Below are 115,343 nucleotides of genomic sequence, written 5' to 3'. Positions count from 1 at the left end.
AGCCAATTAACTTCGCTGTGGACTTCCCCGGCTGAATGTAACGTCCCTCGGTCTCCTACGGAACCCACATCAAAGGCTTCTGAGCTGATGAAGATTAGTGCTCATGCGCCAAGGGGGCGTGTTGTTTGTGGCGAGGCCCAAACAGTTAAATGGAAGGAAATGAGCGTTTGTCTAATATTACATTCGAATTCACATTCAGCGTCCCGCGATCACCCATGATGCGGCTGTTGTTAAAGCAGTTATTAAGTTACCTGGGATATTTGATGACCTCTGTTTCATTGGCGGTTTGGGCGGGTGCGAGTCTGTTGGTGGTTTCCCTGTTTTCACAGGACGCCACCATTATTGTCCTGGACATGCTAGTAAGCTGGGGCGGTGATATTTTTGCACCAATGGAGACCGGGGGGCTGCTGGTTTTTAGTTCTGACCAGAGTCAGGTTGGGCCAAATGATGTTGATGGAGTAGAAGCTGTCATGCACCTCGCGGGCGGGGTTTCGTTGGTTCTTTATGTGTTAGGGACATTGTTTACGACCATTTCCGGAAAAACAATGTCGCTCACCAGAGCCGCGAAGCTCACGTTTGTTCGCCGATTCGCCCTGGCTGCATTCGTTGGCATTTTGTTGAGCAGTGTCCTGCGGTTTGAGTCGGGTGCCGCTCCAGAATCTGTGTTTACTGCAGGTTTTCTCGCAATCTTTGTAGCACCTGCTTTGCTGCTGAGTGGCTACGGGTCAGTGTTTTGCAATGGCTTTGTCAATAAAGCCATGGAGCATGTGGATAGTGCCGGTTAATGCACTTTCAATAATCAACCGGTAAAGCCAGATGACACCAGGCTGGGCCTGGGCTCGATGGTGAACGATAGCCATTTTACTAACCGCTGCTGCCGCACTGTTTTCCCGCCACTTGCCGGCCCCAATTTGCTACCAAGCTCCGCGTTAAAGCCTGGGCCTCGGACGGAATCAGGCCTTAAGTGCAGGGAACGGTTTTAGAATGATTGCTGAGTTCGGTTCTTTTCGGCCTCAATGACCGCAAAACTTGTTCACGGTTTCCCGCGTCCCGGGATCAGGCTCGTGCAATCTGCAAAGAGAAGACGATCTGAGTGAGCTGCGAGGGATGGAACTTTCGGGTAACCCCGCATTTAATAAGTTATAGCACTGGATTTACTTATCCGGGCACTCAGTGCCGGGCGTTGGGCGCCCAAGTAATCGTCTCGGGAGGAAACTAAAGTGATGTACTTTAAAAACCTCAATCAGATAGTTGAGCGGCTCGAAACCGATGAATCGACCAAAAATGATCCGATCAAAAGGGCGTTCGTTTTTGATGGTCGGCATTTGACGGCAAACGTGGGAATCGTTCGTGACAGTGGCAATGCACTTCATACTCAAAATTATCACGACGAGATACTCGTTATCATTGAAGGCAACGTTGACTTTAAAGTGGGTGACGAAGTTAAGAAAGTGCATAAAGGCGACGTGGTCTTCATTCCCCAAAACACGCTACATGGCCCGATACTCGAAGCAGGGCAACGTTTTGCAGCGCTTTCCGTGTTTGCTCCGTATTTTGACAGGTCCAAGAAAAATATAGTGTGGGACAGGGATTCGGCGTCGTGAAACCGGCGCCTGACCCAGTGCTGAGGTCGGACACTTTTAAGCGTGGCGTTGCCGCAAGATCGTGGCTTGGTGTATGCGTTTTGTGCAAGTGTCTGGCATTAGCGATGAATGGAATTTGCATTGTTGGAACATCCGGTAGGCTCCGTAGGTCTGTGTACAGGGTGGAGCATGTGTGAGAACACGGTTGTGAAACGCTCGCCGTTTGCCGGGCGCCAAACCTGATCCGCATTGACTCTCGCGACACCGAAACCAGGACCCAGGGAACAGGGGTCGCTCACAGGCCAACCCCGCAATAAAGGGCGAGACGTTCGTTGGGGCGCTACTCGAGTCATGCGGCGGGTATCAGGGTAAGGTCGGGATGAAGAGCAGCAAGGGACTGTGTGGCGGGGCGCCCCCGCTCTCTGTTGTCAGAGCGGGCGTATGGGTGTCGCTGATTTCCTTGATTTCCTTCATGCCCTCGAATGGCACGGCTCAGGAAGAGAGCCTCGTCAACGGTGGTGGTGTTAGTGAGTGCTTCCCGACCTCGCAGATCAAGGATATTTCAAATTTCAGGCAGTACAGCAACGAACTATTTTTGATGGTGGCCCGGAAAATGGGGATCACGATTGATCGCACGGTTCCCATGCCAGCCATATTGACCGACCTTGAATTGACTGAGGAGGAATTCAATCTCTGGCTAAGACAGACCGCCGGCCCCTTTCACGCCATGTTCCCGTACTATTTCCCCGATCAAAATACCATCCTGGTTCTCGAAAGCTCCAGACTGGACAGTTTGGTCCACGAGTTTGTCCACTTTTTTCAGGTAAAGTACCGACACGTGATTCCCGATCTCCTGAATGGCGTCCAGCTTGAATACGAGGCCACAGAAATTCAGCATTGGTTCAGGGCGCACTGTAAGCACTGAGCGTATCAATTGGATAACACAGATCAAGGGCTTGCTGTGAGCGACCAGGATAGTATCGAGCGCCCCAGCACCCTGACCGTCGGCCATGAACAGCGGGTTATTCGGTGCCGAGCCTCAATTCCTCACTTGTTGAATGTTCACCGCGGTGATAATTTGAGAACTACCTTCCGGTCAAGGAAAGAAAGGGTCGATCCATGAGTGGGTCGGTCGTTTTGGGACCACCCTGGTGCAAAGATCATTTCATCCATTCTTGAAGGCGTGCCGATGCGCACCTTTGAGTGCTTCGTCAATTTCCGTTTAACGCTGTTCAGTTCTGATAGTGGAGGTCCCTATGAAAGGTTCTCTGTTATTGGCGGTAACGTTGTCTTTGTGTGCCATTCTTCCGGCCGCCATGTTGGCCGACTCTTCCAGCCGTGATCAGGCGCAAATTGACCGGGGGCGTTATCTGATCATGATGTCCGGTTGCAACGACTGCCATTCGTCCGGTTACATGCCGAGTGAGGGTACGTTGCCGGAAAGCCAGTGGTTAATGGGCGACACCCTAGGCTGGCACGGCCCCTGGGGCACGACCTATCCGATCAACCTGCGGCTGTTTGCCAGCCAGATGGATGAAGACGAGTGGGTTTCTGTGGTCACAACCGCCAAACCAAGACCGCCCATGCCGTGGTGGGCTTTGCATGAAATGGAAGAGCAGGATGTTCGGGCGATCTACGCCTTCATTCGGTCTTTGCCGGTTGAGGGCACTGAAGCCCCAGCGGCCCTGGAGCCCGGTGTAACACCCAAGACCGCTTACTTCCAGTTGGTGGAGCCGCAGGAGGAGTGAGGCTCTGTGCACAATCCCAATCAATACGACCGGGACAGAAAGTTGCTGGTTGCGGCTCAGCTCAACGGGCCTTCAATGGCGTCACGTGAGCAGGCCTGAAACACATTCGTCCCGGTTTTACCGAGCCCGATGCTGCCCTCGCTTGTTTGACAAACAGCCGGTTTGAACTTGCCCTAACTTGTCCTGCTCCGGATGTTTGTACGTGCCCAGAAGACAGGGCTGACAGCCCCCTCAGGCCTAACCTGGACGTCCCCGGTTCGGCGGACACACTCGTAACTCCGAAAAAGAGCAACGCCGCGGGCCGTCAAGACGACAACGCAATGGTGTAGAGTGGAACGCAGTTTAGAATCCCACACTCAATCTGATCTGGAGTCGTTGTGGCCACCAAGCAGCAAATTTGTGAATTCATGGCGGCGGATTTTCCGCAAAGCAACATCCTCATTGATGATGTGGGTGATCGGTCGGCGACCGTGCGCCACAAGATCGGAATCGATGAACTGCGTCCCGGCGGCACAGTATCGGGGCCGGTGATGATGGCGGTCGCCGATTGTGCGCTCTATGTGGCGATATTGGGTGAAATCGGCATTGTGCCACTGGCCGTGACCACCAATCTGAACATCAGTTTCCTGCGGAAGCCGGCGGCGGACAAGGACATCGTTGCGGAGTGCCGGCTGATCAAATGCGGCCGTTCCCTCGCGGTTGGCGATGTACTGCTCTACTCGGAAGGCAACGAGGAGCCGGTTGCCCACGCGGTCGGCACGTACGCAATTCCGCCCCGCAACGATCGCTGAGCTGCACCTGGGCTGTCCCTTTAGCCCAGTTGGCCCTGCAGCCAGTGCTGTAACTGGGGCGCGGTCATGGCGCCACTCTGGCGTGAAATCTCCTTGCCGTTGCGGAACAGAATCAGCGTGGGGATGCTGCGAATACCGAAGTGGGCGGCCGATTGTTGGGCCTGTTCGGTGTTGAGTTTGGCAAAGGCGACCTTGCCGCCCCACTGCCGGGCCGCGCTCTGAAACGCCGGGGCCATGGCTTTACAGGGGCCGCACCAACTGGCCCAGAAGTCCACCAGTACCGGCAGGTCGGACTGGTTGAGAAAACGTGCCATGCCAGCATCGGTCAATTCGGCCAGGTCGCCGTCCACCAGCGCCTGTTTGCAGGCCCCACAGCGTGGCTTGTCGGCTATTCGGCTGGCGGGAACCCGGTTACTTTTCAGGCAGTGAGGGCAGGCGATATGAACGGTGTCAGACATGGGGGTGCCTCATTGGTCAATGAATACCGATACAGTGGTGACGGCGGCCCGAAGAATCAATACGGCACGTTTAAACACAGACATTGAGTTAAGCTATGGCCGGTTCGGGCCACTTGTCGGCCATAGCTGGTACCATTCAACCAGACACTCCACGCCACCGACCGACTGGACGAAAACATGGGTCTTTTGTTTGAGCAGATTGACAGCCAGCCCTCTGCATTGGGTGAGATTACCCTGCGCCGCCGCCGTATTCCGGCCATGGGGGATCGGGATATCTACGAGGTAAAGCTGGGCGAGGAATTTTTGATGTCCAGCATGTTTGTCGAAGCCGAAGTGGCCCTGGCGGATCTGGGCCTGGCTGCGGTCGCCGGTCGGGATCTCGACGTGGTGGTGGGCGGCCTCGGCCTGGGCTACACCGCAGAGGCGGCCTTGAAAAATGACCGGGTGGGCGACTTGTTGGTGGTGGAGGCGCTGGATACAGTGATCGGCTGGCACCAGCAGGAAAAAGTGCCGCTCGGACACACGCTGAATTCCGACCCCCGGTGCCGGTATGTCCATGGCAGCTTCTTTGACTTGGCGGTCGAAGACGCCGGCGGCTTTGATCCGGATCAGCCAGGCCGGCTGTTCGATGCCATTTTGCTGGATATCGACCATTCTCCCCGTGCGCTGCTGAACGCGTCCAACGCCAGCTTCTACACGGTCGGGAGTCTCGGCAAAATGGCCCGACAGTTACGCCCTGGCGGAGTGTTTGCGCTGTGGTCCAATGATCCGCCCGATGAGACTTTCATGATCACGCTGAACGAATTGTTCACCGATACCGCGTCCCACATCGTGACCTTCTACAACCCGTTGCAGAATGGCGAGTCTTCCAACACGGTGTATGTGGGCATTAAGCCGTCCGGCGACTAGCCTGCCTGACCATGGGTGCGCCCTATCAGGGGCAGCACCCTAGCGCCAGCGGGCGAGGCAACCGTTACGCATCAGGTAACGCCCGGTCTCCTCGCCTTTGCGGCGGTACACCCACCACTGGCCATCGTGGCTGTCCGGGCTGCCAAGGATGTAGCGCACCTGCTTTGCGGTCATGCCCTCGCGTACCCGTTGTTTGACCCGTAAACGGCGCAGTTCCGTGGACTGGATGTAGCCCGCCTGGCAGCCCGGCTGTTGAGATCGGGTGGCCCGTTCGGGCGGCTGCCAGAACGTGACGTCGGTTCCGGTGTCGAGCCGGCCGCCGGTGTGGGCCGGGTCAACGGTGATGGTTAGTGCATTCTGCCCGCACGGACTGTCCGAAAATACGGTCTGATGGGCCCGCTCACAGCGATAAATGTCGGCCATGCCGAGATTTGGGACTGCGGCGCCCATTGCAACGACGAGTGCCAGCCAGCGTGGTTGTCTTGAGAATGTCCGAACCAAGTGCCTTCGGAAAGTGGGCATTCGTTCTGAGAGTAATGCTGGGGTTAATACTGAGAGAATTCGTGTTGGGAGTCTTTGTATTGAAAGTGGTCGCATCCTGCGCCTCCGGCCTCAGCCGTTCCTAGGGGGTGGGTCGGGCGCCAGCTTAGCAAAGCCGGGGCCGTTCAACCACTCAGCAAGCCGGCGGTTCGTGGGCTATGATCAGTCAGTGACCAGCCGAGGGGTATCAACATGCAGGGTACGACCCAAAACAATCAGAGCGTTGTAAAAACGCCTTTGGATAGCCCCGCATCCCCACAAGCGCACACACCACCAAGGCACGACCTGACCCTGTCACTACCCGATGGCCGGACCCTGGCCTACGTCACCTGTGGTGATCCCAACGGTTACCCGCTGCTCTTTGGCCATGGCATGCCGGGCTCACGCCTTGAAGCGCTGTTTTTCCACGAGCAGGCGCAGGCCGCCGGGTTCCAGGTTTTTGCCCTCGACCGGCCCGGCATAGGCCAGTCCACTTATCAGCCGAATCGGACCCTGCTGGATTACGCCGACGATGTCCGGGCTTTTACCGACCGGCTGGGAATCCAGCGTTTCGCGCATCTGGGCTGGTCCAGCGGCGGCTCGCGAACCCTGGCGTGCGCGTACGCAATGCCGCGTCAGGTCAGCTGTGCCGTGTTGCTGTCGAGCTATACCCATTTCGAGGAGTACACCGCCGCGGAGTACCCGGCCATCAAACGTTGGTTTCTGAGTACCGGCTTACCCGGCCCCGCCATGCTGAAAGGCAGCCTGTGGCTGTTCCGGCTGGTGGTCATGCTGATGGCTGGCTGCGCCCGCATTCGGCCCAATGCGTATATGAACAAGGTCTGGCGGCTGGCCAGTGAAGACGATCGTGCGATACTGGCGCAGCCCAGGCTGTGGGCGTTGTTCCGGCAGGACCAGCGTGAATGTTTTACCAGTTCCGGTTGGGCCATTGCCCGGGACCTCGAAACGGAACTTGCGCACTGGGGGTTTCAGCTGGCGGAGGTGGGGTTGCCCATCGACCTGTTCCAGGGCAGCGACGACCCGTTCACCCCGCAGTCGTTCTGCGACCACTTGGCCCGTCGCCTGCCCCGGGCCACGGTGCATCCGTTGTCAGGGCGGGGGCATCTGTACCCGCTGGATGCACAATTCCAGCAAACGCTGTTTGCCCATATCCGGCGCCGGCTGGCGGCCGACGCGTCGGCCTGATGCCAGGCCAGTCTCGTGTCCGGCGGCCGGGTCAGTGGCCAACCTGGCGTTCGGTGTATTCGGAAAAATCCGGTTTGGTGGGGCGGTGCTGGTCATCCGTCATGTACGCGGAGGTCAGGATGAATTCGGCGGTCGCCCGGTTGCAGGCCACCGGGATGTTCCACAACGCCGCGATGCGCAGCAACGCTTTGATGTCCGGATCATGGGGCTGGGGCTCAAGCGGGTCCCAGAAGAACACCAGCAGGTCGATTTCACCTTCGGCAATTTTAGCGCCGATTTGCTGATCGCCGCCCAGCGGGCCGCTCAGCAGGCAGTGGATATCGCTGCGGTTCAGGCTTTTGCTCAACAGTTTACCGGTGGTGCCGCTGGCGTAGAGTTTGAGGTTGGCAAAGCGGGTGTTGTTGGCGGCTACCCAGTCCACCAGTTCCTTTTTCTTGTTGTCGTGGGCGACGAGCGCGACGGATTTTACGGCCATGTTGGACACATCTCCTGAAGTGTAGGCAAGGGAAACTCTGAATAAGTCTGGACAATGAACACCGTATTTTATCAGACTTGCCCCGGCGGCTCGCGAACCAAACGGGACACTGGGAACCGTACGCAATGGCGGTATCTGTTGGTTGGGTGCCCGACAATAATAAGTGGAGATCAGACCGATATGCCAGCGTTGCAAACCATTGACTGGACCGCCACCAACGCCGCTGTCTGGCGTCGCCACCGGCAAGGGCTGCGGGCCATTACCCGGCTTGATCCGGTGCAGTGGCATGAACTGCAGGGTATTGAGCGGCAGCAGGCCGCGTTGGCCCGGAATACCGAACGCTTTCTGGACGGTTTGCCGGCCAACAACACGTTGCTGTGGGGGGCCAGGGGCACGGGCAAATCGTCCTTGATCAAGGCGCTTCTCAACCGCTACGCCGCCCGGGGATTGCGCATCATCGAGGTCGACAAGGACGACCTGGTGGACTTGCCGGAGATCGTCGATGACCTCAGCGCGCAACCCTTTCGGTTCATCATCTATTGCGACGACCTGTCGTTTGAAACCGGTGAGTCGTCGTATAAGGCGCTGAAAAGCGTGCTGGAAGGGTCACTGGAGTTGCCACCGGAGAATATTCGGGTCTACGCCACTTCCAATCGCCGGCATCTGATGCCGGAATTCATGGCCGACAACCTTGGCAGTGAGGTGAAAAACGGCGAACTGCACCCGGCAGAGGCAATTGAAGAGCAAGTTTCGCTGGCCGATCGCTTTGGTTTGCAGTTGTCGTTTTACGCGTTCTCGCAGGAGGTTTACCTGCAAGCGATTGACGCGCTGTTCCCTGAGGTGACGGATCGCCAGCCCCTGCATCAGGAGGCAATCCGGTTTGCACTCGGACGCGGGGTGCGCAATGGCCGCACGGCGCAACAGTTTTATCGGCAGTTTTCCGGGACGTTTACGGCGTAGGCAGCCAGATTTGAAACCACACACCCTGGCGGACCGGGTGATTGGCCGCCTGTACCTTGCCGCCGTGGTGCTCGGCGATCAGGCGCACGATTAACAGGCCCTGGCCCAGATGGCCCTGATCGTTGCCCTCGCGCAACGACACGAACGGGCTGAAAATCTCGCTGGCCAGATGGTCGGGCAACGTTGAGCCTTCATTGAACACGCTCAGCACCAGCCCAGCCGGGGCGGAGGCAAGGTCAATTTCGATGGCACCCTGTTCGGGTGTGAAATCCCGGGCATTGTCCACCAGCTTATCGAGTAACTGGACCATGAGTTCGGGTGAACCCGTCAGTAACCGGCCGGCGGGCGGCCCCACGTAGCGAATACGATGGTTCGGCGCCAGGGCCTGGTAGGCCTCGGCGGCTTGGGCGGCGACCGTCGCAAGGTCGAATCGTTCCTTTTCCGCGTGATCAAAACTCTGCTCCAGCCGTGCCGCCTCGCTCATGCCCTGCAGAATCTGGCTGAGCCGGTCGGTGGCCTGATGGGCGCGCTGGATGTAAGTGGCCTGGTGCTCCGGACGGTCGTCCTGTGACAGATTTTCGAGCGATGAGCGCACCACGGCAACCGGTGTTTTGAGTTCGTGGGACAGGCGCCGGGCAAAGCTTTCAAGGTAACGGGTGTAGCCCTGTAGGTTGTCCACCATCTGACTGAACTGTCGCGACAGCTCCCCGAGCTCGTCCCGGGCCGCGGTGGTCGGCATGGCGGCCACAATCCGGCCATCGTTATCCACGCTGGCCCGCACCGCCCGCTGCAGCCGGGTAATACGCCACGACAGCCAGCTGGCGTAGCCCAGCAGCACCAGCATCAGGCCAATGATCAGCAAGGTACTGCGGGCAATCACCGACCCCAGGGTATTGCCCGACAACGCCAGCAATTGCTCCAGCGACTGCTCCAGTACCAGCCGGTGACCGTCCGCCAGGGACGTGACAACCATCAGGCTGACCGGACCCTCGCCGTGCCGGACGATGCCTTCGCCGGTCAGCCGGTCCCGATCCATCCGGGTGACGGTATCCGGCATTATCAGCGGTTCCGGCTGGAAGTACCGAACCAGTGCCCGCAAGCCATTGAGACTGATCTGCTCGACGATTTCCAGCGGGCTCATGGTGTCGAATTCGGGCCGGTTGTTCGGTGCCGGCACCGTACTGTGCGCCAGCAGCCAGCCGTCTGGCGCCACTACCCGAGCCTGTTGGCCGGGCAACAATGCGCGCTCCAGAATACGCTCCAGGCCGGGTAACCGGGTTACCAGCCGGGGCAACGTCGGCGCCCCCAGACTGGGGCCGGCGATGGCGACCACGGCCTTGTGGTCTGGTGCCTGGCCTGGCGTGCTGACTGGGGCCGGGCGTCGCACCTCAAAGCCGAAGCGGCCGTTGTCCGCCGGGCGGGGCAGCTTGAGTTCCAGCTGATAGCCCTGGCCGGTGGCCTGCCAGAACCCGGTGATGCGGTAATCCGGAGCGGGTGTGCGTCCCGGGCGCCAGCCCACAACTGGCCCGGGCGCTGGCGTACGAATCAGGCGTTGGTGGCGGCGGTCTCCGTCCTGCCAAAATAGCACCAGGTGCTCGTAAGGCTGTTCCGGTTGGCCCGGATCGTAGTAGCGGGGGTTGGTAACGGACACCCGCAGGAACAGGTAAAGGGCATCGTCATCAACGGCCTGCTGCCAACTGATGGAACCGGCAGTGGGCGTGGCGGCGGTTTCGGTGTCGTCGTAACCGGGCCAGTCGTCGCTGTAACCGTCGATATTGAGAGTGCGTTGCAGGGGGGCGGCATAGAGCACCGAGTCCGAGTCCGTTGCCGGCACCTGGCCGGCGGCGCTGCGGGCGAGACGGTCGGCCTGGCTATGCAATTGTTGCACCGCCTGTTCCCGCAGCGCGGCGTCCAGTTCCAGCACAAACTGCAAGCCGGCCCAGGGGATCAAGAGCATCAGCAGGCTGGCGACCAGCAACTGACGTTTCAGGCTCAAGGGTTAAGCCTCATGGGCATTCCAGCGGTAGCCAAAACCGTAAGCGGTGTGAATGCCGTCAAAGTCTGTGTCGATGAGCTGAAATTTACGCCGGATGCGCTTGATGTGGGACGTCACCGTGTTGTCGTCCAGCACGGTATTGGCGGCCTCCATCAATTGCGTCCGGTTCTTGACGTGCCCGGGGTGGTGCACCAGCGCGTGCAGCATCCAGAACTCGGTCACCGTGAGGTCAATCGGCTGGCGGTCCCATTCGGCGGTCATCCGGTCCACATTCAGCAGCAGGCGCCCCCGCTCCAGCACTTCGTCCGGTTGCTGGCGCGACTGGGCCCAGGCGTCCGCGCGGCGTAACAGTGCCGTGATGCGGGCAAACAGGTGGTCGAGGCTCATGTCTTTGGTGACGTAATCGTCGGCGCCCAAACGCAGTCCCAACACGGAATCGGCGTCGCTGTCCCGGGCGGTGAGAAAAATCATCGGCAGGGTCGGGGACAGTTGGCGCAAGTCCCGGCACAGATCGAAGCCACCGTCCATTTCATCGCCCAATCCCACATCAATGATGGCCAGATCCGGCAGTCCGCTGCGCAGAGCGCTGTAGGCGCTGTGGCGGTCGCCATAAGCCGAGACCCGGTACCCTCTGCGCTCAAAGGCATCGCGGTAGTTTTCGCGAATGGCCGGTTCGTCTTCAATCAATGCGATGTGGCGTTTCATGGGGGTTCCGTGTGTCAGTGTGTCCCGGAGACTGAGGGCCTTATTTAATCACGCTGGGCCTGTGGCGCAAGGTTTGCCGCCGGCATTGCCATAATTGATCATTTTCTGCCGTCGCTTTGCCAGATTCCGCCACCGGATCGACCTTTCGGTGCAGTGAAATGGGCGTCATCCAGCCATCATCGACGCAAGGAATCTGACCGATGCCGTCCAATATTTCAATGCCATCTGTTTCTTCACTGACACCCGCCGGGAGACGACACCGTAGCCTGCGCCTGTCGGGTCCACGCCGGCGCGCCATCGTGGAGGGCGTCAGTTTATGGCTGGCGGTGGTGCTGTTTTTTGCCGTGCAGCCGGTATTTGCCGAGGCCCGTGAGGCCGTCGATGACGCAGCCGGTGCCGGCCGTTTTCATTTTGTCGATGCGGCGGGTGGTCAGCAACCGGCAACGCTGTTGCGAACCGACTACCGGGTTGAGGTCAGTGGCCTGATTGCCGACACCCGCTTGATTCAGGCCTTCGAGAACACCAGCCAGGCCTGGCGAGAGGGCGTTTACGTTTTTCCGCTGCCGGAGAACGCCAGCGTCTACAGCCTGAAGATGACCGCCGGCGAGCGGGTGATCATCGGTGAAATAAAGACCCGGGAGGCGGCCAGGCACGACTATCAGAAAGCCAGGGCTGAGGGCCGTCAGGCCGCGAAGGTCGACCAGCAGCGACCAAACCTGTTCACCACCCGGCTGGCCAATATTCCGCCCGGGGAAACGGTCACCGTCGAGATGCGCTACCAGCAGGCCGTGCGTTACCAGTCGGGTGAATTTGAATTGCGCCTGCCCACCACACTCACGCCGCGTTACATGCCGGGACAGCCGATCTCGGAAGCCTCGGGTCCCATCGACTGGCAAGGTGGTTGGGCGGCCCCCACCAGCCAGGTGCCAGACGCCAACGCCATCAGCCCACATACGGTGTTGCCCCATGACGTAGCGGCCGACAGTCACCGCGCCAGGATTGAACTGCAACTGAACGCTGGCCTGCCGATAGCCGCAGTGACCAGCCCGACCCATGGATTGAACAGCACCTGGAATGGCGAAACGGTCACGGTGGTGCCCTCCAGTGGTGACATTGTGATGGACCGGGATCTGGTGGTGCGCTGGTCGCCGGTGCTTGGCCAGGCGCCTTCGGCGGCGGTGTTCCATGAACGCTGGCAAGGCGAGGACTACCTGCTGGCACTGCTGGTGCCGGGACTGGATGCCCGTTCGGTGCTGCCCCGTGAATTGATCTTTGTCATCGATACCTCCGGCTCCATGGCAGGCGAGTCCATTCGTCAGGCCCGCGCGTCGCTGCTGCGCGGCCTCGATACGCTGTCATCGCAGGACCGCTTCAATGTCATCCAGTTCAACAGTCGCACGTCGGCTCTTTATGACAAGGCCAGGACCGCCAATGTGGCCAACCTGTCCCAGGCGCGCCGCTACGTGCGGGGGCTGAACGCTGACGGAGGCACCGAAATGGCGTCGGCGTTGGAGGCTGCGCTGCGCTCCCGCCCGTTAAATGGCACCGGCGCTGGGTCCGAAGAGCAGGGCAGCCGGGTCCGCCAGGTGGTGTTCATCACCGATGGCGCGGTCGGCAATGAGGCGGGCCTGTTCCGGCAGATCCAGCGGGATTTGGCCGCCAGCCGCCTGTTTACCGTTGGCATCGGTTCGGCGCCCAATATGCATTTCATGCGCGAAGCGGCCCGTTTTGGCCGCGGCACTTACACCGCGATCAGTGACCTGGCGACGATGTCAAAGCCGCTGGACGACCTGTTCGGCAAGATGCAGGCTCCGGTACTGGTGGATATCGAAACCCAGTGGCCTGGCTCGGGGCAGGCGTACCCCCGGCGCCCCGGCGACTTGTTCCGGGGCGAGCCGATGGTGCAGGTGTTGCACGGCCAGGCCCCCGAGGGTGAGTTGCGGGTGTCGGGGCGGCTGCCGGACGGCAGTGTCTGGCAACAGCAGTTGCCCTTGGCCAAGGCGGCGCCGGCCTCGGGGCTGCATCGCCATTGGGCGAAAGAAAAGATTAACCGGTTGATGGACGCCAATTTGTCGGGGGTGGTCAGTGAAACGCGTCAGGCCGAGGTCACGGAGCTGGCACTGGCCCATCAACTGATTACCCGCTACACTAGTTTTATCGCCGTTGATCAGACCCCGGTGCGGCCGGCGGATGCCGATGTGCGCACCGATCATATACCAACGCTGCTGCCCGCAGGCAGCACACCGGGGATGTTGCGCTACCCCCAGACCGCCACCTGGTCACCGCTATTGATGGCGCTGGGACTGATTGGGCTGCTGCCGTGTCTGGCACTGATACTGTTGCGCCGGAGGGTGTTCCTGTGAGCCGGCTGTTACTGACACTGACCGTGGCGTTTGGGGTGGTGTTCACCGTAGGGCTCTGGATTCCCCTGAAAGCCTTCATGGCACAAGAGCTGCTGGCGCTGGCTTGGGCCGAAAGCCAGGCCCGGCAGGTCACCACCAAACCCTGGCCCTGGGCCGATACCTGGCCGGTAGCGCGCCTCGAACTGCCTGATTTACCGGCGCCGCTGATCGTCCTGGCCGGCACGCATGGCGAGAGCCTGGCCTTCGGGCCGGGCCAGGTGGTGGGGACCGCCACACCGGGTAACTCCGGACCTATGGTGATTGCCGGGCACCGGGATACGCACTTCAAGTCGCTGCAGGCCGTTAAGATCAACAGCCTGATTCGGATCCAGACCCGACAGGGTGAGTGGACCCGCTACCGGGTCACCCGTCTGCGAGTTGTTGACAGCCGGCGGGAATTGATGAACCTGGCGGCCTTGCCCGATGACAGTCTGCTGCTGGTGACGTGCTACCCGTTCAACAGCCTCGACGGTGGAGGCCCCATGAGGTACCTGGTGGAGGCGCACAAAGTGCCGCCGGAAGAGGTCCGGCCGATTCGGATTGAGACCATGGCAGGGCTTGCTGATGCGGGAATATAGCGTACACTTGGGCGCCTATTTTTTTGATCGAGCAGGGCAGTTCCATGGGTATGTTGCGGGCCATCTTGGCGTGGTTACTGGTTCCGGTGCTTTGCATGCTGGGCTTGGTGGTGTGCCTGGCCCGCCCGTTCAACCCTGCCAACAACCGACTGTTGGGGCGGATGATGGCGAAAACGGGGCGGTTTGTGCTGGGCCTGCAGCGACCCCTGATCGGCGCCCAATACCTGCCCGAGCACCGTCCGACGGTGCTGATCGCCAACCACCAACACAACGATGACCTGTTTGTACTGGGCGACTTGCTGCCGCCCCGCACGGTGACGGTGGGTAAATCAGCGCTCGCCTGGGTGCCTTTTTTTGGTCAGGCGTTCTGGCTCGGTGGCAATGTGATGATCAATCGCAGCCGGTCCAAGCAGGCGGTGTGTGTCATGCAGGCGACCAGTGCTGCCATTACCCGTGAAAACAAAAGCTTGTGGGTATTCCCCGAGGGCACCCGCAGCCGCGGCCGTGGTCTACAAGCGTTCAAAAAAGGGGCATTTTACGCCGCAGTCGCCTCCGGCGCCCCCATTACTATCGTTTGCGCCAGCGCCTACCACCCGGAAACCACCGGGCTCCTCGGGCGTCGCCGCCCGGTGACCGTTGAAATTCTGCCGCCGGTGGAGACCGCCGGGCTGACCAACAGCGATATCCCCGATCTGATGCAACGTTGCCACGAAAAAATGCAGCAGACCATCGATCGCCTGTCTGTCCGAACCGTCTGAGCCGACAGTTACCGCGACCAATTTTCTTGAAGCCCTGGTAAAAACAGGGCAGTCTCTATCGGTCATTGATGACACGTTCCGTGCCGTTGCGGACGTACCCAAACCTGCAAGGAGATGTGAGCGATGAACCTTATTCTGTTTCTGATTATTGGCGGTGTGGCTGGTTGGTTGGCGGGACTCATTATGAAAGGCCGTGGTTTTGGCGTTCTGGCCAACATCGGCATTGGCATTGTGGGCTCCATCGTTGGTGGCTTTGTGTTTCGGCTGCTGGGGTTGGCCTCTCAGGGAGCCATTGGCGAGTTGGTCACGGCGACCGTCGGGGCGGTGCTGCTGCTGGCCATCGTCAGTGCGATAAAAAAGGCTTAGTGCATGATCATTCCCATTACAGCGATTTACGCCAGCGCCATTGGCGTGCTGATGTTGTTTCTGGCCTTCCGGGTGTCGACTTTCCGGCTGAAACACAAAAAAGGCATGGGGTTCGATCAGGATCGCGATTTTGAAGCGGCGGTCCGGGCTCATGCCAATCTGGTTGAAAATGCACCGATCACCCTGATCCTGATGGCCATTGGTGAGCTTAACGGCGTCACGTCCCAGGCCGTTTACACGGTTGGGTTAGCGCTGGTTGCCGGGCGACTGCTTCACGCCTGGGGGATGACTCAGGGCCGTGGCGGTTCACACAAGGCACGGATGGTCGGCATCCTGCTTAACTGGTTGGCGATTCTCTCTATGTCTGTGTTGGTGTTCATCAACGCCCTGTAGACGGTTACCGAGCAGGCTGTCTGCCCCATTAAAAAGGCCACTCCGATTGCTCGGCGTGGCCTTTTTTATTGCAGTACCTGGCTTTGTCAGGGCTTCGATTGCTGCACCTTAATTACAACGCCTTCGCCATCTGACCGGTATGATACTCAAGTTCCAACCGGCGGTTGGCGGCATGGTCCTCGGGGTTGGTCAGAGGCTTGGTGCTGCCCCAACCGGTGACCTGAATCTGGGCGTCGCGCACGCCCTCGGAGCGCAACAGTTTGGCGGCGGCACCTGCCCGCAGCCGCGCCAGGAAGGCGTTGTATTCTTCAGCGCCAAAATTGTCGGTATGACCATGAATTTGCACGGTGACTTCCGGGTGTGCCACAAGATACGCGGCATGTGCCCGTAGGATTTGCAGGTCCTCATCGTTCAGGCGATGCTTGTCGAATCCGTAGTGGAATCGTGTCCGGTGTGGTCGGCGAGCGCTGTCTTCCAGGCTGTTGACCGGCATGATGGAGCCCGCTTCCATTGCCGCTGCTTTCGTGATCAGTTCCGGGTCATCCAGTACGAGTACGGTCATGTCGGTGTCCTTCTTTGTTGCGTTCGGGCGATGACTTGGCTGGTCCGAACTATTGTCAGTTATGGTTTCAAGCACAATTGGCGATTGGTCGATAGTTGCCGTGGGTGTGGGTTTGGGCGTATTTGCCACCACGGTTGTGACCGGTTCCGCCTTGGCCACTGGATGGGTGGCGGAAAGGCTGGGGTCGGATTGATCCGGATTGCCCGCACAGCCGGCCAGTGCGCTGACAAGCACGCCCCCGCATAGGCTCAGCCATATCGGCTGGGCTGACGGAAGGCGACGGGTTTGAATGAGATGGGGCATGGCTGAATTCTCCTGATCTGGGTGTTGGTGTGTGTCAGGGTGTATTTCAGCGCGAAAATGAGGCCATGCTGTGGTAAAAAGCAGAGTAGATCCGACCAATTATGATGAATTGTGACCGCCGATGCTGATTGTTCCTGTCGAGAATACGATTAACTGGAAACGCCCGCCCTGGGTCACGCTGGGGTTAATGCTGGCCTGCTTGCTGGTGTTTGTGTTCTATCAGGGCTCCGATCCGCGCCTGATGTCCACTGCCCTGGAACAGTATCTGGATACCGACCTGGTTGCTCTGGAAGCGCCGGTGTATGAGAACTATCTGCAACGACAGATTAACCTCTACGACCAATCCGAGCGGGTGCAGGAGTTGCAGTCATTTCAAGGCGCCATGGCCCAGGAGGACCGGCTCTGGATGGCGGGCCAGATGCTGTTTGATCGCGCTTTTTACAGCTACTTGCTGGAGAACCACGATATGCTGTGGGCGCCCCAGGACCAACAAGTCTGGGAAAGCTGGCGCCCACGGATCCAGAACGAATTGATTGAACGCCTGAGTGCCAACCGGATGGGGCTGATACCGGATGAGTTGCGCCTGTCGGCACTGGTCACCCACCAGTTCCTGCACGGAGGATGGGGGCATTTGCTGGGCAACATGCTGTTCTTGTTCCTGTTGGGTTTCACCGTTGAAAAAGCCATGGGACCGGGTAAATATCTGGTCGCTTATTTGCTGTGCGGGGTATTTTCCGGGCTTACGTACACCGCATTTTCCCTTGGCAGCAAAATGCCATTGGTGGGAGCATCCGGCTCTATTTCGGGCTTGATGGGCATGTACGTTGCGATTTATGGCATCCGCAAAATTCGATTTTTTTACTTTGTCTGGGTCTATTTCAATTACTTTCGAGCGCCAGCCATTGCACTGCTGCCGGTGTGGCTGGGCAAGGAAATTTACGACTACTGGTTCGCCGGGGCCACGGGCATTGCTTACATGGCCCATGCCGGTGGCCTGCTGGCAGGGGCTGGCTTGGTGCTGGCGCTGGGCAAGAGCTGGTTTCAGGTCAAGGACGAGTTCTTTGAGCCGGAGGAGTCGGAGCAGGACCGGCGTTTCACCACCAGTTACGCCCAGGCCATGGGCAGCCTGGGGCGGATGGAGTTTGATCTGGCGCGACGCCAGTTTGAGGCGCTACGACTGCATTATCCTGACCGGCCGGTCCTGCTGGAACATCTGTATCAGCTTGCCAAATTGCGGCCCGACCTACCCAGCTATCGGGAGCACGCACGGTTATTGATGAATCAGTCGATTAGTTCTCGTCAGCCCGAGCGCATGGTTGAGATCTGGCAGGAATACATGAGTAAGGGTGCCGTCTATGCACCGCTGGATGCCGAGGATCATAACCGGGTGCTGTTCGCGTGCTTGCGCAGCGACGACCTGAAATCCGCTGAAAAAGCATTCGAACGATTGCAGGAAAGCAACAACGACAACCTCGCAGGTGAGGCCTGCCGCCTGTTGGTGGAAGAATTTGAAAAACGTCAGATGGTGCCCAAAGCCCGGCATTATCGCGCCATGCTTCAGACCCTCTAGTTTCTCGTCCGCCGCCTTTCATGGGTGGCCCTGCCCTGAGTGAGTGGCTTGGCAGAAGTGGCTTTAGCCGCGAATCGGGGGGCGGTGACGTGGCGGTACGGTAAACCCCGGTCCCAGTGACACGGGCGCCTAAAACTCGTGAGTTTGTGGCAGTGCGCCGAAGGATGGCCCGCTGCCGACGGAAAAGTTGGCTTTGGGGTCTTTCAGCGGTTGCCGCTGTTCAGCCTGGGCCAGGTAGGTGCCGATCTGGTCGTGAAGCGGGTGATTCTTGCAGCGTTTCTGAACAAATTTCAAAAAGGCGATGGCCTTGTCCCACTGACCCAGGCCATTGGCCAGGGTTTGGGCGGCGAGAATATAAGCGGGTGCGAGCTGATCGCTGCCGGGAAAGCGCTTGTGGAAATCCTGCAATAATTTCAGCGCCGGTTTGCTCTTTCCCTGTCGGTAGAGGGTGCCCGCGCAACGCACAGTCAGCGCTGGATCGTCGAGCCGGAAGCCGGGCTCGACGCGTTCCAGGGTCGTCAGCAGCCCCACCAAGCCAGGGGCGTCGTTGTTGTTTGCCAGCCACGCCAGTAGCCGGGGATGATAGCGGTAGAGTTCCGCCGTATCCTGGCGAGCGGTGAGTAGCTGGTGCAGCTGACCGAGGCGATGCGCGTTGGTGGAGTCCTTGTTGAGGGTATCCTGGAGGATTGAAAAGACCCGGTCATAATTTCCATCTTTCAGGTTCATATCGATATCGGCATCCAACCGCTCGCTGCGGTCGCGACGCTCGGCCTGTCCGGGCTCATCACCGCCTTGCAGGTCGCTGGCAAAACCGAGCTCTTCCTGATACTGAAACAACAGATACCCCAGCATGTGAAACAGCACCAGCGTAAAGGCGCTGTTCAGGAACCCTCCCAGCGGTTGGGCGAACACAGGGTCGAAGTGGGTGACAGCAAACTCCTGCGCTGCGCCGGAGGCCAGAGTGAGGAGAATCAGGTAGCCATAGAGCAGAAAGTAGGGCCAGCCAATTCGTGAGATCAGTGCCGCCAGGTTTATCGGATTGACCGCCGCCACCACCGAATGCTCCATGGCCAGTACCATGATGCTGGCGGGCAGCGCGAGCATCACAAACGCCACAGCCAGCATGGCCAATAGCGGCCCGCCAATCAGGCCGGCACTGAATATCAGACCACCGATCAGAACAAACACCACAAACTGCAGGAATACAATGTCGAAGCCGCCTCCACTGAAGGCGGCGGCCAGCGGTGGGGGCTTCATATGACCTTCAGCGGTATGTCGAATCACGTCGTAGGTGTATTTGAGCAGTACAAAGGCCAGCACCAGGCTGACGATCAGGCCAACGAGATTGGCGCTCAACAGCATCGGCACCAAGGTGCAAATGGCGATCACGATCAATGGGTCCGGATGGAATGGGTAGCGGAAAAACTCAGAGAGCCGGTTCCAGAACGGCTCAACCTCGGTTGCGGCGCCCAGGTAGCGCATGCTGTCGCCACAACGAGGGCACAGCGCAAGCTGCTTGCGCATATCGGCGTCCGGCATGCAGTTGGCGCAATAGTAAGTCAGGCACTTGCCACAATGCCATTTAGCGGGGTCGCCTGGGTGGTAATGACAGTCGTTTTTCACACGTTCGCCGAATTCTGAGGGTTGAGACCAAACCGAGATTCATGATCGCAGATGATTGGGTCAGGAGCCAGCTAACCGGCGGGTAAATTAGCCATCACTCAGCCGGCGTGCGTGGTCTGGATGCCATGCGTTATTATGGGCAGTGGGCTGTCTGGTCCGTTGGTCCGTAACCCTTGTAGTATCTGCGCGTAGTACCTGTGTGGAGTGCCTGTGTGCAGTACCTGTGTGCAGTACCTGTGTGCAGTACCCGTATGGAGTACCTGAGTTTGGTCACCGCAACAGGTGCCCGTGTGCTGTGCCCGCTTAGCTGAGGCAATGTTGCGTCAGTATTGAGGAGGTGTATTGGAGTCGCCGATAGAAATGAACAGTGAAGCGCAAATCCCGTCCCAGAACAGCGACTCGGATCGACGTGGTTACCATTGGCGTGCCATCGCCAGACTGGCGTTGAAACACCGTGCCGAGCTGGTCAGGGCCAATATTCTCGCGCTGTTGGCGACCCTCGTGATTGTGCCGGTGCCATTGCTGCTGCCCGTCCTGGTGGATGAGGTCCTGCTGGACCAGGCCGGCCCGGTATTGCCGGTAATGCAAGCCATTCTGCCGGCGTCGCTTCACACGCCGGTGGTGTACATTGCCCTGATGGTGCTGGTGGCCTTTTGTATGCGATCAGCGGCGCTGGCGTTTAATGTCATGCAGTCGCTGGAGTTCTCGAAGATTTCCAAGGACGTGGTGTTCAGGATGCGCTCCCGACTGCTCGGAAGGTTGCAGCGGGTGGCCATGTCGGAATACGAAACCCTGGGGTCGGGTGCGGTCAGCAGCCATTTCATTACCGACCTGGACACCATCGACCAATTTCTGGGCACCACCATCAGCCGCTTCCTGGTCGCCAGCCTCACGGTAATCGGGACGGCACTGGTCTTGCTTTGGGTGCACTGGCAGCTCGCGCTGCTGATCCTGCTGTTCAACCCACTGGTGATTTTTGTCACCACGGTGATTGGCAAACAGGTCAAGGAACTCAAGCGTCGTGAAAACAGCGCCTATGAGGTGTTCCAGGGGGCATTGACTGAGACTCTGGACGCCATTCACCAGCTCCGTGCCGCCAACCGGGAAGGGCATTACCTGCGGTATTTGATCGGCCACGCCCGCACCGTGCGGGACCATGCGGTGCAGTTTGAGTGGCGCAGTGATGCGGCCAGCCGGGCCAGCTTCGCGCTGTTCCAGTTCGGAGTGGATGTCTTTCGTGCCGCCGCCATGGTGGCGGTACTGGTGAGCGATCTGAGCATCGGCATGATGTTCGCGGTCTTCGGGTACCTGTGGTTCATGCTGACGCCGGTGCAGGAAATGCTCAATATGCAGTACGCCTATTACGCCGCCAATGCCGCGCTGGCGCGGATCAATCGCCTGTTGGCGTTGAAGCAGGAGCCCCGGTATCCAGCCCTGCAGAACCCGTTTGAGGGCCGTCACACGGTGAGCCTGACGCTCCGGGATATCCACTTCAGTTACGGCGAGGATGAGAATGTCCTGCGCGGCATTAACCTGCACGTTGAGCCGGGAGAGAAAGTGGCCGTGGTTGGCGCCAGTGGCGGCGGCAAGTCTACCCTGGTGCAGGTGCTGCTGGGCATGTATACGCCCGATTCCGGCGACGTCTTGATCGATGGCGTCCCGGTGCAGCGCATTGGCCTGCCGCGTCTTCGGGAGCATGTAGCCACGGTGCTGCAGCATCCTGCCCTGTTCAATGACACCTTGCGGCAGAATTTGACCTTGGGGCGCACAACCACCGAAGCCCAGTTGTGGGAGGCGCTGAAAATCGCCCAGTTGGATGCGACCGTCGCGGCAATGCCGGCGGGTCTGGAAACCATGGTCGGGCGTCAGGGCGTGCGATTGTCGGGCGGCCAGCGCCAGCGACTGGCCATTGCCCGGATGGTGTTGTCGGACCCCTCCATTGTCATACTGGACGAAGCCACATCGGCGCTGGACGCGGAAACGGAGTTCAAGTTACACCGGGCTCTGGAAGCTTTTCTGGCGCAACGCACGACACTGATCATCGCCCACCGGCTCAGTGCCGTGAAACAGGCGGACCGGGCCGTAGTGTTTGAGGACGGCCGCATCATTGAAGAAGGCCACCATGACGAACTGATTGCCCGCCAGGGCCTCTACGCTCAGCTGTATGGAGATCGGCAACACTGACGCTTGCGCCCCACGTTATTGCCATCCCCGGAGGGTAAAAGGTTGTCTCATCGACGATCCAAAGCCTACATTCATATAAATGATAAGGAACATTCATGGCGCAGCTGTTGAACTCCGGCCAAGAGCTGCGATAGTGAGTAGAGTGCTTTGATTTGGGAATCTCTGAACCCGCTGTCTCCACACTGGCATATGGCAATGCCGTGAGATTCCTGCTGATCGGTAAACAAGGAGGCGAACATGTCGAATGAAGGTATCAGTCAAGACAGCTATAACACGCTGAAAACTCTCGATGTCGACGGCAAGACATTTCACTATTACAGTCTGCCCGCCGCTGCAAAGCAGCTCGGGGACATCGATAAATTGCCCTTTTCCCTGAAAGTGCTGCTGGAAAATCTGCTGCGCAATGAAGACGGTAAAACGGTTGACGAGACCCACCTCAAGGCAATGAAGTCCTGGCTCGACAAGCGTCATTCCGACACGGAGATCCAATACCGGCCGGCCCGGGTCCTGATGCAGGATTTCACCGGTGTACCCGGAGTGGTGGATCTGGCCGCCATGCGCAACGCCATGAAAGTGGCCGGCAAAGACCCGGCGCTGATCAAGCCCCTTTCGGCGGTAGATCTGGTGATTGACCATTCGGTCATGGTGGACCATTTTGGTGATGCGTCGGCGTTCAAAGACAACGTGCAGATTGAGATGGAGCGCAACCAGGAGCGCTATGAATTTTTGCGCTGGGGCCAGCAGGCGTTTGATAATTTCCGGGTGGTGCCACCGGGTACCGGCATCTGCCACCAGGTCAATCTCGAGTACCTTGGCAAAACCGTCTGGACCAAAGCGCAGGGCGGCAAAACGTTCGCCTATCCCGATACCCTGGTGGGGACCGATTCCCATACCACCATGATTAACGGTCTCGGCATTCTGGGCTGGGGCGTTGGCGGCATTGAGGCCGAAGCCGCGATGCTGGGCCAGCCCGTCTCGATGCTGATTCCCGAGGTGGTCGGCTTCAAGATCAGCGGCAAACTCCAGGAGGGCATTACCGCAACGGATCTGGTGCTGACGGTGACCCAGATGCTGCGCAAAAAAGGCGTAGTCGGCAAATTTGTCGAGTTTTATGGCGATGGCCTCAAGGACATGCCAGTGGCGGATCGCGCCACGATCGCCAACATGGCACCGGAATACGGCGCGACTTGTGGCTTTTTTCCGGTCGACGACCAGACCCTGAATTACATGAGACTGACCGGGCGAGAGGACGAGCACATTGCCCTGGTCGAAGCCTATTCCAAAGCCCAGGGCCTGTGGCGTGAGCCGGGTCATGAGCCGCACTATACCGCGACCCTGGCACTCGATATGGGGGAGGTCGAGGCCAGCCTGGCAGGACCAAAACGGCCCCAGGATCGAGTTGCGCTGAAGGACATGAAAGCGACGTTTGAATTGCTGATGAATCAGACCAGCAAGGATCCATCGTCGCAGGAAGAGAGCAACCTGGTGGCGGAAGGCGGTCAGGCGGCGGTTGGTGTTTCGGACAGTTACCATCACGCCACCAGCCAGTCCTTCGATCTCAACGGCGAAACCGTCCGGCTTGACCCGGGTGCGGTCGTCATTGCCGCGATCACCTCCTGTACCAATACCTCCAACCCCAGTGTGATGATGGCAGCCGGCCTGGTCGCCCGTAAGGCCCTGGAAAAAGGGCTGATCACCAAACCCTGGGTCAAGACCTCACTGGCGCCCGGCTCCAAAGTAGTGACCGAGTACCTTAAGGCCGGGGGTTTCCAGGGCGAACTGGATCAGTTGGGCTTCAACCTGGTCGGTTACGGTTGCACCACCTGTATCGGTAACTCCGGCCCACTGGCGGACCCGATCGAAAAGGCCATCCATGACGGCGACCTGGCGGTCGCGTCGGTGCTGTCCGGCAACCGTAACTTTGAAGGTCGGGTTCATCCCCTGGTCAAGACCAACTGGCTGGCGTCGCCCCCGCTGGTGGTGGCCTACGCATTGGCGGGTAATGTTCGGCTCGACCTGAATAAAGAGCCGCTGGGCCAGGGTAAGGACGGTCAACCGGTGTTTTTGAAAGACATCTGGCCGTCGCAGCAGGAAATCGCCGAGGCGGTAGAAAAGGTCAAAACCAACATGTTCCGCACGGAATACGCGGCCGTGTTTGACGGTGACGAAACCTGGCAGGCCATCCAGGTGCCGGAGAGCAAGGTCTATGACTGGTCCGAACAGTCAACTTACATCCAGCACCCGCCCTTCTTCGAAGGCATGACGGCGGAACCCGACGCCGTGGACGATATCAGGGAGGCGCGCATCCTGGCCTTGCTCGGCGATTCGGTCACCACCGACCACATCTCGCCGGCCGGCTCCATCAAGGCCGATAGCCCAGCCGGCAAGTACCTGCAGGCGCATGGTGTGGAGCCGAAAGACTTCAACTCCTACGGGTCGCGCCGGGGTAATCATGAAGTGATGATGCGCGGCACCTTCGCCAACGTGCGCATTAAAAATGAAATGCTGGACGGCATTGAGGGCGGATTTACTCGCCACGTGCCCAGTGGGGAAGAAACGTCAATCTACGACGCGGCCATGCGCTACATCGACGACGGCACGCCCCTGGTAGTGATTGCCGGTAAGGAGTACGGCACCGGATCGAGCCGCGACTGGGCGGCCAAGGGGACACGACTGCTGGGTGTTAAGGCCGTGGTGGCCGAGTCCTATGAGCGGATTCACCGTTCCAACCTGATCGGGATGGGGGTAATGCCGCTGCAATTTCCCGACGGAGTGGACCGCAAATCGCTCAAACTGACGGGTGAGGAAACCATCAGCATCAGTGGCCTGTCGGGCGAGGCGAAAGCCGGGGCAACGCTGAAAATGACGGTGACTTATCCTGACGGCAGCACCGAAAGCTGTGATCTGGTGTCGCGGATTGATACGGCGAACGAAGCCACCTACTTCACGCATGGCGGTATCTTGCACTATGTCCTGCGGGAAATGATCAAGGCGGCTTAACACGTTGGCCACCTGCCGGCTTTGAGCCGGCAGGTGGCGTTCATGGATAGGGGCACCCGGCTGATACTGGTGTCAATCAGGAATGGCCGCGTGCAGTCAGGGTGCGAATGCTGTCCACCAGCTGAGCTTCGGTAATCCCTGTTTTGCTGAAGCTGGCCGCCACCCTCTCTCGGTTTTCCGGGGCCATCTGGCTCGCCGAGAACACGATAACCGGGATTTGACCGGTCGCCAGTTTGGCGTCGTCCAGCAACTCCCAGCCGTCACCATCGGGCAAGCCGATGTCCAGCAGGACCGCATCGTAGTCTGTTGCTTGCAGTTTGGTGCGAGCCTCCTCAAGATTGCCCGCTTTGGAGTACTGCATTTTGTCGCCAACCTGCAGGGCTACCAGCTCGCAAATGTCCTGACTGTCTTCCACATGCAGCAAATGAGGCGGATTGTGGCCATCCTCCAACTTGCCTGACGTCTTCAACAGTGCTTGCAAGCGGTCCATCAACGTTGCCGGTGCGAAGGGTTTGGGCAGCCAGTCAAGGGTTTCGACGCCTCCTCGCAGTTGCAGTTGGCCGTGCTCAACGTGGGCCGAAATGATCAACACCGGAACATGCTGCAGAGGTGTGTGGCGCCGGAGTTCATCAAACAGGTCTGCCCCGTCGATATCCGGCAGCCGCATATCCAGAGTGATCAGGTCGTACAAATTCTTGCTGATCAACTGACGGGCCTGGCGCCCCGTGAGTGCGATATCCGAACAGTATCGGTGCTGAGTGAGAATTTTGCGTATTCCCAGCGCAACGCCGAGATCGTCCTCAACAATCAGGATTCGCGAGTTGTCCTTGTCCGCCGAGGTACTTTCCACCACGGGCAGGGCAATGCGGAAGCAGGCGACCTGGCCGGGTTCGGCTGCATAATTGATACTGCCCCCCATGGCGTCTGCCAATATTTGGCTGGCTGAAACGCTTTGCTCGAAACAGGCTGGCAACGTGGTCACCGTGGACCTTGTTTCGGGCGTGGCCGAAGCGCCAGAACTGTCGGCACAGCTACGTGCGAGGGACTCCAGGCGGATCGTCAGGTAATCGCCGACGTCACAGCTCGACGTCAGCCGCACCACCGTATCGGCCTGGGCATGCTGAATGACGTCCGCCATCAGGGCGGAGAGAATCTGTTTCAGCCCACTGAAATCAGCCAGCATGGCTCGGGAGGAAACGGTTCCCTGTTCCAGCACAACCCGGCGTTCATTGGCCTCGCACTGGTGTGTTTGGATAATGCCGGTGAACAGAGCGCTCGCGACCAGCGGTTCGATGGTGGCAGCCGGTTGAGCTGTGGCCAGTCGGTCTTCATGGAGTATGTATTGAATCTGGCCCGTTAAGCGCTGGCTGTTGTTCAACGCCATATCAACCAGTGCGCGGCTTTGCCCGTTCAGCTCACCCATGGCACCACCCGACAGTAAACCCAGGGCACCTGAAATGGCGGTCAGGGGCGTCTGCAGGTCATGACTGGCGGTGGCCAGGAATTCTTCTTTTTGCCGTTTCAGACGGCTGAATTCGGTTTGATCGGCCATGAAGCACCACATCATCGAACGGCCGTTGAGGTCCCGGACCCGCGACCCGCGTATGGTGACGTCAACATTGGCGCCGGTGGCGCGCTTGATGGAATAACGGCTGGGCCCGAACTGACCGTCGGTGTTGATGATCGGCCAAATCGTATTGCCGGTTTGGCCCGACAGATCGAACAGGTCTGACACGCTGGATTCTTGGGCGGGGTCAAAGTCGGTGCCAAGTAACCGGATGGCTGCGGGGTTGGCTTCCAGGAGCCGTCCAGTGTCCAAGTCGACCAGCAGTGTGGGGGTTGGCGAGGCATCAAACAGCGAGGCCATTTTCGCCGAGAGCGCCGTGTGTGATTGCTGCTGATGGGCTGCAATGTGTTGAAGTTGGCGCTGGTGGCGAAGCAGCCTCTGTGCCTGGCGGCTGGCCAATAAACTGGTCGCTAGCAGCATGGCGCACGCCGCGGTGAGCCCGTTAAACAGCAAATAGACCGCCACAGCCATGATCGTGGCCAGTAACCCTGCCAAACTCCATGCCTCGAACAGTGAGTTCGGGCCCTGTTTGTTTGTCACAAACGTCCGATCCATGAATCTTGCTCCCGAGTCCTTGAGAAAAAGCTAATCTGCGCTAACCGTAGACATACGTCACGAAGGGATTTCGCGATCATAGCCAGCGCTACGGGATGGGAATGAGTGAGGCAGGGCGATGAACTATTGGGCCGGCATCGCTTGTCAGGCAACTGGCTCACTTACAACCAGTGTAGGGTAAATGATGAATGGCAAACCGGGCGGCTGACAAAAATTTACACAGAGCCATCAATTCGCAACGGTGGGCTTGAGCATCATTCGCCTTAGGAAATCCAGCAATTGCTTGGCCGGGTTTGACTATTTGGGCTAAGGTCGTAACGTCCGAGGGTTTGATTCCGAAAACCGTCAGTCCCGGCGGCACCGGCTGTTTTGAAGGGCAAGTATCACCATGCGAATCTTGATTCTTGAAGACGATCTGTTGGTTGGCCAGTTACTGGAAACCATTGTGTCCGGACTCTATCCGCGGCACCGGATCAGCTCAGTGGCGGGGGTTGGAGACGCCATGGCGGTCTGGCGGGTAAACCACTTTGACCTGTTAATTTGTGACTGGAATTTACCGGACGGTTCCGGCCTCGATTTTATCAAGCACGTCCGGGCCCAGGACCAAGCCCTGCCAATTGTGATGGTGACGGGGCGAACCGACCGGCAATCGGTGCTGGCCGCTGCCCATTATCGTGTCAGTGGGTTTATTTCCAAACCGTTCAGTGTGGAAATGGTCCATCAAAAACTGGCCCAGGTGTTGCCGGCAACGCCGTTGGATCTGGACAGTGAACCGGTACTGGACGCGTTTTTGAGAACGGCCAGTGAGCATGGTATCCAACTGCCCACCAGTGTCAGTACCGCAGAGGTGCTTGCGCTGCAGGCTCGGGATACGGAATTGTCGGCGGCCCAGCTTGCCGAGCGCTGGTGCAATGAAACCGGGCTGGTGACGAAGATGCTGGACGTTGCTAACAGCAGTTCGTTCCGGCGATCGGGAGAGCCGGTCAGAACACTGCGGGATGCCATTCAGGTGTTGGGAATACGCACCTGCCTCGATCAGGCGCTGGGGCTCTCGCTCCAACTGGGTGGCGCGTTGCAGGATCAGCGGCTCCGGGACCGTGAATCGACCTACAGCACCCTGGCGGAGAAAACCGCGCAGCAAGCCCGGTTGCTGGCCACCAAACTTCATCTGGACGGCCGCCTATGCTTTACCGCGGGTCTGCTCAGCAGGGCGGGCGAGCTGGCAACCTTGCATGTGCTTCAGCAGTTTGTCTCGGCGGGAGGTGAGTTGTCGGAGGAGGACATTCAGCAGGCGCTCAATGCATGGGCTGCGCCTTTGGGCAACACGCTTAAGGTGCAGTGGAAGCTGCCGCTGGAGTTGCGTAGCTTAACCGGGGCGGTGCACGCCTTGCCGGCGGGCAGCGTAAAGCAAGCCTTTGTCATGATGAGAGCCGCGGCGTTGCTGGCGACTGACTCGTCTCCGTCAGCCGAATGCCAGAAATTGCTGCGTCGGATCGGGCTGGATCCGGCATTATATGCACCGAATGACGATACAACAGCCGCTCCGGATGCGGCGCCCAATGCGTGAGTTCTTATGGTATGCCGGATTTCGGGCACGGCGGCCGAGTCGCCATGGCGCTTCGAAACCACGGCCCGGTTCAGTCAGTTTTCACACTACGCGGAGTGTAAGATAGTGGCAGATTTACGGCGAATTCTGTACGTCGAAGACGAACCTGATATTCGGGCCGTGGCCGAGCTGGCACTATCGGCCGTCGGTGGTTTTGAGGTCCGGCTGTGTGAATCCGGTACAGAAGCGATCGGGGCTGCGCTGGATTTCCGGCCAGACTTCATCTTGCTGGACGTCATGATGCCCGGCATGGACGGCCCGGAAACACTCAAATCATTGCGGTCGGTGCCCGAACTGGCGGTTATTCCGGTGGCCTTCATGACCGCCAAAGTCCAGCCCAGTGAGATCGAGGGTTACAAGGCGCTCGGGGCGTCAGACGTCATTGCGAAACCCTTCGACCCCATGACGCTGGCGGATACTGTGCGCAAAATCTGGACTGAAAGTGGCGCAGGCTGAGACCAGTGGTTGTCATAGTGCCGGTTTCGTGGGACGCTAAATCAATGGATGGCAAACGCTTGAGAGCGAGGCGGGTAATGGCGTCATCCATTGACAGACTGTGAACGCGAGGACACCTATGACATCCACAAATGCCACGGATGAGCTGAAATCCAGGCTAAATCTTGAAACCTCGCAAATAGGTTGGCGAGACCTGCAAACCTATTATGCCCGCGGCCATGTTGTCAGGGTTTCGCCTGAGTTGGATCTGCTGGACGTGGCAGCGGAACTGACGGCCGATAACAAGGCCCGGTTTGAGCAATGGATGCGTGCCGATCAGGTCGGTGATGTGCCACCGGCACTGGCTCAGGCCTGGTATGACCGTAACGCCGAGCTCTGGGCCGTGGTGATTGCGCCCTGGGTGCTGGTTCAAGACAGGCACAGTGGTGGTTTGCACTAATCGACGCTAATCGACTTTGTAAGAAGGCCTGATGAAACTGCATTACTTTCATGGGCGCAGTCCGCTGCGTGTATTGGTGATGACCCGCCGGGAGCGGCGGGTAGAGCTGCACATCAAAAACGTCGGCGATGACATCTGGGCCCTGGTCGCCATGAGTGGACCGGATGAACACCAGCCAGAGCGCCATCGATGCCAGGGCCCGTATCACACTGCGGCCCAGGCCGAGGCCGCCCTGCGAGGGGTTGCCGGTGCCTTGCTGGGTGAAAGTTACGAGGCCCGGCCGGAGCATCATGTGGTCTGGTCGGTCACGGCTCAGCGCCTGGCCCGCAGCATCCGTCGGGACCGGGACGCCAACGCAGGCGACTACCGATTCGATCCCGATCAACACGAACCTATCGGTTAAACATCCCGCTAGTGCTTTTCAGTAGAGCTATCCATTAGCGCTTCCCTTTAGAGCTACCCGCCGGGACTGAACGCCAGCCCCGTCCCCAATTGAGGTTTTCATGCTTACCGGTGCCTTGCTGATTCTTGTGCCCCTGTTTCTCGGTTTTGCCATTCCATTGCACCATCGGGCCCTGATGACGGCGATGCATCACAGTGTGGAGGGCCTGGTCTACTTTATTCTGGCGTTGTTGGGAATCGGTCTGGGTCAGATGGAAGGGCTCTGGGGGCAACTGGGCGCCATGGCCTCGCAAGTGGCCATGCTGGTGGTTGCCCTGTTTGTGTTCAACATGCTGGGGCTCTGGTTGTGGCATCGGTGGCAACCAATGACGTTGGCGCCCAGCGTCGCGTCGGGACCGTTGCGGTATCAGCGCTTGTTCTTGTCGGCTGTAAAACCACTCTCGGCGGTGGTAGCGGGGTTGTTGGCGGGCTATTTTGTCCTGCCGCCGTTACCGCAAGTGGAGGCTGTGGCAACCTGGGCGCTGATGGTGTTGCTGCTGCTAATCGGTCTTCAGCTTCGCAATGTCGGGTTGTCGTTGCGCCGGCTACTGGTTAACCGTCAGGGGCTGGGCATAGCCGTCAGCCTGGCGTTGAGTTCAATGCTGGCCGGACTGATGTTGGTCCCGCTGCTGGCGTTGCCCTGGCATGACACTCTGGCGTTGGCGTCCGGGTTTGGCTGGTATTCATTGTCTGGCATTGTCGTGGGGGATGCCTTGGGGCCAGCCTGGGGTGGTGTGGCCTTCCTCAACGATGTGCTGAGGGAGATCATAGCGCTGGCGCTGATTCCCATGGTCATCAACCAGCGGCCGGCGATGGCGATAGGTTATGGCGGTGCGACGGCGATGGATTTTACCCTACCCATCATTCGCAGCAGCGGTGGCCTTGATTGTGTGCCGGTGGCCATCGCCTCCGGGTTCATTTTGTCGTTTATCTCGCCCGTTCTCATGGGACTTTTCCTCGCCCTGTAATCCATTTTATTTCGTGGTAGATGCACTTTCCCCCGCAATATTGCCGGTAATTTGACCGTTTGTTCCTGCAAAAGCCCATTTTCGGGCTTTTTGTGTGGGTTTGATCTTTAGTCTTCAAACCATTAACCTGTCAATGTTGAATACTCGTTCAATAAATTGAATATTCGTTCAAACAGAGTGATGAGGGTGGCATGGCAAGACCGGGTGTGGAGACCATTCGACGGCAGCAGTTGATCGAAGCGACATTGAAAGTGATTGAGCAGCATGGTTTTCAGGGCGCCACGATTGGCAAGATTGCCGGGGCCTCGGAACTGTCGGTCGGCATTGTGAGCCACTATTTCGGGAGCAAGCAGGGGCTGCTGGAAGCCACCATGCGGTATCTGCTGTCCTCCCTGCGGCACGATGTGCAAGCGCTGATGGCCGCGCGGCCCAATGAGCCCCGTGAGCGTCTGATGGCCATTGTTGATGCCAATTTCTCGGGTGTTCAAACCAATGCCCAGTCTGCCAAAACCTGGCTCGCGTTCTGGACTCAAGCCATGCACAGCCCCGAACTGATGCGTCTACAGCGTGTTAATGAGCGGCGCCTGCTGTCCAATCTCGTGTTCTACCTGCATCAGTTAATGCCTCCGGAGCGGGCCCTCACAACGGCACAAACGATTGCCGCTTTAATTGACGGCTTCTGGCTGCGCGCAGCCATGAGCGAGGGTCGCATTGAGCCAAACGAAGCGGTCGCCTTGTGTAAGACCTACATCGATCAAGCCATTTATGCGAACAACGGAGTCCACTGATGTCACTGCCTCTATATCAATCATTTGTTGACGGCCAGCCGCTGGCCAATCAGAGCGGCGCGCGTTTTGACGTGGTGAACCCTGCCACTGGCCAGGTAATTTACCAGGTTGAACAGGCCGACGATTCCGTCATGCAGGCCGCTGTTGCCAGTGCCCAAAAAGGTTTCGAGACCTGGTCGGCGCTGTCCGGTCTGGAGCGTGGGCGCATTCTGAACCGGGCGGCCGCGATGCTGCGCGAGCAAAACGACCGTTTGGCCGGAGTGGAAGTTCGTGATACCGGCAAACCGTGGCAGGAGGCCAGCGTGGTGGATGTGGTGACCGGCGCCGATGCGGTGGAGTACTTTGGCGGCCAGGCCTCAAGCATTGTGGGTGAAAGCCAGCAGGTGGGGCCGGACTTTTTCTACACCCGGCGTGAGCCACTGGGGGTGTGCGCCGGTATCGGCGCCTGGAACTACCCGCTGCAGATTGCCTGCTGGAAGTCAGCGCCAGCGCTGGCCTGTGGCAACAGCATGATCTTCAAGCCGTCGGAAGAAACGCCGCTGGGTGCCATTAAACTGGCTGAAATCTACATTGCGGCGGGCGTGCCGGCCGGCGTTTTCAATGTCGTGCAGGGTGACTATCGGGTCGGGCAGATGCTGACCGCAGACCCGGCGATCGCCAAAGTGTCGTTTACCGGTGAAGCCAAAACCGGCCGCACGGTGATGGCCGACTCGGCCCGGACCCTGAAGTCCGTCACCATGGAACTCGGTGGCAAGTCGCCGCTGATCATCTTTGATGATGCCGATCTGGAGCAGGCGGTATCCGCCGCCATGCTGGGCAACTTTTACACCCAGGGGGAAATCTGCACCAACGGCACCCGGGTGTTTGTGCAGCGGAAAGTCTACGACGCTTTCCTGAAGGCACTGGTCGAGCGCACCGAGAACAACATTGTGGCCGGTGATCCGGAAAATCCGGAGACCAATTTCGGGGCGCTGATCAGTGCTGGCCACCGAGATCTGGTGCTCGGCTACATTGCCAGCGGCAAGGCCGAGGGTGCACGCCTGCTGACCGGTGGTACCGCCTTACAACCGGCCGGGTGTGAACAGGGGTATTTCGTCGCGCCCACGGTGTTTGCCGACTGCACGGACTCAATGACCATTGTCCGTGAAGAAATTTTTGGCCCGGTGATGTCGGTGCTGCCATTTGATACCGAGGATGAGGTCATTGGCCGCGCCAACGACTCCGATTACGGTCTCGCCGCTGGCGTGTTCAGCCGTGATGGGGTGCGGGCCCATCGGGTCATTCACCAATTGATGGCAGGTATCTGCTGGATCAACAGTTTTGGTGCCTCACCGGCGGAAATGCCGGTGGGCGGTTACAAGCTGTCGGGTCTGGGGCGAGAGAATGGCCGTGCGGCCCTTGACCACTATACCCAGATCAAATCGGTTTATGTCGGCATGGCCCCCCTGGAGGCGCCCTTTTGATGGCCTGCCCCGTGACAGGTATTGAATGCCAAGGTTCGCGTGAAGGAGACAGCTTTGCAATTTGATCATGAATTCGACTATGTCATTGTCGGGACCGGTTCGGCTGGGTGTGTTCTGGCCAATCGATTGAGCGAGAACGCCGGAGAGACAGTGCTGGTGCTTGAAGCGGGACGGCGGGATGACACCTGGAAAATCCATATGCCCGCGGCGCTGATGTACAACCTGATGGATGCCAAATACAACTGGTACTACCACACCGAACCGCAGAAATTCCTGAACAGTCGGCGGCTGTACTGGCCCCGCGGCAAAGTCTGGGGCGGTGGCTCGACCCTGAACGCCATGGTGTATGTGCGCGGCCACGCCTACGATTACGACCGTTGGCACGACGAAGGTGCCACAGGCTGGCGCTACCAGGATGTCCTGCCCTATTTCCAACGAGCGGAAAGCCGGGAGAAAGGTGCGGACGACTACCGGGGCGGCGACGGCCCCCTGAATGTGCATACCGGTGACGAGCCCAACCCGTTATTCGGCGCGTTCATCAAGGCGGGCCAGCAGGCCGGGTACCCCTACACCGAAGACATGAACGGCTACCAGCAGGAAGGCGTCGGCGAGATGGACATGACCATCCGCAATGGCAAGCGCTGGAGTGCAGCCCAGGCCTATTTGAGGCCGGTGCTGGCGCGTCCGAACCTGACCACTGAAACCGGCGCCATGACGACCCGCATTCTGTTTGACGGCGCCACTGCTGTGGGGGTCGAGTACATTCAGGACGGTCGTACCGTTCGGGTTGCGGCGCGTAAGGAAGTGGTTGTCAGCGGTGGTGCGATCAATTCCCCGCAATTGCTGATGCTGTCGGGTATTGGCGCGGCCGCCGAACTGGAAGAGCACAACATTCCGGTGGTGGCGGATTTGCCCGGCGTGGGCAAGAATCTGCAGGACCATCTGGAGCTGTATGTTCAGCACAAGGCAACTCAGCCGGTTACGCTCTATAAGTACACCACCCAGCCGGGCAAGACGATTGCCGGCGCGAAATGGTTCCTGAGCCATGATTGGGGGGCCTGCCGAACTGCGCACCTGGAAGCTGGAGGATTCATCCGCTCCGAAGCAGGCGTGCAGCACCCCGATATCCAGTTCCACTTCTTACCGTCACAGGTCCTGGACCACGGCCGAAAAGATGCCGAATGCCACGGTTTTCAGGTTCATGTCGGCCCCATGCGGCCCACCAGTCGCGGCTATCTGAAACTGAAAACCGCCAAGCCCGGCGATCACCCGATCATTGAGCCGAACCTGCTCAGCACCGAGCGTGATCGCTGGGAGATGCGTGAAAGCGTCAAGCTGACCCGGGAGATATTCGCCCAGTCAGCATTTGATCCGTTCCGGGGCGAAGAATTACGGCCCGGCGCCAAAGTGACGTCGGAGGAAGGCATTGATGCGTTTGTCAGGGAGTACGCCGACAGCGCGTATCACCCCTCATGCACCTGCAAGATGGGTGCCGCGGACGACCCGATGGCGGTGGTGGACGAACAGGCGCGGGTCTACGGCATCCAGAATTTAAGGGTGGTGGACGCTTCCATTATGCCGAGCTTGGTGAGTGGCAACCTGAACGGGCCCACCATCATGCTGGCCGAGAAATGCGCGGATCACATCCTAGGCCTCGAGCCGCTACCGCCGTCCAAGGCGCCCATCTGGGAACACCCTGATTGGAAGAATGCACAGCGCTAATGCTGTGAACGATAACCGAGAAAGGAGAACGACAAGTGAAAAAAATCATCCTGGCCTGTGCTGGCCTTGCTATCAGTGGTGCCGCCCTGGCTGCGCCGAACGCCGAGTGCAAATCGGTACAATTTGCTGACGTCGGCTGGACCGATATCACCGCCACCACGGCGCTGGCCTCAGAAGTTCTGGCGGGCATGGGCTATGAGCCGGACGCGAAAGTGCTGTCGGTTCCCGTCACCTACCGCTCAATGAAGAACGAAGACATTGACGTGTTCCTGGGCAATTGGATGCCGACCATGGAAGCGGACGTGCGGCCTTATCTCGACAGCGGCGACGTTGAGACGGTAGTGACCAACCTGGAGGGCGCCAAATACACCCTGGCGGTACCGCAGTATGTTTACGATGCCGGTGTCACCAGCTTTGCTGACATCGCCAAAAACACCGACCAGTTTGATGGTCGCATCTACGGCATCGAGCCTGGCAATGACGGCAACCGCCTGATCCAGGACATGATTGAGAAAGACGCCTTTGGTCTGGGTGAGTTCCGGGTGGTCGAGTCCAGTGAAGCCGGCATGTTGTCCCAGGTCGGTCGTGCTGTCCGTCGTGATGAGTGGGTGGTATTTCTGGCGTGGGAACCGCACCCGATGAACGCCAATCATGAACTGGCGTACCTGGATGGCGGTGATGATTTTTTCGGCCCCAACTATGGCGGCGCCACGGTTCATACCAACGTTCGCAAAGGCTATCTGAGTGAATGCCCGAACGTGGGTAAGCTGTTGAGCAACATGACGTTCTCACTGGCCATGGAAAATGAAGTAATGGGCGCCATCCTGAACGACGGCGAAGAGCCTCGGGACGCCGCTCATGCCTGGCTGGCCAATAACCCTGCGGTATTGGAAGACTGGCTGAAGGGTGTCAGCACGCTGAACGGTGACGCTGCGCTGGCGGCAGTCAAGGCTTCCCTGAAGTAATGACGGGCGGGTGCTCTGGCCAATAGGGCCCAGCGCACCCGATGTTAGCGGAAACAAATACCTTCCATTTTCGGTGCCGGTTTCGGCCCGCGCCCAACAAGAATGAATGCCATGAGCTGGATAACCGAGCATCAATTGCCTTTCGGCGACTTCATGGAAAGCGTTGTTGATTTTCTGGTCGTCAACTTTAGCGGCTTTTTCGACGCGGTTTCCGAAACCCTGAGCAGCATGATCCACGGCCTGACCGGCGCCCTGTTGTGGGTACCACCCAGTGCGATGGTGGTGCTGTTCACCGTGGCGGCGCATCTCCGTCACCGCCAGTGGGGGCTGACCGGATTTACGGCCGCAAGTTTTCTGCTGATCTGGAACATCGGGTACTGGGAAGACACCATGGCGACCCTGTCGCTGGTGCTCTACGCCACCCTGCTGTGCGTGGTGATCGGTGTCCCGCTGGGCATCTATGCGGCCCACAGCCGATGGTTGTACAAGTTTTTGCAGCCGGTGCTGGATTTGATGCAGACCATTCCGCCGTTTGTGTACCTGATTCCCACGTTGACCCTGTTCGGTCTCGGGGTGGTGCCGGGGGTGATTTCGACGGTGATTTTCGCCATAGCCGCCCCGGTACGGCTGACGTATCTGGGTATCTCCCAGGTGCCCAAAGAGCTGGTGGAAGCCGGTAAGGCGTTTGGCTGCACCAATCGCCAGCTGCTGGTCAAGGTTGAGCTGCCCGCGGCCATGAGCTCCATTGGTGCCGGGATTACCCAGTGCATCATGCTGTCGCTCTCGATGGTGGTGATTGCCGCCCTGGTGGGCGCCGACGGTTTGGGCGTGCCGGTGGTTCGGGCATTGAACACGGTCGACATTGGCAAAGGTTTTGAGGCTGGTTTGGCCATTGTATTGCTGGCCATCTGGATGGACCGGTTTTTCCGTCAGAAGGGTGCTCAGGAGGCGTCATCATGATTGAGATCGAGAATGTTAACGTCGTTTTTGGCAAGCAGCCCCAGCGTGCGCTCCCTCTGATTGAACAGGGCCTGGAGCGATCTGCGATCCGTGAGCAGACCGGCCTGGTGGTGGGTGTTCAGGGCGCTAATCTGAGCATAAAAAAAGGTGAGATTTGCGTATTAATGGGGCTGTCCGGCTCCGGTAAATCGAGCCTGCTGCGCTGCGTGAATGGCTTGAATGATGTTACCAGCGGGGCCATCCGCGTTCAGCACGATGGCGACATGGTGGACTTCACCCAGGCCAGCGAAACGGTGCAACGAGATATTCGTACCCGGTGCATCTCCATGGTCTTCCAGAATTTCGCCCTGATGCCCTGGCTGACGGTGGAAGACAATGTCGGCTTTGGTCTTGAGCTGCAAGGCCTCGGCAAAGCCGAGCGCCGCAAGAAGGTCGCACGGCAGCTGGAACTGGTGGGTCTTGAGGGCTGGGCTAAATGCCGGCCGGATGAGCTGTCAGGCGGTATGCGTCAGCGCGTGGGTCTGGCGCGGGCACTGGCAACGGAGTCGGAAATTCTGTTGATGGACGAGCCGTTTTCAGCGTTGGACCCGCTGATCCGGAACCAGCTCCAGGACGAACTGCTGACCCTGCAGGACGAGTTGCAGAAGACCATTGTGTTTGTCAGTCATGATCTGGACGAGGCCCTGAAGCTGGGCTCGCACATTGCCATCATGAAGGACGGCCAGATCGTCCAGCATGGTAAGCCGGAGTCGATCGTGCTGCAGCCAGAGAATGATTACGTTAAAAGTTTTGTTGCCAGCACCAATCCGCTCAATGTATTGGCCGCCCGGTCGCTGGCGCTGCCAATCGAGCAGGTGCAGGAAGACGCCGACGGCAATCGCTGCCTCAACAAGCGTTACGACACCTGGTTGCACACCCCGGATGTGGCTGAAAAAGCCATTGTGACCAGCGCTGGTCAGACGTTTCAGACTCAGCCGTGGGAAGAGGGCCAGCCGATCGACAGTCTTGCCAAGCAGCCTACCCGCATTGCGCCGGACACCCCGTTGCGGGACGCGGTCGAAATCCGTTATTTCACCGGTCACAGCCTGTTGGTGGAAGTAGACGGCCAGATCACGGGCGCCATTGGTGATCGGGAGCTGTACCACGCCATGTTGGGCAAGCATCTGGACGACAGCTAACGATCAGTATGTCCAGGCACTGGTAGGTGGCGTTTCCAGTGGCGCTCGGTTATGTGGAACGGGAGCGCCCACCTATGCGGCCGGAAGGCTCTTCGGCGCCGACGCATCCGCTTGGGGACGGCCGGCAGGCCCCTGAGCCTCGATCGGGCCTTGCCGTGGTCTGAGGTGATGCAGTGGCACCGGCGAACGGTGTCGGCAGCCGAGTCTTTGGTGATCGTTGGCTTTCACGCCAATCCGCGATGAGCTTTGTTGCTCGGGTGGTCGGTGAGGGCCAGGGGCCGCTGGCGCCGCCGGTATTGGCAATGCTCCGATACTCGGTCAGCAAAGAGGTTAACTGGAGACGATACGTTCATCCCCAACCGAATTAAAAGACCGGCTTCGGCAGTGTATGAGTCAGGTTGTGGTTTTTTTGGTCGGTGGGAAGGCTGGGCGGCCAGCACGGTCGTGTGGAGAGCGGTTTGTGCGGGGGAGTAAGGGCCTGTGTGGTGCGACAAGCACTTTCGAGCAGGCAATAAAAAAGGCAGCCGAGGCTGCCTTTTTACGTGCTGTCTGTTATTTACAGAGCAACAACGTTTTCCGCCTGAGGGCCTTTCTGGCCGTCGGTTACGGTGAACTCAACCTGCTGGCCTTCAGCCAGAGTCTTGAAACCACCGCCTTGAATGGCGCTGAAGTGAACAAAAACGTCTGGGCCGCTTTCACGAGTAATAAAGCCAAAGCCTTTTGCTTCGTTGAAAAACTTAACAGTACCGGTAGTTGTAGACATATAAAAACTTCCTGAAATCAATTATTTAATGTGCCGTCGGGTCATCCAAATGATGCCTGATCAGCGGTGTGCGGAAACAAAAAACGTGCGTAATCAAAAACAGGACGGTGTACTACTATCTACGACAGTGCTGCGTCTTATTCGTGAAATGCTTTGCTAAATCTTTCCAACGAACGCCACTGTACTACGATGTGCCGGCCAATGCCAAGCTTATCTTTATCTAAAGTCATAATAATCTGCAGAATCACACCCGGGGACGCCAACACCCGGGATAGGTGGCAGCCGCCCGGTGTCGCTGACCACCACGGTGCGGAGCCGGGAAGCTAGCTGGGAGAGAGGCGTCGCGTCGCGTTCTGGCGACGCTCAAAGCCCTCCAGCACGTTGACCGCGTTCACTCCGATGGCTGCTACGTCATAGCCGCCCTCCATGGTAAACAGCGTGGGTTTTCCCAGGTCGGCGAGCCGCTCACCCAGCGTGAGGTAGTCCGAAGAGGTGAGCTTGAAGAATGAGATGGGGTCGTGCTCGAAGGTATCGACGCCCAACGCAACGATCAGGGCATCCGGCGCATAGCGTTCCACTCTGTCGCACGCGGTTTCCAAACCTTTGCGCCAAGTGCTGAAGGGGGTGTCGGGTGGGTAGAGAATGTTCAGGTTGTGGCCTTCGCCCGCGTCATGGCCGGTTTCATCGGCAAAGCCCAGAAAATGCGGGAACACCAGGTCGGGGTCGCCATGAAGGCTGATGGTTAGCACATCGTCCCGGTTGTAAAAAATGCTCTGGGTGCCATTGCCGTGGTGAAAATCCACATCCAGTATGGCCACGCGTTTGGCGCCCTGGTCGAGAAAGGCTTGCGCGGCCATCGCAGCGTTATTGAAGAAGCAGTAGCCTCCGAACACGTCAGCGGCGGCGTGGTGACCGGGTGGGCGGCAGAGTGCGAAGGCTGCCCGCTGCCCGCTGGCAATCAACTGCTGGGCGGTCAGCGCAACATTGGCCGAGGCACAGGCCGCATCCCAGGTGCCCTCGGTGATGGACGTTTCCGCGGCAAAACTGAAGTAGCCCAGGCGGCCATCGATATCTTTGGGTAGCCGGTTTCGCATGCCACGCCCGGGCCACACCGCGGGGATGGCTTCCCCAGGTTTGGCAGCGGCTACCCAGTCGTCCCAACAGCGCTTGAGAAAATCGACGTACTCGGCGGTATGGACGCGAAGAATGGGAGCCAGGCCGAAGTCTGTTGGTGCGATGACCTCGCCCAGTTGCTGGTGCGTTACCCGGGCCAGAATCGTGTCGGCCCGTGAGGGCTTTTCATGGGGCTCGATGAGCACGCCGCCATCGAGCTCCGTTTTGGCCGAGCGGCGGTTGTGCAGTGGCGAAAAGACAGTTTTCACGATGGGGCGCTCCCGCGATGGATCAGCGGGCACTCTGGCACAGCATGGGTGTCGGCTCAACGGGTTACAACGGGTAATCAGGTCGGGTGCCGCCGGCCGTTTTGCCACCACCGACGTGTCACATTCCATCTGCAACCTGCCGAATCATTTTACCCGCGCAGCCGAACGGGCGGTGTGGGCTCCGGTAAAAGCGCGACAAAGGTTGTTGCCAGCGTCCGATCCAGCCATGGTGGTAAGAAGACAATCCACCGCCCACCCTGGCGTTTGTTACCAAACGCCAGGGTGGGCACGTTACCCAAAGACGAGGAATTGGCATGAGCACCTATACCGCAATCAATCTGGTGAAACGCCCCAGTGGTCCTATTGGGCCGGATTTATTCGAAGTGGTTGAGAAAACGGTACCAGAGCTGGCGGAGGGGCAGTTTCTGGTCAAGCAAACGCACATGTCGTTAGACCCGGCCATGCTGGGCTGGATGTCGCCGAGCACCGACAGCTACATTCCACCGGTCGAGTTGGGCACGGTCATGCGCTCCTCCGGCTTCGGCGAGGTCGTGGCCTCTCGCCATTCCGGGTTTAGCGAGGGTGACCATGTCATGGGTCGTTTTGGCTGGCAACAGATGGCGCTCAGCGACGGTGCCGGTGTCAATAAGCTGGATCCCACGCTGCCGGCCGAGATGGTGTTGTCGGTGTTCGCGTTGCCAGGACTGACGGCCACGAAGGGTTTGTACGATATTGGCAAACCTCAGGCCGGAGAGACGCTGGTGGTGTCGGGCGCAGCCGGCTCGGTTGGTTCCATTGTAGGCCAGTTGGCGAAAGCTGACGGTCTGACAGTGGTCGGCGTGGTGGGCAGCGACGAGAAGGCTGACTGGATCGTCAGGGAGCTGGGTTTTGATGGCGCCGTGAATTACAAAACGGACGATTTAGGCGCTCAGCTCGACGCCCTGGTGCCCGATGGTATCGATTTGTATTTTGAGAATACCGGGGGTCCGATCCAGCACCGGGTGTTTGAGCGCATGAATGCCCACGGTCGCATCATGGTGTGCGGCATGATTGCCGACTATACCGCGCGTGAACCGCAGCCAGGGCCAAGCTGGCTCAATATCATCAGGAAGCGCCTGACCATTCAGGGCTACACCATGCCGGATCACCTGCACCAAGTGCCGGAATTGCTGGCAAAACTGACGCCCTACGTGCAAAGAGGCCAGATTAAATATCGCGCCCATGTGCTGGAAGGACTGGAATCGGCGATGACCGGTTTGAATCTGTTCTTCAGTGGTGAGAACAAGGGCAAGCTGATCGTAAAATTGTGACCCCGGGGAACCTCTGAATACGTTTGTTGGCGATTCCGGCTGTCCCAGGCCGCCGGAACCAAGGCGAAGCCTCGCAGTAAGGCCTTCAAGGCCTGCAGAATCGTCAAATGGCTTATTGAGACGTTTTCAACGTGCTCCAGGTCGACGCGCGGGCAAAGATCGGGCATTGCCAATGCTGACAATCTTTAACCTGACATAGCCGGAATTGACTTATAGAGTGGGGTTTCACTTCCACGGCTGACAGACATGACGTTTATGCGCAGTGATTCATGGCGGGCTCTGCCTCGCCTTTTGCCCGGCTGTCTCCCAGGCCGGATTCGTCTTGGCGGATTGGCCAGCGTTGCCATGGCGGCCATGCTTCTGCTGGGCGGGTGTGCCAGCCAGACGCTGCCGCGGGACGTTGACCAGGGAGCAGTGGCGGTCAGTCCCGGGAGCGAGTCGGGAACCGCCCCTTCGGCTACGGCGTCCCGGTTATGGCAAGTATTTGAGCGCTACCAGGGGGTGCCCTATGAATACGGTGGCACATCGGTGGAAGGGTTCGATTGTTCCGGGTTCATCGTCACGGCTTACCGGGAAGGATTGGGGCAGCCCTTGCCACGCACCACGGCCCAGATGTTGGCCGCCGGACGTGCAGTTGATCGAGGCCAGCTCAGCCCCGGTGATCTGGTGTTTTTCCGCGTTGCGGGCAAGGAACAGCACGCCGGCATTTACATGGGAGACAACCGTTTCATTCACTCATCGACGTCCGTGGGGGTGACCGCATCGTCCCTGACCGGCTACTACTGGCGTGACCGGTATACCCAGGCCCGGCGGTTTCGCTGATCCCCGGCCGTGAACCGGCGTCAGCTCGCCCCCAAGAGCGCTTGCAGGAACGTTCGGGAACGCAGCGCAACGCGGTTCCGGTTGCCGCTTATCGCGGGCCGAGGTATAGATCGATGAGCGTGGCCCAGGCTGGTGACTCGGTCATTTCCAACACTTTCTCCGACACCGGCCCCCTGAGCGGGCTGTTTTCCGGCAAGGCGAGTGCATAGAGCTGTTGCTGGAAGGTGCCGGACAAAATCGTCAGCCGGTTATCCAGTTGCTGGTTGCGGAACTGCATCAGGGCGCGGTCGTAGACGATGGCGTCTGTGTCGCCGGCGGCCGTGGCGGTCATAGCTGAGGTCAGGTCGGAATAAAGCGTGTGGCCGATGCGTTGCTCGAGCAGGTATTCCTCGCTGGCGGTGTTGGCAATGGTGGCAACGTTGGCGCCCGGCAAATCATCAGGACCCTGGATCTGGTTTTGCAGATTACTGACGGTCAGCGATGAGGTAATGGCGGCGGTGAAGCTGGCCACCATGATCAAACCGGCAAACATCCAGACCAAACCGATCAGACGCCCCGCCAAGGATGTCGGTGCTTTGTCGCCATAGCCGACCGTGGTCATGGTGACCGCGGCCCACCAGAAGCCCGATCCGATGCCCTCGGCCGTCGAACCACCAAAGTGATCGGCATTGCGTTTACGCTCGACCACCCAAATCGCCAGCCCCACAGCCAGCAACAGCGCGGCCAGAGCAGCCACAACACTGACAAACTGCCAGCTTATGAGTGCCCGCAGACTGCTGAGCAGGCTTGGCTCCTGACCCTGTGGCACACCGATGGACAGGCCGGTCTGGTAAAACGGGTGGCTGAAATCAAACTGCGCCTCACGTTCGGCCGTCATGGTCAGGGCGCCGACGGCAACATCGAGCTGGCCGTCTTTTACGCCGTTCAGCAGGTCATTGAAGGGCACTGGGACAAGGGTGAATTCGAGGCCCAGGTCGTCGGCTATGTTGCGCCACAGATCAACGCTGATGCCTTGCCAGTCACCGTCCTCCGTTGCCATGACAAAGGGCGGTACCGGGGTAATGCCGACCCGTAACGGCGTGGACTGGGCGAAAGCCTGGGTGCTGAAGATGAGCATCATCAGCCATAAAGCGCATTGTAACCTGACCATAAAATTGGTTGTCCTGACGGTTGGCAGGCCCCTCTCGGAGGCTCGGGCAGTGATCTGACGTCATTAGCTGTACGTGCGGCTACCCGGTATTGGATTCGGAATGCGGACATCAGCCGGGGAAAAATAACCGCAGGCTATTCTGGTAAGTGGTCGTCAGGACGTCCGCCAGAGGCAGTGCCTTCACCTCGGCAATTTTTTCCGCCACAAAGGGAATGTAGAACGGCGCATTCTCTTTGCCACGGTAGGGCACCGGCGTCAGGAAGGGCGCATCGGTTTCCAGCAGCAGTTGCTCAAGGGGCGTCATGCGGATGATGTCGCGGACGTTTTCCGCCTTATTGAACGTCGATATGCCATTAAACCCCAGGCACCATCCCTGGCTGATGGCATAGCGGGCAAGCCCCGGCCCTGAGGTGAAGCTGTGAATGACGCCCCGTCGCGTCAGGGTGTCTTCAAACTCGGTGAGAATTTCAATGGTGTCGTCGTCGGCGTCGCGACTGTGAATCACGACGGGTCGGTCCGTATCACACGCGATCTGGAGCTGGCGACGAAACACCGAGCGCTGGATGTCCCGGTCGGCTTTGTCGTAGAAATAATCCAGTCCGATCTCGCCCACCGCCACCATTTTTTCAGTGCCCACGTGCGCCCGGATTTCCGCTTCGGCGTCGTCGGTGTAACTCTCGGCGTCGTGGGGGTGCACGCCCTGGGTGCCGTATACCCAGGGTGCGGCTTGCGCGAGCTCACGAACTTTGCCCAGGTTGTCCGGTGACACCGCAATGGTAATGATGCGTTCGATGTTCACCCGCCGGGCTTCCGCCAGAGTCTCTTCCAGTGGCCGGTCTTTGAGGTAGTCAAGGTGGCAATGGGTTTCGATGATGGGGTGATCAAAAACCGGAATTTCGCGTCGTTTTTTGCTCATGGGTGATCGTCTGGTCCCGTAATAAAATGCCAATATGAAGCATCAAACCGCAGTGAATGAATGCAGGTAGTCTACCTTTTCTATAGGCATACCCCAACGTTTTGCCATCTGGAAAGTGTGGGTCGCCTCGCCGGGAGCATGTGATGACAGTGCATTCAATGGAACACCCGTTTCTGTATCAGCCACGACGGCGCTCGTTGTCGGACTATGCCTCCGATTGCCGGGACGATGGGTTGGCGGGGTTGCTGGAAGCCAGCCTTGAAACCATTGGTGAATACCAGCGCCGGCTGTGGGCCAATCGGGAAAAAGCCCTGCTGCTGATCGTGCATGGCATGGATGCCAGTGGCAAAGACAGTCTGATTCGGACCCTGGCCACCTATATGGACCCGGCGGGTTTTCATGCCTGGTCGTTTGGGCGGCCTCAGGGAGCGGAAGTACGGCACGATTTCCTCTGGCGGGTGATGCCCTGCCTACCTGCTTTCGGTGAAGTGGCGGCGTTCAACCGCAGTCATCACGAAGCAGTGATGGCGGAACGTCTGTGGCCGATGCGTGCGCCGGACCAGTATGACTGGCCGGCCCGATACCAGGCCATCAGGGCGTTTGAGCAGCATTTGGTTCAGGAAGGCACCAGTGTCGTGAAATGCTGGCTGCAACTGTCCCCGGCCGAGCACAAGCGCCGATTGCTCACGCGCCTGGACACGCCACGCAAACGCTGGAAGTTTGATGCGGCCGACGTCATCGGTTGGCAACAACGGGAAAACTACCGGGCCGCGGCCGAAGAGGCGATCGCCGCTACCCACACGCCCGAAGCGCCGTGGTTGATCATACCGGGTGACCGCAAGCCCATCGCCCGGGCCATTGTTGCGACGATTCTGGCGGAACGTCTGCAGCGGCTGGCGCCGAACTATCCCCGGGAAGACGAATCCCTATTGCAGGCATACCGTGACCTGCTGCAGGCTGACACATAACCGCCATGGCCAGCACTAATGCGTGAGGTATCGGTCCAGCAGATCGCCGACCGTTGCGGCGTAATGTTCAACACTGATGTCGTTGTCCCGGTATTTGCGGCGCTTAAGGTACCAGTCCTGCAGGAGCGCCTTAATCATGGCCGACAGGGTTCGTGTATCCACCGCGCGAAACACCTGTTCGCTGACGCCCCGGTCCAGTATGTCGTGAAAAATGTCGTCGATTTCACGCTCAATCGCAACTGCGTCTTTCTTTTCCCTGGGGGGCAGGCTTTTGGCTTCCATGAAGGAGAAGTAGAACCAGGCCCGCATCAGCTCACTTAAGTACAAGTGGGCGCGAATGGCGGCAAAGAGGCGTTTGGGGGCTTCGGTTTCCAGTTCGATGTAGGTCAGAAGCGTACGCCGGGTCATGATAAAACCATGGCCCTGGATCAGGTGTATCAGGTCGTCCTTGTTCTTGATGTAGGCGTACAGGCCTCCCATGCTCAGTCCTGAGTCAGCGCACAGATCCCTCAGGGTCATCGCCGAGAAACCCTTGGAATTGGCGAGCTTCAAGGTCGAGTCGATGATTCGCACCAGGTTTTTCACCGCAACGTTTTCTTTTTTGATACGGATCATCGCGGTGTTCTGTCGATACAGCTCGCGACAGGTTTCGTCCTTGGACAGGCTCAGATCTTCCCGGAAGGCTTCGTAACTGCCAATCTTTCTGTGTGCTCGTGCCATGGTTTGTTCCGGGCTCGCAGATTCAGCGCTCATAGGGCACCTGATGATAGGGTGCCTCGCCAAGATGGCCTAATCGTCGGCCGGGCTCAGGCCGCCGTCTGGAGGCGACGTTGAACAACGTCCACGCCGTTGGTGATGGACGGGTGTTCAAACGCAGCCGCGGATTGTGTCGGGCGGGAGTCTTCGGTTTTTTCATTCTGTTCTGAACTGATCCCGCAGCACGTTCTTGCGAATTTTACCCGTGGCGGTTTTGGGCAGCTCCCCAATCGTGACTCGTTTGGGCACCTTGAACTTCGCCAACCGGTCTTTACAGAAATCAATGATGGCAGCCTCGGTCACCGACCCGTCATCCTGGTTCAGGTGGACAAACGCCGCGGGCACTTCGCCCCACTTGTCATCGGGAATGGCGATGACCGCGGCTTCGGAAATCGCTGCGTGCTGGTAAAGCACCTCCTCCACTTCCAGGCTGGAAATATTTTCGCCCCCGGAAATAATGATGTCCTTGGAGCGGTCCTTGATCTCGATGTAATTGTCCGGGTGCATCACGGCCAGGTCGCCGGTGCTGAACCAGCCGTCCTTGAAGGCGGCGTCGGTGGTGACGGGGTTTTTCAGGTAACCCTTCATCAAGGTGTTGCCGCGGAGTTGAATCTCACCCAGGGTCTCGCCATCGGCGGGCACGGCTTCGCCACGGTGACCGTTGTATACCCGAACGTCGTTGACGGTCAGAGTGGCCACACCCTGACGCGCCATTTTGACGGCCAATTCTTCCACCGGCAGGTCCGACCACTCGGGTTTTGGAACACACAGGGTAGCGGGGCCGTAGGTTTCGGTCAGGCCATACAGATGGGTGATGTCAAAGCCGATGGCCTGGGCTTTGCGGATAACCGAGCTGGGAGGAGCGGCACCGCCGAGGGCAAACTGGACCGGATGACTGAGTGTTTGTCCGCGCTCGCCCAGTTCATTGAGCAGCATGTTCATCACGATGGGTGCCCCGCACATGTGGGTCACGCTGTAATCTTCAATACGTTGGTAGATGACCTGGGAGTCGATGGCGCGCAGACAGACATGCGTGCCGCCAATGGCGGTAATGGCCCAGGTGTAGGCCCAGCCATTGCAATGAAACATGGGCAGCGTCCAGAGGTACACCGTGTCGGCGTTCATATTGAACGCCATGGCGTCGCTCATGGCAGCCAGATAGGCACCGCGATGGTGGTACACCACGCCTTTCGGGTTGCCTGTGGTGCCAGAGGTGTAATTCAGTGAAATGGCGTCCCACTCATCGGCCGGTCGTTGCCACTGCGTCGTTTGCTCACCCCGGGCCAGCAGTTGCTCATAGCTGTGGTCGGCGAATTGGTCCGAGGCGCCAGCCAGGCGTTCGATGCTGACCAGTATGGGGGTTACGTCCATTTCCGAGACGGTGGCCCGCACCAGTTTCTCGTACTCGGTGTCATAAAACAGCACCCGCGCTTCGCCGTGGTCGAGAATAAAGCGCAGGCTGGCGGCGTCGAGGCGGTAGTTGAGCGTATTGAGTACGGCGCCGCACATGGGCACGGCATAGTGGGACTCCAGCACTTCATGGCTGTTGGGGCAGAGCACCGACACCGTGTCGCCGGTGCCCACTCCGAGTGATGTCAGGGCCGATGCCATACGGCAACAGCGCTCGAACAGGGTCTGATAGGTCAGCATCGTGTCATCGTCGATGACGGCCATTTTTTGTGGAAACACGGTGGCGGAGCGCTGCAGAAAATCCAGTGGTGTCAGGGCCGAATAGTTGGCTGCTCGTTTGTCGAGCCCGTCGTTGTATTTGTCGGTCATCGCATGACTCCAGACGTCGTTCGTGGCCTGGTTTAACGCTTGCCCAGGTATTTAGGGTTGCTGAGGTTCAATTTGTGTTCGGTCAATGTCAGTAAGAGCCGATGGACGCTGTCGTCATCATCAAACCGACGCTGGCGGAGATCGTCCGCCAGTTGCTGCTCGCAGGCAGCTTCGGCGCGCTGCGGCGCGTGCGTTTGGTAAAACTGATCCAGCGCACTCTGGGCTTCGTGGTCAGTTGAGTGGTCGTCGGTCAATTCCCGGTTGGCGATTTTCATGGCGTTGGCAATCATCAGGATCTGATACTTCAACGACTCATCGACTTCCGGCAGCACCGTGTCGAGCAGTTCCTGGCGCGCAATGGTGAGCAATTCGGCGGCATTTGGTCGAGGTGTGGTCATGGTTAAAATCCCAGTTGCCTGATTTGTTGAAGCAGGTCGAATTCCATCTGCGGCAGCATGCGACCGGTCAGGGCCAGTTCCAAAGAGGGCTGATCGCCAGTCAGGTGACGCTGGGCCTGCTGCAGGGCAATCACTGCCCAGCGTACCAGCGCCATGACTTCCCAGTAGCTGACCCGGGCCGGGTCCGGTCGCTGGCCACTGATATCCGCATAGCCGGCAAAGAGGTCGTCCTTGTCGCCAATGCCGCCCACCTCCCGGTCCGGCGCGCCAAAGCGCCAACTGCGAGAGCACAGCCAGCCCAGGTCTTCGGCGGGATCGCTCCAGGTTGCGAACTCCCAGTCCAGGATGGCGGTTAATGCACCGTCTTTGGCCATGAAATTGCCGGTCCGAAAATCGCAGTGACAGAGCACCGGCTCCGTGGCGGCCGGCGGGTGGTCCTGGAGCCAGTTCAAAGCCCATTCCAGCACCGGGTGTGGCTCCGGAATGGCGGCCAGATAATGGCGGTACAGATCAATGCGCGAGGCGGACGCCGGCGTGGTAGGCACGGTCAGAAAATCCAAGTCCGGGTGCGGTGGCCGGATACTGTGCAGCCGGCCCAACTCGCGGCCGAGCTGGCGGGTAAGGCCACGGCGTTGCTGATCGGTCAGTTCGGCCTTGACCAGCCGTTGTGGCGAGGCAGTGCCCCCGGCCCGGCTCATCACATAGAACTGCTGGCCAATTACGCCGGTGTCCTCGCACAGCCAGAACGGCTCCGGAACGGTGACGCCCGCCGTATGGGCGACCTGGAGTATGCGGAATTCCTGGGGGCGAGACAGGCTGGCCGAGACGCCCGACGGCGCGTCGCTGCGCACCACGTAATCCTGCGGGCCGGGGTGATCGCCGCCTTCCAGCACCACGGACAACGCGAAATTGTCTTGGATAGCGCCTCCGGACAGGCGGCGAAAGTCGGTCACCTTGGCGGTTTGGGCGCCGGCCCTTTCGGCAATGTAATCGGCCAGTGTCTGTGCCAGTTTGTCCGCTGCCATGGTTCAGCCCCAGGACCAGAAGTCCGCGCCTTCGTTCAGCAAGTTTTTGGAGAACACCATCTTGTGCACTTCCGAGGCCCCATCCACCAGCCGGGCCTGACGGGCATAACGGTAGATCCATTCCAGCGGAGTGTCCTTGGAATAGCCCCGGGCTCCGCAAAGCTGGATGCCGGTGTCGACGGCTTTGTGGAGGGTATCGGCAACCGCGACCTTGGCCATGGATACTTCTTTTTTGGCGAAACTGCCCTGATCCAGTTTCCAGGCCGCGTGCATGGTCAGCAGCCGGCCTACCTGGATGTCCATGGCGGCTTCGCCGAGCAGCCATTGCACCCCCTCCCGGTCTGCCAGCCGAACGCCGAACGACTCGCGCTTGGCAACGTAGTCGGTGGCAATTTCCATCGACCGTTTGGCCAGCCCCAGCCAACGCATGCAGTGGGTCAGGCGCGCAGTGCCCAGTCGGATCTGGGTCACTTTGAGGCCATCGCCGACGTTCATCAGGCGGTTTTCATCGGGGATCACCAGACCGTTGAATTTGAGTTCGCAGTGGCCGCCATGTTCTTCCGGGCCCATGATTGGAATGCGCCGGACAATCTCCCAGCCCGGATCGTCCTTGTGGAACATGAAGGCGGTCAGTCCCTTGCGGGCGTCGTCGGAGGTTTTGGCCAGCAGAATAAAGTGGCTGGCTGCGCCGGCACCGGTGATGTAATGCTTGTGACCATGAATGACCCAGTTGTCGCCATCGCGGGTTGCGGTCGTCTGCGTCATGGACGGGTCAGAGCCACAGCCGGGCGCCGGTTCGGTCATGGCAAACGACGAGCGCACGGCACCATCGACGATGGGTTGCAGCCAACGCTGTTTTTGCTGCTCGGTACCGACTTTATGAAGCACCATCATGTTGCCGTCGTCCGGGGCGGCACTGTTGAACACCACGGGGCCAAAAATGGAGCGGTTCATCTCTTCGTAGCAGGCCGCCATGCCCACCACATTGAGCCCCTGGCCGCCAATGGCTTTCGGCATCTGCAAGGCCCACAGTCCCTGTTGTTTTGCCTTCGCCTGCATGGTTTTGAGCAACTCAGAGGCGATGTTTTCGTGTTCGTCGTAAGACGTCGGGTCTTGCTCCAGCGGGATCAGTTCCTGATTGACGAACTGTTGGATTTGCAGGCGGAGCGCGTCCGTCTTGGGGTCGAGGGCAAAATCCATGGCTTCGGGATCCTTACAGGGTTGATTGAAGGTGGCCGCCGTCTGCGACCAGCGTGCTGCCGGTCATGTAGGCCGACAGGTCAGACGCCAGCAGCAACAGGGGGCCGGTTAAATCATCCGGTTGTCCCAGACGGCGCTGGGGAATACGTTTGATCAAGGCCTTGCCGGGTTCGGTGGCGAAAAAATCACGGTTCAGATCGGTTTCGATGTAGCCCGGCGCCAACGCATTGACCCGAATGCCGTGTCGCGCCCACTCCAGGGCCAGCGCCCGGGTCAGTTGTTCAAGGGCCGCCTTGGAAGCCGTGTAAGGCGCCACGTTGCTGGCTACCCGGTGGCCAAGAATCGACGTGATGTTGATGATGCTGCCGGGGCGGCCGGCGTTGATCAGGCGTTTGGCGGCTTCGTTGCTGACCAGCCAACAGCCTTTCAAATTGGTGTCCAGAACCCGGTCCCAATCCTGCTCTGCCAGGTCCAGAGACTTGTCTGTGGTGGTGACGCCGGCGTTACACACCACAACGTCTGCCAGCCACCCCTCGGACTCAATGGTGTCGAAGGCACGCAACACACTGGCCGAGTCGGTGACGTCCAGGGCCACCGGCAGGGCATCACCACCGTGGTCACGGATGGCACGTGCGACATGTTCCAGCGGTTCGATACGGCGCCCCGCCACGATCACCTGAGCGCCGGCCTCTGCCAGGCAGTGCGCAAAGTGCGCGCCCAAGCCGCCGGATGCGCCGGTGACCAAAGCGGTTTTTCCCGTCATTGATTGATGTGTCATTGGAAAGCTCATGCCTCAAAAATAAAGCGAGCGCTCGAAATATGCAAATAGTAAATTGAGCTAGAAAACGGGCTGTTGATAACCAGAACTCCCAACCGGCCCATGCGGCCGCTTCCCGCGCCTTTTCGGCAGCGGTCGGTCTTGTCCTGCCAACAAAGCCGCCAGTGGTCGGCGGTTTTTGCGCTATTTGACGGCCGGGTGATGCGTACCTGGGCATGGCTGTCGGGCGCCAAAGAGCTGTGTTAGTTTGTAGAGATCGGACACACAACTATCCAGCGCAGGTGGGTGGTCGCAGGCCCTCAAGTCCGCTGTCGGGGCTGATATGGACGGTTCAAACGGAGTTTGACGCCATGAAGCGCATTGCCATTTTCAGTGACGGTACCTGGAACGACCCCGAAAACAGTCACCCCACCAACGTGATCCATATGGCGCGGGCGGTTCGCCCCCAAGCCCCGGATGGCACGGAGCAGGTAGCGTTCTACGATTGGGGGGTGGGCACCGACCGCAAACGAATCGCCGGGGGCATCAGTGGCGCCGGGATCGATAAAAACATTATGGATTGCTACCGCTTTCTGGTGCACAACTACGAAGCCGGGGACCCTTTGTTTTTCTTCGGTTTCAGCCGCGGCTCCTACACCGTGCGCTCGCTGGCGGGCTTCATCCGAAACTGCGGGTTGATCAAGCGAGAACACGCGGAGCGCATTCCGGAGGCTTTTCAGCTGTACCGAAAACGCACCCGGGCCAGCAGCCCCGATGAGCAGATGCCAATACTGTTCCGCAGCCAGTTCGCGGTTGCCAATATCACACCCATTGAATTTGTCGGCGTCTGGGACACCGTCGGTGCACTGGGTATTCCGGTACCGTTCTGGGGCACGCTGGGGGAGCGGGAGTTTCTGTTCCACGACACCGAGCCCAGCAAAATCGTGCAGCATGCCCGCCACGCGGTCTCGATTGACGAGAACCGGAAAGATTTCGAGCCGACCCTGTGGGATCTGAAACCCGGCCTCGACCTGAAGCAGGTCTGGTTTGCCGGCGTCCACTCGGACGTGGGCGGTGGTTACCGTCACAATGGCCTGAGCACAGTGGCGTTGGACTGGATGATTCGGGAAGCCAGTGCGGCCGGTCTGGTGTTTGAGTCGCACATGCTCAACACCGTCAAGGCCCGCCTGCAAGCTTCGCCGGAAACCGACCGAGGCCACAATGAACGCAAAGGCATTTACCTGGCCCGGCCAGAGTCCGTGCGATCGATTCAGGGCCCCATTCATCGCTCGGTCCGGTTACGTTGGGACAACGATGCCCATGGCTATCGCACTAAAAGTAAGGCACTGCGGCAGCGGCTGGATTCGGTGAGCGGGGATTGGTCCAGGCTGGACATCGTGGATTGAGTGATTGGGTAGTGCGAGCTACCCACGGAGCCAATCTTGACGGATGGGGCCGGAACAACTGTGATGAAGATTTGTCGGGAGAAACCTGTATGCGGATTGTGGTCGTAGGTGCGGGGGTTGTGGGCGTTACCACGGCGTATGCATTGCAGAAACGCGGGCACCAGGTGACGGTGGTGGAGCGCCATGAAGGCGCCGGCCTCGAAACCAGTAAAGGCAACGCCGGTCAGCGCTCCTATGGTGTGGTGTACCCGTGGGCGTCGGCGGCGATGGTGAAGAAAGCTTTGCCCTGGCTGCTGCAGAAAGACGGGCCACTAAAAATGCGCATGCCGCCCTCGCTGGCCGCTGTGCGTTTTATGCTGGCGACCTTGCGGTTCGCCTATGCACCGGGGGTGTATGGCTTGAATCGTCGGGCCATGCTGCGTCTGGGGATTTACAGTCGGGCCTGTTTTGCGGCATTGGAAGACGACCTGACCCTGGCGTTTGATGGTGACCATGGCGGTCTGCTGCAATTGGCCAGCACCCCGGCGGCGGTGGCTGACTACCAGGCAACGGCCGTGGTACTGAAGGAACTGGGCATTGCCCACCGGCTATTGAGTCCTGAGCAGGTGCGGGCGGTTGAACCGGGCATGACCGGCAGTGGGCCGCTTTATGGCGCACTGCACTATGAAACCGATGGTACCGGTGACTGTCACCTGTTCTCGCAAACCCTGGCGACGGCCTGCCGAAGCAGAGGGGTTGAGCTTTTATTTGGCCGGCGGGTGGAGCGTTTTGTCGGCGATCATCAGCGGCTTGCCGCGGTTGATGTGTTTTCGGATGCGGACGGTCTGCAGCGGATCGAAGCGGATGCTTTCGTGGTCAGCGCCGGTTGCGAGTCACCGGCCCTGCTGGCCGATATCGGCTTGCGGTTGCCAACTTATCCGGTCAAGGGCTACTCCCTGACGGCGCCGTTGATCGATGCCACGAAAGCGCCGGTGTCGACGGTGCACGATGATAACTTCAAAGTGGTGTCCACTCGATTGGGTGACCGTTTGCGGGCGACAGGGTTTGTCGAACTGGCCGGTTTTGACCGCCGCATTCCGGACGCTCGCCTCGCCACCATCAAGCGGTCAGTGGCCTCGCGTTTCCCCGGTGCCGCGGACATGGCCTCGGCCACACCCTGGGCCGGGTTCCGGCCCATGACGCCTGACGGCCCACCGGTAATCGGTCGTGGCCCCCGGGAAAACCTATACCTGAACACTGGCCACGGCACCTTTGGCTGGACCTTGTCGGCGGGCAGCGCGGAACTGATCGCCCAGGTGATTGATGGCGATGCCCCAGCGATGACGCTGGACGCCTTCCGGCCGCAAAGGTTCAGTGACTGATACGCTTAAGTGACTGAACGATTGCACCGTGGAAGCACTCGGTAACGGGCAGGGGACGAACGAAGCGTGTCAGCCCGCGACTTTTCCCGCCTGAGCCGGCGCGTCGGCGATCCGTGAAAAGGTCATAGTGCGATCGTTGATGCGACCGTAACGCAGGCTCAGGACATCCAGCAGGTAATTCTGATACAGCCGCCAGGGCGCCCGGTCACCCTGCTTGGGCAGATGGGCCAGGGCGCGCTGCACGTAGCCGGCATTGAGGTCCAGAAACGGCGCCTCGGTTACGGCGGGGTCAGGTTTGGCCGTGCAGTAGTCGTAACCTTGCTGGTCCATATAGTTGATCAGCCGACAGACGTATTCGTCGGTGAGGTCGGCTTTCAGCGTCCAGGACGCATTGGTGTACCCCACCACCAGCGCCAGATTTGGTACATCACTCAACATCATGCCTTTGTAGCTCATGGTGTCGGGCAGATTGACCGGTTGGCCGTCGACACACACCTCTGTCCCACCCAGCGCGACCAGATTCAGACCGGTGGCGGTGACAATGATATCGGCCTCCAGTGTTCGTCCGGAGGTCAGCCTGATGCCGGTTGCGGTAAAACTGTCCACATGGTCGGTCACCACAGAGGCAGACCCCTGGCGCAGGCTGCGGAAAAGATCGCCGTTAGGTACCAGGCACAGGCGCTGGTCCCAGGGGTTGTAGCTTGGGTTGAAGTGGGTGTCGATATCGAACTCCGGTCCGAGTTGAGCCGCCAGTTGTTTTCGCAACAGCTTGCGGGCCAAGCTCGGGAAGCGCCGGCAGAACTGGAAAAACAGGGCCTGCATGGATACGTTTTTCCACCGTGTAAACCGGTATGCGAGCTTGGCCGGCAATACACGATTCAGGGCCCGGGCCACCGGGTCCACGTCGGGCAGGGCCACGATGTAAGTGGGCGAGCGTTGCAGCATAGTGACATGGGCGGCGGTTGCCGCCATCGAGGGCACCAGGGTTACGGCTGTCGCACCGCTGCCGATGACCACCACACGCTTGCCGGCGTAGTCCAGATTTTCCGGCCAGTGCTGAGGGTGAATCACTCGGCCCCGGAAGTGTTCGAGCCCCTCGAACTCGGGTGTATAGCCGGTGTCATAGCGATAGTATCCGCTGCAGTTCAACAGAAAGTTGCAGGTGAACCGGACGGTTTCACCGGTGATCGCGTTCTCGGCGTCGACGGTCCAGGTGGCGCTGGTGCTGGACCAACTGTACCGCTTCGCCCAGTGATGGTAGCGAATCCTCTGGTCAAGGTCGTGCTCGGCAGCGGTGCTTTGAATGTAATCCAGAATCGACGGGCCATCGGCTATGGCTTTTGCGCCCTGCCAGGGTCGAAAGGAGTAGCCCAGAGTGTACATGTCGGAATCGGACCGAATGCCGGGGTAGCGAAACAAATCCCAAGTCCCGCCCATGGCTCCCCGACCTTCGAGAATCGCGAAGCGCTTGTTGGGGCAGTGCGTCTGAAGGTGGTATCCGGCGCCAATGCCGGACAGCCCGGCCCCGATAATAAGGATGTCAAAATGTGTTCCGGTCATAGTTCCACCTTGCTGGCCACTCCGTTGCAGGCTCTGATTGTTTTGCCCAAGTAAAGCAATTGCTTTAGCCCATTGCAACCCAGGGCTCAACGCCGTGCAACGGGCAATTGGGGCTGCCTACATGACGACCGTCGTGGGAGGAAGGCATAGCCTTTGGTTCAGTGGCGTTTGGAGGCATTCAGGGTTTGCGGTACTGGACGCTCTCCACACAGCCATTGCGAAAGTAAACATAGGTCAACTCATAGAGCTTGCCGTAATAATCGGTTTGGTAAATCCAGGTCTCCTGAGGCACCGGGTAGGTTTCCGGGGGCCGGCCAAAGGCTTTGAGCACCTGCGCTTTGGTCATGCCTGTCACCACCTGGTTGCGAACCAGGTAGGTCCTCAGGTTGGTGGAGCTGATGAACCGGCAGGGCGCTTGTGACACGTTGTCTGCTTCCTCAGGGCCGGAGGTTGAGGGTGGTTGGGCGGGCCGCGGCGCTGGCAGGTTGCTGTCAAACTGGCCACCGATCCGGTTGTCGTCGAGCTCAATGCGCTGGGCATTGTCGCCACAGGGCTGATCGGAAAATTCCACACCGCTGGGTGTCTCGCACCGATAAATACCCTGCACCGACACCGGCAGTAAGGTCAGCAGTAGCCATAAGATCCAGTGGTGTATGCGCATGCGGGGCTCCGGCGGACAGGTTGGTTAATGGTGCTGCTCGTGCTGGTAGGCCGCCCATAAAAAAGGCGCCCGGAGGCGCCTTCACACTCACCCGAATGGGCAAATCAACGCTGAATCTGTACGCGTGCTTCGACACGGCGGTTCTGCGCGCGGCCTTCCGGGGTGTCGTTGCTGGCGACTGGTTCGGATTCGCCATAGCCAACGGCGGTTACCCGGCCGTCATCAATGCCCAGTGCATTGACCAGACGGGCGGCCACGGACTGGGCCCGGCGCAACGACAGAAACTCATTGTAGCTGGCAGTCCCGGCGCTGTCGGTATGACCGGCAATTTCAACGGTGGTTCCTGGATTGGCCTTCATGAAATCTGCCACCTGGCGAATTTCATCGTCGTAGGTATCGCCGATGATCGAGCTGTTGTTCGGGAACTTCACCGACAGTTCGATGGTGCGGACATTTTCAACGATGCCTTCGCAGCCTACGTTGTCCACCGTTGCGCCCGCAGTCGTATCCGGGCACTGGTCGATGTCGTTGGCAACCCCGTCGTTGTCACTGTCCCGTTCACAGCCTTGGCCGTCGACCTGAGCGCCTGTGGGCGTGTTCGGGCAACGGTCCGTGGTGTTCGGCACACCGTCGTTGTCCGAGTCGAGCTCACAGCCATTGGCGTCGACAGACGCAGTGAACGGGGTGTCCGGACACTGGTCTCTGGTGTCATTGACGCCGTCTTTATCACTGTCTTGGGGTTCCTGCTGCATTGGCGCGGCTGCTGCCCGACCAAAGCCAAAACTGATCCCCAGTGATGCGACGGTATCAAAGGTGCTTTCGTCGATGCCGTGAAATTCGCGCAGGTCACCGCGCAGTGACAGGGAGTCGGTGATGTTGTAACGCACACCTGCCCCGACGTTCACACGGGTTTCCTTATGGTCAGTGCCGGCGGTGTCGTAGGTGGCGGTGCCACCGAAATCGGCGTGACCGGCACCCGCTGCCAGGTACGGATTCCAAGTTTCACCAGGGTCTGCGAAATAATACAAACCGTCCACCCGGTATTCCTTGAATTCACTCTCGCCCACGACGTATTTGCGATCGGCATTGGCGCGAGAATATACCGCTTCCACGGCCCAGCGTTGGAGAAAACGATACTCCCCCCCAATGTTGAAGGTGGCGGTTTCACTTAAATCCCGCTGATCATCAAACAGCTGGAAACCAACGGATGGGTTGATATAGATTTTTTGGGCAACTTCTTGCTCCGCCAGAGCGGGGGTTGCCACCACAGCACTCAAGGCTGCAATGGCGAATGGACGCATGAATGACATGCAGAACCTCCTGTTCGGTCTTCTTTGGGTGTGGATGTTGCGACGTCTGTAATGTTGGGTTTTTCTTCTAATTCCGTGTTACGTGGAATGTAGGCCAACGGATGCGTGGTAACAACCGCTTGGGTCGATTCGCCGGTTAACTTACCAATATTTCATCGCCTTACCGGGCTAAGGCGCGGGGCTGAAGTAAAGATGCGCACTTTTTTTACTGAAATTCAGCGTTTGGCCTGCGTCAAAGGTTACTTCAAAGGCACTCTCATCTTCATTCACCACCGTGCCCGCGCCGAAAATGGCGTGAATGACCCGAGCGTGAGCCCATAGGGGCATATCCGGGTTGGCGGCGGGTGGCTGATGTTGGTCCGATGTCAGCGTAATGCCTTCACGGGCTGCGTAGCGCACGCTGATCGGGGTCAGTGGCAGATCGAGCGCCAATGCGGTGTGATCGTCCTGCTGGCTGTCATCAAAGTAGCGACCAAGGGCATCGGACAGCGGGATGCACAGTTCTGCGACAAATCGGCTGGGGCCCTGATCGGCATCCATCGGTGGCCGAGTCCCCCCGGGGCGGCTGATCAGGTGCAGTTGCTGGCGGGTGCGGGTGATGGCCACATACAGCAGGCGTCGTTCACTTTCGATAAAGGCCTTGAGGTTATCGGTCTGGCGGGGGCTGTAGGGCAAGTATTTCTCTTGCAGGCCCGGCAGAATAACAACGGGCCACTCCAGACCTTTGGTGCGGTGGATGGTTGATAGCAATACGCCCCCTGCCTGATGGGTCTGGGCCCGATTTTTAAGCGCCCTCAGATGCTGCAACGCCTCCGCCGCCCCGACGTTCAACCCCGAAAGGTAGTGCTGAAAGCCGCGGACTGTGTCAATGCGCTCATCGGCACTTTCATGGGTGAGCGCCAGGCTGCGAATGCCGTCAAACAGGTCGGTCTGTTCGGCGTACTGACGGATTAGCTGAGCGACTGAACCCTGAAAGCGGTCTAGGCTCTGCAGGGTCTGGCCGAGTTTGCGCAGTTTGCGCGCCGCCATGGGCGTCAGGGCATCGAACTCCATTGCCAGTATGCGGTCGCCCCAGCCCTGGCCGAAGCCGGCTAGAAACTGTGCCAGATGGTTCAGTTCCTGTTCCTTCAGGCCGACATGGGGAAAGCGCAGTAATTGCCGGGCAATGGCGAGCCGATCAGCTTCGGGGGTTTGTTCCAGCGTGCCGGACACCACACTGAGCAAGCCGGTGATGGCCTCGACCTCGCGGCTGAACAGCGCGCCTTTGCCGGCATCGATGCGGTACGGCAATTGCTCGGCCAGCAAGCGCAGCTCGATCGGGACGCTCTGGGACCAGACCCGAAACAAGATGGCGGTATCGCCGAGGCTGTCCGGTGTCCGCTGGCTGAGCAGGTTGATCACCACGTCGCTGTCGCTGATGTGTTCGTGGAAATGCACGTCGGTGGCCGGGGTGGACGGGTGGGCATGGCACAGCACATCCTTGCGGCCGGTGTTGTGGCTGATCAGGTGGTTGGCCAGCAGTGCCACGCGATGACCGTAACGGAAGGTGTAGCTGAGCGTCTGTTCCAGGGGACTTTCGAACTCGTTGCTGAAGCGGCTCAGGATAAACTCGGGCTTGGCGCCCCGAAATTCGTAGATGGTCTGATCCGGGTCGCCAACAACGGTGACTCGCGCACGGTCGCCGGCGACGTAACGCAGCAACAGGTGCTGGACCTCGTTGGTGTCCTGGTACTCATCCACCAGAATGAGATCCATTTTGTTTTCCACCAGGCGCTGGAGCGGCGGGTTTTGGTGAATGGCCATGACCGGCTCGTACAGCATATCGGCAAAACTGATGCGGCTGTCGGATTTGCGCCACTGCTCAAAGCTGTGGAACAGGTCAATCAGGTAGCGGTGCTTGTCATTGTAGCCCTGGTCTTCAAACACGATTTCGGCGGGTGACAGTGTAGTTTTGACCAGGTCAATAAACTGGACGGCAGTCTCCACAAAGTCTTTCTTACTGCGTTTGATTTCATCCTGCAAGTCTTCCGGCGCCAGTCGGCGCGTGAGCTGCCAGGCCTGAAAGTTGATTTCCTGATCGGTCAGAATGGCTTCGGAAAATCCAGGCAGATAGCCTTCTTTGATAAACCGGCGATACAAGCGCAGACCCATGGCGTGGTAGGTGCGAATTTCCGGCAGTGCTAACCCGCTGTCCCGGGCCACTTCGTTCAACTTGCGGGTGAAATCCTGGCGGGCACTGCGATTGAACATCAGTACCAGCATTCGGGCCGGGTCATGACCCTGCTCCAGCAGGAACCGGATCCGCCAGGCCAGGGTAGAGGTTTTACCGCTACCGGCCACGGCGGTGATGACCGCATGGTCATAGCCGGCGGTAATAATGGCGCGTTGTTCGTCGGTTAAAAAATCTGGGAGGTCGGTGGGCATGCCGCCATTGTAATGGGCATTTGGTGTCTGGGTAACCCGTCACCCATAATGGGTGATCTTTATTATCTTGGGTGCCTGCAAGCGGGTGCGCAGGGATGATACCTCCAATAATGGGATGACAGGAGAATGGCAATGGCAACCGTAAAGGTTGAATCGGTGAATGTACTGGGTGAGATATTGGAAACCTGCGGCTCTGAGCCCAAAACCGGCTTTTACCGCGACGGCTGCTGCAATACGGGCCCGGATGATCTGGGGCTCCATGTGGTGTGTGCGGTGGTGACCGACCGATTTCTGGCGTATTCCAAGGCCAAGGGCAACGATCTGAGTACCCCGCGTCCGGAGTTTGGATTTCCCGGCCTCAAAGAAGGCGACGCCTGGTGTCTTTGCGCTGCTCGCTGGCATGAAGCCTGTGAAGCGGACAGTGCGCCGAGAGTGAAGCTGCGGGCTACCCACCGGGCGGCACTGAAGCACTGCCAGCTCAGTGACCTCAAACGCCACGCCATCGATTTGAGCTGATCGCCTTGTCCGAATCAACGCCGTCCACGCCCTCCTGGCGTTCTTTGCAGCAGGCCCTGCATCAGAGCGGTGAGCGGCGGCTGGTCGTGCTGGAGGGCGACCGCGAATTGGCGCTGGCGCGGCTGGCGCAATGGCTACCCGGCCTCACAATCGGCACGGGGCTCTGGAGTGGGCCGTCCGCTGATTGCCCCCACCCGGACTTGATACCGGTCAAACCGGACGAGGGGCAGCGGTGGTTGGGGCGGCAGACCGACCTGTTGGTCTGGGATGGTTGGCAAGGCAATCCGCCGGGCAGTCTGGCGGCCTTTTCCGGAACACTGGGCGCGGGCGGGCTGTGGTTTTGGCTGATGCCAGCGTTGGCGCAGTGGCGTGCATTCAAGGATCCCGATTACGCCCGCACCGGGCTGGATCGGGCGGCGGAGCATCCGTTTGCCGGACGCATGGCGGCGGTGATTGCGGCGGATCCGACGGTGGTCCGTGTGGCGGTGGACACCGCTGTGTTGCCGATCCTGCCCACACTGCCTGCGACATTAACCGCTCGCGCGTTCCGGTCCGGCGGTACAGCGGACCAGAACCGAGCGGTGGCGCAGATCCTGCGCACCGGCCAAGGCCGTCGTCGACGGCCGCTGGTGATTACGGCCGACCGGGGCCGCGGCAAATCGGCGGCCTTGGGCATGGCCGCTGTCGCACTGATGCGGGCCGGACGGGAACAAATTCTGGTCACTGCGCCGTCGTTTGAAGCGGTAAGCACCCTGTTTCACCACGCCCGGATCGCGGCGGGCGACGACGGCAACCTGTCCGAATCCGGTCACACGTTACAACTCGGTGAGCGGGCTCAGCTGCGATTTTACCCCACCGATGAATTGTTGCGGCGCAGGCCGGATGCGGGTGTGGTGCTGGTGGATGAGGCCGCCGCCATTCCGGCGCCGCTACTGAAAGCGATCTTGTTGGCTTGGCCGAGGGTGGTGTTTGCCTCCACGATTCATGGGTATGAGGGCTCGGGCCGGGGCTTTGATCTGCGGTTTCGACAAGTGCTCAATCGGGAAACACCCCACTGGCAGTCCCTACGCTTGGCGCAGCCAATTCGCTGGGCGGACTCCGATCCGCTGGAAGCATTGGTCAACCGTCTGTATTTGTTGGACGCCGACTCCGGCACTGATGCCGCCAGGGACCGGGCGGCAACGGTGGATGCCGCTATCGCTATCGAACGCTGGGCGCCGTCGCAGGCCGCCGAGCCGGACTTGAGCGATGCCTTTGGGTTATTGGTGGATGCGCATTACCGAACCACACCAGGAGATTTGCGCCAATGGCTGGACGACCCGGCGTCGGTCAGTTGGGTGGCGCGGCGCGATGGCCGGATTGTGGCGGTGCTGTGGCTGACGGAGGAGGGCGGATTGGCGCCGGCGCTGGCGGAGCAGGTGGCACAGGGTAAGCGCCGCCTGCGGGGGCACCTGTTGCCGCAGTCATTGGCCAATCACAGTGGCTTTCCCGAGGCGGCCACGCTCAGGGTCGGGCGTATTGTGCGGCTGGCGGTAGCTGAGCATGAACGCCGCGGTGGGCTCGGCCGATTGCTGGTCGACAGCGCCTGGGCGTATGCCGCCGCGCAAGGGCTGGAGGGTTTGGGCACCAGCTTTGGCGCCAGCCCGGATTTGCTGGCGTTCTGGCAGCGGTGCCAGTTGCCCGTGGTGCGGCTGGGCCTGCATCGGGACGCCAGTAGCGGTGAATACGCAGTTCAGCTGCTGGCGGGGCTTGAGGAAGCCGGCCGAGGCCTGGTTGAACGGCTGCGTGCGCGCTTGTCGGAGCATTGGCAGACCTTGTTGCCAGCCTGCTGGCCGACATTGGCCCCGGCATTGGTGCTGCAATTGACCGCACAGTTGCCTGACGTGCCGGACCTGTCCAACGACGACCACCGCGAGCTGGCGAGTTTCTGTGATGGCTTTCGGGGATTTGAAATGTCGTTGCTGCCGCTTCGTCGGCTGACCCGACAGACCGGAATGGCGCAACGACTTGCCATCAGCGACCACGCCAGTTTGTGGTGTCGCGCCGTCCTTCAGGGCTGGTCCTGGCAGGATCTGCAAACGGTGGGCGCCTGCGAGGGCCGACGCCAGGGGGAGCGGCGACTGCGGGCGCTGACATCCGAATTGTTGGCGGCCTGTGACGCTTCGTCAACGTGAGCACACTGTGGTCGAAAAAACGCGGTTCCACCCGGAATGTTTGCGGAGGTTGTGACCGGCTCGATTTAATTCAGCGCCCGGGCCGACCACACTAGCAGCATCATTTATCAACCGAGACCCCGTCATGACGGCCCAAGGATTCGGCGCCCACGCCCTGATTGTTACCTGTGTTGCATTGCTGTTGGCAAGTTGTACCACCGCCCCCACCCCCGCTAATCTGGATCGCCAGCAAGCACAGGCAGTCAATTCGCCACTGTTTCAGGCGGTAGTACAAGGTGATGTTGATGCGGTGACGGCGCTGGCAGAGCGGGGAGCCGCCCTGAACACCGTGACCGAGCAGGGAACGCCGCTGGCACGGGCTGCCTTGTCGGGGTACGACCGCATTGCCTGGTATTTGCTGAGCCAGGGGGCTGCCCCCGACCTCAGTGGCGAACAGGGCCTGACGCCGCTGATGATTGCAGCCCGGGAAGGTCATCGGCGGTTGGCGCAGTTACTGCTCTCCGCCGGCGCCGATGTGAATGCCACCAGTGCCGATGGCAGCACGCCGGTGTTTCTGGCGGTCCTCAGTGGCAACCTGTCGGTGGTTAAGGTCTTGCTGGCAGCGGGTGCCAATGTGAATGTCAGCCGGGACGGACGTTCGTTGCTGATGCACACCGTCGATGGGGGCGACCTGCTGACGGCAGAAGTGCTGTTAGCCGCCGGCGCTGATGTGGATTTTGAAGATGCCCAGGGCCTGACAGCGTTGGACCTGGCGCGGGCCAGAGGCAACCAGGATATGGAAATGCTGCTGATCCAGGCGGGTGCCGGCGCCTGAGTCCGATGGACGACTTGTCGGGTGGGTGCGTCGTGCCCGGTCCGCTGCGGCTTCGGTTCTGCTATCCACCCGGCCGGACGGTTAGTCCAGGGTGAGTGGGTCGTCCTGTTCATGCCAGGGCGGCACAAAATGCTGTTCCACCACCTCTGACGGGACCGCCCGGATGGTTGAGTAAGACCACTGGGGTGCGTGGTCCCGGTCAATCAACCGGGCACGAATCCCCTCGGCAAAGTCGGGCCGTTCGGCGCACCGGGTTGCCATTACCAACTCCATTCGGAAGATATCTTTGAGCGAAAGCTGGCGGGCGTGTTTCAACTGTGCCTGTACCAGCCAGGCAGAGGTGGGGCAGCCCCCGCGCAAGGTCTCGATGCAGGCATGCCACCAGTCACTTGTCGCCGGTTCCGACAGCAAGCGATCCACGATGTCCGGTAAGTCGCCGTCCTGGCAGAGGCGGGCGATGGTTTGTTCGTGCCGCGCCAACTGACTCTCCGGCAGCGACGGGTAGGGCGGCGAGTCGAGTTGGTTGAGCAGCCGATACAGGCGGTTGTCGTCGGTGGCGGCTTCACCACTCCAACGCTGACTCTGGATCTGGTCGAGCAGGGAGTCACGGTGGTGGGGATACACTGCCATGTCGGCGAGCCCCACCCGCAGCGCGTCTGTGGCGTTCAGGCGGGCACCGGTTAACCCCATAAACAGGCCCAGGCCCTCGGGCAGGCGATTCAGAAACCAACTGGCGCCGACGTCCGGAAACAGGCCAATGCTGATTTCTGGCATTGCCATGATGAGATCGGGTGTTACCAGACGATAGCGGCAGGCGGCAAGCAAGCCCAGACCACCGCCCATGACCACCCCGTTGGCCCAGCCAATAACGGGTTTCGGGAAACGGTGCAGGGTGAAGTTCAGACGGTACTCATTGCTGAAATAATGGCAGGCATTTGCCGCTGCGTCGGGGCTTTGGAGCACTGAGTAAAGCGCCTGAATGTCACCGCCGGCACAAAACGCCTTGTCACCCTGACCCTGAATCATGACCAGTGAAATGCGGCTGTCCTCTGCCCAACGGTCCAGCGCCGCTTGGGCTTCGTCAATCATCTGACTGGACAACGCGTTCAGGGTGTCAGGGGCATCGAGCGTCAGGACGCCGATGTGACCTTCCACACAGAGGCGTTCTTCACAGTGTATCGGCATGATCTGGCATATCTCCTTGGGGGCTTCGAAAGTCTATGCGCTGTAACCTTCATTGTCAGACCAAAGAATGACGCGAGAAACAGGACAAACATCGTAAGTGGTCGTATTGTAGCTAACAGAACGGTTTGATCTGACTTTTTTGAGCATGCCATCGGCTGTGCTATAAGTCAGCTTGTTATCTTGCCGGTTGCAGCCGGTTACTTCCAATGCGTGAGAGGGTAAGTTCAATGAAGTTCAAGTACCGTGTGATGATGAGTATTGCGGCTGTTGGTTTGGCATTTCCGGTCGCGTCCATGGCAGCAGATCCTGCAGCGGGCAAGGCGAAAGCAGCGGTTTGCGCAGCCTGTCATGGTGCCAACGGTATTGCCCAAATCCCAACCTACCCCAGCCTTGCGGGCCAGAATGAAGCCTACCTGGTGTCGGCGCTGACGGCGTATAAGAACAAACAGCGTAATGGCGGCCAGGCCGTTATTATGCAAGGACAGGCGGCGGCCCTGAGCGACGCCGACATAGCCAACCTGGCAGCCTATTACGCCAGCCTGCCGGCAGGTGGGAAGTAGCCTGTAGCCCGCGTTCAGGCCCCAGGCGAGTCTGGGGCCAGTTATTTGCTGGTCTGGTAGCGCCTGAGGCTGTACCGAGTTCCTCAGTGGCGTCCGCGTTTACGCGGTCTCGGTGCTGACTATCCGGTAGCAGGGACGGTACGCCGAGCTGCCCGGCAGTTTCATCCGGTTCTGTTCCACGAACGCTTCCAGCATGGCTTCCAGTGGTTTCAGCAGCTGTGGGTCGCCTGAGATCTCAAACGGTCCCTTCTCCTGAATTTGGCGAATGCCCTGCTCCTTGACGTTGCCCGCAACAATACCGCTGAAAGCTTTGCGCAGGTTGGCGGCCAACAGGTGCACGGGTTGATTCTTGTGCAGTTCCAGGGCGCGCATGGTGTCGTGGTTCGGCTCAAAGGGGAGCTGGAACACCGGGTCTATTTTCAGCATCCAGTTAAAGTAGTAGGCGTCCTGCATTGCGCGCCGAAAGGTTTCCACCTCTGCCACGCCTTTTTTCATGGTTTGTGCGACCTTGACCGGATCGTCAATGATGATTTCATACTTTTCCGCCGCCTCGTTCCCCAGCGCGTTGCGGATGAATGCATCAATCATATGAAAGTATTCGGCGTTTTCCTGCCTGCCGGTGAAAACGACGGGAAACGGCAGATCGACGTTATCCGGGTGCAGCAGTATGCCCAACAGGTAGAGAATCTCCTCGGCCGTGCCAACACCGCCGGGAAACACAATGATGCCGTGTCCGGCCCGCACAAATGCCTCCAGGCGCTTTTCGATATCCGGCATGATCACCAGTTCGTTGACGATCGGGTTGGGGGCTTCGGCCCCGATGATGCCGGGTTCGGTGAGGCCGATGTAGCGGCCATTTTTAACCCGCTGTTTGGCGTGACCAATGGTGGCGCCCTTCATTGGGCCTTTCATTGCGCCGGGGCCGCAGCCGGTGCAGATGCTTAGGCCTCGCAGCCCCAGTTCATGGCCAACGTCCTTGCTGTAGACATATTCCTCTCGGCTGATGGAGTGGCCGCCCCAGCACACCACCATGTCAGGCTGGCGCCCGGCCTGCAGCACGCGGGCATTACGTAAGATGTGGAAAATCAGGTTGGTGATGTCTTCCGGGTCCTGGCGATTAAACCCGGCCGCCGACGTGGGGATGGAGTGCGAGTAGATGATGTCCCGCAACACGGAGAATAAGTGCTCTCGGATGGCGCGCAGCATTTCGCCATCCACAAACGCACTGGCCGGCGCGTTGATCAGTTCCAGCTTCAATCCGCGCGGCTGAGGTACCAGGCGGACGTCGAAATCCATATGGACCTCCATCAGGTCCTTGCAATCGTCGGTCTCAACACCGGTATTGAGAACGGCGAGCGCGCATTGCCGGAACAGTTTATAGAGACCGCCTTCGCTGCGGTCTTTCAGTCGGTTGACTTCATGATTGGATAGAATCTCCAGGCTGCCCTCGGGGGAAACTAGCGCATTAATTGTGGCCTGATTCATGAATAATGGAACTCCTGATGGTCGTTGGCCGCTGTCATTTCTGACCGGCCGCTCCAAAAACCCCGGACTCCGGTTGCGGCGAAAGTGGTGTCACGCGCGTAGGCAACATCGCCGTCCCTGCGACGTTCCGGCGTTGTCCCTGCCGGGCGCTTTCAAACCACAGCAGACCTTTGTCTGGAAGGTTCTCTTGTCGTTGTGTTTGTCTGTGCCGATGCCCTACTCGAGCCGGCGTTACTCGTGCCCCAACGTTGAGGCACACAGTGAACCCGTTGCATTAGGGGCGGGCTGATCAATTCCCGTATACTCTGCCGGATCTGAAGCGTGCCGTGGCAAAGCGCCGGTCGCCTCAAGGCCAAAAGTATACGGGAATTGATCAGCGCTTCCCTAGGCCCTTAATTCTTTCTACACTTCCGAACCATAGCCGCTGTTACCCTATGAAACTACTGATTCGTCCTGCCCCCGAAGTGGCCATCAAAAGCAAACCTGTGCGCCGTCAACAAATGCGACGGTTGGCGCAAAACATCCGCAAGCTGTTGACCCAGCTCGATGGTCGCATTCAGGTAGACGCCGCCTGGGACCGGGTCAATGCGGATGTTCCGGACGACCTGGGCCTGGCAGGGCCCGTGGTCGATATACTCCAGCGGACCCCGGGGATTTCCACCATTCAGGAAATTGCGACCTTCCCTCTGATCAGTATGGACGAAATTGCCGAAAGAGCGCGATGGGCATTTGCTGAAAGGTTGCGGGGGAAAACCTTCGCCGTCCGGGTTAAGCGTCATGGCGACCATGGGTTTTCTTCATCCGAGCTTGCCCGCCATGTCGGTTCCGTCTTGCTCGGTGAGACGGCGGCCCGGGGCGTTGATCTCAAAAAACCCGATGTAACGGTTCGGCTTGAGGTTGCTCCGGCCTATTATGTAATCGCGCATCGCCGGCACAAAGGTTTGGGTGGTTACCCCCTGGGCAGCGTCGAATCCGTTATGACACTGATGTCGGGTGGCTTCGATTCATCCGTAGCGGCATACCTGATGTTACGCCGAGGTGTGCGTAGCCATTTCCTGTTCTTCAATCTGGGTGGAACCGCGCATGAGACCGGTGTTCGCCAGGTCGTGCACTACATCTGGCAGCGTTACGGTGGATCCCACAGCGCCAAATTTATTTCGGTGCCGTTCGACGGGGTCGTGGCGGAGATCATGCGATCGGTCAGTGATCGCCACTGGGGCGTGGTGTTGAAGCGGCAAATGCTGAGGGCCGCCGCCGACCTGGGCGCGCAGAACAACGCGGGCGCTCTGGTGACCGGAGATGCGGTGGCGCAGGTGTCGAGTCAGACCCTGTCGAATCTGGCCGTCATTGACCGCGCGAGTGACCAGGTGGTGTTGCGGCCACTGATCGCGATGGATAAAGAGCAAATAATTCGCATTGCCGCCCGAATCGGAACCGAGCCCTTCGCGCGCACGATGCCAGAATACTGTGGCGTGATCTCCCGACGACCAGCCACTCGTGCTCGCCTGGACCGGGTTGAGCTGGATGAGACGGGGATGGATCCCGCCGTGCTGGAGAGCGCACTGGCCGCCCGAGACGAATGTGCGGTCAGTCGCCTGATGGATTCGGTGACCACACCGGAGTCGGTGGAGCTGGTAAGGACGCCGGCGGTGGACGACATAGTGATCGACCTGCGCCACCCCACCGAAGGGGCATCGGCGCCTTTGCACCTGACCAACAATGAGGTCGTAAAGATTCCGTTCTACGAGCTTGCCGAGTCGCTCCACACCCTGAATGCGGATCAGCAGTATCTGCTGTACTGCGATCGGGGCATGATGAGTCAATTACATGCGGGCCATATGCGGGCCGAGGGCCACACCAACATCAAGGTGTATGCCCCCGGCCGTTGATCAGATTGCCAGGCCGCCGAAGAACTGCTGGACGTTCTCGCTCAAGGTGTCCAGGTCATAACCGCCCTCCTGTACCACCAGCGTTGGGAGGCCGGCTTTGTTGATCCGGCGACCAAGGCGGCCGAAACCTTCCGAACTGACCGACACCTTGGCCTGGGGATCGTCCTTGTAAATATCAAAGCCCAGGGTCAGTACCAGTGCATCGGGTTGGAACAGTTTGATGGCGGCCATGGCCTCTTCCAGGCGTGCAAAAAAATCTTCTTCGGACGAACCGTGGGGCATCGGCAGGTTGATGTTGTAGCCGTAGCCGTCACCGGCACCACGCTCATCTTCATACCCGGCCACTACCGGATAGAAATTGGTGGGGTCGCCGTGAATGGAGATGTAGAGCACATCACTGCGCTCGTAAAAAATTTCCTGAATGCCCTGGCCGTGGTGCATGTCGGTATCAAGGATGACCACCCGCGGGAAGTGGGACGTCATTTTCTCCGCAGCAATGGCCGCATTGTTCAGGTAACAGAAACCGCCCGCGGCATCCCGGCGGGCATGATGGCCAGGCGGCCGGCAAACAGCATACGACGTGCGCTCGCCGGCCATGAGCGCGTCGGCGGCACCGAGAGCGGTCTGGGCAGACCAGTAGGCGGCATCCCAGGTGTTGGCGCCAATCGGGCAGCTGCCATCCGCCAGGTAGCACGCGGCTTCTGCCAGAATGCCTCGCATGGCATTGGGGGAGCGGACAAATATATTGGACATGACTTCGTCGCCCCAGTCCTCCGGAATTTCCTTCCAGCGTCGGTGGGCGGATTCAAGGAATCTGAGATAGCCCAGATCGTGAACTTTTGAGATCGCGCCTGCGCCCTGATCGGCGGGTTCCAGAATCGGAATGCCGAGGGCCTTCAGGCCCTCAAGCATCTGTGCCGTGCGGTCGGGCACCTCTTGTGGCTGGCGCATCTGGCCACGGGTAAAATAGGTCTTCGGTATGTGCTGATCCTGTGCGGGGTGAAAAAATGCTTTCATGTGCCAGCCTCCTTAAATAGTGATCCACCGAGTATAGGCAACCCATTGGCTGAGTGAAAAGCGCTAACGCTTTACACCCGTGAAATCACCAGCCACTATGACTTCATAAACCCCGAGAACGCGCGTAGCATCCGGCAACCGATAGTTTTATGTACCGTACGCGCGACATGACCAGAGATAAAGGAGCCGAGATGATTGAGTCACCCTTGCTGAAGAATCTGAGTGGCTATATAGGCGGGCGCTGGCAAGCGGCCTCCGATGGCAACACCTTCGATGTCTTCAACCCGGCCACCGGTGAGTGCATCGCCAAGGTGCCGTCAATGACCGCAGGCGATGTGAACGCTGCGGTTGATGCCGGCAAGCAGGCGCTACGGTTGGGCACGCCATACAGCCTGGAAACCCGCCGCGGTTGGCTTGAGGGTATTCGCGATGCGCTGCTGAATAATAAAGAGGAAGTGGGCCGTATTCTGTGCATGGAGCATGGCAAACCACTTCAGGAAGCCCAGGGCGAGGCCGTTTATGCGGCTGGCTTCTTTGATTATTGCGCCAAGCACATTCAGGCGCTCGATGCGCACACACTGGCTGAAAAGCCAAAAGACTGCACCTGGACGGTCCACTACCGCCCGATCGGTGTCACGGCGCTGATCACACCCTGGAACTTTCCGGCCGGCATGATCGCGAAAAAGCTGTCCGCGGCGTTGGCGGCTGGCTGTCCTTCGGTAATCAAACCGGCCAGTGAAACGCCACTGACGATGATTGCGTTGTTTACCCTGATTCACGAGAACGTAGATCTGCCCGCAGGCATGGTTAACCTGGTGATGGGCAAAGCGAGCGTGATTGGCAAGGTGCTCTGTGAGCATCCCGATGTGCCGATGCTGAGCTTTACCGGGTCTACCGAGGTGGGTCGCAAGCTGATCATCGATACCGTTGAGCACGTCAAGAAGCTGGCGTTGGAGTTGGGCGGTAACGCACCGTTTATTGTGTTTGAGGACGCGGATCTGGATGCCGCTGCCGACAATCTGATGGCCAACAAATTCCGTGGTGGTGGTCAGACCTGTGTCTGCGCCAACCGGATTTTTGTCCATGAAAACATCATGGAAGCGTTCGGTGAGAAGCTGGCTGAGCGGGTCAACAAGATGACCGTGGGCGATGGCATCAATGGTGACGTTGACCTGGGCCCGTTGATCAACAAGGCCGGCTTCGACAAGGTTCGCCGTCATGTCCAGGATGCGCTCGAAAGGGGCAGCACTCTGGTGGCGGGTCGTGATCCTGCCGAACTCAGTGGCAACGACCTGTTCTATCCGCCGACAGTGCTGTCAGGCGTCAACCGGGAAATGGCCTGCTATCGGGAAGAGACTTTCGGCCCACTGGTGCCAATGGCCTCATTCCGGACCGAGGACGAAGTGATCGCAGCGGGTAACGACACCGAGTTCGGGTTGGCCGCGTATGTCTTCACCGCCGATTCAGAGCGGGCGCAGCGGGTGACGGCCGAGCTGCGGTTTGGACACGTGGGCTGGAACACCGGCACAGGTCCGACACCGGAAGCGCCGTTCGGCGGCATGAAAGCGTCCGGTATCGGTCGTGAAGGCGGCCTGGAAGGTCTGTTCGAGTTTGTCGAAGCGCAAACCGTTCCACGGGGCTTTTAAGCCCTGTTGGCAATCTCGCGCCCCATCGGCGCGAGACTGCTCACTTTCTCCCGTCACTCAGTGGCGTTCGGAAAATGATTTTAACCGACGCCTCCATCTGGGTGACATCGACAGAGCCGATGCCAGACGGCGCCAAGCCTTTCATGGCAGCGTCAGAGCTCACCTCCGGTGGTGCCTGTCCCTTTACCTGTCCTTGGTCCGAAAACACCTGCTGTGACAAATAAATCTTGCGTGGATCATTGTTACATCGCGTAATTCGCTAGCAGTGGGATCGCTTCCTGCGGGCAACGTCCACGGCCAGGGTGTTGTATTTTCCTGGAAATGAGCCGCCAGATGAATCGGACATTGGCAACCTGAAGTACGGATGACGCCCCAACGGCGGACTCGTCACCATCGGTCCGGCTTTTTGTCCTGGGCACATTGCTGGTCCCGACGCTTGTCAGCTACCTGCAGCAATGATCGTCATCCGCGCCTGCACGAATCACACTCACCACGAATGCGGTCTGGCCTGTTATAATCTGACCACTCAATTCACCTGCACACAGCGATGTCTGCCCATGGATGTTTCTCCGATCATTGACCCTCTCAACGATGCCCAGCGAGAGGCCGTCACGGCTCAAAATGCGCACCTGCTGGTGCTGGCGGGGGCGGGTAGCGGAAAGACTCGGGTCTTGGTGCATCGCATGGCGTGGCTGATGCAGGTGGATCAACTGCCGCCCACCAGCTTGCTGGCGGTTACCTTTACCAACAAAGCCGCCCGGGAAATGCGTTACCGCATTGAGCAAATGATGAACCTGCCAACCCGTGGCATGTGGTTCGGTACCTTCCACGGCATTGCCCACCGCTTGTTGCGGACGCACTACCAGGACGCCGGTCTGCCGGAAAACTTTCAGGTGCTGGACAGTGACGACCAGATCCGCATGGTGAAGCGCGTTATGCGTGAGTTCCAGATTGACGAGAGCCGTTGGCCCCCAAAGCAGGCCCAGTGGTTTATCAACAGCCAAAAAGATGAGGGGTTGCGGGCGGACCATATCCAGGACAACCCCGGTGATCATTTTACCTCCACCATGCTGAAGATTTATCGGCAATACGAGAAACTTTGTCAGCAAGCGGGGCTGGTGGATTTTGGTGAGTTGCTGCTGCGGGCTCATGAATTGTGGCTGCATCGGCCAGAATTGCTGACACATTATCAAAGCCGTTTCCGCCATATCCTGGTGGACGAGTTTCAGGACACCAACACCATTCAATATGCGTTCTTGCAAGTGCTGGCGGGTAACCGGGTACCGCTGACCGTGGTGGGTGATGATGACCAGTCGATTTACGGCTGGCGCGGCGCCAAGATTGAAAACATCCAGCAGTACCAGCGTGACTTTCCCAATGCACGACTGGTGCGGCTGGAGCAGAATTACCGGTCGACCCAGTTGATTCTGAAGGCCGCCAACTCGGTGATTGCCAACAACCAGGGTCGGCTCGGCAAGGAGCTGTGGACCGATGGCAAGGAAGGCGAACCCATCAGTCTGTACGCCGCGTTTAATGAACAGGACGAGGCCAACTACATTGCCGATACCATCAGCAGTTGGGTGAATGAGGGCAACCTGCGCAGCGAGTGCGCCATATTGTATCGCTCCAATGCCCAGTCGAGAGTCCTGGAAGAGTCATTGATGCGCCAGGGGCTGCCGTACCGGGTGTATGGTGGCTTGCGGTTCTATGACCGCCAGGAAATTCGCAATGCGCTGGGTTATTTAAGGTTGGTGCATTATCGCAATGACGATGCCGCTTTTGAGCGAGTGGTGAACATTCCGCCGCGGGGCATTGGGGCAAAAAGTCTGTCGGAGGTGCGCGAGCTGGCGTCCTACGACAGCCTGTCACTGTGGGAGGCTTCCCACCGACTGCTGGCAGCAGGCCGCTTGAAGGGGCGGGCGAAGACCGGGCTGCAGCGGTTCATTGACATTATTGAGGCGCTGTCGGAAATGGCACCGAACGCGACGCTGCAGGGTCTGATGAAACAGACCATTGAGGACAGCGGGCTGAGGGACTACCACCGCAGCGAAAAGGGTGAAAAGGGTCAGGCCAGGGCGGAAAACCTGGATGAACTGGTCAACGCCATGGCGGATTTTGAAGTCGACGACGACATGGATGCCCTGTCTGAGTTCATCGCCCAGGCGGCGCTCGACGCCGGCGAATCCCAGGCGGAAGCGCATGAAGACAGCGTTCAGCTGATGACGCTGCACTCCGCCAAAGGCCTGGAGTTTCCGCTGGTGTTCCTGGCCGGTGTCGAGGAGGGGCTGTTTCCCCACAGTATGTCGCTGGAAGAGCCGGGGCGGATGGAAGAAGAGCGTCGCCTGGCCTATGTCGGCATCACCCGGGCAATGAGCAAGCTGGTGCTGACCTATGCGGAGTCCCGCCGCTTGTACGGTCAGGAAAAATTCAATGCGTTGTCGCGGTTTGTCCGGGAAATTCCCGGTGATTGCCTGCAAGAGGTCAGGCTGCGCAACACCGTCAGCCGACCGGCCCTGGCGCAACGGCCGAACGAAGGCATGTTTGCCTCATCCGCTGCCCAGGACGCGGGGCTGCAGCTGGGGCAGCGCGTCAGGCACCCCAAATTTGGCGAAGGTATTGTAATGAACTGCGAGGGGGCCGGGCACCACACCCGGGTTCAGGTCAACTTTGACGAAGGCGCCAAGTGGCTGGTGCTGGCTTACGCGCCCCTGGAAGCTTGCTAGGCACTGCCGTCCATGAGTGGCTGCCCGGATAAGGTCGGTTTACGGCTGCTCGGGCACTTCGCGAATGCGGCCATTGTCATCAATGGCCACAAACACAAACAGCGCTTCGGTAACCTTGCGGTGTTTTGTGGCTGTGCGATCAAGCGTCCAGACTTCCACATTGATCTTCATTGAACTGCGGCCAATGTCCACCAGTTCGCAGTAGCATCCGACCTGGGAGCCGACCCTGAGGGGGGAAAGAAACTCCATGCGGTCAATTGCGACCGTGGCGTTTCGACCTTTGGAAATCCGGCCCGCGGTGGTGGCGGCTGCAATATCCATTTGTTTGACGACCCAACCGGCATAGACATCACCGTTGGCATTGGTGTCGGAGGGCAGGGGGATCACCTGAATCGCCAATTCACCCCTGGGGGTGGGTTTGTTATCGTCAAACGTGGTCATCGCAAGCTACCTTTTATCATTGATTGAACTCAGCCCCGGAGCACTTTGGGGTGTTCGCGCGGTGGAGCCGTCTTTGTGGCTCGCCCGGAAAATTACCCTGCATGTTAATACGCATTCGGTAAGCTGCAAGAAAATTCACCTAATCCGTGCTATTTCATTCACTGTCACAAAGTTGTCATAGAGTGACTTTATGCTCCATACATCGGCTTACCCATGCCGGTTTGTCTGAAGGTCCGAACAGACGTTTCAGTATCGATCTGGATCGCATCTGGCTTGGTCAGCATCCAAAAAGCAGCTAACGTTTCGATAGCTCAAGTGAAAGATGGAGACTCAACGTGATTAAACTGAAAACCGCATTTGCCAGTGTCGCCGTAGCCGGTGCTATGGCTGCCGTGTCCACGCCTACTCTGGCCCGTGACACCATTAACATTGTCGGCTCATCCACTGTTTACCCATTTGCCACTGTGGTTGCCGAGCGTTTTGGTCGCAACACTGATTTCCCAACGCCAAAGCTGGAATCGACCGGTTCCGGTGGTGGTCTAAAGCTGTTTTGCCAGGGTATTGGTACCCAGCACCCGGACATCACCAACGCCTCACGTCGCATGAAGCCAAGCGAGTTCAAGAATTGCCAGAGCAATGGTGTGAAGGACATCGTGGAAGTCAAAATCGGCAGCGACGGCATTGTAATTGCCAGCTCGAAGAAAGCCGAGAATCTGGACATTTCCCTCAAGCACCTGTTCCTGGCGTTGGCAAAAGAAGTGCCGAATAAAGCCGGTGACAAGCTGATTGCAAATCCCTACAAAAACTGGAGTGAAGTTGATTCCAGTCTGCCCAACAAGCCTATTGTAGTCATGGGGCCGCCGCCGACCTCCGGCACCCGGGACGCGTTTGTTGAATTGGCCATGGAAGGTGGCTGCGGTGAGATTGCCATGATCGACAGCATGGAAAAGAAAGCGAAAGAGCAGGTTTGCCACAGCATTCGTGAAGACGGTGCATTCATCGAAGCCGGCGAGAATGACAACCTGATTGTGCAAAAGCTGAACAGCGATACCTCAGCCTACGGCATCTTTGGCTACAGCTTCCTGGAAGAGAACTCAGGTACGTTGCAGGCGGCTGTGGTGGAGGGCAAGGAACCCACCATTGAGAACATCAGCAGCGACGCTTACCCGGTGGCCCGTTCACTGTGGTTCTACGTCAAGAAAGCCCACGTCGGTGTGGTGCCTGGTATTGCGGAGTATGTGGCTGAATTCACAAGCGAGTCTACCTGGGGCAACAACGGCTACCTGGTCGATGTAGGGTTGATTCCGCTTGAGCGCAACGCTCGCATGCAAGCGGCCAAGAATGCCACCAGCATGAAAACCATGACCGGTGAAGAGCTGATGTAAGCTCCGACCCTCAGGTCAATGATGATGCACAAAGTGCGGGGGTTGCCTCCGCACTTTGTGCGTTGCAGAAGTCGATTTGTGACTTCGGTCTCCCAGAACGATAAACTGTGCAGTCTTTACACTTGATTGATAGAGAGCTTACATGCAACCGGCCAATCTTTTCCCGCTGATTGTTGTTCTGGTCGCCATCGCGTTTGCGTTGGGCTACGCCCGATCCCGAGCTCTTGCGATGCCCCTTGGTGGCATCCGCAATCTCAAATCACTGCCCTTTTACTATGCGGCCCGGGCCGCCATGTGGTGTGGTTTGCCTGCGCTGCTTATCCTGGCGTGTTGGCTGGGCTTTGAAGCCAAGGTTATTCAGACCCTCATCGTGGGTAGCCTGCCCGCCGAACTTCGCCCAGACACTGCCGGGCAGGCCAGTTTGGTGCTGTCCCAAATCAGTAATGTGGCGTCCGGCGCCCTGTCGGGCGACTTTGCACCTGAAGGCATCGCGGCGGCCGCGGAACGGCTGGAAGCCTTGCGGGCGCAAAGCACCTTCATGATGACGGCATTGGTACTTTCGATTGCGGTATTGGGTGGTTTCATCGCCTGGCTTCGAATTGCCCCTCACATCAATGCCCGGGAAAAAGTGGAATCCACCCTGCGCAAAATCTTTTTCCTGTGCGCAGCGTTGGCGATTCTGACCACGGTTGGCATTATTTTTTCGGTCATATTCGAAACTATCCGGTTTTTTGGCAAAGTATCGTTTATCGAATTTTTCTTTGGCACCAGCTGGAGTCCACAAACCGCCATTCGGGCCGACCAGGTGGGTGCGGATGGCGCCTTTGGCATGATTCCCCTATTTGTGGGCACGTTGCTGATTTCAAGCATTGCCATGTTGGTGGCGGTACCGGTTGGCTTGATGTCGGCCATTTATCTGTCGGAGTACGCGTCTAAGCCAGTACGTGCCATCTTCAAGCCTGCGCTTGAAATGCTGGCCGGGGTGCCGACGGTGGTTTATGGTTTTTTCGCCGCCCTGACGGTGGCGCCGTTCATCTCGGATATCGCGGAGGCGATCGGCTTGTCGGCGTCGTCGCAAAGTGCGCTGGCGGCCGGACTGGTGATGGGGATCATGATTATTCCGTTTGTGTCGTCATTGTCTGACGATGTCATCAATGCGGTCCCGCAAACCATGCGTGATGGCTCCCTCGCCCTGGGTGCCACCCAGTCCGAGACCATGAAGAAAGTGATTTTTCCAGCCGCATTGCCCGGCATCATGGGCGGTGTCCTGTTGGCGGTATCCCGGGCCATCGGTGAAACCATGATCGTGGTCATGGCGGCTGGTCTGGCGGCCAATATGACGGCTAATCCACTGGAAGCGGTTACCACAGTGACGGTTCAAATCGTGACCTTGTTGGTGGGTGATCAGGAGTTTGACAGCGCCAAGACACTGGCGGCCTTTGCCCTGGGCATGATGCTCTTCATCGTGACGTTGTTGCTGAACATCGTTGCCCTCCATGTTGTGCGTAAATATCGGGAACAGTATGACTGATCAACTGTCACAGGCGGAGCTCGTCCGCCAGTCACTCAAACGCCGTTATCGGAAGGAGTGGCGGTTCAGGACCTACGGTATTCTGGCCATCGGTGTGGCGATTCTGGCACTGGTGATCCTGTTTACCGATATCATCAGCAAGGGGTACACCGGGTTTCTGAAAACAACCGTCACGCTGGAGGTCCCACTTGACCCTGAGTTGATGTACCTGGACGACCCCACCGACCCCGAACAGATTCGCATGGCGGATTTTGTTGCGCCGCTGCAACAGGCGCTGCTGAACGAGCTGCCCACGGCGGAGAAAGGTGATCGCCGCGAGCTCGGACGGCTGATGAATTCTTACGCCGCCAATCAGCTCCGGGACCAATTGCAGGCCAATCCGGACTGGCTGGGTACGACCCGGACCATGACCTTTCTGGCGAACACCGATGTCGAGGTTTATGTTAAGCATAAAGACGACGAGGCTTACTCCATCAAACTGTCCGACCAGCAACAGCGCTGGGTGGATGAATTGGTGGACAGGGGGGTTGTGGAGAGCAGCTTCAATGATGTGTTCTTCTCCAGCGGCGATTCGCGGGATCCCTCCAATGCGGGCATCGCGGGGGCGATCGTCGGCTCGCTTCTGACCATGCTGGTGACGTTGTGTCTGTCGTTTCCCATCGGGGTGGCAGCCGCCATCTATCTTGAGGAGTTTGCGCCGCAGAATCGGTGGACGGACTTTATTGAAGTGAACATCAACAACCTGGCGGCGGTGCCGTCGATCATCTTCGGTTTGCTGGGTTTGGCGGTGTTTATCAATTTATTTGGTATGCCGCGTTCAGTGCCAATGGTCGGCGGACTTGTGCTGACTCTGATGACATTGCCAACCATTATTATTTCAAGCCGGGCATCGATAAAGAGTGTGCCGCCTTCCATTCGCGAAGCGGCCGAAGGCATTGGCGCCTCCAAAATGCAGGTGGTGCTGCACCACGTGTTGCCACTGGCGTTGCCCGGGATGCTCACCGGATCCATTATCGGGATGGCCCAGGCGCTGGGGGAGACCGCACCGCTGTTGCTGATCGGTATGGTGGCCTTCATCGTGGATGTGCCCGGTGGCTTTTTTGAATCCGCGACCGTGATGCCGGTGCAGATATTCTTGTGGGCGGGCAGTCCGGAGCTGGCCTTTATTGAGCGTGCTTCGGCGGCCATTATGGTGCTGTTGGCCTTCCTGATCAGTATGAACGCATTAGCCATTTGGCTCCGCAAACGCCTCGAACGTCGGTGGTAAGGAGAAATTGTGAATACCATGAATCCAAATATTGTGAATGAGACCGCCACGACTGAGACCAGGGCCGTGTCCGCGGCAGACACGGACATTAGCCACGCGGATAATGGGTATGGGGAAACGGTGGGCAAGCCCTTTACCGATAACCCGAAGTTCGCCTTGCGGGATGTGGAAGTGTATTACGGCGATACTCAAGCCATTAAGGGTATCAGCCTGGATATCCGTAAAAATCAGGTAATTTCCTTTATCGGGCCATCCGGTTGCGGCAAATCCACGTTCCTGCGCTGCCTGAATCGGATGAACGACAGCATTGACAGTTGTCGGGTGAAGGGCCGACTGGAGTTGGATGGCCAGGATATCTATGATCGCAAGCGCGATGTGGTGGAGTTACGTGCCCGGGTTGGCATGGTGTTCCAGAAGCCCAATCCGTTTCCCAAATCGATATACGACAATGTGGCCTACGGTCCCCGGATCCATGGTCTTGCCAACCGCAAGTCGGAACTTGATGACATTGTCGAGAACAGCCTTAAAAAGGCAGGATTGTGGGCCGAGGTGAAGGACCGGTTGGATTCTCCCGGAACCGGTTTGTCCGGTGGCCAACAACAACGGTTGTGCATTGCCCGGGCTATCGCCGTCAGCCCGGAGGTGGTGCTGATGGACGAACCCTGCTCGGCGTTGGACCCGATTGCGACCGCGCGCATTGAGGAGTTGATTTCCGAGCTGTCGGAAAGCTACACCATCATCATCGTGACGCACTCCATGCAGCAGGCAGCACGGGTATCTCATCGCACCGCGTATTTCCATCTCGGCCATCTGATCGAAGTGAATGAAACCAACAAGGTCTTTACGTCGCCTCAGCATGAATTGACCGAATCGTATATCACCGGCCGCTTCGGTTAAGACAGCCTTAGAGAACAGCAGGAGAACACCGCAATGAAGAAAGAAAAGGACGACGTGTACGGCGATCACATCTCGCACCAGTTCAATGACGACCTATCGGCGCTGAAATCGGATTTTCTGAAAATGGGCGGCATGGTGGAGGAGCAGTTGAACAACGCGGTCATTGCGTTGATCGACAGCGACGGCAACCTTGCCGATGAGGTTCGCGCCAAGGATAAAGTGGTGGATCGGCTGGAAATTGAGCTCGATGAAGAAGCCACGCGCATCATTGCCCGGCGTCAACCGGCTGCGCGGGATCTGCGGCTGGTTATATCCGTTATCAAGATGGTCGCTGACCTTGAGCGAGTGGGCGACGAGGCGAAAAAAATCGCCAAGTTTGCTCTCAGTCTCGCCGCCGAAGGTCAGGCGCCAAGAGGCTATGTGGAAGTACGCCACATTGCCAATCTGGTCTCGGTCATGCTGAACGATGCGCTGGATGCCTTTGCCCGGCTGGATTCCGAACAGGCATTACGGATCATGAAGGAAGACAAGCGGGTTGATGAGGAGTATCAGGCGGCCACCCGCACACTGGTGACCTTCATGATGGAGGATGCTCGTAATATCTCCCGATGCATGTCGGTGATGTGGGTGCTGCGCGCGTTGGAGCGGGTCGGCGATCATGCCTGTAACCTGGCAGAGCATGTGATTTTCATGGTCAAAGGTGAGGATGTGCGCCATACACCCGTGGAAGAAGCCGAGAAAATCGTCGGTCGGTAACCACCTGCTTCCAGCGTCTGCGCATGGTTGTCCGTCCAGGGCGCAGACTTTGGAAGCTGTCTTTTTTGTAAAGTTTTGGCTCTTGTTCTCTGTTGGGCGTCGTGTCATAAGTGGGCCAGTCAAACACCACCACCAAGAGAGTGCTTATGATTGCCAGTCGTTGTCACCGATTTGCCACCAGCCTATTTGTCATGGCCTTGATGTATGCCGGCAGCGGGCAGGCCCATGCCTCGGAATTGGCGGAAGCGGTGGTTCGAAGCTCGGCGCTGGGCGAAGTCATTGACCAGTACCCGTCGATGCTAACGGAGGGCATCAGCCAGGGTCTGAGCCGGTCCGGTGAAATGGATCCAATGCTGAAAGGCGCTATCACCGGGATGGTGGGGCAGGCATTCAACAGCCGCAAGATTCGGGGGCAAATCGTTGCTGATCTTGATGCAGGATTGTCGGAGTCGGCGCTCAACACGGTCAAAAACTGGTACCTGACGCCGTTGGGAAAGAATGTGTCCGCCCTCGAAATCGCGGCCACCAAACCCGCCGCCTGGCGTGAGATTGAGAGTCGCGGCCCAGAACTGATCCGACAGTATCGGGGCTCTGATCGGGAAAAGCTGTTCAGCCAGTTTGACCGTGCCTCGCGCGCCACCGAGAGTGCGGTGGACACAGCCATCGCGGTCCAGGTGGCCTTTGGCACGGCGATGGCCGCATTCAATGGCAGTGACGCCGATTTTGACAGCATCCGAAATCAGGTGGAGAGCCAGCGTACGATGATTCGCGGCATGGTAGAGCAGCAGGTGTACGCCGCTTATCTGCACACCTATCAAAGTCTGTCGGACGACCAACTGAAAGACTATATCGCGTTTATGAAAACGCCGGCAGGTGATCGCTTCAACGAAGTGGTGACCAACTCGGTTCAGCAGGCAATCATCAGACCGGTCGAAAACATTGGTTCCGGCCTGATGCGTTTGTTCAGCCCCAAGGGCTGATCAGGCCTGCTTGGCCCGGTCTGTGTAAGGCGGCCAACCGAGCGGTTTGCCGGCCAGCAGGTGCAGGTGGATGTGGAATACAGTCTGACCCGCCTGCTCGTTGCAATTCATCACCACCCGATAGCCATCGTCATCAAAGCCCATCTCCCGGGCCAGTTTGGAGGCCACCAGGAACAGGTGGCCGACCAATTCCCGGTCCCCTTCTTCCAGATCATTGATGGTCGCGATCGCCTTCTTCGGAATGATCAGCAAGTGAACCGGTGCTTGAGGGTTAATGTCCTTGAATGCCAGGCTGAGGTCGTCTTCGTAGACGATATCGGCGGGAATTTCCCGTTTGATGATTTTACTGAACAACGTTTCCGACATGTTTGATGTCCTTTCCAAGTGCGTGCATCAAGCCGTGGCCTGCATTGGCCAGCGGCATTTGTTCAAAGGTGTCTGGTCATGAATGGCGGTTTCGGTAGTGCCTTCAACCATGCTTGCAGCGGTCCCGATGAGCCATCATCAAGCCCCATTGCGTAACGGGCCACCTGATTTCTTGCAAAGGGTACTCTTTGTGCCAGCCCCAGCCCCAGGTTGCGAATGAGGTGAACGGGCGGAATGCGGTTACTGAACAGGTAATAGAAGGCGTCCATGGCCAGCATCATACGGGTATTGGCCGGGCGTCGTCGTTGCTCGTACCGGTCCAGCAAGCGCCCCGTTGCGAGGTCGTCACCCGCTCGTTTGGCCTCGTGCAGCAGCGATTGCAAACATTCGGCGTCCTGGAAGCCCAGGTTCACGCCCTGCCCAGCCAGAGGGTTAATGGTGTGGGCGGCGTCACCGGCTAACACAACGCGATTATGAGAGTAATGATGGGCGTGTTGGCGGGCAATGGGGAAACTGGCGCGAGCGGCGACGTGAGTCAATGCGGGCAATTCCTCGGGAAAGGCGGTTTGCACTTCACTCAGAAAATCCCGGTCAGGCAGGGTCTTGAGGCGAGCCAGGACGTCCGGGGCGTCGTACCAGACCAGAGACGCCCAGCTTTCGCTTTGAGATTTCACGCCACTGGCGGCATGCAGGGGTAAAAAAGCCCGTGGGCCGCTGGGATGAAAGGCCTGCCATGTGATGTCCCCAGGCGCTCCGGCAACCCTTACGGACGCAACCAGAGCGTGCTGTCCATATTGGTCACGACTGGTACCAATGCCAGCCAGTGACCGCACCACTGAATTGGCGCCATCGGCACCCACCACGAGTTGGCAAGTCAAAACCTGGCCACTTGCCAGCGTCACGGCAGCCTGCCGGGAATCCTGTTGGATGCTTGCGACGGCATCGTCTTGCATGAGCGATACTGAGGCTTGGCTGGCCGCGCTGTCCCACAAGGCTTTTTGGGTCACTCGATTCTCGACTATGTGGCCGAGGTGCGAGACACCGAGCTCGGTCGCGCTGAACGTGGTGCGGTTCAGGCGCCGTGGCAGTAGCGACGATAGCGGGTTGATGCTGTCATCCCACACCGCCAGGCGGGTGTAAGGCGTGGTCCGCATGCCGTCAATGTGGCCCCAGGCGCCGAGTCGACGCAAATATCGCTCACTGCCAGCACTGATGGCCGATACACGGATATCAGGATCTTGAATCGGATCAAAAACCGGAGCGGTCTCACGATCCACCAAGGCGACGGAAAAACCGGATTGGCCCAGGCCGGTGGCAAGCGCGGCACCTACCATGCCGGCCCCAACGACCACGATGTCGAACTGCTCTGTCATATCGGTTCCCTAGCTGAGGCTTCCAGTTTACGCGATGGATGCCTGCAGGCAAGTGACCTATACGCTCAGAAGCGAGCCAGCTCAGAGCCCACTCTATCAGACTGCACCAGGTCTGGTTTGTGGGCGGCTCGTCCCTTGATCAGCCAGGCGGGCTTCTGGGCACCGGGCTTGGTGAAACCCTGACTGATCACCATGGGTTGAACGAGCTGCATGAAATCTTTGGTAGTCATGTGAACGGATTCGGTATGGGTGCCGGCTGAAAACGCCAGGTCCGGTTGTGTGGTCAGCGCTTCACTGCAGTAGACCGTCATCCCGAACAGATTGCCAAACGGTGGCATAGCGCCCACTTCGCAATCCGGAAAGCTGTCTTTGAATTCCTGCTCATCGGCCAGTTGAACAAAATCAGTATCGAGTATCTTGGTCAGCCGGTCCCAGCGCACCCGCCAGGTCGCTGGCATCACCAGCATGGCCATTTTGCCATCAAGCTCGATAATAACGGTTTTGATCACTTGGTCGCCGGCGATCTGCACGTGGCGTGCCAGTTCTTGTGCCGTAAAAGCAGGGGGGTGTGACAAGCAGACATACTCCGTGCCGGCCTTGTCCAGGAACTCTTTTAACTGCTGTACCGGCATAGTGACGATCTCCTACCAGCAATGACAGCGTGTATCCCGTGACGGGTCGCAAAGGCACGTCCTCGCCTTCTCAGCCCTGGTCCCGGGGACTTGGGAACCGCTACTGCTTGGGGTTCGAAAACCGAGCAGGCTCCGGTCTTTTGGATACTGTTATCAGCTTAGTCGAGGTTACTCAGAATGCGAAAATTCAGACGTAAGTTGAGGCGTGGCGTTCGATAGCCGGTGGCGAGGTAGAACGGGTTTTGAAAGGCAAAAGGGCTCGGTGGCCGGGCTGTTGATCGCAGCCTGGCCACCGGGTAGGGCACTTATTTGGCTTGGTACATGTGAACATCGCGCTGCGGGAACGGGATGGTAATATTGCCCGCGTCGAAGGCTTTCTTGACCTTTTCCTGCATGTCCCAGTAGTACGGCCATAAATCGTCGGTGGGAACCCAGACCCGAACCATCAGGTTGACCGAGTTGTCACCAAGGCTGCCAACCGCAATCCTGGGCGCCGGATCGGTCATTGAACGCTCATCTTCTTCGATCAGGCGCTGGCAGATGGCTTTGGCGGTGTCGATGTCATCGTCGTAGTGGATGCCAAATGTCATGTCGCAACGACGTTTGTCGTAAATGCTGACATTGACCAGTGTGGCATTGGAAAGGCTGCCATTGGGGATGACGATGCGGCGGTTATCAAAGGTATTCACAATGGTGTAAAGAATCTGGATCTCGGCCACGGCGCCAAGGTAGCCCTGAGCCTCTATGGTGTCGCCAACCTTGAACGGTTTGAATATCAGGATCAGCACCCCGCCTGCGAAGTTTGCCAGGCTGCCTTGCAAGGCCAGGCCAATGGCCAGGCCGGCGGCACCAATGATGGCGATAAACGACGTCGTTGCAATACCGACCATGGAGGCAACGGAGATAAACAGCAACACTTTCAAGATGGCGCCAAACAGGCCGCACAGGAATTTATTCAGCGTCGGATCTTTAGCGCCTAATTTTTTGTCCAGCACGCTGATGAAACGGTTGATCAGCCACAAGCCGACGATCAGCGTAAGCAGCGCCAGTAGAACCTTTGGGGCGTATGTCATCACCATTGACATGGCTTGTTGCAACAGTTCGGCCGCCTGGCCTTCTCCACTAAAGAGGTTTTCCATAAGAACTCCTTGTTTGCCTTGATTGCCTTGTTGTCGTCTTCACACCCATATCATGGGGCTACATTGTTTCCAGTCTATCGCTGTCGTCCGGAGGCGCCGCTGAAGACGTCAATTCTTATAGCAGAAAATGTCGCTATGGGGACAACTCCGACCGAGAATGCTGAAAGAATAACCGCAAGTGGTCTTATTGTTGAGCCTGCGCCCAGTGAATAAGTTGATCTGCGTTGCCTCTGGCTACGACGCGCCCTTGCTTTTGGCTCAGTTGGTAGTCGTACATCGGATCATAATAGTCTTGCAGCAAGGCACGGATCCACGGGTCGTGGCCTTCCAGGGTTCCGTCGCTGTGTTGGCGGTCGAGTGCGGATGCCATGGTGGCCCTGAGTGCACTGTGGCGATCACCGCCCAGGCGTTTTCGAAGCCGGTCCAGCGCACTGAGCAAGTAATCGCAAAAATTTTCCCAGCCAGCCTCGGCGCCGTCCCGCATCCTATAATCGGTCGCCATGTCGATGACATAGTCTTCCTTGATGATTTGGGTACGTTCTTCAAGCGAACGTTCCAGCACCAGGAGAGGGGCCTCAGACATTCGCTGCCGGAGACTCTCCGGCAGACAGCAGCGGCCAACCAGACGGCTCTCGTCTTCAAGATAGATGACACCGGGGTCGCCCTGATGGGACCTCAGCATGGCAACCGCCAGGCGATTTTCAAAGTCAATCTGGCTCGGCTGGGGCGTCACCTGTCGGCCAAAGCTTGAGCCCCTATGGTTGGCAATACCTTCCAGGTCGATGGGGTGGGGTAGGTCCGACAGGAGTCGGGTCTTGCCGGTGCCGGTGCGGCCGCTGACAATCACAAAGCGTTGGCTCGCCGTCAGCGCCTCAAGCTGGTCAATCAAGAAACGACGGAGTGCTTTGTATCCGCCCTGGACCAATGGGTAGTCAATGCCTGATTCGCGCAGCCACTGTTGTGTCAGGCGTGAGCGAAGGCCGCCGCGAAAACAGAACAGATAACCATCCGGGTTCTGGATCGTAAATCGTTTCCAGGCAGCGATTCGCTCGGCTTTGATGTCCCCAAACACCAGCTGATGCCCCAATTCAATGGCCTTGTCCTGTCCTTTCTCTTTATAGCAGATACCCACGCGGTGGCGTTCGTCGTCGTTCATCAACGGTGCGTTGGTGGCGTTTGGGAAGCTGCCTTTTTGAAACTCTACGGGGGCCCGGACATCCATTAATGGCCTATTGTTCAGGAACAGCGACAGGTAGTCGTCAGTGTCGGGTCTGGACATCATGGTGGACACTCGGTAGCTCTTAAAATGAGGCAGAAGTATACCTGAGTTGTCTGTTTTTTGCCCGATGATGGTGGGGTGACAGGGTCCGGAGCGTTACACTGCGCCGCCGGTACATTCGTTATTTGGGGATCAGCCTGCTGTGAACGCCCGAGTTTTAAATGAACGACTTCAGCGCACACTTCCCGGTGCTCGTGTCGTTGCGACCCGGCCCTCCGGTTGCCGTGAAATACTGCTGTATTTGTTTGATCCTGAGGGTCTGCAGGGGCCGCTAAGTCATGACACCGCTCAGGCGGTGGTGGCTGAGCCTGCTTATTGGTCATTTTGCTGGGCCAGCGGGCAGGCGCTGGCGGCTTACATACTGCAAAATCCGGCGACGGTGGCCGGAAAGCGTGTGATTGATTTTGGCTCAGGTTCCGGTGTTGTTGCGGTGGCGGCGGCCATCGCAGGGGCTTGTGAAGTCGTTGGCTGTGACATTGATGAGAACGCTCGGCTCGCCATCGCAGCCAATGCGTCCTTGAACCAGGTTGAGGTCACAGTGAGCAGCGATTGGTTTCTCCGCCTGGGGGATGTTGACGTCGTGACGGCCGCCGATGTGCTTTACGATCGCGACAACCGGGATTTTCTCCAGCACTTTTGTGGCGCCGCTCCGGATGTCCTGCTGGCCGATTCTCGCATCAAGGATCTGGCGGACGATCGATATCAGTTGCAAGCCACCGTTGACGGTCGGACCTGGCCGGATTTGCAGGAATTTGAAGAGTTTAATACGGTGAGGATCTATCGGGCCCGGCGAGGCTGAGTTTTCGGGGGCAAAAAAAAGGACAACATGTGTTGCCCTTTTGTCGGAACAGGTCGACGCATCCTTGCGCATGTTGCGACTGCCGTGTCGCTTTCTTATCCTGAGGCCAGCTCCGTGGCACCGGCATCCGAGCCGGCGATCCAATTAGTTTTCCCTTAAGCGTTGCGTCCTTACAGTCCCTGCTTCCCCTCACTTCCTGTGAGGACACGTCCGATGCTTCGTCCTTTTCCCTGTCATCCCTGACACATTCACTATATCAACCTATTCCGAACAATCGGGCGCCAGTAATGGTAGGGCGAAAGTTGCTTGTTGAAGCGTGCTAGTTTTTTATGCTTTAAATACAATGAGTTGATTTTTTCGCCGGGCGTTAGTCTCAAGCCGCGTACACTTGATTGCAGCGAGCGCTCACTTGAATGTAAGAAATGTCGCACACGCACAATGGTTAAACTCGTCAGTTTGGTGAGTAGGCTGAAACATAAGATTTAAGTAAGCCATGCCAAACCAACAGCCCCGCTATGATGCCGACACCATCTGCGACCACATCCAAAAGCGAAAACTCACGATACGGCAGCGGCGCCTGGATCCCCTCAACGGCCAAACCGAACGCGAGCAGGGCGACTATGGTCGTGAGCGGTTTTACTGTTGGCCAGCCCAGTTGGGTCAGTATGGCGAGTTCCAGAAACGCGATGAAGTGATTGATTTTGTCGTTGGGGGATGAAGGCAGTGGGAGGCTTTCATTGGTGGTTGCCAGGAACAGGATGGCAATGACCGACAACACAAGGCCGGTGCGCCATAGCGGTTGGTAAGCTAACAAACTGATCATCCGGGTTTTCAATGCCATAATGCGGTGTTCCGGCTGCTGTGGACGTTGCAACATGGTATGCTCTGCGCCCCGTCATTGCCATCAATCAACTGCAACGCGGAGGTCAGAGCACCATGGTAAAGGGTAGTTTTTTCAGCGGCTTGGGTTACCTTGGCGAAGGTTTTCGCCTGATCAGGCAGCCCGGCCTGCGCCTGTTCGTGGTGATCCCCCTGGCGCTCAATATTCTGCTTTTCGGTCTTTTGTTTTATCTGCTGGCTGAATTTTTCAGCAGCATGATTGCCTACGCTATGGATATGTTACCGGATTGGGCGTGGCTGCAAAGTCTCGACTGGCTGTTCTGGGTTCTTTACGGGCTCGTGATATTACTGATGCTGGCCTATGGCTTTGTCATTCTGGCCAATCTGATTGGTTCGCCCTTCTACGGTTATCTGTCTGAACTGACGGAGAAACACCTGACTGGCCAAGAGGTCAGTACTGACGGCAGCTGGGACCAGATCATCCGTGATATTCCGAGGGCATTGTGGCGAGAGGTGCAAAAAATCCTCTATTACCTGCCCCGTGCTCTGGGCCTGTTTATTCTTGGGTTGATTCCGGTCGTTAACCTGGCGGCGGCGCTGCTGTGGCTGGCCTTCAATGCCTGGATGATGGCGCTGCAGTACGTGGACTATCCAGCGGATAATCACCGGGTGAGCTTTCCCAGTCTGAAGCGCACCTTGAGTGATACACGGTTATCAGCGTTGGGATTTGGTCTGCCGGTGGCGCTGGCTGCCATGGTGCCGGTTCTGAACCTGTTTGTCGTGCCTGCTGCGGTTTGTGGCGCAACGGCGTACTGGGTGCGTGAGACGGGCTTGCCCGTCGAGAGCAAGTAAACTTTTACACGGGTCTGGAGGTTTTTTGGACATCACGGATTTTGGTATTGGTCAGCGCTGGGTCAGTCACAGCGATACCGGCCTTGGTTTGGGCATTGTGACGGACGTTTCCGGGCGGCGGGTCACTCTGGGATTCCCGGCCGCGGACGAAGAGCGAACTTACGCAATCGACAACGCTCCGTTGTCGCGCGTGCGCTACCAGCCCGGTGAGAGTATCGAAACCTTTGATGGCGAGCGCCTTATTGTCAGGGCGACGGAAGAAGTGGCCGGCGTTTATATGTACCGCTGCGACGATGGTGGTCCCGAGCTGCGGGTGATTTCGGAGGTTCGGCTGAGCAGTTTTGTGCATTTCAGTGAACCCCACCAACGCCTGTTTGCCGGGCAATTTGATCGCAGTGGCGCGTTCCGCCTGAGAATGGCGACCATGCAACACCAGGACCGGCTCCGTGCCTCGCCCGTGCAAGGTTTGGTCGGCGCGCGAACCCAGCATTTGCCTCACCAGCTCTACATCGCCCATGAAGTGGCCCGGCGGTTTGCGCCCAGGGTTCTGTTGGCGGATGAAGTGGGCCTTGGAAAAACCATTGAGGCCGGGCTGATTCTGCACTATCAGCTGCACACAGAGCGGGCTCGCCGGGTCTTGATTGTGGTGCCAGATTCGTTGGTGCATCAATGGCTGGTCGAGATGTTGCGCCGCTTCAATCTACGGTTTTCAATCATCGATGATTCGCGCTACGAGGTCATGTCCGATCTGGACGGTGTGATGGACGACGGCCAAGACGAGGAAAGTGAGGCGCTGGCGGCATCGACCAACCCGTTCGAGGATGAACAGCTGGTGCTGTGCAGCCTCGATTTTCTGACCCGCCATCCGACGGCACAGGACGATGCCCGAGCGGCGGGATGGGACCTGATGGTGGTCGATGAAGCCCATCATCTGGCCTGGAGCCCGGAGGCGGCCAGCCCCGAATATGCCACGGTCGAAGCGCTTGCCCGTGAAACCCAGGGTCTCTTACTGCTGACCGCCACGCCCGAACAAGTGGGCGTGGCCAGCCATTTTGCCCGGCTCCGATTGCTCGACCCGGCACGTTTCCACGATTTAGACGCGTTCATTCGCCAGGAAGCCGACTATGAGCGGATCAACCAGGTGGTTCGGCAGCTGTTGGAGACCGATGGCGTGCTCAAGGAGGCTCAGCATGCGGTCCTAAAAGACTGGCTGGGCGATGAGCTTGAGCACTTGCTGGCAGAGGCCGACCCGGTCAAGGCGGTTGTGGGTGCGTTGCTTGATCGCCATGGCACTGGCCGAGTGTTGTTCCGCAACACCCGGGCAGCCATTCAGGGCTTTCCTGAGCGCCGCCTGAATCCAGCGCCATTGGCCTGCCCCGACCTCTATTCGCAGCCGGAACAGTGTGATGGCTTGCCCGGCCTGACGCCGGAACAAACGGTGGCGGAAAAAGACTGGCTGGCACAGGACCCAAGGGTCACCTGGCTGGAAAAGACATTGGTCGCACTGCGGCCTGAAAAAGTGGTGGTCATTTGTGCCCATGCGGAAACCGCTATGGCGCTGGAGGAACATTTGCAACTGCGGGCCGGCATACGCAGCGCGGCATTCCACGAGCACTTGAGTTTGGTTGAGCGTGATCGCGCCGCGGCGTATTTTGCGGAAAACGGGCAGGGCGCCCAGGCGCTCATCTGCTCGGAAATAGGCAGTGAGGGGCGTAATTTTCAGTTTGCTCACCACCTGATTCTATTCGATTTGCCCGCCAACCCGGATTTGCTGGAACAGCGCATCGGGCGTTTGGACCGGATTGGCCAGTCTGACACCATCGACATTCATGTGCCCTACCTTGAGGGCACGGCGCAGGCCAGACAGTTCCGCTGGTACGATCAGGGCCTGAGTGCCTTTACAGTGAGTAACTCGGTCGGTGTGGCTGTTCGCGAAACGGTGTTGGACCGCTGGCACGCGGTGTTGAATGGCGATGTTGACGAACTGGATGCATTGGTGGCAACCACGGCGCAAGAGGCTAAACGACTCCGGGAGCTGCTCCAAAATGGCCGCGATGCCCTGATTGAGTTGAATTCCTGCCGTCGCGATCAGGCGGACGCCCTGATTGAACGGATTGAAGCGGAAGAGACGTCAGCCCAGGTCAAGGATTACATGCTGGAGGCGTTTGATATTTTTGGCGTTGATGTGGACCATCACTCGGACAATGCGGACATTCTCACGCCCAGTGATCACATGCTAACCGGCCACTTTCCGGAGCTACCGGACGACGGCGTGACCGTGACCTGGACTCGCCAGCAGGCTCTGGAACGCGAGGACATGAGCTTCCTGAGCTGGGAGCATCCAATGGTAACCGGCGTCATGGAGTCGGTGATCAGCTCCGATTTAGGCAAAGCGGCGCTGGCGAGCCTGTCGGTCAAGGGGTTGCCGCCGGGCACGCTTATGCTGGAAGCCTTGTATACGGTGCATTGTCCAGCGCCGGAATCACTGCAGCTGGGACGTTACCTGCCGCTGTCACCGCTTCGTCTTCTAGTGGATGTGAATGGCCGTAATCTTTCTGAGACATTGCCCCACGATCGGCTGAACGACTTATGTTCCAATATCCGTCGCCGCACTGCGCAGGCGATCGTGCCGCGCGTTCGAGCTGAGGTTGAAACCATGGTGGATCACGCTGAGGCCATTGCCGCGACCCACCTTGAACCTTTGCGGGCGGCCGCTCAGGAGCGCTTGCGCGACATGTTGCAGCCAGAGATTCGGCGCTTGACGTCGTTGCGCAAGACCAATCCGGCGATACGAGAGCAAGAAATAGCTTTTTTTGAGGACCAGCTCGCCGCCATTGAAGTGGCCATTGAGCGATCAACCATGGCGCTGGAAGGTATCCGGGTGATCGTGACCGCCTGACAGGGCTGGCCGGCTGATTGGCAGGCTGACATCCATTAATGTACTTTAGTCGTAGTCTTGAGTCAGGCGTTAATGCCTGAAGTTTCTTAACACGGATGAAAGAGAGTACCTATGATGACATTCATTCTGTTCTTGGTTGCGGTCGCCGCCCTGTTAGTAGTGATGCGCCGCGAGTCCGGAGCCAATACGGCAATTGGTGTGATGGCGGGTATAGGCCTTGCTTCATTGATCTTTGCATCCGGCTGGCTGGCATTTGTGTTATTTGTCGGCGCGGCCGTGACAGCGGTTTGCGGGCTGCCCGGGTTCCGTAAAAGTTGGCTGACCCCGCGAATTTTCGCAATGTTCAAACAGGTCGCGCCCAAAGTGTCCGAGACTGAAAAAGTGGCGCTGGATGCCGGCACCGTCGGCTGGGATGGTGAACTGTTCACCGGCAAGCCCGATTGGCACAACCTGCTGATCAATCGCAATACCGGCCTGACGGAAGAGGAGCAGGCATTTGTTGATAACCAATGTGTTAAAGCAGCGTCCATGTGCAATGCCTGGGACGTCGGGGTTGAGCGCGCGGATCTGCCTCCGGAGCTTTGGAGCTTTCTGAAAAAAGAAAAGTTCTTTGGCATGATCATTCCCAAGGAATACGGTGGCCTGGAGTTTTCCGCCAAAGCCCAGTCGGCGGTGCTGCAGCGCCTGGCATGCAATGAAACATTGATGGTTTCCGTTGGTGTGCCCAACTCACTGGGCCCCGGCGAACTGCTGCTTAAATACGGTACCGACGAGCAGAAGAAGCATTACTTACCGCGACTGGCGGACGGGCGCGAGATCCCGTGTTTCGGTTTAACCGGCCCCCGTGCGGGGTCGGACGCAACATCGTTGCCGGACACCGGCATCGTGTGCAAAGGCAAATTCAAGGGCAAAGAAGTCATTGGCCTCAAGCTCAATTTTGACAAGCGCTGGATTACACTGGCGCCCATTGCGACGGTGGTGGGCCTGGCTTTTCGCATGTTTGACCCTGACGGACTGCTCAGCGACAAGAAGGATCGCGGCATTACCTGCGCGCTGATTCCCCGTGACACCAAAGGCATGGAGATTGGCCGTCGTCATTGCCCCATTGGCAGTCCGTTCCTGAACGGTCCAATCAAGGGTAAGGATGTGTTTATCCCGCTGGACTACCTGATTGGCGGTGAGGCCATGGCAGGTGAAGGCTGGCGCATGCTGGTGGAATGCCTCTCCGTTGGCCGCTGCATTACCTTGCCGTCAGGCGCTGCCGGTGCCTCCGCCTATGCGGTTGGAACCGCCGGCGGTTTCACCCGGATCCGGCGCCAGTTCAACACCCCGGTTGCGGACATGGAAGGTGTGCAGGAGCCGCTGGCTCGCATCGCATCCCAGAGTTATATCGCTCAGGCTGCGGTCAATCAAACCGCCAATATGGTGGACCGCGGCGAGAAGCCCTCGGTACCGTCGGCAATTCTTAAATACCACCTGACTGAAATGCAGCGCAACATTCTGACCGATGCGATGGACGTTCATGGTGGTAAAACGGTCACACTGGGGCCCCGAAATTATCTGGGTATTGGATACAGCGGTGCGGCTGTCTCCATTACCGTTGAGGGTGCCAATATCATGACCCGCAGCCTGATGATCTTTGGCCAGGGCGCCATTCGGTGCCACCCCTACGTGCTGAAAGAACTGGCTGCCAAGGACAATGACGATATCGATGCATTCGACGATGCATTCTTTGGTCATGCCGGTCTGATTTTCGGAAATGCAGCCCGGGCCTTTACTCAGGCGCTGGGGGTTGGTAAAGCCCAGGTCCCATTTGACAGCGCATCCGGTCGTTACGCTCAGGGGGTGGCCCGTTTCAGTGCGGCGTTTGGCTTGTGCGCCGATGCGGCGATGACCACGCTCGGGTCCGAGCTCAAAATGCGGGAGCTCATTTCGGCGCGTCTGGGCGATGTGCTGTCCAACCTGTATCTGGCGTCCATGGTGCTGAAGAACTGGCACGAAGCGCAGCCAGTTGACGGTGAGCGTGAGCTGATGCAATACAGCCTCGGGCTGCTGTTGCACCGTACCGAAGAGGCGTTGGATGAATTCTTCCAAAACCTGCCTAACCGTCCGGTTGCCTGGGCATTGCGCGCAATCATCATGCCGCTCGGCCGGCGTTGGGACAAGCCTCACGACGATACGACCCGGGCGCTGGCAACCGCAATCTCGACCGATACGCCGGTGCGTAGCCGGTTGACCCAAGCCATCTGGAGCACTCATGTCGAGGGCGCGGATACCAACCCGGTGGCCGAGTACAACGATCTGCTGAAAGACTATGACAAGGCGGAAGTACTGTACCGCAAGGCCACCAAGGCGTACGCCAAGGGCGAACTGCCGATGGAAGCATTGCATCCGGAACAGCGGTTTGAGGCGGCGCTGGAGGCTGGCGTCTTCAGCAAGGAAGACGCCAAATTCATGGCTGAATACGAAGCCCGTGTACTGGAAATGCTGACAGTGGATGATTTCGAATTTGATGCCTTTGCCCATAAAAAGGAGTCGGTGATTAATCACAACGCCGCCTAAGTTGCTTGAGCGCCGTGCGCGTGTCCGTTAATCTCGGAAGCGGACGGTAGCTCAAGGCATTAATAAGAACGAATAAAAGCCCGCTGACACCGATGATGTTGGCGGGCTTTTTTTTTTTTGGAGAATGTCTGATGTGGTTGTCGATATTCGCGGTCAGTGCGGGTGCAGTGATTGGCGCCAACATACGCTGGGCCTTAGGGCTTTGGTTGAATAGCAGTTACCACGTCGTACCGTTCGGAACCCTGGTGGCCAACCTGGTTGGGGGTGGCCTGATCGGTCTACTGATTGGTTTTTTTCTGCACGGATCGTCGTTGTCCCCGGAGTGGCGGTTGTTTGCCATTACGGGGCTGTGCGGAGCTCTAACCACATTTTCGACGTTTTCGCTGGAGATGTTTTCGGCCATGCAGGAAGGGAAGTGGTTGATGGCGCTGGCAGGCATCCTGCTGCACGTCGTCGGTTCGATTCTTATGACCGCTTTGGGGGTGCTCAGTTACACCGCGCTGAAGAGCTAAATTCAGCCCTTTGGGTTGTCTTAGTATCTTCACTTACAACCGGAAAAATAGGGTTGATTTCTTTTTTACAAAGTGTAAAGTTCAAATGGAAGGAAAGATTGGCACAGCAATTCATGAATAAGACGTATACCGCAGTAGTGAGTAGTTCATCGTCCTGTTTTTGATTACGCAGAGTTCTGTTTTTCCGCAAACGCCAGCCACCCACGATGGGAGTTGGCAGAAAAAATTATTGATTTCAGGAAGTTTAAGTATGTCTACTACTACCGGTACTGTTAAGTTCTTCAACGAAGCAAAAGGCTTTGGTTTTATCACCCGTGAGTCTGGCCCGGACGTTTTCGTTCACTACAGCGCCATCACCGGTTCAGGATTTAAGACCCTGGCTGAAGGCCAGCAGGTCGAGTTCACCGTGACTCAGGGCCAGAAAGGTCCTCAGGCGGAGAACGTAGTTGCTCTGTAAATAACAGACAGCTTCGAAAAAAGGCAGCCTGCGGCTGCCTTTTTTATTGCCTATAGAAAAACTCATGCATGATGTTTATGCCTTGCCATCAATGAAATGAATTTCCCGCATGGGTGCCCACAGGTTAGACTTGAGGCCGCAGTCTGGGATCATTCGCCGCCAGACACTGAGCACATTGGATCACCACCTGATAATAATGACCGGGATAGCATCGCCAAGGGTGGTGTCTTGGCACAAGGAGGGCTAATGAGTCCAGAACAGCTGGTCCAGCTCGTTAACGTTCAAATTGTTCCGATCTCGTTGTTTCTGATCATGCTGGGTATGGGGCTATCGCTGGTTCCGGATGATTTTCGACGCGTCGTGTCCTACCCCAAGGCGGTCGCGATTGGCCTCACCTGCCAATTGTTATTGCTGCCGCTGATTGGATTCGGATTGGCGAACGTGATGCCGCTCAGTCCTGAGCTCGCAGTGGGGGTGATGTTGCTGGCGGTGTGCCCCGGCGGCACCACTTCCAATCTTTACGCCCATATCGGGCGGGGTGATGTTGCACTGTCGGTGACTTTGACAGCGGTTGCCAGTGTGGTCACAGTGTTCACCATTCCTTTTATTATCAATGGCTCACTGGTTTATTTCCTGGGCGAGTCCGAGCGCATTACACTGCCGGTGGCAAAAACCATGGCGAGTTTGGTGGTGTTGACGGTGGTGCCAATCACCATTGGCATGGTGATTCGCCGGTTCAAGCCCGGATTGGCGACGGCAGTGGAGCACCGGGTGAAGTACTTCGCAGTGATATTCCTGGCGCTGCTGATTGCATTTCTGGTTTACCAGCAGCGGGACACGTTTGTCGATTCGGTCATCAGCGCCGGCCCGGTGGCCTTGTTTCTGAACATGAGCACGATGCTGATTGGCTACTACAGCGCTCGGTTGTTTGCCCTGAACCGGCCGCAAAGCATTTCCATTACGCTAGAGGTCGGCTTGCAAAACAGCGGCTTGGCCATGGTGCTGGCTTTAGGGATGCTGAACAACTACGCGATGTCGTTGGCCCCCGCCATATACACCGGCGTAATGTTTATCACGGCCGGTATTCTGGTGTATGCGCTGGGTCATCGGGGGGTGGCTCAGTCCGACTCGGCGCTTGCTCAGCAGGAAAACTAGCACCACAACCTGAGACGGGGAAAGCCTGATCCCGGCCCCGGTTGCGCCATCACCGCCGCGGTTTCACTGCTCGAAGATGGTCCGGTAAAAGGCCATTGTGTCCTGCCAGGAGCGCTCGGCTGCATCTTTATCATAAGCCAGGGGGAGGCCGAATTTCGCTCCGGTGGCGGTCGCATTGGGCACCGTGAATGCGTGTTTGACGCCAGGGAAACTGACCAATGTCAGATCGGCTCTGGCGGTAACCATTTCACTCACAAAACCGGTTACCTGATCGACAGGAACAAAGGGATCAGCGCCCCCGGTATAGGCCAGAACGCGAGCCGAAATCGCGCCAGGGTCGGCGATTATGTCGCTGCCCAGGGAACCATGGAAACTGACCACGCCATCAAGGTCCAGCCCCAGTCGTGCCATGTTCAACACCACGGCGCCCCCAAAACAGTAGCCCTGAGCGGCAATGTGATTTTGATCCACTGTGTCGTGGTCTTGCAGCAGTGTCATGGCAGTGCGGAACCGGGCCGCCATGACCTGTTTGTCCGCCGTGGCGGCCTGCATGAACTTCTTGGCGTCATCCGGATGACTGGCCAGTTTACCGGTGCCGTACATGTCCAATGCAAACGCGGTGTAGCCTTCGGCTGCCAGTCGTTCGGCCTGCTGACGGGCAAAGTCATTTTGTCCCCACCATTCATGCACCACCAATACGCCCGGGCGCCTGCCTTCAAGGTCATCGTCGTAGACCAGATAGCCGGTAAAGGCATCACCATTGACGGTGTATTCGATGGTTTCAGATTTCAGGTCTGCCATAGCCGGATTCATGAAGGCGGTTAACAGCAGGGCTGAGATGGATGCGTGAGTCTGTGTTGTGGTCATATCAAATTCCTTATTGCGTCGGTTGAGTCACCATCACGGCAGCGTGACGAGTTCGTCCCTGAATAAGCACCGCATCGCTCTTCATTCAAATGCCAGACGATAGTCTCATGGTAACCGGTTTTGGCGCCATGGATTGTCTACACTCTGTACAGGCCCATTCAACTAAGGAAGAGCCATGCGCATCGGTGTACCCAAGGAAATCAAGAACCATGAATATCGGGTCGGTATGACACCGGCGTCGGTGAGAGAGCTCTGCGGCCACGGCCACAGCCTGCTGGTTGAGACCCAGGCGGGTGCGGCGATCGGGTTCAGTGATGAGGATTATCGGAATGCCGGCGCGGCTATCGCCGACCATGCCGATTCGGTGTTTCGCGATTCCGATCTGATCGTCAAGGTGAAAGAGCCGCAGCCGGAGGAACGGGCGCGACTGACTTCCCAGCACACATTGTTTACCTATTTGCACCTGGCGCCGGATCCGGCACAGACCGACGATCTGGTGAAGTCGGGCGCCATTTGTATTGCCTATGAAACCGTGACCGACCGGCATGGCAGGTTACCTTTGCTGGCCCCGATGTCGGAAGTGGCAGGGCGCATGTCGGTGCAGGCTGGCGCCCATTGTCTGGAAAAGTCCATGGGTGGCCGCGGGGTGTTGTTGGGTGGCGTGCCGGGCGTCAGTCCAGGCAAGGTGACGGTGATCGGCGGCGGTGTGGTTGGTCAGAATGCGCTGGCCATGGCCGTGGGTCTCGGCGCCGATGTCACCGTCATTGACCGCAGCATGGATGTGTTGCGGACGTTGGATAGACTGTACGGCAATCGCATCATTACCCTGTTTTCCACCAATGACTCGGTTGAGCAGTCGGTCGTTCAGTCCGACCTGGTGATTGGCGGGGTACTCATTCCGGGCGCATCGGCTCCGAAGCTGGTTACCCGGGCCATGCTCAAGCAAATGTCGGAAGGCAGCGTGATCGTCGACGTGGCGATTGATCAGGGGGGGTGTATTGAGACCTCCCGTGCCACTACCCACGCCGATCCAACCTATGTGGAAGAAGGCGTGATTCACTACTGCGTTGCCAACATGCCGGGGGCGGTTGCACGAACATCGACGTTGGCTCTGAACAATGTCACTCTGCCGTTTATCGTCAGCCTGGCCAATAAAGGGGCAAAGCAGGCGCTACTGGATGACAGGCACCTGATGAATGGTCTCAATGTGTGCGCCGGAAAAGTGACCTATCGCGAAGTGGCGGACACCCTTGGCTACACCTATTCCGACCCGGCATCGGTGTTATAACCTGGGGCACCGCTTTGGCGCTGCCGCGGGATACACTGCCATTTTGATTGATGCAAACATTCTTACAAGGAGATCCCATGAAACTGATTGGTTCCACCACGTCGCCGTATGTGCGGCGAATTCGCCTGCTGTTGGGCGCCGAGCCTTATGAATTTGTCAATCTGGATATCTACGGAGAAGGGCGCGACGAACTCCGGCGCAAAAATCCCGCGCTCAAGATACCCATGCTGGAAGATGGGCCGCAGGCGCTTTACGATTCCCGGATGATCGCCCGTTACCTGAGCGCCAAACGGGGACTCAAGGCCCTCACCTGGGATCAGGAGAATCAGCTTACGCTGGTGGATGCGGCCAATGACTCGTGCGTGACGCTGCTACTGTCGAAGCGGTCCGGTTTGGATATCGAACAGGATGCGATGTTCTATAACCTGCAGCGGGAACGCATCATGACCGCCATGCGAACCTTGTCGGCGATGGTTGATGCGGGCGAATTTTCCGTTTGGGACTATCCCGCCATCTGCCTGTACTGCATGGTTGACTGGCTCGATTTCCGGTCTCTGGTGAATTTCGACGGCGTTGAGAGTTTGCTGTCATTTCGCGATCAGCACCAGAACGAAGTTATGGTGCCCGAGACCGATCCACGCAACGCCTGATCACGCAGGCGAGTGATTCACTTTGGTGCTCTTTTGCAGGCCCGGAACCCTGCGAAAGAGAACCGGTGCGCTTTTTAAACGCCAATGCCGGGTTCAGCTCGCCCGGGTTGCCGCCAGAATGTCCAGCGCATGGCGGCGTTTATCGGGGTCGTAGAGATCGACGGTAAACATTAACTCATCCACCTCGACACGGGCTAGCAGGTGCTCCAACTGGGTCCGAATGCTGTCCTGGTCACCGATGAGTTGCAAATCCAGAAATCCGCGAACCCCCGCCTCTTCCTCCGGGCTCCAGTGCTCCGCCATGCTTGTGACCGGCGGTCGGAGCCACAATGGCTGACCACGAAACAGTGCGAGAATGCGTTGATAGCTGGTGGTTGCCAGCCGGTGCGCTTCCTCATTGGTTTCAGCCGGCACGGCCGGTAGCGCCAGCATGACATGGGGTTTGCTGAGCGTCGCCGACGGCGTGAAGTGCGCCCGGTAAAGCTTGATCGCCTGTTGATACAGTCGCGGTGCGAAATGACCGGCAAAGGCATAAGGCAGGCCTTTCTGAGCGGCAAGTTGCGCACTGTAAAGGCTGGACCCCAGCAGCCAGATCGGCACTTGAGTGCCGGCGCCGGGGATGGCCTTGAGTCGCTGACCGGCCTGCAGCGGGCCCAGCAACGCCTGCAACAAAGCCACATCGTTGGGAAATTGCTCGGCGCCCAGGCCGTCGCGCCGCAGCGCTTGGCTGGTGATGGGATCGGTTCCGGGTGCTCGACCCAGCCCGAGATCAATGCGGCCGGGGTGCAGACTTTCAAGCGTGCCAAACTGTTCAGCAATCACCAGGGGCGGGTGGTTGGGCAGCATGACACCACCGGAGCCGACCCGAATCGACTCGGTGGCACTCGCGATATGACCGATCAGGACGGACGTGGCGGAGCTGGATATGCCTTCCATGTTGTGATGCTCAGCGAGCCAGAAGCGCTGAAAACCCAGTGCTTCCCCATGTTGGGCGTAGCTTGTTGTATGTTTGAGCGTCTCGCTGACGGTATGGCCTTCACGCACGGAGGCGAGCTCAAGTAAAGAAAACGGAATCGTGCTCAGCTTGGAATCCAAAAGACTGCCCCATCAAAGTTTCGGTTCGATCAGGCCTTAGATGGTGCATTGTGGTCCAACTTTCAATGGGTGCTTGCGCACGTCGGTCATGTTAACTTTAATAAAACGAGTGTGGGGTCAAGCAAATCGACGGTTGAAGCCCGGACCACGAAGTCTGGGCGGTTGGTCTGTGTGTCCCGCGCCGGCGTATCACTTTAACCATAACAATATTTGGAGAATGCAATGCTCCTGAACCATGCGTTTGGCCTATTCACTCACCCGGATGCAGAGTGGGACTCCATCAGGAAGGAGCATGCCCCCCCGCGGCGCCTGTACGTGACGTATGTTTTGGTACTGGCCACGATTGGACCGATTTGCGCCTACATTTCGACCGCGCATTTTGGCTGGACCGTGGGCAATGATCGGTTGATCAAGTTAACGGAAATCAGTGCTGTTCAGCTCAGTGTGCTGACTTACCTGGCCATCTTGGCGGGGGTCTTTGCATTGGGATATGCCATCAACTGGATGGCGAGGACCTACGGTGCCCAGGAGGAACACGATCGCTCCAATGCGCTGGCGCTGGCGTCGTATTCCTGCACGCCCCTGTTTTTGGCGGGGTTCGCACTGTTGTACCCGGTGCCCTGGTTTAATGCGATGGTTTTCCTGGCAGCGGCGGCCTATGGCGCCTATCTCATGTACGATGGCTTGCCCATTGTGATGCGGATTCCAAAGGACCAGGCAGTCATGTACGCCGGGGCTTTGTTGACCGTGGCTTTGGTCATTCTGGTGGCAACCCGGGTCGGTTCGGTGATGTTATGGAATTTCGGCCTGGCGCCCAAGTTCATTCAGGGTTAGCGGTCGGCGCTGTTGTCGGTCAGTAAGTAGCCTCCGGCGGCTGGCTGGGCGGCGCTCTCGTCACAGAGCGCCGCAACCGATTGCGGGAGGCCCCAATAATAACCTTGCCCGCATAAGCCCGGGAACTGGTTCAGCCATTCCGCCACCGTCTTGGTTTCGACGCCTTCCACCACGATCCTCAACGACAATGCTTCGCCGAGTTCAACCGCGGTTCGGAAAATACGTTGCCGGGCAGCATCGTGGGTAATGTCGTGTAGAAAACTACGGTCAATCTTGATCTCATCAAGGGCAAATCCCGCCAGGGCACTCAACGATGAGTGGCCGGTACCAAAATCATCCAGAGCGATACCAAAACCGGCGTCACTGAGCGTTCGAACCATCGCGCGGGCCTGATTGACGTTGCTCATTACGGCGGTTTCGGTGAGCTCCAGTATGACGTTTCCCGGGTCGATGCCATACTGATCAAGGATGTCGATGGCGGTCTGCTCAAAGCCCTCCTGCGCCAAGTCGCGAACGGATACATTGATGGCAACGGTGGTGTCAGGGCCGTGCTTGGCGGCTAGGAGTGGCCAGTCCCGGCATGCCCGATTCAACACCCAGAGGGTGACGGGGTAAATGACGCCGACTTGCTCGGCCAGTGGAATCCAGCGGTCGGGTGTCACGCGACCAAACTCGGGGTGGTCCCAACGAATCAGGGCCTCGAATGACACCGTCTCAGCGTTGGCAATGAGCACCTTCGGCTGATAGACCAGATGGATTTGATCGTTTTCCAGTGCACTGTCCAGATCCAGCATCAACACCTGCTGCTCATGCAGGCGGACGGCCACGCTTGGGTCGTAAACCGTGAGTGTCTGAGTGGGGTCGAGGGTGGCAAAACCGGCTCGGGAAAGCAGCTCGGAGCTTGTGCTGCCATGTTCGGGGGCATGGGCTACCCCCAGGGATGGCGTCCAGTTGAAGGAATAACGGCCTTCCACAAAACTGGCTTCCAGCCATCGTGTAATGTCAGTCCAGAGCCTCTCTGACGCGGGCGATGCGGCACTTGAGCTCAACGCAAACGCATGGCTCATTGTATCCACCGTGGCCACGCCAGACCCGTTGATCAGCACCAGTTGGTCGCCCAGACGAGCCCGCAGGTAACGATCAAGGCGCTCGAGATAGAGCCGCAGCAGGTTTTCCGTTTCTTTGTAGCCCAGTGCCTGCTCAATTTCCGGGTAGCGCTCAAAGCGCACGAGGCACAGGGAGAAGGCGTTACCGCAGAGGTGCAGACGTTCCAGTGTTTCTTCCAGCATCGAACGGTTGGGTTTGCCCGTGATGCGATGGGTTCTTAGCAGGCGCTCGTACTCGCTTTCGAGCTTGGTTCTCAGTTCCTGCTCCTGGCGCACTTTTACAACTGCGCCCAGGCGGCGTCGACGCTCATCCAGCAACCGTTGTGCCAACGCGGTGGTCAGGATAACCGCCGCCAATGCAGCCCCAAGGTAGTGGCCCGAATTGGTCAGCTCATTGACCGGCAACCAGCCAACGGTGCGCAGTGACGCCAGCAGGATACCTACAAGAATCGCCAGCATCGCGAGCGCGTAGTAACGCGCGTAGACATTCTGTCGTACCTGACGCAGTGCGACAATCAGTGCAAACCCACAGGCTGCAATACCCAGCACCAGCAAGGAGCCCTGGCCTGGCAGCGGCAACGGCAACGGGGTGGTCATTATCAGGAGTCCGGCCGCGATGGAGAATCCGTTGATGATGACCAGATTTGTCCCGTCCAGCGCCAGGAAGTGGCGGGTAAACTGGCACATAGCCACCGCGGATAACGGCAGTGTGACTGCGAGCAGACCATTCAGTTTCGGTAAATCCGGCCACAGTAGCCAGAGACCAAAGCCGTCGAGCACCAGTTGGTTGTAGATAATGGTGACAATGAGCACCGACAGCCACGCGATCGATGATTTCTTCAGCAGTGACAACATGATCAGGTTGAACGCCAGCGCAAACACCAGAACGCCATAGAGAAAGGCTTTCCAGGCAATGATGGCGGCGCCGGATCCTACCAGGGTGTCGGGATCCATCAGCGAAATGGGCAACATGGTGGGGCCGGAATTGGTGACCTCAAACAGAAACAGGGTGTCGGATTGCGGTGGTAGGGTGAGTGGCCATACCCACTGCGGTAAATTGTACAATCGTTGCTGGAAGGGGTGAGTGTCGCCCATGGCGGGCAAGGGCGATACGAACCCGTTCCGATCAATGGCGACGGGGACAATGTGGTCCAAAAACGGCGCGGCGACCACGAGCATGCGATTGACGGGGTAAGGTGCACGGTTGGTGACGGTAAACCGAAAAGTTGCCGGCGTGTCGAGATACCCGATGCCGGAGCTGCCGCTCATCCAGTTGTCGTCGCGCCACGCCTCCGTGGCCAGAACCTCGTTCAGGGAAAAGGGAATGTACTGCGTATCCAGTTGGGCATGAAAGAGCTCGGTTTTGGCCATAGACGTCGTGGCCGGGTGATTGCCGAGGTGGCCATGGGAGGGAATGCTGGCAACGGCTAACCCATAGGCTACGGCCAGAATGGTCAGCAGCAGAGGCATCCAGACTGTGACGGTGTAACGCTGGAGTGCACGACGGAGATAAGCGTTGAGCCGGACCGGTATCTTGGCGAGCGGTTGCAGTGAGTCCATTCAGAAGCCTATCTGGTTACAAACTGTATACGTCTTGAAATAATACGTAACATGTTGAATCGGATGAAATTTTAAACTATTTTATAAGATTTTGCATTTATTGCTGACAGGCGGCTACTTGCAGTCGCGAGGTAAACAGCGAATGCTGTGTAAAAACAAGGACCCACATGAGAGAAACGACATGACTCAAGACAAAATGCGCCGCTTTTCTGCTCCGGTAGTCGATGGTGTTGGTAAGTCAGCGAGCCGAGCCATGCTGCGCGCGGTTGGTTTTACCGATGCGGATTTCAAGAAGCCCCAGGTGGGTATTGCTTCGACCTGGAGCATGCTGACGCCGTGCAATATGCACATCAATGGCTTGGCGGAAGAAGCCGGCCATGGCGCAGACGAGGCCGGTGGCAAGAGCGTGATTTTCAATACCATCACGGTGTCGGACGGCATTGCCAACGGCACCGAGGGCATGAAGTATTCGCTGGTTTCGAGGGAAGTGATCGCTGACTCCATCGAGACCACCGCTGGCTGCGAAGGGTTCGACGGTTTGGTGGCCATTGGCGGGTGTGACAAAAACATGCCCGGTTGCATCATGGGGATGGCCCGGCTAAACCGGCCTTCAGTCTTCGTGTATGGCGGTACCATCCAGCCCGGAGACAATCACACCGACATTATTTCGGTGTTTGAGGCGGTCGGTGCCTACGCCAAGGGCGACATGGACCTGATTGAGGTTAAACAGATTGAAGAGACGGCGATTCCAGGACCTGGTTCCTGTGGCGGTATGTACACCGCCAATACCATGGCCTCGGCCATTGAGGCCATGGGTATGAGTCTGCCAGGCAGTTCGGCACAGAACGCGGTTTCGCAAACCAAAGTGGACGATTGTCGGGCCGCCGGCGCCGCGGTACTGAATTTGCTGGAAAAAGACATCAAGCCTTCGGATGTCATGACCCGTGAGGCCTTCGAGAATGCCATTACCGTCGTGATTGCCCTGGGCGGCTCGACCAATGCGGTATTACACCTGCTGGCTATGGCCAGCACGATCGGGGTCGAGCTGTCGTTGGACGACTTTGTCCGTATCGGCAAGCGGGTTCCAGTACTGGCAGACCTGCGACCCAGCGGTCACTACATGATGTCTGAACTGGTGGCCATTGGTGGTATTCAGCCGCTGATGAAGATGCTGTTGGACGCCGGCATGCTGCACGGAGAATGCCTCACGGTGACCGGCCAGACCCTGGCCGACAATCTGGCCGACGTGATGCCCTATCCCGACAGCCAGACCATCATTCATGCGCTCGACAACCCCATTAAGAAAGACAGTCATCTGCGCATTCTTTACGGAAACCTCGCCCCCACAGGGGCGGTCGCCAAAATTACCGGAAAGGAAGGCACCCATTTCACCGGTAAGGCGCGGGTGTTTCACTCCGAGGAAGAAGCTCAGGATCGAATTATGGATGGCACCGTGGTGGCGGGTGATGTGTTGGTCATTCGTTACGAAGGACCGAAAGGCGGCCCCGGCATGCGTGAGATGCTGACGCCAACCTCGGCCATTATGGGCAAAGGTCTGGGCAGTGATGTGGCATTGATTACCGATGGCCGTTTTTCAGGGGGGAGTCATGGGTTTGTGGTTGGGCATGTAACCCCGGAAGCGGCGGACGGGGGTCCGATTGCCTTGGTGGAAAATGGCGACGAGATTACCATCGACGCGGAGGCCAACCGTATTACGGTGGCGGTGAGCGATGAGGTGCTGGCCCAACGCCGGGCTAACTGGCAGCCGCCGGCGGCCAAATACCGTCGCGGTGTGTTGGCCAAGTACGCCTATACCGTGAGTTCGGCGTCGGAAGGCGCCGTGACCGACAAGTTCTAGTGCCGGTGTGTTGGTGACCGGCGGCGCATGACCAAGCGTTCATTCGCCGCCCGCCGGTTGCTGCTATAGTGCGGCTTTATTTGCGTTGACGAAGAGAGCATTTTGATGGGTATTTTGATTGCGATTCATACCTTGGCGGCAGTGATCTGGGTGGGGGGTATGTTTTTCGCCTACATGGCTCTGCGGCCGGCTGCGGTAACCGTCCTGGAACCGGCTCAGCGAGCATTGTTGTGGTGTCATACCTTGTCGGTCTTTTTCCGGTGGGTGTGGGTTTGTGTGGTTGCGCTACTGGCTTCTGGCTACACCATGATTGGCAGTTATTTCGGCGGCATGGCGTCGGCGGGTTGGCATATTCATGCCATGCAAGGGCTGGGACTGCTGATGATGTTGTTGTTCCTGCATGTCTATTTTGCTCCGTACCGCAGGCTCAAGAAGGCTATTGAGGCCGACGACACCGCCGAAGCCGGACGTCGTGTAGGTCAGATCCGTATGATGGTCGGCATCAACCTGGTTCTGGGTTTGCTGGTGGTGGTGCTTGGCTCCGCAGGCCGGTATCTGTAAGGAGAAATGATGATGTTTAAACCATGGCTCATGTCATTGTTTGCTTCACTGACCCTCGCCAGCACGGGGGCTTCAGCTGCGCCCGCCGCCGGACCGGACGCTCTTAAGCTGGCTTCGGTCAATGCCGCGGTGGCCTACGCGGGGGAGGATAAATTGCTGTATGGCAAGCATGCCACCCGATCGGTGCCCATTGCCTCCCTCACCAAACTGATGATGGCCCTGGTGGTGCTGGATTCCGGCGAGCCCCTGAAAGAATGGTTGGAAGTGTTTCCCCGCCACAAGACAGCGGCCAACAACGCCTATTCCCGGATCCGTAGAGGTTCGGAGCTGCGTCGCCGCGACATGCTGCGGATTGCCTTGATGTCGTCCGAAAATCTGGCCGCATACACCCTCGCACGGCATCATCCTGGCGGCTACGATAAGTTTGTGTCGGACATGAATAAAATGGCCGAGAAGTTGGCTATGACGAACAGCCGGTTTGTTGATCCGACCGGGCTGTCGGCCAACAACCATGCGTCGGCCGCGGATTTGGTAAAGTTGGTCAATGCCGCTGCCAAGCACCCTGAAATCGGTGATTACTCCACCACTGAGTATTTCAGGGCTCATTTCAGACAACCCAGGTATTCTCTGCCCTATGGCAATACCAACGCTTTGGTGCACCGAAAAAGCTGGGGTGTTGGCTTGAGCAAAACAGGTTACCTGACCGAAGCCGGGCGTTGTTTGGTTATGGTGTCGCAGATGAATGGCAAAGCCGTCACCACCGTGCTGCTCGATTCTTTCGGCACACGTTCTCCGATGGGCGATGCTGGCCGGGTGAAGCGGTGGTTGGCAACCGGCGACAGTGGCCGGGTGGCCGGCGCTGCCAAGGCCTATGAGCAACGCAAGAATGCGCAATACGCGGGTCACTCCAGCGTGGCAGAGTCTCATTAAACCGAAGGCGCCCTGAATCGCTTTTTTGACGATTCAGATGTGACGATTCAAAGGACGCCAAACCAGATTGATCAACAGGGGAGTGTGGAGGCGATGATCCAGGTTTTTACCACCGGTGGCACCATCGACAAACTATATTATGACGCCAACAGTGAGTTTGAAATTGGCGATTCATTGCTGCCCGAGCTGCTCAAAGAGGCCAATGTGTCCGGCGAGTTTCTGGTGACGGGCCTGTTGCGCAAGGATAGCCTGGAGATAACCGACAATGACCGTAGCCTGATACGCGAGGCGGTCATTGAATCCCGTGCGGACCGCATCCTGATTACCCATGGCACCGATACCATGCCGGACACCGCGGCGGTGCTGGCGGACATAAAAGACAAAACCATCGTGCTGTTCGGCTCCATGCAGCCCGCCCGCATGCGCCGCAGCGATGCCGTGTTCAATCTAGGCTTCGCCTGGGCGGTCGCCAGTACCAAGGAGCCCGGGGTCTACGTGGCGATGAACGGTGAGGTGTTCGAAGCGGGCGCCGTCCGTAAAAATCTGAAAGCGCAACGGTTCGAACGCAGCTGAATGCATCCGAGGGGCCTCACTGTCACCGGCCTTGCGGTGAGCCCCGTCTTCGCCTCCAGATCATCCGCAGTGCTCGTTTCGTTGGCGGGTTTCCAGGGTCGCCAGGCACAGCACCGTTGCCCCGGTGATTCGCTGCCACAGCGCCCCGAGCAACTCCTCGCGTATGGCCGGCCGGTTGATCTGGTAACTCGGGATGGTCTGCCACCGTGCATCGCCGTCGGCAGGTTCGGCCAGAATAAAGGTGAACGGGTGGGCGCCTGGCACACCCAGTCGTATGTCGGTGACTGCAAGACCGTCCTCCCGTTCGGCGTAATTCAGAAAGCCCTGGGTAAACCAGATCAGCCGCTGACCTTCCAGTAGCTGACGGGTGGCCGCTTCGAGGTCGGGGTGGCGGTCAAAGCGCTCTATCCGCAGGGGCATATCGCCATCCAAAAACCCGGTAACAATCTCCAGGCGCTGGTCGTCGGCCATCACGGTCACCCGCCATAGCAGCGTGCTCAGTGGCATCGGTTGAATCATCCGGGGCGCCCGCTCCGCGCCCACGGCCGCCAACGCCGGTGTCACCTTATATGCGATCATCTGCTGGGCGACCAGGGTCCAGCCCAAATACGCGGTCGAGAGCGTCAGGCCGATGGCGACCGCGCCAAGCTGTCGGGGTCGCCACAGGGTCCAGGCAATGGCCAGCAACAGGGGCAGGGTGTACATCGGATCAATAATGAAAATGCTGTTGATCGCCAGCGGCCTGCCGAGGGGCCAGAACAATTGGGTGCCGTAGGTGGTGAAGGTGTCCAGCAAGGGGTGGGTTATCAACACGATCGCGGTAAAAGCGAACCAGCGTCGATACGATAACACCGGGCGCCAGCGGTGAAAAAACCAGGCCAGGACAATCGACAGCGGTAACAAAACCAGCAGGGAATGGCTGAATCCCCGATGCTGAGTGAAATTGGCCACGGCAGAGCCATAATCGATCAGCACATCCATATCCGGTAAAGTACCCAGTAATGCACCCCCTAACAGAGCCGAGCGCCCCAGGGTTTTTCCAGCGATGGCAGCGCCCAGTGCTGCCCCTAAGGCCGCTTGTGTCACAGAATCCATAAGATTGGCTCAAATTTAAAAAGGTTATCTGATTATGCTCACAATCACGGATCAGATCACGATTCCGGAAGCGGAAATCGACATTCAAGCGATTCGTGCCCAGGGTGCCGGTGGCCAAAACGTCAATAAGGTCTCGTCCGCCATCCACTTACGATTTGATATCGCAGCGTCGTCGTTGCCGGACTTCCTGAAGCAACGGCTGCTCGCCCGTCAGGACAGCCGGATTAACAGCGACGGTGTGCTGGTGCTCAAGGCCCAGCAATTTCGGAGTCAGGAGAAAAACCGGGCGGACGCTCTGGAACGTTTGCAGGCACTGATTCAGGACGCGCTGGTAGTCCAAAAGGCACGCCGGGCCACACGTCCCAGTCTGGGCGCGAAAAAGAAACGGATTGAGAAGAAAAAACAACGCGGCCAGAGAAAAGTGCTGCGCGGAAAGGTGGATATGTAATTCCCCACCCCCACGCTTTGATTTTTGGACGGGGCTTCAGGCCCCTTTGTTTGTGTCAGCTCTGTTTGTGTCAGCTCTCGGTGTGTGTGTCAGCCGTCGGATTTCAGGGTGATCTCCAGGGTCTGGAACACATCGGCGCCGGGATACCCATCGGCGATCAGCCCCTGTTTTGACTGATACTGCCGGATTGCTGCCCGGGTCGCGGGCCCCAGAATGCCATCGGGGTTGCCGGTATCAAAGTCCCGGGCGTTGAGTGCGGTTTGCAGGGCCAGGATGTCTGACCTGGAGAGTGTGGGGGCATCTTCCGGTGGCGGGTTTTGCAGTCCGCCTGCGCCCGCGATGCGATCGGCCAGGTGGCCCACGGCAATGGCGTAGAATTCTGAGCGGTTCCACCCCATGATCACATTGAAGTTGTGATAGGCCAGAAATGCCGGGCCCTCATGGCCGGATGGAACCACGAGCCCGGCCTGAATATCGTCCGACGCCACGGCATGGCCGAACGCATCTTTGATGCCGAGCTTGCGCCACTCACGCAGTGGCCGTTTGCGGCCATCGGCGAGCGCATAGTCAAAGTTGGCGGGCAGCAGGACTTCACGTCCCCAGCGGTAATCGCCGTTCCAGCCCAGGTTGCTGAGGAAGTTGCCTGCCGACATCAGGGCGTCGTCGAGACTGTTCCAGAGGTCGCGTTTGCCATCCCCATCGGCATCGACGGCATAGCGCAAAAACACCGATGGCATAAACTGCACATGCCCCATGGCGCCTGCCCACGACCCTTCCATTTGCTCAACCGCAATGGCGCCTTCGTCGACAATGCGCAGTGCGGCGATCAGCTCGCCCGTGAAATAGTCACTGCGACGTTCATCGCACGCCAGGGTGGCCAGCGAGCTGGGTACCGACATTTTACCAAAGTAACTGCCGAAGTTGGTTTCCAGCCCCCAGAATGCCAGCAAATAGGCCGGAGGCACGCCGGTCTCGCGGGTGACACGAGCGAGTAACGCGCGGTGTTGCTGCAACAACTCGCGGCCCTGGGAAATCCGGCTTTCATTCACCCGGCGGTTGAGATAATCCGCAAACGTGGTGGTAAACTCCGGCTGGCGCCGGTCCAGCTCGATCACTCGGTCCAGGTACTCGGCTTGGGCCATCACTTGCTCGGCAACCGGTCGGGAAACACCGGCTTCAATCGCCTGTCGGGTGAGACCGTCGGTACAGGTGTCAAAGGCTTCGGTCTCTTGTCCGGAAGAGAACACCGGTGCCAGGGCGGTCAATAGCCCAAACAGGATCAAATGGGGGGCGGAAACTATCATTCTGGGGATTAGTTGGTAAAGCCTATGTGAGTTCGTATTCGGCACGTAAAACCTCGGCGTTATGCATGAGCGACTGTCCTCATGGTAGCGTGTTTCTGTCGATCCGGGAGACCTTTTCAACTGACTGGATGTGACAATTCCTTAAGGAGCCCCGGAACCTGATCCTAGTAGGCTTTTATATCTTGTCGCAGCCATTCCTGACGGTTTGATCTATAGTTAGGAAACCCTGAAAGCGGTTTATCAAAGGTCGAATTATGGCATTACTGAAAGCGCTGGTGGTTGATGATGCCAGCTTTGTCCGGGATTTGGTCAAGCGTACGGTACGTCAGCGTTTTCCGGTGATTGAACTGGCCGACGCGGCGAATGGAAAAAAGGCCCAGCACCTGATGTCGCGAACGGCGTTCGACCTGATTCTGTGTGACTGGGAAATGCCGGAAATGTCGGGTCTGGAATTGTTGCGCTGGATGCGCCAGCACGACAATTACAAGCGCACACCGTTTATCATGATCACCAGTCGTGGCGACAAGAGTCATGTGGTTGAGGCGGTTCAGGAAGGGGTTTCTGAGTATTTGGGAAAACCCTTCAGTCCCGAGGGCCTCAGCAAGAAAATTATCAAGGTCATGGGAGATCGCTTGCGCGACGCCATGGGTAAGAGTGGCAAGTCGATGGACAGTGCTGCCGAGGTGTTCCAGGAATCGGCGTCATTGCTGACCCAAAAGCGTGGGGAGCCAGCGCCGCACGACGGGGCGCCGCCACCGCAGGCACCCAAAACAGCCAAAGCGATTCGCAGTGTGGCGGCGGTGCGCTTTGCGGACAGTATGCTGCGTTCGGTGGTGAAAGACATTACGCTGACTGAAATCCGGGTGGTGGCCAAGCGAGACCAGACGTTTCCGGGCATTCTGGATCAGGCGGTGGTGGACATGGAGATCGCCGAGGGCCAGGTAGCCCGGTTGAACGGCTACGTGCATCAGTTGCAGGCGGTGGACAAACGGCAGGATACGGATTTCGTCAGTGTCGTGATTCGCTTTGTCGACGATGATCCTCAAAAATTCGAAGACCTGTCGCGCTTCATCGCCCGTTTTCGATCCGGCTGAAGGTCAGTCCGCCGAATGATCTAAAGGCTCTGGTGGCTGCTCGGCAATGCGTTCCCGCGGGAAGTGGCAGATGAATTCGCTGCCTTTGCCGACGCCACTTTTAATTTCAAGACGGCCGTCGTGGTTGAGCAATACATGCTTAACGATAGCCAAGCCCAGGCCAGTGCCACCCGTTTCCTGATGTCGGCTGGGGTCGGCGCGGTAAAAGCGTTCGGTTAACCTCGGAATGTGAACCGGGTCAATGCCGATACCGGTATCCTTGACCGACAAGTGGGCCCCGGCTTTGTCGGTGCTCCAGCGGACGTTGACTCGGCCCCGGGCCGGTGTGTACTTGACCGCATTGAAAATCAGGTTGGAAAATGCGCTGCGAAGTTGACCTTCGTCCCCCCTCAAAAAGTGGCGTTCACCGATATCGACGACGATTTCGTGCTGCTTGTCGCCACTCAGGGCCTTGGCATCATGACAGACCTGAGTGGTCAGTTCTCGGATGTCGGTGACCGCATCATTGATCATTTGCTCCCCGGTTTCCAGCTTGGACAGCAGGATCAGGTCCGTAATCAGAGCCTCCATGCGCGAGGATTGCTGGGCCATGGTGGCCACGGCACGACGCCATTTTGGCGGCAGGTCATCGGAGTGATCCACCATGGTTTCGAGGTAGCCGCTGATCACCGTCAGTGGCGTGCGCATCTCGTGGGAGACGTTGCCGACAAAATCGCGACGCATCTGCTCAAGCTGGAATAACCGGGTGACGTCTTTTGCCACGATCAGGCGATCGTCGTCGCCGAACAGGCTGATCTGTATCTGCAGATGGATATGGGGTTTGGCGGGGGAGTTGAGTTCGAGTGGCTCGCGATAGTCCCGGGCGTCAAAATAGGCCTTGAATGCCGGGTTTCGAATCAGGTTATGGATGTACTGACCCCGGTCGGTGTGGCGCCGGAAACCCAGCAGATATTCCGCCGAGCCATTCCACCACTCCATAACACCCCGGGCATCGGTCATGATGACACCGTCGCGCATGGCGTTGGTGGACTCCTGAACCCGATTCACCGCGGCTTGCAGCCGGTCCCGGGTCATCAGGTGGTCCCTTTGCAACCGGTGAATGCTGTCGAAAATATCACCCCACAGGCCAATGCTCTCGGGCGCCTCACTGGCGGCATCGGGGTTGTTCAGCCAGTGGTGCAGCTTGCGAATCTGAATCAGGGTCCAGCCGAGATACATCAGCAGACCCAGCACCAGTCCGGCCAGGGCTTGGCCGACCAGCAGGCCCGCACCAACGGACATGATCAGAAATACGACAATCAGGCGCAGGTATCGCGTCCAGTTGTGCTGCATGAGCTCATCCGTTCATTGAAAGCCGACGGCCAGGATCTTGATAGATTTGACCGGTGTATGACCTGACCGTTTTGTACTCTAGGCTGCGCGCGTTGAGAAGCGATAGCCGGTGCCTCGAACGGTCTGAATCAAGTGATCGTATTGGTTGCCGAGGGCTTTGCGCAAGCGTCGGATATGAACATCCACCGTGCGTTCCTCGACATACACATTACCACCCCACACCTGATCCAGCAGCTGTGACCGAGTGTACACCCGCTCCTGGTGCGTCATAAAAAACTGCAGCAGGCGGTATTCGGTAGGCCCCATGGTGAGCGCGCCACCCATGGTGCTGACGCGATGGCCAACCGGATCAAGGGTTAAACCCTCCACTTCAATCGGGGTTTCAACGCCAGCTGGGGTGGTTCTGCGCAGCACCGCTTTCAGGCGGGCGACCAACTCACGGGGTGAAAAAGGTTTGGTGATGTAATCGTCCGCCCCCACTTCCAGGCCCTGAATCTTATTGTCTTCTTCCACTTTGGCCGTGAGCATGATGATTGGAATTTCGGCCGTGCCTTCTTCTTTTTTCAGGCGTCGGGCGAGCTCCACGCCGCTGGTGCCCGGTAACATCCAGTCCAGCAGAATGAGATCGGGTTGTTTATCAACGATCAAGGCATGGGCTTCTCTGGCATCCGCGGCCTCCAGATAGTCGTAATCGGCCATTTCGAGTGCCACCGCAATCATTTCGCGAATGGAGGCTTCGTCGTCAACAATCAGGACAGTTTTTCCAGACATGAGCTTTAACCTGTATCAGACCGGTGTTTGTTGCTGACTCATTACAACCGGCGAGTGTTACAAGTATATGACAAATAATCGTTAAAGAGCCTTCGGATCGCGCAAGTCGAATTGTCTACAGATGGATTCAGCGGTTTCTCAGACGAAAGCGTCGACCAGCAAACCCAAGAAGACGGCAAGCCCGGCCCAGTTATTGTTCAGAAAGGCTTTGAAACAGGCCTCCCGTTGGCGGTGGCGGATCAGGTGCTGCTGGAACACAAACAAACAGGCCATCACCACCACCCCGACGTAGTAGGCAGCGCCCAGACCTGCCTGATGGCCTACCATGATCAACACCAGAATCACCAGACTCTGGAGCGTCGCAACAATGGCCCGGTCAGCGTCACCGAACAGAATGGCCGTGGATTTCACGCCGATTTTAATATCGTCGTCCCGGTCCACTATGGCATACACAGTGTCGTAGGCTACGGTCCAGAGCAGGTTGGCGGTGAACAGCAACCACGCCAGTTTGGTGACCTCCCCGGCTTCTGCCGCCCACGCCATGGGGATGGCCCAGGAGAAGGCCGCGCCAAGGAAGAGTTGCGGTAGGTGGGTGTGGCGTTTCATGAACGGGTAAATAAAGGCCAGCACCAAGCCGCCGAACGATAGGTAAAGCGTCAGGGTATTGGTGAACACCACCACCAACACGAACGCAAGCAACGCGAGACCGAGAAACAGCGCCACGGCTTCAAACGGTTTCACCCGGCCAGAGGCCAGCGGACGGTCCTTGGTGCGTTTGACATGGCCGTCGATCTTGCGATCGGCAAAGTCGTTAATGGCACAGCCGGCGGCCCGCATCAGGAACACCCCGAGGGTAAAGATGAATACGTTGGCAGCGCTCGGCATGCCATCTGCCGCCAGCCACAACGCCCAGTAGGTTGGCCATAACAGGAGTAGGGTGCCGATGGGGCGATCCAGGCGCAGCAGGCGGGCATAATCCCCGAGACGGATTTGAACGTGTGGTGGCAGAAAATCGAGTGTCATATCAAGCCCGGTCAGCATCAGGTGGGTAGAGTTCCGATGGTCATTGTAGCAGCGATGATGACCATCGGGGCCACCGCCGCCTTGGTTAGCCGCTGCCTGGGTTATCCGGCTGTGCTAGAGCAGCACCGGCAAAAAATACTCGCCCACCAGCAGGGCGCTCGGGCCGGACTGAAAGCGCGAGCGGCGGGCCACCTGGGGTTGGCTGTCCGCGTCAGTAGTTTGGCATAGCCCGGTTTGAAAGGCCCCGCGTTGCCACTCCGGCCGGCTGAACAGGTACCCACCGAGAGGTTTGCGCCCCAGATGGCGCAGGCGGCGCCCCCGGCCTTTCAGCGTGGCGCGTGGAATAATGGTCCGGGCCAGTACCCAGGGCTGGCCGTCACCACAGAGCTGAACCTGGCGAATCCAGGCGCGCTGACGGGAAGGGATGCCGAGCGAGCGGGCTTCTTCCCGGGTGGGCACAAAAAACCCCTCGCTGAGGACGTTAACCTGAAAGGAAGTCCGGCACCGCACCTGCAATGCCCGGGTCAGCGAGCCTTCCAGAGTCAGCCAGTAGCGAGCGGGACCATGGACCAGTGGATCGCTCAGACCCGCGGCGGCCAGGGTAGGAAACCATTGGGTGGCAGGGATCGCCTGGCGACTGTGTGCGGCGGCGGAATTAAAGTCCTTTGACCGCATAAA

Annotated in this window: 103 protein-coding genes (1 of these 103 only partly in view); 61 read left to right on the top strand and 42 right to left on the bottom strand. The window is 58.5% G+C overall.

Annotated elements, in window-relative coordinates; genetic code table 11:
- Positions 1-215 precede the first annotated feature (215 nt).
- The 5 genes from GRX64_RS10135 to GRX64_RS10115 all read left to right on the top strand — a co-directional run bounded on the left by GRX64_RS10135 (position 216) and on the right by GRX64_RS10115 (position 4,122).
- Positions 216-785 carry a hypothetical protein gene (locus GRX64_RS10135; RefSeq protein ID WP_166266779.1) on the top strand — a complete coding sequence of 190 codons (570 nt, stop codon included), beginning with the start codon at positions 216-218 and terminating at the stop codon, positions 783-785.
- 438 nt (positions 786-1,223) lie between these two features.
- Positions 1,224-1,604, top strand: coding sequence for a cupin domain-containing protein (locus tag GRX64_RS10130; protein ID WP_166266777.1), 381 nt, complete (start codon positions 1,224-1,226; stop codon positions 1,602-1,604).
- A 358-nt stretch (positions 1,605-1,962) separates the two neighbouring features.
- A complete protein-coding gene (locus GRX64_RS10125) occupies positions 1,963-2,508 on the top strand; it encodes a hypothetical protein (protein ID WP_166266775.1) in 546 nt (181 codons plus the stop codon).
- A gap of 331 nt (positions 2,509-2,839) precedes the next feature.
- Complete coding sequence (locus GRX64_RS10120) at positions 2,840-3,331, top strand: c-type cytochrome (protein ID WP_207308770.1); 492 nt, start codon at positions 2,840-2,842, stop codon at positions 3,329-3,331.
- Between the two features lie 407 nt (positions 3,332-3,738).
- Positions 3,739-4,122: a PaaI family thioesterase gene (locus tag GRX64_RS10115; RefSeq protein ID WP_207308778.1), complete on the top strand. Its 384-nt coding sequence runs from the start codon at positions 3,739-3,741 to the stop codon at positions 4,120-4,122.
- A 20-nt stretch (positions 4,123-4,142) separates the two neighbouring features.
- Here GRX64_RS10115 and trxC read toward each other — a convergent pair whose 3' ends face one another.
- Positions 4,143-4,580 carry a thioredoxin TrxC gene (gene trxC, locus GRX64_RS10110; protein ID WP_166266771.1) on the bottom strand — a complete coding sequence of 146 codons (438 nt, stop codon included), beginning with the start codon at positions 4,578-4,580 and terminating at the stop codon, positions 4,143-4,145.
- Positions 4,581-4,757: 177 nt separating this feature from the next.
- Here trxC and GRX64_RS10105 point away from each other — a divergent pair, with 177 nt between their 5' ends.
- A complete protein-coding gene (locus GRX64_RS10105) occupies positions 4,758-5,489 on the top strand; it encodes a spermidine synthase family protein (protein WP_166266769.1) in 732 nt (243 codons plus the stop codon).
- Between the two features lie 39 nt (positions 5,490-5,528).
- On the opposite strand, the gene GRX64_RS10100 is transcribed toward GRX64_RS10105, so the two are convergent.
- On the bottom strand, positions 5,529-5,990 hold the full coding sequence (locus GRX64_RS10100) for a hypothetical protein (RefSeq protein ID WP_166266767.1): 462 nt from the start codon (positions 5,988-5,990) through the stop codon (positions 5,529-5,531).
- A 231-nt stretch (positions 5,991-6,221) separates the two neighbouring features.
- Between GRX64_RS10100 and GRX64_RS10095 the strand changes: the two genes are divergently transcribed.
- Positions 6,222-7,214: an alpha/beta fold hydrolase gene (locus GRX64_RS10095; RefSeq protein ID WP_166266765.1), complete on the top strand. Its 993-nt coding sequence runs from the start codon at positions 6,222-6,224 to the stop codon at positions 7,212-7,214.
- A gap of 31 nt (positions 7,215-7,245) precedes the next feature.
- On the opposite strand, the gene GRX64_RS10090 is transcribed toward GRX64_RS10095, so the two are convergent.
- The gene (locus GRX64_RS10090; protein WP_166266762.1) at positions 7,246-7,689 is read right to left on the bottom strand and encodes a methylglyoxal synthase; all 444 of its coding nucleotides are present in this window, start codon (positions 7,687-7,689) and stop codon (positions 7,246-7,248) included.
- A 180-nt stretch (positions 7,690-7,869) separates the two neighbouring features.
- Between GRX64_RS10090 and GRX64_RS10085 the strand changes: the two genes are divergently transcribed.
- Complete coding sequence (locus GRX64_RS10085) at positions 7,870-8,649, top strand: ATP-binding protein (protein WP_166266760.1); 780 nt, start codon at positions 7,870-7,872, stop codon at positions 8,647-8,649.
- Here GRX64_RS10085 and GRX64_RS10080 read toward each other — a convergent pair.
- Entirely contained in the window at positions 8,639-10,645 is a 2,007-nt protein-coding gene (locus GRX64_RS10080; protein WP_166266758.1) for an ATP-binding protein, read from the bottom strand. The genes GRX64_RS10085 and GRX64_RS10080 overlap by 11 nt on opposite strands.
- A 3-nt stretch (positions 10,646-10,648) precedes the next feature.
- Entirely contained in the window at positions 10,649-11,350 is a 702-nt protein-coding gene (gene pdsR, locus GRX64_RS10075; protein ID WP_166266756.1) for a proteobacterial dedicated sortase system response regulator, read from the bottom strand.
- 200 nt (positions 11,351-11,550) lie between these two features.
- On the opposite strand from pdsR, the gene GRX64_RS10070 reads away from it, so the two are divergent.
- The 5 genes from GRX64_RS10070 to GRX64_RS10050 all read left to right on the top strand — a co-directional run bounded on the left by GRX64_RS10070 (position 11,551) and on the right by GRX64_RS10050 (position 15,847).
- Positions 11,551-13,713 carry a marine proteobacterial sortase target protein gene (locus GRX64_RS10070; RefSeq protein WP_235937614.1) on the top strand — a complete coding sequence of 721 codons (2,163 nt, stop codon included), beginning with the start codon at positions 11,551-11,553 and terminating at the stop codon, positions 13,711-13,713.
- On the top strand, positions 13,710-14,330 hold the full coding sequence (locus GRX64_RS10065; protein WP_166266754.1) for a class GN sortase: 621 nt from the start codon (positions 13,710-13,712) through the stop codon (positions 14,328-14,330). Before GRX64_RS10070 ends, GRX64_RS10065 begins: the two co-directional genes overlap by 4 nt.
- Before the next feature lie 44 nt (positions 14,331-14,374).
- A complete protein-coding gene (locus GRX64_RS10060) occupies positions 14,375-15,088 on the top strand; it encodes a lysophospholipid acyltransferase family protein (RefSeq protein WP_166266752.1) in 714 nt (237 codons plus the stop codon).
- Positions 15,089-15,211: 123 nt separating this feature from the next.
- Positions 15,212-15,454 carry a GlsB/YeaQ/YmgE family stress response membrane protein gene (locus GRX64_RS10055; protein WP_166266750.1) on the top strand — a complete coding sequence of 81 codons (243 nt, stop codon included), beginning with the start codon at positions 15,212-15,214 and terminating at the stop codon, positions 15,452-15,454.
- Positions 15,455-15,457: 3 nt separating this feature from the next.
- Positions 15,458-15,847 carry an MAPEG family protein gene (locus tag GRX64_RS10050; RefSeq protein ID WP_166266748.1) on the top strand — a complete coding sequence of 130 codons (390 nt, stop codon included), beginning with the start codon at positions 15,458-15,460 and terminating at the stop codon, positions 15,845-15,847.
- 112 nt (positions 15,848-15,959) lie between these two features.
- Here GRX64_RS10050 and GRX64_RS19575 read toward each other — a convergent pair whose 3' ends face one another.
- Complete coding sequence (locus GRX64_RS19575; RefSeq protein ID WP_235937613.1) at positions 15,960-16,712, bottom strand: OmpA family protein; 753 nt, start codon at positions 16,710-16,712, stop codon at positions 15,960-15,962.
- Positions 16,713-16,833: 121 nt separating this feature from the next.
- On the opposite strand from GRX64_RS19575, the gene GRX64_RS10040 reads away from it, so the two are divergent.
- Complete coding sequence (locus GRX64_RS10040) at positions 16,834-18,282, top strand: rhomboid family intramembrane serine protease (protein ID WP_166266746.1); 1,449 nt, start codon at positions 16,834-16,836, stop codon at positions 18,280-18,282.
- 129 nt (positions 18,283-18,411) lie between these two features.
- Here GRX64_RS10040 and GRX64_RS10035 read toward each other — a convergent pair whose 3' ends face one another.
- Positions 18,412-19,905, bottom strand: a complete 1,494-nt coding sequence (locus GRX64_RS10035) for a DUF4013 domain-containing protein (RefSeq protein ID WP_166266744.1) — start codon at positions 19,903-19,905, stop codon at positions 18,412-18,414.
- Positions 19,906-20,265: 360 nt separating this feature from the next.
- On the opposite strand from GRX64_RS10035, the gene GRX64_RS10030 reads away from it, so the two are divergent.
- Positions 20,266-22,089, top strand: a complete 1,824-nt coding sequence (locus GRX64_RS10030) for an ABC transporter ATP-binding protein (RefSeq protein WP_166266742.1) — start codon at positions 20,266-20,268, stop codon at positions 22,087-22,089.
- A 237-nt stretch (positions 22,090-22,326) separates the two neighbouring features.
- On the top strand, positions 22,327-25,089 hold the full coding sequence (gene acnA, locus GRX64_RS10025) for an aconitate hydratase AcnA (protein WP_166266740.1): 2,763 nt from the start codon (positions 22,327-22,329) through the stop codon (positions 25,087-25,089).
- A gap of 76 nt (positions 25,090-25,165) precedes the next feature.
- On the opposite strand, the gene GRX64_RS10020 is transcribed toward acnA, so the two are convergent.
- A complete protein-coding gene (locus GRX64_RS10020) occupies positions 25,166-27,211 on the bottom strand; it encodes a response regulator (protein ID WP_166266738.1) in 2,046 nt (681 codons plus the stop codon).
- 388 nt (positions 27,212-27,599) lie between these two features.
- Here GRX64_RS10020 and GRX64_RS10015 point away from each other — a divergent pair, with 388 nt between their 5' ends.
- The 11 genes from GRX64_RS10015 (at position 27,600) to choV (ending at position 38,197) form a co-directional block, all read left to right on the top strand.
- Positions 27,600-28,778 (top strand): HDOD domain-containing protein, encoded by a 1,179-nt coding sequence (locus GRX64_RS10015; RefSeq protein WP_166266736.1) that lies wholly within the window; start codon positions 27,600-27,602, stop codon positions 28,776-28,778.
- A 105-nt stretch (positions 28,779-28,883) separates the two neighbouring features.
- Entirely contained in the window at positions 28,884-29,273 is a 390-nt protein-coding gene (locus GRX64_RS10010; RefSeq protein WP_166266734.1) for a response regulator, read from the top strand.
- 118 nt (positions 29,274-29,391) lie between these two features.
- On the top strand, positions 29,392-29,712 hold the full coding sequence (locus tag GRX64_RS10005) for a DUF2288 domain-containing protein (protein ID WP_166266732.1): 321 nt from the start codon (positions 29,392-29,394) through the stop codon (positions 29,710-29,712).
- A gap of 31 nt (positions 29,713-29,743) precedes the next feature.
- A complete protein-coding gene (locus GRX64_RS10000; protein ID WP_166266730.1) occupies positions 29,744-30,115 on the top strand; it encodes a PA4575 family protein in 372 nt (123 codons plus the stop codon).
- Between the two features lie 100 nt (positions 30,116-30,215).
- A complete protein-coding gene (locus GRX64_RS09995) occupies positions 30,216-31,121 on the top strand; it encodes a LysO family transporter (protein ID WP_166266728.1) in 906 nt (301 codons plus the stop codon).
- Between the two features lie 191 nt (positions 31,122-31,312).
- Positions 31,313-31,909: a transcriptional regulator BetI gene (gene betI, locus GRX64_RS09990; protein ID WP_166266726.1), complete on the top strand. Its 597-nt coding sequence runs from the start codon at positions 31,313-31,315 to the stop codon at positions 31,907-31,909.
- Entirely contained in the window at positions 31,909-33,372 is a 1,464-nt protein-coding gene (gene betB, locus GRX64_RS09985; protein ID WP_166266724.1) for a betaine-aldehyde dehydrogenase, read from the top strand. Before betI ends, betB begins: the two co-directional genes overlap by 1 nt.
- Positions 33,373-33,426: 54 nt before the next feature.
- On the top strand, positions 33,427-35,094 hold the full coding sequence (locus GRX64_RS09980; RefSeq protein WP_166266722.1) for a choline dehydrogenase: 1,668 nt from the start codon (positions 33,427-33,429) through the stop codon (positions 35,092-35,094).
- A gap of 35 nt (positions 35,095-35,129) precedes the next feature.
- The gene (locus tag GRX64_RS09975) at positions 35,130-36,059 is read left to right on the top strand and encodes a choline ABC transporter substrate-binding protein (RefSeq protein WP_166266720.1); all 930 of its coding nucleotides are present in this window, start codon (positions 35,130-35,132) and stop codon (positions 36,057-36,059) included.
- Between the two features lie 111 nt (positions 36,060-36,170).
- A complete protein-coding gene (choW, locus tag GRX64_RS09970; protein WP_166266718.1) occupies positions 36,171-37,019 on the top strand; it encodes a choline ABC transporter permease subunit in 849 nt (282 codons plus the stop codon).
- Positions 37,016-38,197, top strand: a complete 1,182-nt coding sequence (gene choV, locus GRX64_RS09965; RefSeq protein ID WP_166266716.1) for a choline ABC transporter ATP-binding protein — start codon at positions 37,016-37,018, stop codon at positions 38,195-38,197. Before choW ends, choV begins: the two co-directional genes overlap by 4 nt.
- 556 nt (positions 38,198-38,753) lie before the next feature.
- On the opposite strand, the gene GRX64_RS09960 is transcribed toward choV, so the two are convergent.
- Together GRX64_RS09960 and GRX64_RS09955 are read right to left on the bottom strand one after the other, a co-directional pair.
- On the bottom strand, positions 38,754-38,960 hold the full coding sequence (locus GRX64_RS09960) for a cold-shock protein (RefSeq protein WP_166266714.1): 207 nt from the start codon (positions 38,958-38,960) through the stop codon (positions 38,754-38,756).
- A 323-nt stretch (positions 38,961-39,283) separates the two neighbouring features.
- The gene (locus GRX64_RS09955) at positions 39,284-40,342 is read right to left on the bottom strand and encodes a histone deacetylase family protein (protein WP_166266712.1); all 1,059 of its coding nucleotides are present in this window, start codon (positions 40,340-40,342) and stop codon (positions 39,284-39,286) included.
- Positions 40,343-40,656: 314 nt separating this feature from the next.
- Between GRX64_RS09955 and GRX64_RS09950 the strand changes: the two genes are divergently transcribed.
- Both GRX64_RS09950 and GRX64_RS09945 read left to right on the top strand, forming a co-directional pair.
- Positions 40,657-41,652: an NADP-dependent oxidoreductase gene (locus GRX64_RS09950; RefSeq protein WP_166266710.1), complete on the top strand. Its 996-nt coding sequence runs from the start codon at positions 40,657-40,659 to the stop codon at positions 41,650-41,652.
- Between the two features lie 255 nt (positions 41,653-41,907).
- On the top strand, positions 41,908-42,474 hold the full coding sequence (locus GRX64_RS09945; RefSeq protein ID WP_235937612.1) for a C40 family peptidase: 567 nt from the start codon (positions 41,908-41,910) through the stop codon (positions 42,472-42,474).
- 88 nt (positions 42,475-42,562) lie between these two features.
- Here GRX64_RS09945 and GRX64_RS09940 read toward each other — a convergent pair whose 3' ends face one another.
- Complete coding sequence (locus GRX64_RS09940; protein ID WP_166266708.1) at positions 42,563-43,624, bottom strand: transporter substrate-binding domain-containing protein; 1,062 nt, start codon at positions 43,622-43,624, stop codon at positions 42,563-42,565.
- Positions 43,625-43,733: 109 nt separating this feature from the next.
- Positions 43,734-44,540, bottom strand: coding sequence for a TatD family hydrolase (locus GRX64_RS09935; RefSeq protein ID WP_166266706.1), 807 nt, complete (start codon positions 44,538-44,540; stop codon positions 43,734-43,736).
- Between the two features lie 143 nt (positions 44,541-44,683).
- On the opposite strand from GRX64_RS09935, the gene GRX64_RS09930 reads away from it, so the two are divergent.
- Positions 44,684-45,508 (top strand): polyphosphate kinase 2 family protein, encoded by an 825-nt coding sequence (locus GRX64_RS09930; protein ID WP_166266704.1) that lies wholly within the window; start codon positions 44,684-44,686, stop codon positions 45,506-45,508.
- Between the two features lie 15 nt (positions 45,509-45,523).
- On the opposite strand, the gene GRX64_RS09925 is transcribed toward GRX64_RS09930, so the two are convergent.
- The 6 genes from GRX64_RS09925 to GRX64_RS09900 form a co-directional block, all read right to left on the bottom strand.
- Positions 45,524-46,228 carry a TetR/AcrR family transcriptional regulator gene (locus GRX64_RS09925; protein WP_166266702.1) on the bottom strand — a complete coding sequence of 235 codons (705 nt, stop codon included), beginning with the start codon at positions 46,226-46,228 and terminating at the stop codon, positions 45,524-45,526.
- A 192-nt stretch (positions 46,229-46,420) separates the two neighbouring features.
- A complete protein-coding gene (locus tag GRX64_RS09920; RefSeq protein WP_166266700.1) occupies positions 46,421-48,043 on the bottom strand; it encodes a long-chain-fatty-acid--CoA ligase in 1,623 nt (540 codons plus the stop codon).
- A 32-nt stretch (positions 48,044-48,075) separates the two neighbouring features.
- A complete protein-coding gene (locus GRX64_RS09915) occupies positions 48,076-48,441 on the bottom strand; it encodes a DUF6285 domain-containing protein (RefSeq protein ID WP_166266698.1) in 366 nt (121 codons plus the stop codon).
- A 2-nt stretch (positions 48,442-48,443) separates the two neighbouring features.
- Positions 48,444-49,466 carry a phosphotransferase family protein gene (locus GRX64_RS09910; protein ID WP_166266696.1) on the bottom strand — a complete coding sequence of 341 codons (1,023 nt, stop codon included), beginning with the start codon at positions 49,464-49,466 and terminating at the stop codon, positions 48,444-48,446.
- A gap of 3 nt (positions 49,467-49,469) precedes the next feature.
- Positions 49,470-50,666, bottom strand: coding sequence for an acyl-CoA dehydrogenase family protein (locus GRX64_RS09905; protein ID WP_166266694.1), 1,197 nt, complete (start codon positions 50,664-50,666; stop codon positions 49,470-49,472).
- A gap of 13 nt (positions 50,667-50,679) precedes the next feature.
- Complete coding sequence (locus GRX64_RS09900; protein ID WP_166266692.1) at positions 50,680-51,444, bottom strand: SDR family NAD(P)-dependent oxidoreductase; 765 nt, start codon at positions 51,442-51,444, stop codon at positions 50,680-50,682.
- Between the two features lie 350 nt (positions 51,445-51,794).
- Here GRX64_RS09900 and GRX64_RS09895 point away from each other — a divergent pair, with 350 nt between their 5' ends.
- Complete coding sequence (locus GRX64_RS09895; RefSeq protein WP_166266690.1) at positions 51,795-52,829, top strand: DUF2235 domain-containing protein; 1,035 nt, start codon at positions 51,795-51,797, stop codon at positions 52,827-52,829.
- Between the two features lie 89 nt (positions 52,830-52,918).
- Entirely contained in the window at positions 52,919-54,190 is a 1,272-nt protein-coding gene (locus GRX64_RS09890) for a D-amino acid dehydrogenase (RefSeq protein WP_166267075.1), read from the top strand.
- Positions 54,191-54,259: 69 nt separating this feature from the next.
- Here GRX64_RS09890 and GRX64_RS09885 read toward each other — a convergent pair whose 3' ends face one another.
- The 4 genes from GRX64_RS09885 to GRX64_RS09870 all read right to left on the bottom strand — a co-directional run bounded on the left by GRX64_RS09885 (position 54,260) and on the right by GRX64_RS09870 (position 60,145).
- Positions 54,260-55,750 carry a flavin-containing monooxygenase gene (locus GRX64_RS09885; protein ID WP_166266688.1) on the bottom strand — a complete coding sequence of 497 codons (1,491 nt, stop codon included), beginning with the start codon at positions 55,748-55,750 and terminating at the stop codon, positions 54,260-54,262.
- 178 nt (positions 55,751-55,928) lie between these two features.
- Entirely contained in the window at positions 55,929-56,411 is a 483-nt protein-coding gene (gene bamE / locus GRX64_RS09880; RefSeq protein WP_166266686.1) for an outer membrane protein assembly factor BamE domain-containing protein, read from the bottom strand.
- A 104-nt stretch (positions 56,412-56,515) separates the two neighbouring features.
- The gene (locus tag GRX64_RS09875) at positions 56,516-57,721 is read right to left on the bottom strand and encodes an OmpA family protein (RefSeq protein WP_166266684.1); all 1,206 of its coding nucleotides are present in this window, start codon (positions 57,719-57,721) and stop codon (positions 56,516-56,518) included.
- A 168-nt stretch (positions 57,722-57,889) separates the two neighbouring features.
- A complete protein-coding gene (locus GRX64_RS09870; protein ID WP_166266682.1) occupies positions 57,890-60,145 on the bottom strand; it encodes an ATP-dependent helicase in 2,256 nt (751 codons plus the stop codon).
- 132 nt (positions 60,146-60,277) lie between these two features.
- On the opposite strand from GRX64_RS09870, the gene GRX64_RS09865 reads away from it, so the two are divergent.
- The 3 genes from GRX64_RS09865 (at position 60,278) to GRX64_RS09855 (ending at position 63,649) form a co-directional block, all read left to right on the top strand.
- On the top strand, positions 60,278-60,661 hold the full coding sequence (locus tag GRX64_RS09865) for a DUF2237 family protein (protein ID WP_248285346.1): 384 nt from the start codon (positions 60,278-60,280) through the stop codon (positions 60,659-60,661).
- A 5-nt stretch (positions 60,662-60,666) separates the two neighbouring features.
- A complete protein-coding gene (locus GRX64_RS09860) occupies positions 60,667-62,835 on the top strand; it encodes a tRNA(Met) cytidine acetyltransferase TmcA (protein WP_166266678.1) in 2,169 nt (722 codons plus the stop codon).
- Positions 62,836-62,959: 124 nt separating this feature from the next.
- On the top strand, positions 62,960-63,649 hold the full coding sequence (locus GRX64_RS09855) for an ankyrin repeat domain-containing protein (RefSeq protein ID WP_166266676.1): 690 nt from the start codon (positions 62,960-62,962) through the stop codon (positions 63,647-63,649).
- An 81-nt stretch (positions 63,650-63,730) separates the two neighbouring features.
- On the opposite strand, the gene GRX64_RS09850 is transcribed toward GRX64_RS09855, so the two are convergent.
- On the bottom strand, positions 63,731-64,834 hold the full coding sequence (locus GRX64_RS09850) for an enoyl-CoA hydratase/isomerase family protein (RefSeq protein WP_166266674.1): 1,104 nt from the start codon (positions 64,832-64,834) through the stop codon (positions 63,731-63,733).
- Between the two features lie 248 nt (positions 64,835-65,082).
- On the opposite strand from GRX64_RS09850, the gene GRX64_RS09845 reads away from it, so the two are divergent.
- A complete protein-coding gene (locus tag GRX64_RS09845; RefSeq protein ID WP_427901655.1) occupies positions 65,083-65,394 on the top strand; it encodes a c-type cytochrome in 312 nt (103 codons plus the stop codon).
- Positions 65,395-65,493: 99 nt separating this feature from the next.
- Here the strand turns inward: GRX64_RS09845 and ppnN are convergent, their stop codons facing one another.
- The gene (ppnN, locus tag GRX64_RS09840; protein ID WP_166266670.1) at positions 65,494-66,879 is read right to left on the bottom strand and encodes a nucleotide 5'-monophosphate nucleosidase PpnN; all 1,386 of its coding nucleotides are present in this window, start codon (positions 66,877-66,879) and stop codon (positions 65,494-65,496) included.
- Positions 66,880-67,313: 434 nt separating this feature from the next.
- Here ppnN and thiI point away from each other — a divergent pair, with 434 nt between their 5' ends.
- Positions 67,314-68,768, top strand: a complete 1,455-nt coding sequence (thiI, locus tag GRX64_RS09835; protein ID WP_166266668.1) for a tRNA uracil 4-sulfurtransferase ThiI — start codon at positions 67,314-67,316, stop codon at positions 68,766-68,768.
- Here the strand turns inward: thiI and GRX64_RS09830 are convergent, their stop codons facing one another.
- Positions 68,769-69,785, bottom strand: coding sequence for a histone deacetylase family protein (locus tag GRX64_RS09830; RefSeq protein WP_166266666.1), 1,017 nt, complete (start codon positions 69,783-69,785; stop codon positions 68,769-68,771). It lies immediately after the preceding gene.
- Positions 69,786-69,976: 191 nt separating this feature from the next.
- On the opposite strand from GRX64_RS09830, the gene GRX64_RS09825 reads away from it, so the two are divergent.
- Positions 69,977-71,431 (top strand): NAD-dependent succinate-semialdehyde dehydrogenase, encoded by a 1,455-nt coding sequence (locus GRX64_RS09825; protein ID WP_166266664.1) that lies wholly within the window; start codon positions 69,977-69,979, stop codon positions 71,429-71,431.
- A 557-nt stretch (positions 71,432-71,988) separates the two neighbouring features.
- Positions 71,989-74,154: a DNA helicase II gene (gene uvrD, locus GRX64_RS09820; protein ID WP_166266662.1), complete on the top strand. Its 2,166-nt coding sequence runs from the start codon at positions 71,989-71,991 to the stop codon at positions 74,152-74,154.
- A 39-nt stretch (positions 74,155-74,193) separates the two neighbouring features.
- On the opposite strand, the gene GRX64_RS09815 is transcribed toward uvrD, so the two are convergent.
- A complete protein-coding gene (locus GRX64_RS09815) occupies positions 74,194-74,595 on the bottom strand; it encodes an acyl-CoA thioesterase (protein ID WP_166266660.1) in 402 nt (133 codons plus the stop codon).
- Positions 74,596-74,930: 335 nt separating this feature from the next.
- On the opposite strand from GRX64_RS09815, the gene GRX64_RS09810 reads away from it, so the two are divergent.
- The 6 genes from GRX64_RS09810 (at position 74,931) to GRX64_RS09785 (ending at position 81,411) form a co-directional block, all read left to right on the top strand.
- Entirely contained in the window at positions 74,931-75,980 is a 1,050-nt protein-coding gene (locus tag GRX64_RS09810) for a substrate-binding domain-containing protein (RefSeq protein ID WP_235937610.1), read from the top strand.
- Positions 75,981-76,122: 142 nt separating this feature from the next.
- Positions 76,123-77,511, top strand: coding sequence for a phosphate ABC transporter permease subunit PstC (gene pstC, locus GRX64_RS09805; RefSeq protein ID WP_166266658.1), 1,389 nt, complete (start codon positions 76,123-76,125; stop codon positions 77,509-77,511).
- Positions 77,504-78,778, top strand: coding sequence for a phosphate ABC transporter permease PstA (gene pstA / locus GRX64_RS09800; RefSeq protein ID WP_166266656.1), 1,275 nt, complete (start codon positions 77,504-77,506; stop codon positions 78,776-78,778). The genes pstC and pstA overlap by 8 nt, the downstream gene beginning before the upstream one ends.
- 18 nt (positions 78,779-78,796) lie before the next feature.
- Positions 78,797-79,675 carry a phosphate ABC transporter ATP-binding protein PstB gene (gene pstB / locus GRX64_RS09795; RefSeq protein WP_166266655.1) on the top strand — a complete coding sequence of 293 codons (879 nt, stop codon included), beginning with the start codon at positions 78,797-78,799 and terminating at the stop codon, positions 79,673-79,675.
- 33 nt (positions 79,676-79,708) lie between these two features.
- Positions 79,709-80,431: a phosphate signaling complex protein PhoU gene (gene phoU, locus GRX64_RS09790; RefSeq protein WP_166266654.1), complete on the top strand. Its 723-nt coding sequence runs from the start codon at positions 79,709-79,711 to the stop codon at positions 80,429-80,431.
- Between the two features lie 146 nt (positions 80,432-80,577).
- Positions 80,578-81,411 (top strand): DUF2059 domain-containing protein, encoded by an 834-nt coding sequence (locus GRX64_RS09785; protein ID WP_235937609.1) that lies wholly within the window; start codon positions 80,578-80,580, stop codon positions 81,409-81,411.
- On the opposite strand, the gene GRX64_RS09780 is transcribed toward GRX64_RS09785, so the two are convergent.
- The 5 genes from GRX64_RS09780 to mnmH all read right to left on the bottom strand — a co-directional run bounded on the left by GRX64_RS09780 (position 81,412) and on the right by mnmH (position 86,203).
- The gene (locus GRX64_RS09780) at positions 81,412-81,777 is read right to left on the bottom strand and encodes a histidine triad nucleotide-binding protein (RefSeq protein ID WP_166266653.1); all 366 of its coding nucleotides are present in this window, start codon (positions 81,775-81,777) and stop codon (positions 81,412-81,414) included.
- Positions 81,778-81,839: 62 nt separating this feature from the next.
- Positions 81,840-83,150 (bottom strand): FAD-dependent monooxygenase, encoded by a 1,311-nt coding sequence (locus GRX64_RS09775; protein WP_166266652.1) that lies wholly within the window; start codon positions 83,148-83,150, stop codon positions 81,840-81,842.
- A gap of 65 nt (positions 83,151-83,215) precedes the next feature.
- On the bottom strand, positions 83,216-83,782 hold the full coding sequence (locus tag GRX64_RS09770; protein WP_166266651.1) for an aminoacyl-tRNA deacylase: 567 nt from the start codon (positions 83,780-83,782) through the stop codon (positions 83,216-83,218).
- Between the two features lie 305 nt (positions 83,783-84,087).
- Positions 84,088-84,921, bottom strand: coding sequence for a mechanosensitive ion channel family protein (locus GRX64_RS09765; protein ID WP_166266650.1), 834 nt, complete (start codon positions 84,919-84,921; stop codon positions 84,088-84,090).
- 184 nt (positions 84,922-85,105) lie between these two features.
- Positions 85,106-86,203, bottom strand: a complete 1,098-nt coding sequence (gene mnmH, locus GRX64_RS09760; RefSeq protein ID WP_166266649.1) for a tRNA 2-selenouridine(34) synthase MnmH — start codon at positions 86,201-86,203, stop codon at positions 85,106-85,108.
- 139 nt (positions 86,204-86,342) lie between these two features.
- Between mnmH and GRX64_RS09755 the strand changes: the two genes are divergently transcribed.
- Positions 86,343-86,999, top strand: a complete 657-nt coding sequence (locus GRX64_RS09755; protein ID WP_166266647.1) for a class I SAM-dependent methyltransferase — start codon at positions 86,343-86,345, stop codon at positions 86,997-86,999.
- Positions 87,000-87,450: 451 nt separating this feature from the next.
- Here the strand turns inward: GRX64_RS09755 and GRX64_RS09750 are convergent, their stop codons facing one another.
- Positions 87,451-87,876, bottom strand: coding sequence for a VanZ family protein (locus tag GRX64_RS09750; RefSeq protein WP_235937608.1), 426 nt, complete (start codon positions 87,874-87,876; stop codon positions 87,451-87,453).
- 59 nt (positions 87,877-87,935) lie between these two features.
- Between GRX64_RS09750 and cysZ the strand changes: the two genes are divergently transcribed.
- The 6 genes from cysZ to GRX64_RS09720 all read left to right on the top strand — a co-directional run bounded on the left by cysZ (position 87,936) and on the right by GRX64_RS09720 (position 96,276).
- Positions 87,936-88,691, top strand: a complete 756-nt coding sequence (gene cysZ / locus GRX64_RS09745) for a sulfate transporter CysZ (protein WP_166266645.1) — start codon at positions 87,936-87,938, stop codon at positions 88,689-88,691.
- Between the two features lie 25 nt (positions 88,692-88,716).
- Entirely contained in the window at positions 88,717-91,590 is a 2,874-nt protein-coding gene (gene rapA, locus GRX64_RS09740) for an RNA polymerase-associated protein RapA (protein WP_166266643.1), read from the top strand.
- Positions 91,591-91,704: 114 nt separating this feature from the next.
- Positions 91,705-94,152, top strand: a complete 2,448-nt coding sequence (locus GRX64_RS09735) for an acyl-CoA dehydrogenase (RefSeq protein WP_207308777.1) — start codon at positions 91,705-91,707, stop codon at positions 94,150-94,152.
- A 131-nt stretch (positions 94,153-94,283) separates the two neighbouring features.
- Positions 94,284-94,664 (top strand): fluoride efflux transporter CrcB, encoded by a 381-nt coding sequence (gene crcB / locus GRX64_RS09730; protein ID WP_166266639.1) that lies wholly within the window; start codon positions 94,284-94,286, stop codon positions 94,662-94,664.
- 250 nt (positions 94,665-94,914) lie between these two features.
- The gene (locus GRX64_RS09725) at positions 94,915-95,121 is read left to right on the top strand and encodes a cold-shock protein (RefSeq protein ID WP_152205488.1); all 207 of its coding nucleotides are present in this window, start codon (positions 94,915-94,917) and stop codon (positions 95,119-95,121) included.
- A gap of 246 nt (positions 95,122-95,367) precedes the next feature.
- Complete coding sequence (locus tag GRX64_RS09720) at positions 95,368-96,276, top strand: bile acid:sodium symporter family protein (protein WP_166266637.1); 909 nt, start codon at positions 95,368-95,370, stop codon at positions 96,274-96,276.
- Positions 96,277-96,339: 63 nt separating this feature from the next.
- Here GRX64_RS09720 and GRX64_RS09715 read toward each other — a convergent pair whose 3' ends face one another.
- Positions 96,340-97,143, bottom strand: a complete 804-nt coding sequence (locus tag GRX64_RS09715; protein WP_166266635.1) for a dienelactone hydrolase family protein — start codon at positions 97,141-97,143, stop codon at positions 96,340-96,342.
- A gap of 175 nt (positions 97,144-97,318) precedes the next feature.
- Here GRX64_RS09715 and ald point away from each other — a divergent pair, with 175 nt between their 5' ends.
- Together ald and GRX64_RS09705 are read left to right on the top strand one after the other, a co-directional pair.
- Positions 97,319-98,431 carry an alanine dehydrogenase gene (gene ald, locus GRX64_RS09710; RefSeq protein ID WP_166266633.1) on the top strand — a complete coding sequence of 371 codons (1,113 nt, stop codon included), beginning with the start codon at positions 97,319-97,321 and terminating at the stop codon, positions 98,429-98,431.
- 77 nt (positions 98,432-98,508) lie between these two features.
- Entirely contained in the window at positions 98,509-99,081 is a 573-nt protein-coding gene (locus GRX64_RS09705; RefSeq protein ID WP_166266631.1) for a glutathione S-transferase family protein, read from the top strand.
- A gap of 93 nt (positions 99,082-99,174) precedes the next feature.
- On the opposite strand, the gene GRX64_RS09700 is transcribed toward GRX64_RS09705, so the two are convergent.
- A complete protein-coding gene (locus tag GRX64_RS09700; protein ID WP_235937607.1) occupies positions 99,175-100,176 on the bottom strand; it encodes an LLM class flavin-dependent oxidoreductase in 1,002 nt (333 codons plus the stop codon).
- Positions 100,177-100,398: 222 nt separating this feature from the next.
- On the opposite strand from GRX64_RS09700, the gene GRX64_RS09695 reads away from it, so the two are divergent.
- Positions 100,399-101,010: a Yip1 family protein gene (locus GRX64_RS09695; RefSeq protein ID WP_166266629.1), complete on the top strand. Its 612-nt coding sequence runs from the start codon at positions 100,399-100,401 to the stop codon at positions 101,008-101,010.
- Here GRX64_RS09695 and GRX64_RS09690 read toward each other — a convergent pair.
- Entirely contained in the window at positions 101,007-103,676 is a 2,670-nt protein-coding gene (locus GRX64_RS09690; RefSeq protein WP_166266627.1) for an EAL domain-containing protein, read from the bottom strand. The two genes, GRX64_RS09695 and GRX64_RS09690, sit on opposite strands and share 4 nt — an antisense overlap.
- Positions 103,677-103,857: 181 nt before the next feature.
- Here GRX64_RS09690 and ilvD point away from each other — a divergent pair, with 181 nt between their 5' ends.
- The 4 genes from ilvD to GRX64_RS09670 all read left to right on the top strand — a co-directional run bounded on the left by ilvD (position 103,858) and on the right by GRX64_RS09670 (position 107,598).
- Entirely contained in the window at positions 103,858-105,534 is a 1,677-nt protein-coding gene (gene ilvD, locus GRX64_RS09685; protein WP_166266625.1) for a dihydroxy-acid dehydratase, read from the top strand.
- A gap of 105 nt (positions 105,535-105,639) precedes the next feature.
- Positions 105,640-106,095, top strand: a complete 456-nt coding sequence (locus GRX64_RS09680) for a CopD family protein (RefSeq protein ID WP_166266623.1) — start codon at positions 105,640-105,642, stop codon at positions 106,093-106,095.
- A gap of 9 nt (positions 106,096-106,104) precedes the next feature.
- A complete protein-coding gene (pbpG, locus tag GRX64_RS09675) occupies positions 106,105-107,025 on the top strand; it encodes a D-alanyl-D-alanine endopeptidase (RefSeq protein WP_235937606.1) in 921 nt (306 codons plus the stop codon).
- Between the two features lie 39 nt (positions 107,026-107,064).
- Positions 107,065-107,598 (top strand): asparaginase domain-containing protein, encoded by a 534-nt coding sequence (locus tag GRX64_RS09670; RefSeq protein WP_235937605.1) that lies wholly within the window; start codon positions 107,065-107,067, stop codon positions 107,596-107,598.
- A 60-nt stretch (positions 107,599-107,658) separates the two neighbouring features.
- Here GRX64_RS09670 and GRX64_RS09665 read toward each other — a convergent pair whose 3' ends face one another.
- On the bottom strand, positions 107,659-108,693 hold the full coding sequence (locus tag GRX64_RS09665) for a metal-dependent hydrolase (RefSeq protein ID WP_166266621.1): 1,035 nt from the start codon (positions 108,691-108,693) through the stop codon (positions 107,659-107,661).
- A gap of 34 nt (positions 108,694-108,727) precedes the next feature.
- On the opposite strand from GRX64_RS09665, the gene arfB reads away from it, so the two are divergent.
- Entirely contained in the window at positions 108,728-109,141 is a 414-nt protein-coding gene (gene arfB, locus GRX64_RS09660; protein WP_166266619.1) for an alternative ribosome rescue aminoacyl-tRNA hydrolase ArfB, read from the top strand.
- An 89-nt stretch (positions 109,142-109,230) separates the two neighbouring features.
- On the opposite strand, the gene GRX64_RS09655 is transcribed toward arfB, so the two are convergent.
- Positions 109,231-110,445, bottom strand: a complete 1,215-nt coding sequence (locus tag GRX64_RS09655) for a lytic murein transglycosylase (protein ID WP_166266617.1) — start codon at positions 110,443-110,445, stop codon at positions 109,231-109,233.
- 254 nt (positions 110,446-110,699) lie between these two features.
- Between GRX64_RS09655 and GRX64_RS09650 the strand changes: the two genes are divergently transcribed.
- Positions 110,700-111,539, top strand: a complete 840-nt coding sequence (locus GRX64_RS09650) for a response regulator (protein ID WP_166266615.1) — start codon at positions 110,700-110,702, stop codon at positions 111,537-111,539.
- Positions 111,540-111,542: 3 nt separating this feature from the next.
- Here GRX64_RS09650 and phoR read toward each other — a convergent pair whose 3' ends face one another.
- The 5 genes from phoR to GRX64_RS09625 all read right to left on the bottom strand — a co-directional run.
- Complete coding sequence (phoR, locus tag GRX64_RS09645) at positions 111,543-112,871, bottom strand: phosphate regulon sensor histidine kinase PhoR (RefSeq protein ID WP_166266613.1); 1,329 nt, start codon at positions 112,869-112,871, stop codon at positions 111,543-111,545.
- A gap of 78 nt (positions 112,872-112,949) precedes the next feature.
- Positions 112,950-113,642 (bottom strand): phosphate regulon transcriptional regulator PhoB, encoded by a 693-nt coding sequence (phoB, locus tag GRX64_RS09640; RefSeq protein ID WP_166266611.1) that lies wholly within the window; start codon positions 113,640-113,642, stop codon positions 112,950-112,952.
- Positions 113,643-113,780: 138 nt separating this feature from the next.
- On the bottom strand, positions 113,781-114,665 hold the full coding sequence (ubiA, locus tag GRX64_RS09635; protein ID WP_166266609.1) for a 4-hydroxybenzoate octaprenyltransferase: 885 nt from the start codon (positions 114,663-114,665) through the stop codon (positions 113,781-113,783).
- Positions 114,666-114,779: 114 nt separating this feature from the next.
- The gene (locus GRX64_RS09630; protein ID WP_166266608.1) at positions 114,780-115,340 is read right to left on the bottom strand and encodes a chorismate--pyruvate lyase family protein; all 561 of its coding nucleotides are present in this window, start codon (positions 115,338-115,340) and stop codon (positions 114,780-114,782) included.
- Positions 115,321-115,343, bottom strand: partial view of a hypoxanthine-guanine phosphoribosyltransferase gene (locus GRX64_RS09625; RefSeq protein ID WP_166266607.1) — the 3' portion only. The gene runs 535 nt beyond the window's last position; only the last 23 of its 558 coding nucleotides appear in the window; its start codon lies beyond the right edge, outside the window; its stop codon occupies positions 115,321-115,323. Before GRX64_RS09625 ends, GRX64_RS09630 begins: the two co-directional genes overlap by 20 nt.

It is taken from the genome of Marinobacter caseinilyticus, from assembly GCF_011074955.1.
Taxonomy (GTDB): domain Bacteria; phylum Pseudomonadota; class Gammaproteobacteria; order Pseudomonadales; family Oleiphilaceae; genus Marinobacter; species Marinobacter caseinilyticus.
This window is presented reverse-complemented; position numbering and strand designations above follow the sequence as displayed.

Excerpts from the sequence above, each read along its gene's own strand:
- GRX64_RS10135 (WP_166266779.1), top strand. The coding sequence starts at position 216 with ATGATGCGGCTGTTGTTAAAGCAGTTATTAAGTTACCTGGGATATTTG.
- GRX64_RS10130 (WP_166266777.1), top strand. The coding sequence starts at position 1,224 with ATGTACTTTAAAAACCTCAATCAGATAGTTGAGCGGCTCGAAACCGAT.
- GRX64_RS10125 (WP_166266775.1), top strand. The coding sequence starts at position 1,963 with ATGAAGAGCAGCAAGGGACTGTGTGGCGGGGCGCCCCCGCTCTCTGTT.
- GRX64_RS10120 (WP_207308770.1), top strand. The coding sequence starts at position 2,840 with ATGAAAGGTTCTCTGTTATTGGCGGTAACGTTGTCTTTGTGTGCCATT.
- GRX64_RS10115 (WP_207308778.1), top strand. The coding sequence starts at position 3,739 with ATGGCGGCGGATTTTCCGCAAAGCAACATCCTCATTGATGATGTGGGT.
- trxC (WP_166266771.1), bottom strand. The coding sequence starts at position 4,580 with ATGTCTGACACCGTTCATATCGCCTGCCCTCACTGCCTGAAAAGTAAC.
- GRX64_RS10105 (WP_166266769.1), top strand. The coding sequence starts at position 4,758 with ATGGGTCTTTTGTTTGAGCAGATTGACAGCCAGCCCTCTGCATTGGGT.
- GRX64_RS10095 (WP_166266765.1), top strand. The coding sequence starts at position 6,222 with ATGCAGGGTACGACCCAAAACAATCAGAGCGTTGTAAAAACGCCTTTG.
- GRX64_RS10090 (WP_166266762.1), bottom strand. The coding sequence starts at position 7,689 with ATGGCCGTAAAATCCGTCGCGCTCGTCGCCCACGACAACAAGAAAAAG.
- GRX64_RS10085 (WP_166266760.1), top strand. The coding sequence starts at position 7,870 with ATGCCAGCGTTGCAAACCATTGACTGGACCGCCACCAACGCCGCTGTC.
- pdsR (WP_166266756.1), bottom strand. The coding sequence starts at position 11,350 with ATGAAACGCCACATCGCATTGATTGAAGACGAACCGGCCATTCGCGAA.
- GRX64_RS10070 (WP_235937614.1), top strand. The coding sequence starts at position 11,551 with ATGCCGTCCAATATTTCAATGCCATCTGTTTCTTCACTGACACCCGCC.
- GRX64_RS10060 (WP_166266752.1), top strand. The coding sequence starts at position 14,375 with ATGGGTATGTTGCGGGCCATCTTGGCGTGGTTACTGGTTCCGGTGCTT.
- GRX64_RS10055 (WP_166266750.1), top strand. The coding sequence starts at position 15,212 with ATGAACCTTATTCTGTTTCTGATTATTGGCGGTGTGGCTGGTTGGTTG.
- GRX64_RS10050 (WP_166266748.1), top strand. The coding sequence starts at position 15,458 with ATGATCATTCCCATTACAGCGATTTACGCCAGCGCCATTGGCGTGCTG.
- GRX64_RS19575 (WP_235937613.1), bottom strand. The coding sequence starts at position 16,712 with ATGCCCCATCTCATTCAAACCCGTCGCCTTCCGTCAGCCCAGCCGATA.
- GRX64_RS10040 (WP_166266746.1), top strand. The coding sequence starts at position 16,834 with ATGCTGATTGTTCCTGTCGAGAATACGATTAACTGGAAACGCCCGCCC.
- GRX64_RS10030 (WP_166266742.1), top strand. The coding sequence starts at position 20,266 with ATGAACAGTGAAGCGCAAATCCCGTCCCAGAACAGCGACTCGGATCGA.
- acnA (WP_166266740.1), top strand. The coding sequence starts at position 22,327 with ATGTCGAATGAAGGTATCAGTCAAGACAGCTATAACACGCTGAAAACT.
- GRX64_RS10020 (WP_166266738.1), bottom strand. The coding sequence starts at position 27,211 with ATGGATCGGACGTTTGTGACAAACAAACAGGGCCCGAACTCACTGTTC.
- GRX64_RS10015 (WP_166266736.1), top strand. The coding sequence starts at position 27,600 with ATGCGAATCTTGATTCTTGAAGACGATCTGTTGGTTGGCCAGTTACTG.
- GRX64_RS10005 (WP_166266732.1), top strand. The coding sequence starts at position 29,392 with ATGACATCCACAAATGCCACGGATGAGCTGAAATCCAGGCTAAATCTT.
- GRX64_RS10000 (WP_166266730.1), top strand. The coding sequence starts at position 29,744 with ATGAAACTGCATTACTTTCATGGGCGCAGTCCGCTGCGTGTATTGGTG.
- GRX64_RS09995 (WP_166266728.1), top strand. The coding sequence starts at position 30,216 with ATGCTTACCGGTGCCTTGCTGATTCTTGTGCCCCTGTTTCTCGGTTTT.
- betI (WP_166266726.1), top strand. The coding sequence starts at position 31,313 with ATGGCAAGACCGGGTGTGGAGACCATTCGACGGCAGCAGTTGATCGAA.
- betB (WP_166266724.1), top strand. The coding sequence starts at position 31,909 with ATGTCACTGCCTCTATATCAATCATTTGTTGACGGCCAGCCGCTGGCC.
- choW (WP_166266718.1), top strand. The coding sequence starts at position 36,171 with ATGAGCTGGATAACCGAGCATCAATTGCCTTTCGGCGACTTCATGGAA.
- choV (WP_166266716.1), top strand. The coding sequence starts at position 37,016 with ATGATTGAGATCGAGAATGTTAACGTCGTTTTTGGCAAGCAGCCCCAG.
- GRX64_RS09960 (WP_166266714.1), bottom strand. The coding sequence starts at position 38,960 with ATGTCTACAACTACCGGTACTGTTAAGTTTTTCAACGAAGCAAAAGGC.
- GRX64_RS09950 (WP_166266710.1), top strand. The coding sequence starts at position 40,657 with ATGAGCACCTATACCGCAATCAATCTGGTGAAACGCCCCAGTGGTCCT.
- GRX64_RS09945 (WP_235937612.1), top strand. The coding sequence starts at position 41,908 with ATGCGCAGTGATTCATGGCGGGCTCTGCCTCGCCTTTTGCCCGGCTGT.
- GRX64_RS09940 (WP_166266708.1), bottom strand. The coding sequence starts at position 43,624 with ATGGTCAGGTTACAATGCGCTTTATGGCTGATGATGCTCATCTTCAGC.
- GRX64_RS09935 (WP_166266706.1), bottom strand. The coding sequence starts at position 44,540 with ATGAGCAAAAAACGACGCGAAATTCCGGTTTTTGATCACCCCATCATC.
- GRX64_RS09930 (WP_166266704.1), top strand. The coding sequence starts at position 44,684 with ATGACAGTGCATTCAATGGAACACCCGTTTCTGTATCAGCCACGACGG.
- GRX64_RS09925 (WP_166266702.1), bottom strand. The coding sequence starts at position 46,228 with ATGGCACGAGCACACAGAAAGATTGGCAGTTACGAAGCCTTCCGGGAA.
- GRX64_RS09920 (WP_166266700.1), bottom strand. The coding sequence starts at position 48,043 with ATGACCGACAAATACAACGACGGGCTCGACAAACGAGCAGCCAACTAT.
- GRX64_RS09915 (WP_166266698.1), bottom strand. The coding sequence starts at position 48,441 with ATGACCACACCTCGACCAAATGCCGCCGAATTGCTCACCATTGCGCGC.
- GRX64_RS09910 (WP_166266696.1), bottom strand. The coding sequence starts at position 49,466 with ATGGCAGCGGACAAACTGGCACAGACACTGGCCGATTACATTGCCGAA.
- GRX64_RS09905 (WP_166266694.1), bottom strand. The coding sequence starts at position 50,666 with ATGGATTTTGCCCTCGACCCCAAGACGGACGCGCTCCGCCTGCAAATC.
- GRX64_RS09900 (WP_166266692.1), bottom strand. The coding sequence starts at position 51,444 with ATGACACATCAATCAATGACGGGAAAAACCGCTTTGGTCACCGGCGCA.
- GRX64_RS09895 (WP_166266690.1), top strand. The coding sequence starts at position 51,795 with ATGAAGCGCATTGCCATTTTCAGTGACGGTACCTGGAACGACCCCGAA.
- GRX64_RS09890 (WP_166267075.1), top strand. The coding sequence starts at position 52,919 with ATGCGGATTGTGGTCGTAGGTGCGGGGGTTGTGGGCGTTACCACGGCG.
- GRX64_RS09885 (WP_166266688.1), bottom strand. The coding sequence starts at position 55,750 with ATGACCGGAACACATTTTGACATCCTTATTATCGGGGCCGGGCTGTCC.
- bamE (WP_166266686.1), bottom strand. The coding sequence starts at position 56,411 with ATGCGCATACACCACTGGATCTTATGGCTACTGCTGACCTTACTGCCG.
- GRX64_RS09875 (WP_166266684.1), bottom strand. The coding sequence starts at position 57,721 with ATGTCATTCATGCGTCCATTCGCCATTGCAGCCTTGAGTGCTGTGGTG.
- GRX64_RS09870 (WP_166266682.1), bottom strand. The coding sequence starts at position 60,145 with ATGCCCACCGACCTCCCAGATTTTTTAACCGACGAACAACGCGCCATT.
- GRX64_RS09865 (WP_248285346.1), top strand. The coding sequence starts at position 60,278 with ATGGCAACCGTAAAGGTTGAATCGGTGAATGTACTGGGTGAGATATTG.
- GRX64_RS09855 (WP_166266676.1), top strand. The coding sequence starts at position 62,960 with ATGACGGCCCAAGGATTCGGCGCCCACGCCCTGATTGTTACCTGTGTT.
- GRX64_RS09850 (WP_166266674.1), bottom strand. The coding sequence starts at position 64,834 with ATGCCGATACACTGTGAAGAACGCCTCTGTGTGGAAGGTCACATCGGC.
- GRX64_RS09845 (WP_427901655.1), top strand. The coding sequence starts at position 65,083 with ATGATGAGTATTGCGGCTGTTGGTTTGGCATTTCCGGTCGCGTCCATG.
- ppnN (WP_166266670.1), bottom strand. The coding sequence starts at position 66,879 with ATGAATCAGGCCACAATTAATGCGCTAGTTTCCCCCGAGGGCAGCCTG.
- thiI (WP_166266668.1), top strand. The coding sequence starts at position 67,314 with ATGAAACTACTGATTCGTCCTGCCCCCGAAGTGGCCATCAAAAGCAAA.
- GRX64_RS09830 (WP_166266666.1), bottom strand. The coding sequence starts at position 69,785 with ATGAAAGCATTTTTTCACCCCGCACAGGATCAGCACATACCGAAGACC.
- GRX64_RS09825 (WP_166266664.1), top strand. The coding sequence starts at position 69,977 with ATGATTGAGTCACCCTTGCTGAAGAATCTGAGTGGCTATATAGGCGGG.
- uvrD (WP_166266662.1), top strand. The coding sequence starts at position 71,989 with ATGGATGTTTCTCCGATCATTGACCCTCTCAACGATGCCCAGCGAGAG.
- GRX64_RS09815 (WP_166266660.1), bottom strand. The coding sequence starts at position 74,595 with ATGACCACGTTTGACGATAACAAACCCACCCCCAGGGGTGAATTGGCG.
- pstC (WP_166266658.1), top strand. The coding sequence starts at position 76,123 with ATGCAACCGGCCAATCTTTTCCCGCTGATTGTTGTTCTGGTCGCCATC.
- pstA (WP_166266656.1), top strand. The coding sequence starts at position 77,504 with ATGACTGATCAACTGTCACAGGCGGAGCTCGTCCGCCAGTCACTCAAA.
- pstB (WP_166266655.1), top strand. The coding sequence starts at position 78,797 with ATGAATCCAAATATTGTGAATGAGACCGCCACGACTGAGACCAGGGCC.
- phoU (WP_166266654.1), top strand. The coding sequence starts at position 79,709 with ATGAAGAAAGAAAAGGACGACGTGTACGGCGATCACATCTCGCACCAG.
- GRX64_RS09785 (WP_235937609.1), top strand. The coding sequence starts at position 80,578 with ATGATTGCCAGTCGTTGTCACCGATTTGCCACCAGCCTATTTGTCATG.
- GRX64_RS09780 (WP_166266653.1), bottom strand. The coding sequence starts at position 81,777 with ATGTCGGAAACGTTGTTCAGTAAAATCATCAAACGGGAAATTCCCGCC.
- GRX64_RS09775 (WP_166266652.1), bottom strand. The coding sequence starts at position 83,150 with ATGACAGAGCAGTTCGACATCGTGGTCGTTGGGGCCGGCATGGTAGGT.
- GRX64_RS09770 (WP_166266651.1), bottom strand. The coding sequence starts at position 83,782 with ATGCCGGTACAGCAGTTAAAAGAGTTCCTGGACAAGGCCGGCACGGAG.
- GRX64_RS09765 (WP_166266650.1), bottom strand. The coding sequence starts at position 84,921 with ATGGAAAACCTCTTTAGTGGAGAAGGCCAGGCGGCCGAACTGTTGCAA.
- mnmH (WP_166266649.1), bottom strand. The coding sequence starts at position 86,203 with ATGATGTCCAGACCCGACACTGACGACTACCTGTCGCTGTTCCTGAAC.
- GRX64_RS09750 (WP_235937608.1), bottom strand. The coding sequence starts at position 87,876 with ATGTTGCAACGTCCACAGCAGCCGGAACACCGCATTATGGCATTGAAA.
- cysZ (WP_166266645.1), top strand. The coding sequence starts at position 87,936 with ATGGTAAAGGGTAGTTTTTTCAGCGGCTTGGGTTACCTTGGCGAAGGT.
- GRX64_RS09735 (WP_207308777.1), top strand. The coding sequence starts at position 91,705 with ATGACATTCATTCTGTTCTTGGTTGCGGTCGCCGCCCTGTTAGTAGTG.
- crcB (WP_166266639.1), top strand. The coding sequence starts at position 94,284 with ATGTGGTTGTCGATATTCGCGGTCAGTGCGGGTGCAGTGATTGGCGCC.
- GRX64_RS09725 (WP_152205488.1), top strand. The coding sequence starts at position 94,915 with ATGTCTACTACTACCGGTACTGTTAAGTTCTTCAACGAAGCAAAAGGC.
- GRX64_RS09720 (WP_166266637.1), top strand. The coding sequence starts at position 95,368 with ATGAGTCCAGAACAGCTGGTCCAGCTCGTTAACGTTCAAATTGTTCCG.
- GRX64_RS09715 (WP_166266635.1), bottom strand. The coding sequence starts at position 97,143 with ATGACCACAACACAGACTCACGCATCCATCTCAGCCCTGCTGTTAACC.
- ald (WP_166266633.1), top strand. The coding sequence starts at position 97,319 with ATGCGCATCGGTGTACCCAAGGAAATCAAGAACCATGAATATCGGGTC.
- GRX64_RS09705 (WP_166266631.1), top strand. The coding sequence starts at position 98,509 with ATGAAACTGATTGGTTCCACCACGTCGCCGTATGTGCGGCGAATTCGC.
- GRX64_RS09695 (WP_166266629.1), top strand. The coding sequence starts at position 100,399 with ATGCTCCTGAACCATGCGTTTGGCCTATTCACTCACCCGGATGCAGAG.
- GRX64_RS09690 (WP_166266627.1), bottom strand. The coding sequence starts at position 103,676 with ATGGACTCACTGCAACCGCTCGCCAAGATACCGGTCCGGCTCAACGCT.
- ilvD (WP_166266625.1), top strand. The coding sequence starts at position 103,858 with ATGACTCAAGACAAAATGCGCCGCTTTTCTGCTCCGGTAGTCGATGGT.
- GRX64_RS09680 (WP_166266623.1), top strand. The coding sequence starts at position 105,640 with ATGGGTATTTTGATTGCGATTCATACCTTGGCGGCAGTGATCTGGGTG.
- pbpG (WP_235937606.1), top strand. The coding sequence starts at position 106,105 with ATGATGTTTAAACCATGGCTCATGTCATTGTTTGCTTCACTGACCCTC.
- GRX64_RS09665 (WP_166266621.1), bottom strand. The coding sequence starts at position 108,693 with ATGGATTCTGTGACACAAGCGGCCTTAGGGGCAGCACTGGGCGCTGCC.
- arfB (WP_166266619.1), top strand. The coding sequence starts at position 108,728 with ATGCTCACAATCACGGATCAGATCACGATTCCGGAAGCGGAAATCGAC.
- GRX64_RS09655 (WP_166266617.1), bottom strand. The coding sequence starts at position 110,445 with ATGATAGTTTCCGCCCCCCATTTGATCCTGTTTGGGCTATTGACCGCC.
- GRX64_RS09650 (WP_166266615.1), top strand. The coding sequence starts at position 110,700 with ATGGCATTACTGAAAGCGCTGGTGGTTGATGATGCCAGCTTTGTCCGG.
- phoR (WP_166266613.1), bottom strand. The coding sequence starts at position 112,871 with ATGCAGCACAACTGGACGCGATACCTGCGCCTGATTGTCGTATTTCTG.
- phoB (WP_166266611.1), bottom strand. The coding sequence starts at position 113,642 with ATGTCTGGAAAAACTGTCCTGATTGTTGACGACGAAGCCTCCATTCGC.
- ubiA (WP_166266609.1), bottom strand. The coding sequence starts at position 114,665 with ATGACACTCGATTTTCTGCCACCACACGTTCAAATCCGTCTCGGGGAT.
- GRX64_RS09630 (WP_166266608.1), bottom strand. The coding sequence starts at position 115,340 with ATGCGGTCAAAGGACTTTAATTCCGCCGCCGCACACAGTCGCCAGGCG.